115 protein-coding genes and 1 riboswitch (2 of these 116 running past the window's edge) are annotated in these 111,474 nt (G+C 66.9%); of the genes, 68 read left to right on the top strand and 47 right to left on the bottom strand.

The genetic code is table 11. The features are described from left to right. The 8 genes from HZY97_RS20035 to HZY97_RS20000 all read left to right on the top strand — a co-directional run. A protein-coding gene (locus tag HZY97_RS20035) for a M13 family metallopeptidase (protein WP_180147858.1) crosses the window boundary here: on the top strand, window positions 1–1,803 show its 3' portion. It extends 225 nt beyond the left edge of the window; only the last 1,803 of its 2,028 coding nucleotides appear in the window; its start codon lies beyond the left edge, outside the window; the stop codon is at window positions 1,801–1,803. Window positions 1,804–2,118: 315 nt separating this feature from the next. Continuing rightward, a complete protein-coding gene (locus HZY97_RS20030; RefSeq protein WP_180147857.1) occupies window positions 2,119–2,385 on the top strand; it encodes a RebB family R body protein in 267 nt (88 codons plus the stop codon). 31 nt (window positions 2,386–2,416) lie between these two features. Continuing rightward, complete coding sequence (locus HZY97_RS20025; RefSeq protein ID WP_180147856.1) at window positions 2,417–2,710, top strand: RebB family R body protein; 294 nt, start codon at window positions 2,417–2,419, stop codon at window positions 2,708–2,710. Between the two features lie 20 nt (window positions 2,711–2,730). Continuing rightward, window positions 2,731–3,000 carry a RebB family R body protein gene (locus tag HZY97_RS20020; protein WP_180147855.1) on the top strand — a complete coding sequence of 90 codons (270 nt, stop codon included), beginning with the start codon at window positions 2,731–2,733 and terminating at the stop codon, window positions 2,998–3,000. A gap of 25 nt (window positions 3,001–3,025) precedes the next feature. After that, window positions 3,026–3,328, top strand: coding sequence for a RebB family R body protein (locus tag HZY97_RS20015; RefSeq protein ID WP_180147854.1), 303 nt, complete (start codon window positions 3,026–3,028; stop codon window positions 3,326–3,328). Between the two features lie 3 nt (window positions 3,329–3,331). Then, window positions 3,332–3,688, top strand: coding sequence for a hypothetical protein (locus tag HZY97_RS20010; protein WP_180147853.1), 357 nt, complete (start codon window positions 3,332–3,334; stop codon window positions 3,686–3,688). A gap of 12 nt (window positions 3,689–3,700) precedes the next feature. Beyond that, window positions 3,701–4,744, top strand: coding sequence for a hypothetical protein (locus HZY97_RS20005; protein WP_180147852.1), 1,044 nt, complete (start codon window positions 3,701–3,703; stop codon window positions 4,742–4,744). After that, window positions 4,741–4,977 (top strand): hypothetical protein, encoded by a 237-nt coding sequence (locus HZY97_RS20000; RefSeq protein ID WP_180147851.1) that lies wholly within the window; start codon window positions 4,741–4,743, stop codon window positions 4,975–4,977. The genes HZY97_RS20005 and HZY97_RS20000 overlap by 4 nt, the downstream gene beginning before the upstream one ends. A gap of 47 nt (window positions 4,978–5,024) precedes the next feature. Here the strand turns inward: HZY97_RS20000 and HZY97_RS19995 are convergent, their stop codons facing one another. Continuing rightward, window positions 5,025–7,580 (bottom strand): TonB-dependent receptor, encoded by a 2,556-nt coding sequence (locus HZY97_RS19995; RefSeq protein ID WP_180147850.1) that lies wholly within the window; start codon window positions 7,578–7,580, stop codon window positions 5,025–5,027. 174 nt (window positions 7,581–7,754) lie between these two features. Between HZY97_RS19995 and HZY97_RS19990 the strand changes: the two genes are divergently transcribed. The 5 genes from HZY97_RS19990 to HZY97_RS19970 all read left to right on the top strand — a co-directional run bounded on the left by HZY97_RS19990 (window position 7,755) and on the right by HZY97_RS19970 (window position 13,710). Next, window positions 7,755–9,242: a PQQ-dependent sugar dehydrogenase gene (locus tag HZY97_RS19990; RefSeq protein WP_180147849.1), complete on the top strand. Its 1,488-nt coding sequence runs from the start codon at window positions 7,755–7,757 to the stop codon at window positions 9,240–9,242. A gap of 36 nt (window positions 9,243–9,278) precedes the next feature. After that, window positions 9,279–11,099: a VWA domain-containing protein gene (locus HZY97_RS19985; protein WP_180147848.1), complete on the top strand. Its 1,821-nt coding sequence runs from the start codon at window positions 9,279–9,281 to the stop codon at window positions 11,097–11,099. A 91-nt stretch (window positions 11,100–11,190) separates the two neighbouring features. After that, window positions 11,191–12,615, top strand: a complete 1,425-nt coding sequence (locus tag HZY97_RS19980) for an aldehyde dehydrogenase family protein (RefSeq protein WP_180147847.1) — start codon at window positions 11,191–11,193, stop codon at window positions 12,613–12,615. Next, entirely contained in the window at window positions 12,615–13,439 is an 825-nt protein-coding gene (locus HZY97_RS19975) for a hypothetical protein (protein ID WP_180147846.1), read from the top strand. The genes HZY97_RS19980 and HZY97_RS19975 overlap by 1 nt, the downstream gene beginning before the upstream one ends. A 10-nt stretch (window positions 13,440–13,449) precedes the next feature. Next, entirely contained in the window at window positions 13,450–13,710 is a 261-nt protein-coding gene (locus HZY97_RS19970; RefSeq protein WP_180147845.1) for a hypothetical protein, read from the top strand. On the opposite strand, the gene HZY97_RS19965 is transcribed toward HZY97_RS19970, so the two are convergent. The 3 genes from HZY97_RS19965 to HZY97_RS19955 all read right to left on the bottom strand — a co-directional run bounded on the left by HZY97_RS19965 (window position 13,707) and on the right by HZY97_RS19955 (window position 16,774). Next, window positions 13,707–14,681, bottom strand: a complete 975-nt coding sequence (locus HZY97_RS19965) for a quinone oxidoreductase (RefSeq protein WP_180147844.1) — start codon at window positions 14,679–14,681, stop codon at window positions 13,707–13,709. The genes HZY97_RS19970 and HZY97_RS19965 overlap by 4 nt on opposite strands. Before the next feature lie 13 nt (window positions 14,682–14,694). Continuing rightward, entirely contained in the window at window positions 14,695–16,461 is a 1,767-nt protein-coding gene (locus tag HZY97_RS19960; protein WP_180147843.1) for an SLC13 family permease, read from the bottom strand. A gap of 100 nt (window positions 16,462–16,561) precedes the next feature. Next, entirely contained in the window at window positions 16,562–16,774 is a 213-nt protein-coding gene (locus HZY97_RS19955) for a hypothetical protein (RefSeq protein WP_180147842.1), read from the bottom strand. Window positions 16,775–16,932: 158 nt separating this feature from the next. Here HZY97_RS19955 and HZY97_RS19950 point away from each other — a divergent pair, with 158 nt between their 5' ends. Beyond that, on the top strand, window positions 16,933–17,118 hold the full coding sequence (locus tag HZY97_RS19950; protein WP_180147841.1) for a hypothetical protein: 186 nt from the start codon (window positions 16,933–16,935) through the stop codon (window positions 17,116–17,118). Between the two features lie 134 nt (window positions 17,119–17,252). On the opposite strand, the gene HZY97_RS19945 is transcribed toward HZY97_RS19950, so the two are convergent. Continuing rightward, a complete protein-coding gene (locus tag HZY97_RS19945) occupies window positions 17,253–17,873 on the bottom strand; it encodes a LexA family transcriptional regulator (RefSeq protein WP_180147840.1) in 621 nt (206 codons plus the stop codon). 94 nt (window positions 17,874–17,967) lie between these two features. On the opposite strand from HZY97_RS19945, the gene HZY97_RS19940 reads away from it, so the two are divergent. Together HZY97_RS19940 and HZY97_RS19935 are read left to right on the top strand one after the other, a co-directional pair. Continuing rightward, the gene (locus HZY97_RS19940) at window positions 17,968–18,165 is read left to right on the top strand and encodes a hypothetical protein (RefSeq protein ID WP_180147839.1); all 198 of its coding nucleotides are present in this window, start codon (window positions 17,968–17,970) and stop codon (window positions 18,163–18,165) included. Then, on the top strand, window positions 18,162–18,479 hold the full coding sequence (locus HZY97_RS19935) for a hypothetical protein (protein ID WP_180147838.1): 318 nt from the start codon (window positions 18,162–18,164) through the stop codon (window positions 18,477–18,479). Before HZY97_RS19940 ends, HZY97_RS19935 begins: the two co-directional genes overlap by 4 nt. A 74-nt stretch (window positions 18,480–18,553) precedes the next feature. Here the strand turns inward: HZY97_RS19935 and HZY97_RS19930 are convergent, their stop codons facing one another. Further along, entirely contained in the window at window positions 18,554–19,534 is a 981-nt protein-coding gene (locus HZY97_RS19930; protein ID WP_180147837.1) for a hypothetical protein, read from the bottom strand. After that, a complete protein-coding gene (locus HZY97_RS19925) occupies window positions 19,531–20,775 on the bottom strand; it encodes a TIGR04063 family PEP-CTERM/XrtA system glycosyltransferase (protein ID WP_180147836.1) in 1,245 nt (414 codons plus the stop codon). Before HZY97_RS19925 ends, HZY97_RS19930 begins: the two co-directional genes overlap by 4 nt. A gap of 87 nt (window positions 20,776–20,862) precedes the next feature. On the opposite strand from HZY97_RS19925, the gene HZY97_RS19920 reads away from it, so the two are divergent. The 3 genes from HZY97_RS19920 to HZY97_RS19910 are packed head-to-tail and all read left to right on the top strand — an operon-like array spanning window position 20,863 to window position 23,439. After that, window positions 20,863–21,015, top strand: a complete 153-nt coding sequence (locus HZY97_RS19920; RefSeq protein ID WP_180147835.1) for a hypothetical protein — start codon at window positions 20,863–20,865, stop codon at window positions 21,013–21,015. Beyond that, complete coding sequence (locus HZY97_RS19915; protein WP_180147834.1) at window positions 21,008–22,360, top strand: putative O-glycosylation ligase, exosortase A system-associated; 1,353 nt, start codon at window positions 21,008–21,010, stop codon at window positions 22,358–22,360. Before HZY97_RS19920 ends, HZY97_RS19915 begins: the two co-directional genes overlap by 8 nt. Further along, window positions 22,357–23,439: an acyltransferase gene (locus tag HZY97_RS19910; protein WP_180147833.1), complete on the top strand. Its 1,083-nt coding sequence runs from the start codon at window positions 22,357–22,359 to the stop codon at window positions 23,437–23,439. Before HZY97_RS19915 ends, HZY97_RS19910 begins: the two co-directional genes overlap by 4 nt. Here HZY97_RS19910 and HZY97_RS19905 read toward each other — a convergent pair. Next, window positions 23,390–23,941 (bottom strand): type 1 glutamine amidotransferase domain-containing protein, encoded by a 552-nt coding sequence (locus HZY97_RS19905; RefSeq protein WP_180147832.1) that lies wholly within the window; start codon window positions 23,939–23,941, stop codon window positions 23,390–23,392. The genes HZY97_RS19910 and HZY97_RS19905 overlap by 50 nt on opposite strands. A gap of 106 nt (window positions 23,942–24,047) precedes the next feature. On the opposite strand from HZY97_RS19905, the gene HZY97_RS19900 reads away from it, so the two are divergent. Genes HZY97_RS19900 through HZY97_RS19885 form a run of 4 tightly spaced genes read left to right on the top strand, consistent with a single transcriptional unit; the run spans window position 24,048 to window position 27,008 of the window. Then, window positions 24,048–25,064 (top strand): DNA topoisomerase IB, encoded by a 1,017-nt coding sequence (locus HZY97_RS19900; RefSeq protein ID WP_373684451.1) that lies wholly within the window; start codon window positions 24,048–24,050, stop codon window positions 25,062–25,064. After that, complete coding sequence (locus HZY97_RS19895) at window positions 25,061–26,164, top strand: mechanosensitive ion channel family protein (RefSeq protein WP_180147831.1); 1,104 nt, start codon at window positions 25,061–25,063, stop codon at window positions 26,162–26,164. The genes HZY97_RS19900 and HZY97_RS19895 overlap by 4 nt, the downstream gene beginning before the upstream one ends. Before the next feature lie 4 nt (window positions 26,165–26,168). Beyond that, a complete protein-coding gene (locus HZY97_RS19890; protein ID WP_180147830.1) occupies window positions 26,169–26,600 on the top strand; it encodes a nuclear transport factor 2 family protein in 432 nt (143 codons plus the stop codon). Window positions 26,601–26,630: 30 nt separating this feature from the next. Further along, window positions 26,631–27,008 (top strand): VOC family protein, encoded by a 378-nt coding sequence (locus HZY97_RS19885; protein ID WP_180147829.1) that lies wholly within the window; start codon window positions 26,631–26,633, stop codon window positions 27,006–27,008. A gap of 4 nt (window positions 27,009–27,012) precedes the next feature. On the opposite strand, the gene HZY97_RS19880 is transcribed toward HZY97_RS19885, so the two are convergent. Then, a complete protein-coding gene (locus tag HZY97_RS19880; RefSeq protein ID WP_180147828.1) occupies window positions 27,013–27,492 on the bottom strand; it encodes a hypothetical protein in 480 nt (159 codons plus the stop codon). Between the two features lie 104 nt (window positions 27,493–27,596). Between HZY97_RS19880 and HZY97_RS19875 the strand changes: the two genes are divergently transcribed. The 7 genes from HZY97_RS19875 to HZY97_RS19845 all read left to right on the top strand — a co-directional run bounded on the left by HZY97_RS19875 (window position 27,597) and on the right by HZY97_RS19845 (window position 32,456). Further along, a complete protein-coding gene (locus HZY97_RS19875; protein ID WP_180147827.1) occupies window positions 27,597–28,208 on the top strand; it encodes a TetR/AcrR family transcriptional regulator in 612 nt (203 codons plus the stop codon). 159 nt (window positions 28,209–28,367) lie between these two features. Then, entirely contained in the window at window positions 28,368–28,823 is a 456-nt protein-coding gene (locus HZY97_RS19870) for a MaoC family dehydratase (protein ID WP_373684450.1), read from the top strand. A 28-nt stretch (window positions 28,824–28,851) separates the two neighbouring features. Beyond that, entirely contained in the window at window positions 28,852–30,030 is a 1,179-nt protein-coding gene (locus HZY97_RS19865) for an acetyl-CoA C-acyltransferase (protein ID WP_180147826.1), read from the top strand. Window positions 30,031–30,317: 287 nt separating this feature from the next. Then, window positions 30,318–31,268, top strand: a complete 951-nt coding sequence (locus HZY97_RS19860) for a glucokinase (RefSeq protein ID WP_180147825.1) — start codon at window positions 30,318–30,320, stop codon at window positions 31,266–31,268. Between the two features lie 44 nt (window positions 31,269–31,312). Then, entirely contained in the window at window positions 31,313–31,792 is a 480-nt protein-coding gene (locus tag HZY97_RS19855) for a pyridoxamine 5'-phosphate oxidase family protein (protein ID WP_180147824.1), read from the top strand. Window positions 31,793–31,921: 129 nt separating this feature from the next. Next, window positions 31,922–32,296 (top strand): YkvA family protein, encoded by a 375-nt coding sequence (locus HZY97_RS19850; protein ID WP_180147823.1) that lies wholly within the window; start codon window positions 31,922–31,924, stop codon window positions 32,294–32,296. Window position 32,297: 1 nt separating this feature from the next. Next, a complete protein-coding gene (locus HZY97_RS19845) occupies window positions 32,298–32,456 on the top strand; it encodes a hypothetical protein (RefSeq protein WP_180147822.1) in 159 nt (52 codons plus the stop codon). 10 nt (window positions 32,457–32,466) lie between these two features. Here the strand turns inward: HZY97_RS19845 and HZY97_RS19840 are convergent, their stop codons facing one another. Together HZY97_RS19840 and HZY97_RS19835 are read right to left on the bottom strand one after the other, a co-directional pair. After that, a complete protein-coding gene (locus HZY97_RS19840; RefSeq protein WP_180147821.1) occupies window positions 32,467–33,936 on the bottom strand; it encodes a serine hydrolase in 1,470 nt (489 codons plus the stop codon). A gap of 111 nt (window positions 33,937–34,047) precedes the next feature. After that, window positions 34,048–35,280 (bottom strand): polyhydroxyalkanoate depolymerase, encoded by a 1,233-nt coding sequence (locus HZY97_RS19835; protein ID WP_180147820.1) that lies wholly within the window; start codon window positions 35,278–35,280, stop codon window positions 34,048–34,050. Window positions 35,281–35,554: 274 nt separating this feature from the next. On the opposite strand from HZY97_RS19835, the gene HZY97_RS19830 reads away from it, so the two are divergent. After that, window positions 35,555–37,348 carry an ABC transporter transmembrane domain-containing protein gene (locus HZY97_RS19830; protein WP_180147819.1) on the top strand — a complete coding sequence of 598 codons (1,794 nt, stop codon included), beginning with the start codon at window positions 35,555–35,557 and terminating at the stop codon, window positions 37,346–37,348. A gap of 41 nt (window positions 37,349–37,389) precedes the next feature. On the opposite strand, the gene HZY97_RS19825 is transcribed toward HZY97_RS19830, so the two are convergent. The 3 genes from HZY97_RS19825 to HZY97_RS19815 all read right to left on the bottom strand — a co-directional run bounded on the left by HZY97_RS19825 (window position 37,390) and on the right by HZY97_RS19815 (window position 40,450). Then, window positions 37,390–37,785, bottom strand: coding sequence for a hypothetical protein (locus HZY97_RS19825; RefSeq protein WP_180147818.1), 396 nt, complete (start codon window positions 37,783–37,785; stop codon window positions 37,390–37,392). A gap of 101 nt (window positions 37,786–37,886) precedes the next feature. Further along, window positions 37,887–39,737, bottom strand: a complete 1,851-nt coding sequence (locus HZY97_RS19820) for a PAS domain-containing sensor histidine kinase (RefSeq protein ID WP_180147817.1) — start codon at window positions 39,735–39,737, stop codon at window positions 37,887–37,889. A gap of 287 nt (window positions 39,738–40,024) precedes the next feature. After that, complete coding sequence (locus HZY97_RS19815; RefSeq protein ID WP_180147816.1) at window positions 40,025–40,450, bottom strand: organic hydroperoxide resistance protein; 426 nt, start codon at window positions 40,448–40,450, stop codon at window positions 40,025–40,027. A gap of 136 nt (window positions 40,451–40,586) precedes the next feature. On the opposite strand from HZY97_RS19815, the gene HZY97_RS19810 reads away from it, so the two are divergent. Further along, a complete protein-coding gene (locus tag HZY97_RS19810; RefSeq protein ID WP_180148009.1) occupies window positions 40,587–41,024 on the top strand; it encodes a MarR family winged helix-turn-helix transcriptional regulator in 438 nt (145 codons plus the stop codon). 293 nt (window positions 41,025–41,317) lie between these two features. Then, window positions 41,318–42,487, top strand: coding sequence for a trans-acting enoyl reductase family protein (locus HZY97_RS19805; RefSeq protein WP_180147815.1), 1,170 nt, complete (start codon window positions 41,318–41,320; stop codon window positions 42,485–42,487). Here the strand turns inward: HZY97_RS19805 and HZY97_RS19800 are convergent. From HZY97_RS19800 to rnr, 3 genes are all read right to left on the bottom strand, one after another. Next, window positions 42,476–42,790, bottom strand: a complete 315-nt coding sequence (locus HZY97_RS19800; protein ID WP_180147814.1) for a hypothetical protein — start codon at window positions 42,788–42,790, stop codon at window positions 42,476–42,478. The two genes, HZY97_RS19805 and HZY97_RS19800, sit on opposite strands and share 12 nt — an antisense overlap. After that, entirely contained in the window at window positions 42,787–43,191 is a 405-nt protein-coding gene (locus tag HZY97_RS19795) for a hypothetical protein (protein WP_180147813.1), read from the bottom strand. The genes HZY97_RS19800 and HZY97_RS19795 overlap by 4 nt, the downstream gene beginning before the upstream one ends. A 69-nt stretch (window positions 43,192–43,260) precedes the next feature. Next, complete coding sequence (rnr, locus tag HZY97_RS19790; protein WP_180147812.1) at window positions 43,261–45,501, bottom strand: ribonuclease R; 2,241 nt, start codon at window positions 45,499–45,501, stop codon at window positions 43,261–43,263. Window positions 45,502–45,555: 54 nt separating this feature from the next. Here rnr and glpD point away from each other — a divergent pair, with 54 nt between their 5' ends. Continuing rightward, window positions 45,556–47,001 (top strand): glycerol-3-phosphate dehydrogenase, encoded by a 1,446-nt coding sequence (gene glpD, locus HZY97_RS19785; protein WP_180147811.1) that lies wholly within the window; start codon window positions 45,556–45,558, stop codon window positions 46,999–47,001. A 97-nt stretch (window positions 47,002–47,098) separates the two neighbouring features. Further along, window positions 47,099–47,431 (top strand): PilZ domain-containing protein, encoded by a 333-nt coding sequence (locus tag HZY97_RS19780; protein WP_180147810.1) that lies wholly within the window; start codon window positions 47,099–47,101, stop codon window positions 47,429–47,431. Between the two features lie 115 nt (window positions 47,432–47,546). Here the strand turns inward: HZY97_RS19780 and HZY97_RS19775 are convergent, their stop codons facing one another. The 3 genes from HZY97_RS19775 to HZY97_RS19765 are packed head-to-tail and all read right to left on the bottom strand — an operon-like array spanning window position 47,547 to window position 50,679. Continuing rightward, window positions 47,547–48,548, bottom strand: coding sequence for a pectinesterase family protein (locus tag HZY97_RS19775; protein WP_180147809.1), 1,002 nt, complete (start codon window positions 48,546–48,548; stop codon window positions 47,547–47,549). Next, window positions 48,545–49,147, bottom strand: a complete 603-nt coding sequence (locus HZY97_RS19770; RefSeq protein WP_180147808.1) for a TIGR02466 family protein — start codon at window positions 49,145–49,147, stop codon at window positions 48,545–48,547. Before HZY97_RS19770 ends, HZY97_RS19775 begins: the two co-directional genes overlap by 4 nt. Continuing rightward, entirely contained in the window at window positions 49,147–50,679 is a 1,533-nt protein-coding gene (locus tag HZY97_RS19765) for an aminoacyl--tRNA ligase-related protein (protein ID WP_180147807.1), read from the bottom strand. The genes HZY97_RS19770 and HZY97_RS19765 overlap by 1 nt, the downstream gene beginning before the upstream one ends. Before the next feature lie 68 nt (window positions 50,680–50,747). Here HZY97_RS19765 and HZY97_RS19760 point away from each other — a divergent pair, with 68 nt between their 5' ends. Together HZY97_RS19760 and HZY97_RS19755 are read left to right on the top strand one after the other, a co-directional pair. Further along, on the top strand, window positions 50,748–51,395 hold the full coding sequence (locus tag HZY97_RS19760) for a hypothetical protein (RefSeq protein WP_180147806.1): 648 nt from the start codon (window positions 50,748–50,750) through the stop codon (window positions 51,393–51,395). Window positions 51,396–51,434: 39 nt separating this feature from the next. Further along, window positions 51,435–52,343, top strand: coding sequence for a DMT family transporter (locus tag HZY97_RS19755; protein WP_180147805.1), 909 nt, complete (start codon window positions 51,435–51,437; stop codon window positions 52,341–52,343). Window positions 52,344–52,473: 130 nt separating this feature from the next. On the opposite strand, the gene HZY97_RS19750 is transcribed toward HZY97_RS19755, so the two are convergent. Further along, window positions 52,474–53,055: a DUF938 domain-containing protein gene (locus tag HZY97_RS19750; RefSeq protein ID WP_180147804.1), complete on the bottom strand. Its 582-nt coding sequence runs from the start codon at window positions 53,053–53,055 to the stop codon at window positions 52,474–52,476. Next, window positions 53,052–53,570: a CcdC protein domain-containing protein gene (locus tag HZY97_RS19745; protein WP_180147803.1), complete on the bottom strand. Its 519-nt coding sequence runs from the start codon at window positions 53,568–53,570 to the stop codon at window positions 53,052–53,054. Before HZY97_RS19745 ends, HZY97_RS19750 begins: the two co-directional genes overlap by 4 nt. Window positions 53,571–53,702: 132 nt before the next feature. Here HZY97_RS19745 and HZY97_RS19740 point away from each other — a divergent pair, with 132 nt between their 5' ends. Next, on the top strand, window positions 53,703–54,176 hold the full coding sequence (locus tag HZY97_RS19740; RefSeq protein ID WP_218943170.1) for an isoprenylcysteine carboxylmethyltransferase family protein: 474 nt from the start codon (window positions 53,703–53,705) through the stop codon (window positions 54,174–54,176). A gap of 51 nt (window positions 54,177–54,227) precedes the next feature. Then, window positions 54,228–55,142, top strand: a complete 915-nt coding sequence (locus HZY97_RS19735; protein ID WP_180147802.1) for an oxygenase MpaB family protein — start codon at window positions 54,228–54,230, stop codon at window positions 55,140–55,142. Window positions 55,143–55,259: 117 nt separating this feature from the next. Here HZY97_RS19735 and gcvPB read toward each other — a convergent pair whose 3' ends face one another. From gcvPB to HZY97_RS19705, 6 genes are all read right to left on the bottom strand, one after another. Then, a complete protein-coding gene (gene gcvPB / locus HZY97_RS19730) occupies window positions 55,260–56,831 on the bottom strand; it encodes an aminomethyl-transferring glycine dehydrogenase subunit GcvPB (protein ID WP_180147801.1) in 1,572 nt (523 codons plus the stop codon). Then, entirely contained in the window at window positions 56,828–58,186 is a 1,359-nt protein-coding gene (gene gcvPA, locus HZY97_RS19725) for an aminomethyl-transferring glycine dehydrogenase subunit GcvPA (protein ID WP_180147800.1), read from the bottom strand. Before gcvPA ends, gcvPB begins: the two co-directional genes overlap by 4 nt. Before the next feature lie 10 nt (window positions 58,187–58,196). Then, window positions 58,197–58,586 carry a hypothetical protein gene (locus HZY97_RS19720; RefSeq protein WP_180147799.1) on the bottom strand — a complete coding sequence of 130 codons (390 nt, stop codon included), beginning with the start codon at window positions 58,584–58,586 and terminating at the stop codon, window positions 58,197–58,199. Then, window positions 58,583–58,954, bottom strand: coding sequence for a glycine cleavage system protein GcvH (gcvH, locus tag HZY97_RS19715; RefSeq protein ID WP_180147798.1), 372 nt, complete (start codon window positions 58,952–58,954; stop codon window positions 58,583–58,585). The genes HZY97_RS19720 and gcvH overlap by 4 nt, the downstream gene beginning before the upstream one ends. After that, window positions 58,954–60,090, bottom strand: a complete 1,137-nt coding sequence (gene gcvT / locus HZY97_RS19710; protein WP_257215196.1) for a glycine cleavage system aminomethyltransferase GcvT — start codon at window positions 60,088–60,090, stop codon at window positions 58,954–58,956. The genes gcvH and gcvT overlap by 1 nt, the downstream gene beginning before the upstream one ends. Window positions 60,091–60,277: 187 nt before the next feature. Beyond that, a riboswitch (glycine riboswitch) is annotated at window positions 60,278–60,366 on the bottom strand. Between the two features lie 56 nt (window positions 60,367–60,422). Next, a complete protein-coding gene (locus tag HZY97_RS19705) occupies window positions 60,423–61,073 on the bottom strand; it encodes a hypothetical protein (protein WP_373684458.1) in 651 nt (216 codons plus the stop codon). Between the two features lie 104 nt (window positions 61,074–61,177). On the opposite strand from HZY97_RS19705, the gene ispH reads away from it, so the two are divergent. The 4 genes from ispH (at window position 61,178) to HZY97_RS19685 (ending at window position 65,038) form a co-directional block, all read left to right on the top strand. After that, the gene (gene ispH / locus HZY97_RS19700; RefSeq protein WP_180147795.1) at window positions 61,178–62,131 is read left to right on the top strand and encodes a 4-hydroxy-3-methylbut-2-enyl diphosphate reductase; all 954 of its coding nucleotides are present in this window, start codon (window positions 61,178–61,180) and stop codon (window positions 62,129–62,131) included. An 83-nt stretch (window positions 62,132–62,214) separates the two neighbouring features. Further along, entirely contained in the window at window positions 62,215–63,183 is a 969-nt protein-coding gene (gene thrB / locus HZY97_RS19695; protein ID WP_180147794.1) for a homoserine kinase, read from the top strand. Continuing rightward, the gene (gene rnhA, locus HZY97_RS19690; RefSeq protein ID WP_180147793.1) at window positions 63,180–63,620 is read left to right on the top strand and encodes a ribonuclease HI; all 441 of its coding nucleotides are present in this window, start codon (window positions 63,180–63,182) and stop codon (window positions 63,618–63,620) included. Before thrB ends, rnhA begins: the two co-directional genes overlap by 4 nt. Before the next feature lie 59 nt (window positions 63,621–63,679). After that, on the top strand, window positions 63,680–65,038 hold the full coding sequence (locus tag HZY97_RS19685; protein ID WP_373684448.1) for a 50S ribosomal protein L11 methyltransferase: 1,359 nt from the start codon (window positions 63,680–63,682) through the stop codon (window positions 65,036–65,038). Here the strand turns inward: HZY97_RS19685 and HZY97_RS19680 are convergent. After that, window positions 65,035–65,388 carry an STAS/SEC14 domain-containing protein gene (locus HZY97_RS19680; RefSeq protein WP_180147792.1) on the bottom strand — a complete coding sequence of 118 codons (354 nt, stop codon included), beginning with the start codon at window positions 65,386–65,388 and terminating at the stop codon, window positions 65,035–65,037. The two genes, HZY97_RS19685 and HZY97_RS19680, sit on opposite strands and share 4 nt — an antisense overlap. A gap of 40 nt (window positions 65,389–65,428) precedes the next feature. After that, window positions 65,429–65,839 carry a thioesterase family protein gene (locus tag HZY97_RS19675; protein ID WP_180147791.1) on the bottom strand — a complete coding sequence of 137 codons (411 nt, stop codon included), beginning with the start codon at window positions 65,837–65,839 and terminating at the stop codon, window positions 65,429–65,431. 206 nt (window positions 65,840–66,045) lie between these two features. Here HZY97_RS19675 and HZY97_RS19670 point away from each other — a divergent pair, with 206 nt between their 5' ends. The 3 genes from HZY97_RS19670 (at window position 66,046) to HZY97_RS19660 (ending at window position 68,857) form a co-directional block, all read left to right on the top strand. After that, window positions 66,046–67,221 carry a glycoside hydrolase family 105 protein gene (locus HZY97_RS19670; protein ID WP_180147790.1) on the top strand — a complete coding sequence of 392 codons (1,176 nt, stop codon included), beginning with the start codon at window positions 66,046–66,048 and terminating at the stop codon, window positions 67,219–67,221. An 8-nt stretch (window positions 67,222–67,229) separates the two neighbouring features. Continuing rightward, window positions 67,230–68,171: a DUF4861 family protein gene (locus HZY97_RS19665; protein WP_180147789.1), complete on the top strand. Its 942-nt coding sequence runs from the start codon at window positions 67,230–67,232 to the stop codon at window positions 68,169–68,171. Between the two features lie 83 nt (window positions 68,172–68,254). Continuing rightward, a complete protein-coding gene (locus tag HZY97_RS19660) occupies window positions 68,255–68,857 on the top strand; it encodes a hypothetical protein (RefSeq protein WP_180147788.1) in 603 nt (200 codons plus the stop codon). Window positions 68,858–68,894: 37 nt separating this feature from the next. Here the strand turns inward: HZY97_RS19660 and HZY97_RS19655 are convergent, their stop codons facing one another. From HZY97_RS19655 to HZY97_RS19640, 4 genes are all read right to left on the bottom strand, one after another. After that, complete coding sequence (locus tag HZY97_RS19655) at window positions 68,895–70,175, bottom strand: alginate lyase family protein (protein ID WP_180147787.1); 1,281 nt, start codon at window positions 70,173–70,175, stop codon at window positions 68,895–68,897. Between the two features lie 17 nt (window positions 70,176–70,192). Next, a complete protein-coding gene (locus tag HZY97_RS19650) occupies window positions 70,193–73,126 on the bottom strand; it encodes a TonB-dependent receptor (protein WP_180147786.1) in 2,934 nt (977 codons plus the stop codon). Between the two features lie 119 nt (window positions 73,127–73,245). Continuing rightward, window positions 73,246–75,129 carry a hypothetical protein gene (locus HZY97_RS19645; protein WP_180147785.1) on the bottom strand — a complete coding sequence of 628 codons (1,884 nt, stop codon included), beginning with the start codon at window positions 75,127–75,129 and terminating at the stop codon, window positions 73,246–73,248. An 83-nt stretch (window positions 75,130–75,212) separates the two neighbouring features. Then, entirely contained in the window at window positions 75,213–75,983 is a 771-nt protein-coding gene (locus HZY97_RS19640; protein ID WP_180147784.1) for a FadR/GntR family transcriptional regulator, read from the bottom strand. Between the two features lie 87 nt (window positions 75,984–76,070). On the opposite strand from HZY97_RS19640, the gene manD reads away from it, so the two are divergent. Together manD and HZY97_RS19630 are read left to right on the top strand one after the other, a co-directional pair. Beyond that, a complete protein-coding gene (gene manD / locus HZY97_RS19635) occupies window positions 76,071–77,282 on the top strand; it encodes a D-mannonate dehydratase ManD (RefSeq protein ID WP_180147783.1) in 1,212 nt (403 codons plus the stop codon). Window positions 77,283–77,634: 352 nt separating this feature from the next. Beyond that, entirely contained in the window at window positions 77,635–78,096 is a 462-nt protein-coding gene (locus HZY97_RS19630; protein ID WP_180147782.1) for a hypothetical protein, read from the top strand. Window positions 78,097–78,142: 46 nt separating this feature from the next. On the opposite strand, the gene HZY97_RS19625 is transcribed toward HZY97_RS19630, so the two are convergent. The 4 genes from HZY97_RS19625 to HZY97_RS19610 all read right to left on the bottom strand — a co-directional run bounded on the left by HZY97_RS19625 (window position 78,143) and on the right by HZY97_RS19610 (window position 80,764). Then, a complete protein-coding gene (locus HZY97_RS19625) occupies window positions 78,143–78,316 on the bottom strand; it encodes a DUF1508 domain-containing protein (protein ID WP_180147781.1) in 174 nt (57 codons plus the stop codon). A gap of 56 nt (window positions 78,317–78,372) precedes the next feature. Beyond that, a complete protein-coding gene (locus HZY97_RS19620; RefSeq protein WP_180147780.1) occupies window positions 78,373–78,666 on the bottom strand; it encodes a hypothetical protein in 294 nt (97 codons plus the stop codon). Between the two features lie 80 nt (window positions 78,667–78,746). Next, entirely contained in the window at window positions 78,747–79,820 is a 1,074-nt protein-coding gene (locus tag HZY97_RS19615) for an FAD-binding oxidoreductase (RefSeq protein ID WP_180147779.1), read from the bottom strand. Next, window positions 79,820–80,764 (bottom strand): alpha/beta fold hydrolase, encoded by a 945-nt coding sequence (locus HZY97_RS19610; protein WP_180147778.1) that lies wholly within the window; start codon window positions 80,762–80,764, stop codon window positions 79,820–79,822. Before HZY97_RS19610 ends, HZY97_RS19615 begins: the two co-directional genes overlap by 1 nt. A 49-nt stretch (window positions 80,765–80,813) precedes the next feature. On the opposite strand from HZY97_RS19610, the gene HZY97_RS19605 reads away from it, so the two are divergent. The 9 genes from HZY97_RS19605 (at window position 80,814) to HZY97_RS19565 (ending at window position 89,171) form a co-directional block, all read left to right on the top strand. Beyond that, entirely contained in the window at window positions 80,814–81,290 is a 477-nt protein-coding gene (locus HZY97_RS19605; protein ID WP_180147777.1) for a prepilin peptidase, read from the top strand. Window positions 81,291–81,352: 62 nt separating this feature from the next. Next, window positions 81,353–82,384, top strand: coding sequence for a Flp pilus assembly protein CpaB (cpaB, locus tag HZY97_RS19600; protein WP_180147776.1), 1,032 nt, complete (start codon window positions 81,353–81,355; stop codon window positions 82,382–82,384). A 1-nt stretch (window position 82,385) separates the two neighbouring features. After that, window positions 82,386–84,107, top strand: a complete 1,722-nt coding sequence (locus HZY97_RS19595; protein WP_257215184.1) for a type II and III secretion system protein family protein — start codon at window positions 82,386–82,388, stop codon at window positions 84,105–84,107. 22 nt (window positions 84,108–84,129) lie between these two features. Further along, complete coding sequence (locus tag HZY97_RS19590; RefSeq protein WP_180147775.1) at window positions 84,130–84,750, top strand: CpaD family pilus assembly lipoprotein; 621 nt, start codon at window positions 84,130–84,132, stop codon at window positions 84,748–84,750. Then, entirely contained in the window at window positions 84,747–86,030 is a 1,284-nt protein-coding gene (locus HZY97_RS19585) for a pilus assembly protein CpaE (protein ID WP_373684447.1), read from the top strand. The genes HZY97_RS19590 and HZY97_RS19585 overlap by 4 nt, the downstream gene beginning before the upstream one ends. Window positions 86,031–86,081: 51 nt before the next feature. After that, the gene (locus HZY97_RS19580) at window positions 86,082–87,062 is read left to right on the top strand and encodes a type II secretion system F family protein (RefSeq protein WP_180147774.1); all 981 of its coding nucleotides are present in this window, start codon (window positions 86,082–86,084) and stop codon (window positions 87,060–87,062) included. Between the two features lie 4 nt (window positions 87,063–87,066). Then, window positions 87,067–88,065: a type II secretion system F family protein gene (locus tag HZY97_RS19575; RefSeq protein ID WP_180147773.1), complete on the top strand. Its 999-nt coding sequence runs from the start codon at window positions 87,067–87,069 to the stop codon at window positions 88,063–88,065. A gap of 68 nt (window positions 88,066–88,133) precedes the next feature. After that, on the top strand, window positions 88,134–88,652 hold the full coding sequence (locus HZY97_RS19570; RefSeq protein WP_180147772.1) for a hypothetical protein: 519 nt from the start codon (window positions 88,134–88,136) through the stop codon (window positions 88,650–88,652). Window positions 88,653–88,664: 12 nt separating this feature from the next. Further along, complete coding sequence (locus tag HZY97_RS19565) at window positions 88,665–89,171, top strand: hypothetical protein (protein ID WP_180147771.1); 507 nt, start codon at window positions 88,665–88,667, stop codon at window positions 89,169–89,171. Between the two features lie 48 nt (window positions 89,172–89,219). On the opposite strand, the gene HZY97_RS19560 is transcribed toward HZY97_RS19565, so the two are convergent. The 4 genes from HZY97_RS19560 to HZY97_RS19545 all read right to left on the bottom strand — a co-directional run bounded on the left by HZY97_RS19560 (window position 89,220) and on the right by HZY97_RS19545 (window position 95,565). Further along, window positions 89,220–89,732 carry a hypothetical protein gene (locus tag HZY97_RS19560; RefSeq protein WP_373684446.1) on the bottom strand — a complete coding sequence of 171 codons (513 nt, stop codon included), beginning with the start codon at window positions 89,730–89,732 and terminating at the stop codon, window positions 89,220–89,222. Then, on the bottom strand, window positions 89,729–92,389 hold the full coding sequence (ppdK, locus tag HZY97_RS19555; protein WP_180147770.1) for a pyruvate, phosphate dikinase: 2,661 nt from the start codon (window positions 92,387–92,389) through the stop codon (window positions 89,729–89,731). The genes HZY97_RS19560 and ppdK overlap by 4 nt, the downstream gene beginning before the upstream one ends. Before the next feature lie 270 nt (window positions 92,390–92,659). Further along, window positions 92,660–94,702, bottom strand: a complete 2,043-nt coding sequence (glyS, locus tag HZY97_RS19550; protein WP_180147769.1) for a glycine--tRNA ligase subunit beta — start codon at window positions 94,700–94,702, stop codon at window positions 92,660–92,662. Then, a complete protein-coding gene (locus tag HZY97_RS19545; protein ID WP_180148004.1) occupies window positions 94,699–95,565 on the bottom strand; it encodes a glycine--tRNA ligase subunit alpha in 867 nt (288 codons plus the stop codon). Before HZY97_RS19545 ends, glyS begins: the two co-directional genes overlap by 4 nt. A gap of 112 nt (window positions 95,566–95,677) precedes the next feature. On the opposite strand from HZY97_RS19545, the gene HZY97_RS19540 reads away from it, so the two are divergent. The 7 genes from HZY97_RS19540 to HZY97_RS19510 all read left to right on the top strand — a co-directional run bounded on the left by HZY97_RS19540 (window position 95,678) and on the right by HZY97_RS19510 (window position 101,475). Next, entirely contained in the window at window positions 95,678–96,712 is a 1,035-nt protein-coding gene (locus HZY97_RS19540; RefSeq protein ID WP_180147768.1) for a TraB/GumN family protein, read from the top strand. Continuing rightward, window positions 96,709–97,593 (top strand): TraB/GumN family protein, encoded by an 885-nt coding sequence (locus tag HZY97_RS19535; protein ID WP_373684445.1) that lies wholly within the window; start codon window positions 96,709–96,711, stop codon window positions 97,591–97,593. Before HZY97_RS19540 ends, HZY97_RS19535 begins: the two co-directional genes overlap by 4 nt. 114 nt (window positions 97,594–97,707) lie before the next feature. Beyond that, a complete protein-coding gene (locus HZY97_RS19530) occupies window positions 97,708–98,040 on the top strand; it encodes a helix-turn-helix transcriptional regulator (protein ID WP_180147767.1) in 333 nt (110 codons plus the stop codon). Then, the gene (locus tag HZY97_RS19525) at window positions 98,037–98,531 is read left to right on the top strand and encodes an SRPBCC domain-containing protein (RefSeq protein ID WP_180147766.1); all 495 of its coding nucleotides are present in this window, start codon (window positions 98,037–98,039) and stop codon (window positions 98,529–98,531) included. Before HZY97_RS19530 ends, HZY97_RS19525 begins: the two co-directional genes overlap by 4 nt. Before the next feature lie 317 nt (window positions 98,532–98,848). After that, window positions 98,849–99,490, top strand: coding sequence for a 50S ribosomal protein L25/general stress protein Ctc (locus tag HZY97_RS19520; protein WP_180147765.1), 642 nt, complete (start codon window positions 98,849–98,851; stop codon window positions 99,488–99,490). Window positions 99,491–99,573: 83 nt separating this feature from the next. Next, window positions 99,574–100,143 (top strand): aminoacyl-tRNA hydrolase, encoded by a 570-nt coding sequence (gene pth, locus HZY97_RS19515; protein ID WP_180147764.1) that lies wholly within the window; start codon window positions 99,574–99,576, stop codon window positions 100,141–100,143. A 33-nt stretch (window positions 100,144–100,176) separates the two neighbouring features. Next, window positions 100,177–101,475: a glycoside hydrolase family 2 gene (locus tag HZY97_RS19510; RefSeq protein WP_180147763.1), complete on the top strand. Its 1,299-nt coding sequence runs from the start codon at window positions 100,177–100,179 to the stop codon at window positions 101,473–101,475. A gap of 48 nt (window positions 101,476–101,523) precedes the next feature. Here HZY97_RS19510 and HZY97_RS19505 read toward each other — a convergent pair whose 3' ends face one another. The 3 genes from HZY97_RS19505 to HZY97_RS19495 all read right to left on the bottom strand — a co-directional run bounded on the left by HZY97_RS19505 (window position 101,524) and on the right by HZY97_RS19495 (window position 106,496). Then, window positions 101,524–103,089, bottom strand: coding sequence for an alkaline phosphatase D family protein (locus tag HZY97_RS19505; RefSeq protein ID WP_180147762.1), 1,566 nt, complete (start codon window positions 103,087–103,089; stop codon window positions 101,524–101,526). 88 nt (window positions 103,090–103,177) lie between these two features. Continuing rightward, the gene (locus tag HZY97_RS19500) at window positions 103,178–105,298 is read right to left on the bottom strand and encodes a hypothetical protein (RefSeq protein ID WP_180147761.1); all 2,121 of its coding nucleotides are present in this window, start codon (window positions 105,296–105,298) and stop codon (window positions 103,178–103,180) included. Between the two features lie 163 nt (window positions 105,299–105,461). Further along, window positions 105,462–106,496, bottom strand: a complete 1,035-nt coding sequence (locus tag HZY97_RS19495; RefSeq protein WP_180147760.1) for a transferrin-binding protein-like solute binding protein — start codon at window positions 106,494–106,496, stop codon at window positions 105,462–105,464. Window positions 106,497–106,766: 270 nt separating this feature from the next. On the opposite strand from HZY97_RS19495, the gene ychF reads away from it, so the two are divergent. The 3 genes from ychF to HZY97_RS19480 are packed head-to-tail and all read left to right on the top strand — an operon-like array spanning window position 106,767 to window position 108,885. Beyond that, window positions 106,767–107,864, top strand: coding sequence for a redox-regulated ATPase YchF (gene ychF / locus HZY97_RS19490; RefSeq protein ID WP_180147759.1), 1,098 nt, complete (start codon window positions 106,767–106,769; stop codon window positions 107,862–107,864). Beyond that, the gene (locus tag HZY97_RS19485; RefSeq protein WP_180147758.1) at window positions 107,864–108,268 is read left to right on the top strand and encodes an OmpA family protein; all 405 of its coding nucleotides are present in this window, start codon (window positions 107,864–107,866) and stop codon (window positions 108,266–108,268) included. Before ychF ends, HZY97_RS19485 begins: the two co-directional genes overlap by 1 nt. Next, window positions 108,268–108,885, top strand: coding sequence for a hypothetical protein (locus HZY97_RS19480; protein ID WP_180147757.1), 618 nt, complete (start codon window positions 108,268–108,270; stop codon window positions 108,883–108,885). The genes HZY97_RS19485 and HZY97_RS19480 overlap by 1 nt, the downstream gene beginning before the upstream one ends. On the opposite strand, the gene HZY97_RS19475 is transcribed toward HZY97_RS19480, so the two are convergent. Further along, on the bottom strand, window positions 108,882–110,468 hold the full coding sequence (locus HZY97_RS19475) for a TonB family protein (protein ID WP_180147756.1): 1,587 nt from the start codon (window positions 110,466–110,468) through the stop codon (window positions 108,882–108,884). The two genes, HZY97_RS19480 and HZY97_RS19475, sit on opposite strands and share 4 nt — an antisense overlap. A gap of 42 nt (window positions 110,469–110,510) precedes the next feature. Next, window positions 110,511–110,903: a MerR family DNA-binding protein gene (locus HZY97_RS19470; RefSeq protein ID WP_180147755.1), complete on the bottom strand. Its 393-nt coding sequence runs from the start codon at window positions 110,901–110,903 to the stop codon at window positions 110,511–110,513. Between the two features lie 42 nt (window positions 110,904–110,945). Between HZY97_RS19470 and HZY97_RS19465 the strand changes: the two genes are divergently transcribed. Next, window positions 110,946–111,474: the 5' portion of a MauE/DoxX family redox-associated membrane protein gene (locus tag HZY97_RS19465; RefSeq protein WP_180147754.1), read on the top strand. Its footprint extends 227 nt past the window's final position; 529 of the gene's 756 nt are visible here — the first part of the coding sequence; it begins with the start codon at window positions 110,946–110,948; its stop codon lies off the right edge, out of view.

Raw genomic sequence — 111,474 nt, 5'->3', positions numbered from 1 at the left:
GACCTGCCCGATGAGACCGAGATCGAAGTTCGCAAGCTGGTCGAGGATGGCGGCGCCAATCCCGCCGATCCGATCATGCGCCAGGTCGCGGACTTCTACGGCGCCTGGATGGACGAGGCCGGGATCGAGGCGCGTGGCGCCGCGCCGCTCAAGCCCTATCTCGCCCGCATCGCCGCAGTGAACAATCGCCAGGCGCTCAACCTGCTGATGGCCGAGCCCGGCTATGCCGCGCCGATCGGCATAGGTATCTCGGCCGACGAGAAGAACCCCACGCAATACACCGTGATGGCCGGCCAGAGCCGCCTCGGCCTGCCGACCCGCGACTATTATCTGCTCGACGGCGAGAAATATGTCGCGATCCGCAAGGCCTATCGCGCCTATGTCGTGAAGATCCAGCAGCTCGCCGGCATCGCCGATGCCGAAGCCAAGGCCGACGCGATCCTCGCGCTCGAGACCCGACTGGCGCAGGACCAGTGGACGCCCGAGGCGCGCCGCGATCCGCAAAAGACCTACAACCCGATGTCGCGCGCACAACTGGCGAAGCTCGCGCCCGAATTCGATTGGGACGCCACGCTTCAGCATATGGGCTTGGGCAACATGCCCACCGTCGTCGTCCGCGAGACCACCGCGGTCACCGCCGCGGGCAAGCGCATGGCCGACGTCCCGCTCGCCACCTGGAAGGACTGGCTCGCCTATCGCTTCGTCAGCGATCACGCCGCCTATCTGCCCAAGGCGTTCGACGATGCGCGCTTCGATTTCTACAGCCGCACCCTGCAGGACGTGAAGGAACAGGCCCCGCGCTGGAAGCGCGGCGTGCGGCTACTCGACGGCAGCCTGGGCGAGGCGATCGGCAAGATCTACGCCGAGCGCCACTGGACCAAGGAAGCCGCGACCCAGGCCAATGAGTTGGTCGAGGATCTGCGCGCCGCTTATGCCGACAAGATCAACGCCGCCAAATGGATGGACGCGCCGACCCGCAAGGAAGCGCTCGCCAAGCTCGCCGCCTTCGATCCGCGCCTCGGCGGCCCGGTCAAATATATCGACTATTCGTCGATGCAGGTCAGCCGCACCGATCCGCTCACCAACGACCTCGCCTCGGACACGTTCGAGTGGAAGCTCCAGCTCTCCCGCCTCGGCAAGCCGGTCGACCGCAGCCTGTGGGACATGACCCCGCAGACGGTGAACGCCTATTACGACCCGGTCCTCAACCAGGTCACCTTCCCCGCCGCGCAGCTCCAGCCGCCCTTCTTCGATCCGGCGGCAGACCCCGCGGTGAACTATGGCGAGACCGGCGCGACGATCGGCCATGAAATGGGCCACGGCTTCGACGACGAAGGCCGCCAGTACGACGCCAGCGGCAAGCTGCGTGACTGGTGGACCGCGGAGTCCGCCACGCGCTACACCGCCCATGCCCAGGCGCTGGTCAAGCAGTTCGACAGCTACGAGCCGATCCCCGGCGTCCACATCAAGGGCCAGCTCACGCTGGGCGAGAATCTCGGTGACCTTGGCGGGCTCGAGGCGGCGTACGCGGCCTATCGCCGCTATGTCTCGCGCCACGGCGAGCCGGCGGTGATCGACGGCTATACCGGCGACCAGCGCTTCTTCATCGCCTATGCGCAGAGCTGGCAGGGCAAGGCCCGCGAAGGCGCGCTGCGCGCCCAGTTGCTCTCCAACCCGCACAGCCCCGAGGAATACCGCGTCAACGGCATCGTCCGGAACATGGACGAATGGTACCGCGCCTTCGCGGTAAAGCCCGGCGACAAGCTCTACCTTCCGCCGGAAGAGCGTGTCCACGTCTGGTAAGTCTGTACGGCAAAAGGAAAAGGGGCGTCCGGACCATGTCCGGGCGCCCTTTGCTTTGCGCGTTCGCATGATGACGATTTGATGAACTATTTACACCGAAATGGCGATATTCAGCACAACTAGATGAACAGCGCGTCAATTACATAATCCTGCTTGCAAATTTTCCACCCCGGAATAATTTCGCTATCGCAACTTACTTTGCGGTGAGTCGCTACTTACTCTGAACTAAAGTTTATTTTTCACGCTCTTGATTTTGACCGCCATTTGGCGGGCCGCATTGCCGCGTCCGCAACACACGCCCCGGGGAGGATCGACATGGCAGACGTCACGATGGTCAACGGCCAGATCACCGATGCCATCACCCAGACCAGCGTCACCGCGCTCGGCAGCGCGCCGGGGCTCACCCTGGCGCAGCTTTATCAGGCCAGTGCGCAGGCACTCGCCCAGGCGGGCTTTGCCAGCGTCCATGCCCAGCAACAGCAGTTCATGCTCGCCCAGGCAGCAACGGTGACCGGCATCACCGCGCTCTATGCCGCGGCGGCCGCCGGACCGGTCGTCCCCTCAGCGCCTCTCGAGGCCTGATCCTTCAAGCCCCACAGGAAAGGAAGCTCCCATGGCATTCCCCACGGCCGTAAACAGCCAGATCACCGATTCGGTGACGCAGGCGAACACCAAGGTGCTGGGCGACGCTCCGGCGATCGCGATGGGCAATCTGTTCGTCGCCACCTCGCAGGCGCTGTCCAACGCCGCGCACAACGCCACCACCGCGCAGCAGCAGAGCTGGGTCACCGCGCAGGCGGCGACCACCATGGGCGTGACCACGCTCTATTCGCTCATCGGCGCGGTCGATGGCGTCGACGTGTCCGACCTGCTCCACGGCTCGCGCCTCGTCACGCCCGCAGCCTGAGCCAACCAAGGAGAAGAACCATGGCATTCCCCACCGCGGTGAACGATCAGATCACCGACAGCGTCACCCAGGCCAATGTGAAGGTGCTCGGCGACGCGCCGGCGATCGCGCTCGGCAATCTCTACCAGGCGACCGCCCAGGCGCTGGCCAATGCGGCGCACAACGCCACCAATGCCCAGCAGCAGTCCTATGTCACGGCCCAGGCGGCGACGACGATGGGCGTGGCGACGCTCTATTCGCTCGACACCGCGTCGACCGGTGTCGTGACGAAGGACATTTTCTCGGCGTGAACCCGCTTTGCCCAGGAGCACGCGCATGAGCTCAACGATAAACGCGCAGGTCGTCGATTCGGTCGCCGCGACAAGCACGCTGGTCCTCGGCCAGGCACCTGCCAGCGCGCAGGCGATGGTCGATCTCGTCGCCGCCCAGGCGCTGGGGGTGCTGCTGCACGGCGCGGTCCACCGGCACCAGCAATCGGCGATGTCGGGCGCGGCGGCGGCGACCGCGGCCTGCACCCGCATCCTTGCCGCGCGCTCGGCGACGGCCGCAGCGCCGCCAGCCGTTCAGCCCGGCCCCGCCCCCGCGACCGGCGGCAAGCCGGCATCGAAGGAGGGCTGAGGCATGCCCGACACCGATCCGACAACCTCGGTCGACCCCGCCCTTCTCGACGCCATCAACCAGACCCAGACGGCGACACTGGCTGCGGGGGTCCTGACGGCCAGCGGCGCCGGCCGCGCCTATCAGGTCGTCGCCGCCTCGGCCGCGATCGCGATCCAGGACGCGACCGACATGCTGCGCAACGTCTCCACCGTCTCGACCACCGCGATAGGCGTCGCGATGGCGCAGATGCTCGAGGGCGATCCCAATGCGCAGGCCATGCTCGAGGCGGCGCAGGCCGCCCTCGACAATGCAGCGAAGAACTATGCGGCGATCTGCACCGCCGCGGCGCAATCGCTCAAGGAATTTCCCGTCGGCTAAGGAGAAACCGGGATGACTGTTATCCTAGCCGGCCGCCAGGTCACTGGCTCGGCGGACCTGTCGCAACCCGCCCTGCTGGTGCTGAGCTGCATCGACGGTGGCAATGAATGGCTCGCCTATGCGATCGCGACGCCCAGGAACGTCTATGCGTTCGAGGACGAGATGGCGCTGGTCGTCGCGGCGCAGCAGGGGCTGCACGCCACGCCGCTGGTGCTTCTCCCCAAGCTCGGCCTGATCGCGGGCGCCGCGCGGCTGATCGCGCTGTCCGCCGCCGATCTCCAGGTGCTGGTCGCGGTCGAGGCCGGCAGCGACGCTGCCGATCCCGCCGCCGCGCAGAAGCTGCTCACCGCCGAGGGCCTCGCCACTGCCACCGATCTGGCCGGCGCCGATGCGCTGCTCAAGTCGCTCGGCGTCGCCGGTGCGCCATTGTTCCAGGCACTGTCGCTGGGCGATCGGCTCGCACTGCTCGAGCTCAAGGCCGGGCTCGCCGCCGATGGCGCCCCATCCGCCACCGCGCAAAAGGCCGCCGCGCGCTTCGCCGCCGACTGGTCGTACAGCCCGGCCGAGTTCACCGACTATCTGCGCGCCTTCCTCGCACTTACCACCGGCGCAAACCCGCTAAGCGCCGATGCCGCACGGGACGCGCTTGCCGCGCTGGCGCCGCTGCTGTTCGACACGCTCGATTGCCCGGCAGTGGCCGGCTTCGTCGCGCCGCAGGAGCTCGCCGCCGCAGTTGCCGGCTGGATCGCTGCGGGCCGCCGGGTCGGCTTTTCGCGCCTGTCGCGCGGAGTCTGGCAGCTCGTCGTCCATGGCGGCTATCGCGGGCAGATCGGTGCGGACGCTAAGGCGCTGATCGCGGCCCATCTCGACCAGGCGCATGCGCTGCTGGCGGAGGCGGTGCTCGACCGCGCCCGCCTCGCGCAGGACGGTGCATCGGCCAGCTTCACCGCCCGCGCGCCGGACCGGACCGGCGAGGCCGGCCTGCAGCTCAACGCCAGCGGCGCGATCACGCTCCAGCGCTTCGTGCCTGCACCTGTAGAAGGAGAGAGCCAGTGAGCGACGATCCGGACGATTTGCTCGACGCGCATGCCGCGGTCGCCAAGGCCATAACCGACGAGGCGGCAACCGTGTCGCGGATCGCGGTCCAGGCCCGCGCCGAGCGCGCGGCCGCCGCTAGGGCGGAGAAGCCCGTCGCTGCCAAGCCGGCCCGCGCGCGGCCCAAGCCCAAGCCCAAGCCCAAGCCCAAGCCCAAGCCGGCAGCCAAGCCCAAGCCCGCGGCCAAGAATTAAGCGCCCGGCCTCCATTCGGAGTACCGGGCGCTCCCCCTTTAACCTCGTTAGCGCTTGCCGATCTTCAGGCTCGCCGAGATGCCGTAGATGCGCGGCTCGCCCGCGATGAAGGTCGGCATGCCCAGCGCGTCGCCGGTATTGCCCGCGTCCTTGATATACTTCTGGTCGAAGACGTTGGTGACGAAGCCCTCGATCCGCCAGCGGCCGTTCGCCGTCTCCAGCCCCAGCCGCACATCGGCCAGCGCATAGCTGCCCTGCAACTCGTCCTGCACCGTGTCCGGCACCAGATTGTTCACTTGCAGCGCCGGCAAGTCGTTGTCGTCATCGAAGAACACGCTCGACTGCCAGGTCACGCTCGGCGTGAAGTCGATCTTCACCGCACCCACCGGCGCCTTGAACTGCACTGCCAGCGCCGCGCTGTGATCGGGCGAGAGGCGGAAGCGGTTGCCGTCGCGCGCGCCGGCGGCGAAGCGGCTGTGGTTGAAGGCATAGCTGCCGAAGACATTGACCCAGTCGGCCGGCTTCCAGCTCACCTGTCCCTCAAAGCCATAGCTCTCGGCGCGGCCGGCATTGACCGTGACGAAGGTCGTGCCCTGCTGCTCGGTCGTCTGGAAGTTCTTGTAGCGATAATAGAACACCGAGCCGTCGATGAAGAGCGTGCGGTCGGCCAGCGCCGTCTTCACGCCCGCCTCATAGCTGTCCACCGTCTCCGACGGCAGCACGCTGAACCGCGCCGCGCCGCCCGGTGCCGCGGGGGCACCGACGCTCAGGATCTCGGGGCGGCGGCCACGCGCATAGGTCGCGTAGATATTCGCCTGGGGCGAGATTTCGTATTTGGCGGTCGCGCGCCAGGTGAAGCCGCTATCGTCGTGATCGGCGGTGTAGAGCTGGCCGTTGGTCCCCGTCGGCTGCAGGCCCAGCCCGAACAGCGGCACCGGATAGAGCGCCGAGGTCGGGATGTTCGCCGCGCCCGGCACCGCCAGCGCGCCGAGCAGCGCGGTGCGGGTCGCCGCCGGCTGGCTGAGCGCACCGATAAACCCGCCCAGGATCGAGCGGCCATTGCTCACTGCCGAGGAGAAGCCGGTGGTCTTCGCGTCATGGCTCCAGCGGATGCCGCCGCCGATCTCGAAGGCGTCGGTGACGTTGAAGGTCACATCGCCAAACAGGTCCCAGCTCTCGGTGCGCCCGCTATTGGTGCTGGTCTCCTGGTGCGCCGATTTGAGGTTCGCGGCGATCGCCTGGGCCTGCGCGGTGGGCAGCGCCACGCCGTAAGCGCCCGCCACACCCTGAAGCAGCTGGCCGGTGAACGCGGTGCTCGAGAACAGCCCCAGCGGCGCCGGATCGCTCGCCGCGCGGCCCGGGATCGCCCCGCCGCCGTTCAGCGTGTTGGTCAGCCGCGCCAGCGCCACGCGCTCGTCGAACTGCGACGGAGTGCGCTGGAAGCCGTCCTCGCGGAAATAGGTACCGCCGGCGAACGCCGTGAAGCGGTCGTTCTTCCACGTCAGGCGCAGCGTGCCCATCGTCTGATCGCCCTGCGCGTCCTCGGCCGCGGTCAGCGCGGGCAGCGAGGTGCCGTCGGCGTCGAACACTTCGATGCCGGCGAACTTGCGGTACGAACCGAGCGCGTTGAGCGAGAGGTTGGGCGAGAAGTCGTAGTTGGCGATCCCTGTCACGCCCCACACGTCGCGGTCGAGACCCAGCGCCCGGCCGCGCTCGAAGGTCGAGGGGCTGGCCAGCGCCGCGCCCGAATTGCGCCCACGATCGCCGATCACCGCGCCCGTCACCGGGTCGGTCGGGTTGTACATGATCGACTTGAACGAAGTGCCGCTCGCCTTGTCGTGCTGGTAGTTGCCGATCAGGTCGAAGGTCAGCGCCCCCGGCGCCCAGCGCAGCGAGCCGCGCACCGCCTCGGACTTGATGCCGTTATAATCCTCGCCGTCGAGGAGGTTCTCAACATAGCCCTGGCGCTCCTTGAAGCGGCTCGCCACGCGCACCGCGAGCGTGTCGGCGAGCGGCAGGTTGACCGTCTCGTCGATCCGGTAGCTGCCGAAATTGCCGTACTGGCCATAGACATAGCCATAGGGACCCGACGGGTCGGCCTTGGCCTGGACCAGGTTGACCGCACCGATCAGCGCGCCGCGGCCATAGAGCGTCGATTGCGGCCCCTTGGCGATCTCGACGCGGTCCATGTCGAACAGTTCGACATAGGAACCGCGCGACTTGGAGATCGAAACGCCGTCCTGGAAGACCGAGACGCGCGGTTCGTTATACGCGCTTCCCGAGTCCGAGGTGATGCCGCGCATCACGAAGCCGGGATTGTTCGGCGACTGGTTCTGCACGTCGAAGCCCGGCACGAACTGGCCGAGCTTGTCGAATTCGGTGATGCCCAGATCGTCGAGGAACTGGCCCTGCAGCGCAGTCAGCGCGAACGGCACGTCCATCGGGCGCTGCTCGACGAGCTGCGCGGTGACGACGATCTCTTCATTGTCCGCCGGCGCTGCGGCCTCGGGCTTGGCGGGGGCGGCTTCCTGCGCGGCGGCATCGGTGGCGGCGAGCAAGGCGATCGGGCTGGCAAGCGCGAGCAGCGCAGTGCGGACGGACATGGAAGCACTCCCTGTTGCGGGGACTTCGCACGCCCCCTTGCTTCTGCCCGTGGCCCGGGAACATGACAGCCATGTTGCGACGCAGCGTAACCGCGATGACTGCACATCTTCGTGGTTAAGCGGAACGGCGACCCCTGACCCGCGTTGCGGCTGTAGATCCTGGGAGGAGTGCCCATGCGTATCGCGTCCCCGCTTGCCGGCCTGTTTCTGCTCGCCGCCTGTTCCAGCTCGGACGGATCGGGAGGCGGCCCGTCGCCCACCCCGACGCCGACGCCCACTGCGGCGAACACCGCGCCCAGCTTCACCTCGGCCACGACCGCCAGCGTCGCGGAGAACACCGCCCTCGCCTATCAGGCGACCGCGACCGATGCCGAGGGCAACCCGATCACCTTCTCGATTTCGGGCGGCGCCGATTCGGCGCTCTTCTCGATCACCGCCGCCGGCGCGCTGAGCTTCGTCGCCGCACCGAGCTTCGAGACACCCAAGGACGCTGACGGCAACAATGTCTACCAGGTCCAGATCCGCGCGGCGGACGCCAGCCTGAATTCGACGCGCGAGGTTTCGATCACGGTCACCGACAGCAAGGAAGGCATTGCGGTGAAGCGCGTCGGCACCGGCTTCAACCAGCCGCTGTTCGTCGCCCCGGTGCCTGGCGACAATGCCCGCGTCTTCGTCGTCGAAAAGGGCGGCGGCGTCTATTTCCTGACGCCCTCGACCGGCGCCAAGACGCTCGCCTTCACCGCCACCGGCCTCACCACCGATGGCGAGCGCGGCCTGCTCGGCCTCGCCGCGCGGCCCGATTTCGCCACCTCGAACATCGTCTTCGTCCATGCCACCGGCACCGGCGGCGCGGTCGAGATCCGCGAGTACAACGTCTCCTCGGGCGCGATGCGGCTCGCCCTCTCGACCCCGCATGCCTCGGCCAACAACCATAATGGCGGATGGATCGCCTTCGGGCCCGACGGGCTGCTCTATGACGCGATTGGCGACGGCGGCGGTGGCGGCGATCCCAGCAACAACGCCCAGAACGTCAACCTCCGCCTCGGCAAGATCCTGCGCCTGAAGATCGACAGCACACCAGGCGCAGCCACGCCTTTCGCGCCCGCGCCCGGCAATGTCTTCGCGGCCGGTGGCGGCGATCCGTACATCTTCGCCTACGGCCTCAGGAATCCCTTCCGCAACAGTTTCGACGGCAACACGCTGGTCATCGCCGATGTCGGCGAAGGTGCGGTCGAGGAACTCGATCTCGCACCCGTCACTTCAACCGGCCTAAACTTCGGCTGGAAGTTCCTCGAGGGCACCTCGGTGTTCAGCGGCACCGCGCCCGCCGGGCTCACCGCCCCGGTCTCGCAATACAGCCACGGGACCGGCGCGAAGCAGGGCAATTCGATCATCGGCGGCTATGTCTATCGCGGCCCGGTCACCTCGCTCCAGGGCAGCTACATCTTCGGCGACTATGTCAGCGGCAATATCTGGACCCTGCCCTATGCTTCGCTCGCCCAGGGCCAGCTCTTCCCCGCGGCCAGCTATGAGCGGCGCAATGTCGACTTCACTCCCGATGCCGGGACGATCGGCAGCCTGGTCTCGTTCGGTCAGGACGGCGCCGGCAACGTCTATCTGGTCGATATCGGCGGTAGCGTCTTCATGATCCAGCCCGGATAGGTTATTCTGCTCCCGCAATAAAATGGGAGGACTGCCATGAAGTCTCTGTCCCTCGCGTCGGGCCTCGCCCTTGCGGCGTTGGCGTTGCCGCTTTCCCCCGCCTTCGCGCAGACCAGCACGCCGCCGCCGCCCGACGACAAGGACCAGCAGGCGAACGACAGCTACGACCTGGATTCGGTGATCGTCACCGGCACCATGCGCGTGCGCCAGGGCGGCGCGCAGGACATCAAGCATTTCCGCAACGCCGCCGCTGGCACCGGCCTGCCGCTGCCCGAGGGGCTCACGGTCGAGGGGCTGATGGGCGAGCATGACCTCACCCTCCCAAGCAGCACCGCCTGCCGCCAGCTCTTCTGCATCGTCGCCGAATCGATGCCCGCGGCGCTGCCGCTGCGCGCCGACGACCGGCTGTTCGTCGGCGTCGGCTTCGCCTCGAACCTTGATGCCAGGGAATGGAAGCGCGAGCCGCTCAACCTCGTCGCGGTGGTCGATCAGTCCGGATCTATGGACGGCGAGCCGCTCGACCTCGTCCGCCAGAGCCTGCTCAAGATCCTTGGCCAGATGCGGGCCGGCGATCGCATGTCGATCATCCTCTATGGCGACGATGCGCATGTCGTGCTCAAGCCGACCAACTTCGCCGGCAACCGCGATCGCATCGCCGCGGCGATCCGCGCGATCAGCAGCCAGGGCTCGACCGACATGGAGTCGGGCCTGCGCCTCGGCTACGACACCGCGCTCGGCGACGCGCCCGGCTTCAAGGGCAATACCCGGGTGATGCTGTTCACCGACGAGCAGCCCAATGTCGGCGCCACCGATGCCGAAAGCTTCATCGGCATGGCGGAAGCCGCCTCGCACAAGGGCATCGGCCTCACCACGATCGGAGTCGGCGTCCAGTTCGATGCCGGGCTCGCCACCCAAGTCTCGAGCACGCGCGGCGGCAATCTGTTCTTCATCTCGGACGCCGCCGAAGTCGCCAGCGTGTTCGACAAGCAGCTCGACACGATGGGCAGCGAAGTCGCGCACGACCTCGCGCTCACGCTCAGGCCCGCCCCCGGCTACAAGATCTCGGGCGTGTTCGGCGTGCCGGCCGACGTGATGGAGGAAAGCGCCGAGGGCACGATCACCGTCCGCGTGCCGACGGTGTTCCTCAGCACCAATGGCGGCGGCATCTTCGCCACGCTCGCCAAGACGGCAGACCGCAAGGACCTGCCCGCCGCGCCGATCGCGCCCGGCACTCCGGTGCTCGACGCGTCGGTCACCTGGAACGACGCCAAGACCAATGCTCCCGGCGCCGATCACGCCGCCGCGATGGCGCCGTCGGCAAAGCCCAGCGTCGCGCTTCAGTCCGCGCATCTGCTGGTCGACGAGTTCCTCGCGGTGCGCGACGCTTCGGTCGCCTATCACAAGGACGAGAATCCCAAGGCCGCCTTCGCGTTGCTCGACGGGCTTGCCGGCCGCATCCAGGCCGCCTCGCTGCCGGGCATGTCCGACGAGACCAAGCTGGTCGGCAACATGCGCGCCCAGGCCGCCTTTTATTCGGGCTATGGCGGCGAGCTGCCCAAGGCGATGCGCCATCTCGCGGTGGTCGGCCGCTGGCAGGTCACTGGCGCGACCGGCTTCGAGGACATCCACCGCGGCGACCAGATGGAGTTCACCAAGGATATGGAGATGCTCACCTATCGCAAGGCGAGCGGCTTCGACTCGGCCGACGAGACCGAAGATTACGAGATCAACGAGAACCAGGTGCATCTCATCGATTCCAGGCTGGTGATGCGCTATTCGGCCAAGGGCGACAGGATGCAAATGTCGCTCAATGACAATGACGGCCGCGCCCATATCTGGCTTCGCCGCATGGACTGAACGCGCAGGCCGGTTGCGCCTTGCAACCGGCCCCGCCTCCCGCCATCTTGAGCGCCATACCGGATATTCGAGAATCGGAGAGGCGAGAGTGATGCGCAGCTATCTGAAGCAGTTCATCGGCGGCGAATGGGTCGATAGCGCAGGCGGCACCCGCCACGAGGTGATCAACCCCGCCACCGAGGAAGCCGTCACCGAGATCACGCTCGGCTCCGAAGCCGATGTCGACAAGGCCGTCGCCGCCGCGCGCAAGGCGTTCGAGAGCTTCTCGCGCATCAGCGTCGACGAGCGCGTCGCGCTGATCGAGCGCATCCTCGTCGAGTACAAGGCCCGCGCCGGCGACATGGCCGAGGCGATCAGCCTCGAAATGGGCGCCCCGATCAGCCTGGCCAAGACAGCGCAGGTCGGCTCGGGCCTCGGCCATTTCCTGTCCGCCGCCAAGGCGCTCAAGGACTTCGAATTCGAGGAGCAGATCGGCAACAGCCTCGTCGTCCACGAGGCGATCGGCGTCGTCGCAATGATCACCCCGTGGAACTGGCCGCTCAACCAGATCGTCTCCAAGGTCGCGCCCGCGCTCGCCGCCGGCTGCACGATGATCCTCAAGCCCTCCGAAGAAGCCCCCGGCTGCGCGATGATCTTCGCCGAGGTGCTCGCCGCCGCCGGCGTGCCTGCGGGCGTGTTCAACCTGATCAACGGTGACGGCCCCGGCGTCGGCACTGCGCTCAGCCGCCACAAGGGCGTCGACATGGTGAGCTTCACCGGCTCGACCCGCGCCGGCGTGCTCGTCGCCAAGAATGCCGCCGAGACGGTCAAGCGCGTCCACCAGGAGCTGGGCGGCAAGTCGCCCGCGCTGATGCTCGAAGGCGCCGATCTCGGCCGCGCCGTCCAGACCACCCTGTTCAGCGTGCTGATGAATTCGGGCCAGAGCTGCATCGCCCCCACCCGCCTGCTCGTGCCCGCCGGTATGCAGGACCAGGTCGCCGCCGCCGCTGCCGAAGTAATGAAGGCCACCCAGACCGGCGATCCCGCCGAGGAAGGCCGCCATATCGGGCCGCTGGTCAACAAGACCCAGTGGGAGAAGGTCCAGGGCCTGATCGCCAAGGGCATGGAGGAAGGCGCGAAGCTCGAGGCTGGCGGCCCCGGCCGCCCCGACGGCGTCGAGACCGGCTATTTCGTCCGCCCGACGCTCTTCTCGGGCGTGACCAACGAGATGACGATCGCCCGCGAGGAAATTTTCGGCCCCGTCGTCACGATCATCCCCTATACCGACGAGGAAGATGCCGTCCGCATCGCCAACGACACCGATTACGGCCTCTCGGCCGTGGTGTTCGGCAGCGGCGAGGCGATCAAGCGCGTCGCGCCGCGGCTGCGTGCCGGCATGGTCTATGTCAATGGCGGCCAGCCCGACCCGAACCTGCCCTTCGGTGGCTACAAACAGTCGGGCAATGGCCGCGAGCACGGCAAGTTCGGCCTCGCCGAGTTCATGGAAGTGAAGGCGATGGTGGGCGCGCTGGCGTGATGCGGTCCGCGCTCCTCCTCGCCGCGCTGCTCGCGCCGGGTCTTGCCTCGGCGCAGGCGGCTGGTGACCAGTTCCAGCTTGTCCGCACCACCCAGAGCGAGCAGCGCAGCGCCAACGCGATGAGCAGCTCGCAGAACAGCGATGCTCTGCTCGAGCGCGTCGTCGCGGTCATGCCGGCCGGGATCGAGCTGGAATATAGCCTGCCGCCCGGCAGTCAGGGCGACTGGACCTTCCCGCTGCGCGTCTTCCAGCCCCAGTCCGGCCCGCGCCAGCTGCGCGACCGCCCCGAGCTGGAGAAGCGCATCGACGCCTGGCTCAAGAACGCGAACCTCACCCGCGCCGCCTGCGGTCATTGGGTCTCGGGCTGGAATACCTTCCGCATCGAGTGCGACCCCGAAGCCGCGCTGCGCACCATCGACAGTTTCGCGATCGGCCAGCTCGCTCTGGCAGATGGCGCCCCGTATACCGACGCCCAGGCCGAGCGCCCGGTCCCGCTCAAGGCCAAGCCCGACGGCAAGGGCTTCACTGCCGAACTGGCGATGGATCCCAAGCGCATCCGCGAGGATCTCGCCCAGTCCGACCTCGCCGCGGCCGAGCTCAACGGGCAGAAGCTCGACCTCGACGCCGCGCGCAAGGCCCATGCGAGCGATCAGGTCTCGGGCACAATCAAGGTGACGATCGACACCGCCGGCGAAACCCGCCGCCGCGCCCGGATCGCCACGGTGACGATCACCCGCAACGGCCAAACCGAGACCCGCACGACAACCGAGATCGTCGAGCGGCGCCCCGTCCGCCCGGCGGCACCCGACCCGAACAGCATCTAGGGCGCTCGCCATGCCCCGCTGGCTCACCCTCCTCGCCTGCCTGTTCTGGACATTGCCCCTTTTCGCAGGCGTCCGGTTCTGGTGGCGGGAGGGCTTCTACGTCGAACTCTATTATCTGCTCGGCGTTCCGGTCGTGATGATCGCGCTCACGCTGTTCGTTGCGCGCTTCGCGCGGGGATCGCCGCGCCGGGGCACGATCCTCGCCGCGGCGTCGCTCCTCGCGCTATTCGCCGCGTTCCTGCTGCTCGGTGTTCTCGGCGCCGGCGTCTAGGGCACCAGCACCGTCGACCCCGTCGTCTTCCCCGCCTCCAGCGCCCGGTGCGCATCGGCGGCGTCCTCGAGCGCGAAGCGCTGGCCGATATTTGCCCGCACCGCGCCCGATCGCAGCATCTGGAACAGCCGGGTGCTGCCCGCCGCGCGCTCTTCGGGCGTGACATAATAATCGAACATCGTCGGCCGCGTGACATAGACCGAGCCGGCCTTGGCCAGTGCGCCCAGCGCCACGCCGTCCACCGGCCCGCTGGCATTGCCGAAGCTCACCACCAGCCCGCGCCGCCGCACGCTGGCGAGCGACGCCTCCCAGGTTGCCTTGCCGACACCGTCGAACACCACTTCGACGCCCGCGCCGCCGGTCATTTCGCGCACGAAGTCGGCAATGCCCTCGCCGCGCGAGACCAGCACATGGTCCGCCCCGGCTTCCTCCGCCAGCGCCACCTTGTCCGCGCTGCCCACCGTCGCGATCACCGACGCGCCGATCGCCTTGAGCCAACGCACCGCGATCTGCCCGACCCCGCCCGCCGCGGCGTGGACGAGTACGGTCCACCCCTGCTCGACCCGCGCGCAGCGCTCGACCAGGAACTCGACGGTGCAGCCCTTGAGCAACGTCGCCGCCGCGGTCTCATCGCTGATGTCGTCGGGCAGCGCGAAGAGCAGCTTCGCCGGCAGATTGCGCGCGGTCGAGTAGGCGCCAAGCCCGGGCCCGAACGTCGCCACGCGGTCGCCGACGGAGAAGTCGCCCACGCCCTCGCCCACCGCCTCGACCACGCCCGCGGCCTCGCCGCCCAGCCCGCTCGGCAGCGGCACCGGATAGAGCCCCGAGCGGTGATAGGTGTCGATGAAGTTCAGCCCCACCGCGCTGTTGCGCATGCGGACCTCGCCCGGCCCCGGCGGCGGCAGATCGACATCGACCCATTGGATGACCTCGGGCCCGCCAATCGCCTCGATCCGCGCCATCCGTTCCATATCCAACTCCCGCTCAGTGCACCGGCCACACCCATAGGATCAGCGGCGTGCCGACCACCAGCACGATCACCGATAGCGGCGCACCCAATCGCGCATAGTCGCCGAACTTGTAGCCGCCCGGCCCCATCACCAGCGTGTTGCACTGGTGGCCGATCGGGGTGAGGAAGTCGCAGCCCGCACCCACTGCGGTCGCCATCAGGAACGCCTCGGGCCGGTATCCCAATTGCCCCGCGAAAGTGGCGGCGATCGGCGCCATCACCAGCACGGTCGCGGCGTTGTTGAGGAACGGCGTCACTGCCATCGCCGAGACCAGGATCAGCGCCACCGCGCCCCAGGCGGGCAGCGTCGCAGCGAAATGCCCCAGCCAGTCGCCGATCACTTCGCTCGCGCCGGTGGTCCGCAGCGCGTCCGATACCGGGATCAGCGCACCGAGCATCACCAGGATCGGCCATTCGATATGGTCATAGGCCTCGCGCACCGGCAGCGCGCCCAGAAGGATGGTCAATCCTGCGGCCGCGAAAAACGCCACCGCCACCGGCACCAGCCCGAGCGCGGTACACGCCATCGCCGCCGCCAGGATCGCCAGCGGCAACAGCCCCTTGCGCGCGCTGCCCAGCCGCAGCGTCCGCTCGGCGAGCGGCAGGCAGCCCAGCTCCGATAGCCGCTCGAACAACAGGTCGAGCGGCCCCTGCAACACGATCACATCGCCTGCCTGGAGCGAAATCTCGCCGAGCCGGCTCGCCAGCCTTTCGCCCTGGCGCGACACTGCGATCAAATTGACGCCGAAGCGCTCATGCAGCCCCAGCCGCCCGGCGGTTCGCCCGATCAGCGGGCTCTCGGTGCCGATCACCGCTTCGATCACGCCGACCTCGCCCGATTGCGGCGTCTCGCGCTGCGCGCCCTCCAACTCGAGCCGGTCTGCGGCGATCACCCGCTCCAGGCTCTCGGGTGATCCGGTGAGGATCAGCAGGTCCTCGGGCTTGAGCACCGCATCGGGAAACGGCATCGACCGGATGCCCGAACGCAGGATCGCGGTCACCGTCACTTCGCCGTCATGCCGGTCGCGGAACGCGGCGACCGTCTCGTCCACCGCCGGCGACCCGGCCGGGATCTCGGCCTCGGTCACATAATCCTGGATGTCGATCGCCTCGCCCAGGGTCGGCGCGGCGCGGCGGTCGCGCGGCAGCAGCCGGTAGCCGAAGCGCAGGAAGATCAGGCCCACGAGCGTCAGCCCCAGCCCGACCGGCGCATAGTCGAACATCCCGAACGGATGCCCGGTCATCTCCTCGCGCACCCGGCTGACGATGATGTTGGGCGAGGTGCCGATCAGCGTGATCAGCCCGCCGAGCAGCGACGCGAACGACATCGGCATCAGATAGGCCGCGGGCGACACCCCGGCCTTCTTGCCCATCTGCAGCGCCACCGGGATCATCATCGCCAGCGCGCCGATATTCTTCACCAGCGCCGAAGCGAAACCAACCGAGGCGCACAGCAGCAGCAATTGCGAGCGCACCCGCGTCACGCGCTTCTGGAGCAGCAGCATCGCGCTCTCGATCACCCCGGAGCGCTGCACCGCGCCGGAGAGCACCAGCGCGCTGGCGACGATGATCACGATGTCGTCGGAAAAGCCGGTGAACGCCTCTTTCGGCTTGACGATGCCGAGCGCCAGCGCCGCGAGCAGCGCGATCACCGCGACCATGTCGTAGCGGAACTTCCCCCAGACGAAGAGCAGCATCATGCCCGCAAGCACGCCGACGGAAAGCAGCTGGGGAGTGTTCATCGGGCCTCGGCGTTGGAGCTAAAGCCTTAACGCCAAAGGATGGTTTCGGGTCCGTGCCCTTCTTCGCCCCTCTCCTTCAGGGGAGGGGTTCAGGATGAAATCAGTGCACCGTCCCCACCGCGCGCCCGACCGACATCAGCACGATCAGTCGCTCGATCTGGCGCCAGCGGCAGAAATGGATGTGGTTGCCCAGGTCGCGGCTGCGATCGGCGCGCGCGGCGGCCTCGCTGCCGGCCAGTTCGCCGAACCGGCTGATGAGCTCGTTCGCGTCGGTGATTTCGCGGCGGTCGCCGAGATAGGGGATCATTTCCATGTGCGCGTGCGATCCACGGACCGTGCCAATTCCCACGGAATCAACGCTTTGCGCGCTACACGATGCTGAACTTTCGCTAACCATCCCGGAATCGCCGTGCCGCCTGCCCCGGCATGGCACAGGTAGCGTCCCGGCCCGGGACGTGGCAGAGGCAGGGCATGACCAAGACCCCTTCCAAGACCCCGCTCGCAGGCGGCTTTCTGCTCGCGCTCAGCCTGATCATCGGCGTGTTCGTCGGCATCGCGCGGGGCGAAGCGTCGTTCGGGTTCATTATCGGCCTCGGCGTCGGCCTCGCGCTGCTGATCGCGGTGTGGCTGGTCGATCGGATGCGGGCGGGAAGGTAGCGCATCGCCTTCTTTTCCCCGGCGAAGGCCGGGGCCCAGACTAAACAGTGCGCGACGAAGACGCGCCGACGCGCGTGACTTTCAAGACTGGGCCCGGCCTTCGCCGGGGAAAGGCAAGCCCGGCCCAAGTATCGCTAGACCGCCCGCCCCAGCCAGGCGACCCGCCCGATCACATCGACCTCGGCAGCCGCCACGATCCGCGTCTCCCACTCGGGATTGTCCGACACGACTTCGACCCCGCCCACGCCCTTGCGCAGCCGCTTGACCATCAGTTCGCCGTCCAGCCGGATCACGAACACGCCGCCGCGCCCCTCGATCCGCCGGCGGTCGCGGTCGACCAGTATCTCGTCGCCGTCCGCGAGCGTCGGCAGCATCGAATCGCCCTTCACCCGGATCATCGACGCCGCCTCGGCGCGCACGCCCAGTTCGCGCAGCAGCGCCGGCGACAGCGCCCCCGGCCGCCGCCGCGCCTCGCCCTCGACCAGGCCGCCCGGCCCCGCCGATGCGCCGATATCGAGCCGCGGTACTTCGACCAGCCCGTCGGTCTCGGGCCCGCCCAGCCGCGCTTCCGGCACGCCGAAATAGCGCGCGAGCAGCGCCCGGTCGCTCTCGGCCAATAGCCGCGGCGAGCCGCGCACCAGATATTGCTGAAGATAGGCCGCATTGCGCCCGAGCAGCCGCGACAGCTCGGAAAGGCTCGCGCCCGTCTCCGCCATCAGCGCCTCCAGCGCGGCCCGTTGCGCGTCCGGTTCCATATTCAACCCATAGCCGTAGGAATTTTCCTAGACAAGTAGGAAATAAGGAACAAACTAGGAACGATCTTGAGCGAATCGGACGGGAGAAGGGCACATGACGGTGCATCGCGAGATCGAAAAATTCCTTCGGGCGACGGACATGCCGCCCACCAAATTCGGCCGGCTGGCGGTGCATGATCCGCGCTTCGTGCTCGACCTGCGCATGGGCCGCGAGCCCGGCCCGAAGATCACTGCGCGGGTGCGCTCGTTCCTCGCCGAGCAGAAGCGCATCCAGCAGGAGTCGGGTCAATGAGCCGCGGTCCCGATGCGGAGACGCTGTTCCGCCGCGCGCTCGAAGCCAGCGCCGACGCCGCCGGCTGCCCCGTGACGCCCACCGACTCGGACTGGACCCGCTGGGCCAGCGCCACCTTCACCGGCGCGCGCCATTTGCTCACGCTCACTGCCCCGCCCTCTCCGGCACTCGACGCCTGGGTGGCCGGACTGCCCGAGGCGGAGCTCCGCCTGCGCGGCCATCTCGTCGCCGACCTGGTGGTCGAGCATGTCCGCCGCGCGGAAGGCGTGGTGACGGTATCGCTGGAGGTGCTGACGGTGGAGGAAGGGCGGTGACCGGCAACCGTCACCCTAGCTTGTTCCCCGGCGAAAGCCCGGGAGCAGCTATCCGCAACTGCGATTTGAAAGCGTTACGCCGTCCGCCGCGCCAGATTGCGCAGCGTGACCAGCGCTTCCTCGAGCCCGCGCTCGGCGGCCTTGCGCTCGCGCGTCGGCGTCAGCCCCTTGTCGGCTACGCCACGCTCGAGCCGGTCGAGCAGCGCATGGACCGAAGCATTGGTGTCGCCCCGCACGATCCGCTCGCGCGGCTGTTCGGGCGCGGGTACATGCGCGCGCACCGGCGGGGTCAGTTCGAAGATCTCGAAGCGCTCGCCTTCGTCGAAGATCGACGGGCGCGGCTGGCGGCGCAGCGGCGCGAGCGGCACCGGCGCGGGCTTGGGCACTGCCGGGATCGCCTGCGGATCGAAGGCCGAGAGCGGCTGGTCGAAGTCGGTCGGCAGTTCCTGCTCGGCGAGCGGCTGGGCCGCCTCGCGCGCGTGGATGTCGTGACTTTCGGTACTTTCCGGCGCCGGGACGACGGGCTCGGGGGCGGAGATCGGGGCCTGCACAGTGCAGATTTCGACAGTTTCCGGCGCCTCGACCGTCACCGGCGCGCTCATCGGGCGCGGCGGGAAGATCGCGTCGAAATCGACCTTCTCCTCCACTTCGGCCGGCGCGGCAGCGCTGACCTCGAGGAAGGGACGGCCCAGATCCCGCGTGGCGAGCAAAGGCGGGCGCGGCGGCGCATCGGGATGCGCGTCGGCGCGGCGCAGCACCGGCACGGCGACTTCCTCCGAGTCGACCGGCTCGGCGTCGCCGCCGATGGTCAGCCCGCGCGAGCCGAGCAGGATGAAGGCCGAAAGCCACATGAAGGCGCCGACGAATGCGCCCGAGCCGAGCGCGACCGCGATACGCGCAGTCATGCCCAGCGGCGGCTCGGCCATCGAAAGAACGGAAGGGAGTCCCGAATCCATCACCAGCGCCTCGAGCGCGGGCACGGGGATCATCGCCACGCCAAGCGCAGCGAGGCCCCCCGCAACCAGCGCGATCAGCGGCGCCAGCGGCAGGTTCATGCGCGCACCGTCTGGGTCAGGGATGGCGAGTCTTCCATGCCCGCCATTTTGGCGAGTCTTTGGTAAACGGAGTCATAACGACCGACATTGGTCGCCCAGCTGCGCTCGGCCTCGACAAAGGCGCGTCCGCGCTCGCGCCGCGCGTCCCATTGGTCGCGCCGGGCGAACAGCTCCGCCACCGAAGCCGCCAGTGCCGCGGGGTCGTCGGGCTTGAACAAGGTACCGGTGTCGCCGTCGCGGATCAGCTCGCGGTGCCCGCCCACATCGGAGGCCGCGACCAGCCGCTGCTGCGCCATCGCCTCCAGCGGCTTGAGCGGCGTCACCAGGTCGGTCAGCCGCATATGCTTGCGCGGATAGACCAGCACATCGATCACGCTGTAATAGCGCTCGACCTGCTGGTGCGGCACGCGGCCGACAAAATGGATGCGCTCGGCCACCGGCGAAGCCGCCGCCTGCGCCATCAGCGCCGCGTCGCACGGCCCGCCGCCGACCAGCACCAGATGCATCTTGGGCCGGCGCGCGACGAGATCGGGCATCGCCGCGATCAGCACGTCGAGGCCCTCATAATCGTAGAAGCTGCCGATAAAGCCGATCGTCTCGGCGCCCTCGATCCCCAGCTCCTTCGCCAGCGCGTCGTCATGCGCCAGCGGCTCGCCGAACAGGCCAAGGTCGACGCCATTGGGCGAGATCAGGATCTTGCCCCCGTCGATCCCGCCGCGCGCCACCAGGTCGCGCTTCAGCCCCTCGCAGATCACCGCCACCGCGTCGGCCTTGCGCACCGCCCGCGTCTCGAGCCAGCGCGTCGCGCGATATTTCCAGCTGCGCTCGGTGCCGGTGCCGTTGCCCACGGCGGCGTCTTCCCAGAAGGCGCGGATCTCGTACATCAGCGGCAGGCCGAGCTTGTCCGCCACGCGCTGCGCCGCCATCGCGCCCAGCACCGGCGAATGCGCATGGAGCACATCCGGCTGCCACTGCCGCGCCACTGCCTCGATCCGCTTCGCAAAGGCCGAGACCTCGCGCAGCTCGCCGATCACCGGCGGCCCCGAATTGACGCGGGGCGTCCGATAGAAGCGGATGCCGTCGATCGTCTCTTCGTCGGTATCGAACTTGCCGTGGCGCGGGCTGGTCACCGCGGCGACTTCCCAGCCCCGCGCCATCTGCGCCTTGAGGATCGCCCGGGTCCGGAAGGTATAGCCGCTATGCAGCGGCAGGCCGTGATCGAGGATATGGAGAATCCGCATGCCCGCTCCCTTGGCACAGGAGCACTTAACGCGGCGTCAACCGCATCCCGCTACAGCACTCCCACAAGCAGGAGCTGCAACGGGCCCATGATCGACAATCTATCGCTGGCGATCTCGCACGGGCTCATGCTGCTCGCGGCCTTCCTGCTGCTGCGCCGCCCCGATCTCGACAATGAATCCGCGCCCGGCGACGACTCGTCCAAGGCGAAGCCCAGCCGATGGGGCAAGCCCGGTGCGTGATCTCGTCTTCGTCGCCTTCCTGCTGGCCTTTTTCGGGATGGGCTTCCGCAAGCCGTTCATCTTCGTGCTTGTCTACGCCTATATCGACATCGTCTCGCCGCAGCGGCTGACCTATCTCCTGCTCAACTCGGTCCCGATCTCGCTGATCGCCGTCGGCCTGTCGGTGCTCGGCTGGCTGGCGATGGACGACAAGAAGGATACGCGCGTCGCCCCGCGCCAGCTGATGATCGTCGCGCTGCTCGGCTATTGCTTCTACACGACGCTCAACGCCGACTTCAAAGTCGAGGCGCTCGATAAATGGGACTGGGTGTGGAAGGCGCTCGCCTTTGCCGCCTTCCTGCCGCTGACGCTGCGCACCAAGCTGCGCATCGAGAGCCTGTTGCTGTTCATGATCCTCTCCGCTTCCTCGATCATCATCGTCGGCGGGATCAAGACGCTCGGCTCGGGTGGCGGCTACGGCGAACTCAACCTGATGGTCGCCAATAATTCGGGCCTCTACGAAGGTTCGACCATCTCCACCGTCGCGATCGCGATCATCCCGCTGATCGTCTGGTTCATGCGCTTCGGCACGATCTTCCCGCCCGACTGGAAGGTGAAATGCTTCTGCCTCGCGCTGATCTTCGCCTGCCTGCTGATCCCGGTCGGCACGTCGACGCGCACCGGCCTGCTCTGCATCGGCCTGGTCGCGCTGCTGATGATCCGCGATACCAAGCGCAAGGTCGTCTATCTCACCGCGCTCGGCTGCCTCGGCCTCGCCGCCATACCCTTCCTCCCCTCCTCGTTCACCGAGCGGATGGGGACGATCAAGACCTACAAGGCCGATGCCTCGGCCTCGACGCGCCTCGCCGTGTGGCAATGGACGATGGACTACGCCAAGACGCACCCGATGGGCGGCGGGTTCGAGGCCTATCGCCAGAACCAGATCCGCTACGAGAAGGTCTCGGTCGAAGGCGAAGGCGACGGCCAGGCCAAGGTCGATCGCAGCCTCGAAGTCGACAAGGCACGCGCCTATCACAGCGCCTATTTCGAGATGCTCGGCGAGCAGGGCTATCCCGGCCTCGCCTTGTGGCTGCTGATCAACATCCTCGGCATCTTCCGCATGGAGGTGCTGCGCCAGCGCTACAAGAAGCCCGAGCCCGGGCAGGAATGGGTGAGCCCCCTCGCCTCCGCGCTCCAGACCGCGCACATCGTCTACATGCTCGGCGCGACCTTCATCGCGATCGCCTTCCAGCCCTTTGTCTACATGCTGATCGGCGCGCAGATCGGGCTCGACACCTATATGGCCCGCAAGCGCGAGGAATCCGCCTGGCGGCCGCTGCGCAAGACGAAGCCCGCGCTGGCATGAAGGGTGAACTCAAGGCCCTCACCAGCGTCCGCGGCATAGCGGCGTGGTTCGTCGTGTTCTTCCACATCCGCTTCGCGCTCGACCTGCCCGATCCGGTGCTCCATGTCCTCGCCAAGGGCTATCTCGCGGTCGACTTCTTCTTCCTGCTCTCGGGCTTCGTCATCTGGATGGTCTGGGGCGAGCGCATCCGCGCCGGCGGCCTCGCCTCGGTCCCCGGCTTCCTCCAGCGCCGCGTCGCCCGGGTCTGGCCGCTCCACATCTTCATGCTCGGCTTCGCAGTGGCGCTCGCGCTCGCGCTCCAGTTCACCGGGCGGGGCAGCGACCATTTCCCCTGGCACGAGCTGCCGCTCCACGTGCTGCTGCTCCAGAACTGGGGCTTCACCGAGCATCTCAGCTGGAACGACCCGGCCTGGTCGATCTCGTGCGAGCTTGCCGCCTATCTGCTCTTCCCGCTGCTCGCCCTCGCGATCAACTGGCGCCGGGTGCCGAGCTGGGGCGTGGTCGGCGCGATCGCCGTGCTGCTCGGGCTGCTCCATGCGATCTTCGCCGGCACCGGCGCGATCGCGCTCGGCCAGGAGATCACCAGCCTCGGCCTGATCCGCTGCGTGATCGAATTCGCCACCGGCACCGCGGTCGCCGCGCTCTGGCTGCGCTGGAACGAAGCCTGGCGCAACCCCGCGCTGGCGAGTTTCGCGCTCGCCCTCACCTTCGCCACCGGCTGGGCGCTCGGCCTGCCCGAAACCTTCGCCGCCCCCGCCAGCTTCGCGGCCTTGCTGCTCGGCCTGGCGCTGACTTCGGCGCGCAAGGGCAACCCGTTCGAGATCGCCCCGCTCCACTATCTCGGCGAGATCAGCTACGCGACCTATCTCTCGCATTACCTGCTCTGGTTCGCATTCAAGCTCGCGTTCGTCGAGGATGCGCACGCGGTGCCCTGGCCACTGGCCGCCGGCTTCCTGCTGCTCGTCCTGCTCGCCTCGGTGGCGCTCTACCATCTGGTCGAGCGTCCCGCGCAGCGCTGGGTGAACGGCGTCAGGCTTCGGCCGGCACCTTCTGCAGCGCTTCGATCACCGCGCGGTTGAACGCGGGAATATCGTCGGGCTTGCGGCTGGTGATGAGATTCTCGTCGATCACCACTTCGCGGTCGACCACCTCGGCCCCGGCATTCTCCAGGTCGGTGCGGATCGACGGCCAGCTCGTCACTTCGCGCCCGTCGACGACATCGGCCTCGACCAGCAGCCACGGCCCATGGCAGATCGCCGCGACGATCTTGTCGTCGTCCATGAACTCGCCGACGATCTCCACTGCCCGCGCGTTCATCCTGAGCTTGTCCGGATTGGCCACCCCGCCCGGCAGCACCAGCGCATCGTAATTCTGCGTGTCGACTTCGTTCACCGTGGTGTCCGGCGTGATGCTCTCGCCCTTCTCGCCGCCCTTCTCTCCGGTGATCGGCTTGGTATCGAGCGCCGCCAGCGTCACCTGCGCGCCGGCGTCGATCAGCGCCTGCCGCGGCAGCATCAGCTCGTCCTGCTCGAAGCCATTGGTCGCCATCATCAACACGCGGACATGGGAGAGGTCGGTCATGGGCTAAGCTCCTCGATTTGCGCCCCTTCAACCGGTCGCCCCGTCGCCGGTTCCGGAACGAAGCGATGGTCCGCGCATTGACCGGGGCATTGCGAGGAGGCCGTCCGTGTCCAACACCGATATCGTCTATGTCGATGACCAGCAGCCCGGCATCACCCGCCGCAAGATGCGGCACGGCTGGGGCTATTGGGACGCGGACAAGCGCATCACCGATCGCGACGAGATCGACCGGCTGAACGCGATCGGCCTGCCCCCCGCCTACCATGATTGCTGGTTCTGCCCCGATCCGCGCGGCCATATCCAGGCGACCGGCTATGACGACAAGGGCCGCAAGCAATATCGTTACCACACCGCCTTCCGCGAGGCGCAGGAGGCGGCGAAATACGATCGCTGCGCCGATTTCGGCGAACACCTCGCTAAGCTGCGCGCCAGGGTCGCGCACGACCTCAAGCTGCGCGGGCTGTGCAAGGACAAGGCCGTCGCCGCGGTCGTCCGCCTGCTCGATCTCGGCAGCATCCGCGTCGGCAACGAGCAATATGTCCAGGCGAACAAGAGCTTCGGCGCCACCACGCTGCGCAAGCGCCACGCGCAAGTGAAGGGCCAGACGCTGCGCCTCCAGTTCCGCGCCAAATCGGGCAAGCTGCGCGTGATGACGATCACCGACGGCTCGCTCAGCCGCTTCGTCAAGAAATGCCAGGACCTGCCCGGCCAGCATCTGTTCCGCTGGCTCGACGATGCCGGCGAGGCGCATCCGGTCACTTCGTCCGACGTCAATTGCTACATCCGCGAGGCAATGGGCGAGGATTTCACCGCCAAGCATTTCCGCACCTGGGGCGCCAGCGTCATCGCGTTCCAGGCGCTGGCGAAGGGCGATGGCCATCTCGGCCTCAAGGCGATGCTCGAGCCGGTGACCGAAGCGCTGGGCAACACCCCGGCCATCGCCCGCAAATCCTATGTCCACCCGGCGCTCATCGATCTCACCAAGGATCGCGAGGCCCAGGCCGCGTGGCGCTCCGATCTCCACTTGCCGCGCGCCACGCGCTGGCTCAATCGTTACGAACGCGGCCTGATCGCCTATCTCGAAGGCCTTGCCGCCCATAATCAGCCCCGAAAGGCCGCATGAGTACCAACATCGAACTCCCGAAAAGCAGCGCGGATCTCCAGGTTCAGGCGCGCAGCTTCGTCCAGGAAGCGGGCCAGTGGCTCCACAACATCCAGGATAACTGGGTGACGATCGCGATCGCCACCACGGTGGCGGTCATCGTCTTCCTCGGCCTGCACATGGTCCGCCGCTGGGGCTTGCGCCTGTGCAAGCAGGGCGAAGGCGTCGCCAACTGGTATGCGATCGCCGGCCGCGCGCTCGCCAAGACGGGCAATTTCTTCATCCTGATGACCGCGATCCGGCTGGTCATCGGCTATGTCGATGCGCCGCCGATGCTCTACACCACGGCGACCTTCCTGTTCACCATCGCCGCAGTCTTCCAGGCGACGATCTGGCTGCGCGAAGTCATCCTCGGCGCGGTCGAGCATCGTACTTCGTCGGAGGAATATCAGGGCTCCAGCCTGGCGAGCGCGATCGGGATCATCCGCCTGCTGGTGACGATGATCCTGTTCGCGATCGCGCTGGTGGTGGTGCTCAGCAACCTCGGGGTCAACGTCACCGGCCTGGTTGCCGGCCTCGGCGTCGGCGGCATCGCCATCGGCCTCGCCGCGCAGGGCACCGTCGCCGATCTGCTCGCCGCGCTGGCGATCATCTTCGACAAGACCTTCCGCGTCGGCGACACGATCCTTTACGACAAGAGCAAGGGCACGGTGGAGCGTATCGGCCTCAAGTCCACCCGCATCCGCGGGCCGGGCGGCGAGGAGCGGATCATCGCCAACAAGAAGCTGCTCGATTTCGAGATCCAGAACAGCTCGAACCGCAGCTATCGCCGCATGGCGCTGACCTTCGCGATCGCCAATACGGTGCCGGCGGACAAGCTCGCCGGTCTCGCCGATCTCGCCAAGCAGGTCATCATCGAGGAGAAGCTCGTCTTCAGCCACGCCTTCTTCACCGGCGTGGTCCCCGGCGCACTGACCTTCGAAGTCGAATTCGATTCACCGTCTCCCAGCGGCGATCTGGCCGATGCTGCGAAGCACCGTGTGGTGATCGGCATGCTCAGGCGTTTGGAAGCCGAAGGCATCCGGCTCTACGTACCCGCGATGCTCCACGCCGAGGAGTAACCCGATGCCTGACACGCCGGAGGCGATCTTCACCCGCTACGAGGAAGCGGTGCGCAACCGCGATGCCGACGCCATCGTCGCGGACTATCTGCCCGACGCGATCGGCTATGACCTTGCCCCGCCGCTCCTCCATCGCGCGCCGGCGATGCTCGATCCTGCAGGTCTGCGTGCATGGTTCGAGACCTGGGAAGACGATCTGCGCGTCACCCACCGCGACGCGCATACGCTCGAGCAGGGCGACCTCGCCATGGTCCATGCGCTCCAGCACATGACCGGCACCAAGAAGGGCGAAGGCAAGTCGAGCCTGTGGTTCCGCGCCACCATCGCCGCGCGCCGGGTCGAGGGCAGCTGGAAGATCGCGCATATCCACACCTCGGTCCCCTTCGCGATGGACGGCAGCGGCAAGGCGCTGCTCGATCTCGAGCCGGAGGACTGACCAACGCTGGGGGGCATTGAAGGAACGACGATGCTCAAGGACCACGCCTCCCACGCGATCATCCCCTGCAAGGACGTCGCCGCCGCCAAGGCCTTCTACACCGAGACGCTCGGCCTGCCGCTCGCCGCCGATCACGGCGACATCTTCCTGATCCGCACCGGCGCGACGCTGCTCAACGTCTATCGCAGCGACTTCGCCGGCACCAACCACGCCAATGCGGTCTTCTGGGACGTCGGCGACGACCTCGAGGCGATTGCCGCCGCTCTGCGAGGCAAGGGCGTGGTGCTCGAGGAATATCCGCAAGGCTTCGACCGGGTCGAGGACGGTGTCCACATCCTCGGCACCTTCCGCGCGATCTGGTTCCGCGACCCCGACGGCAACATCCTCCACGTCAATAGTGGAGGGTGATGCGTCAGGCCGGCGCCATCCCCGCGGCCTGCAGGAAACCCTGCCAATTCTCCACCGTCAGCCCGGCCCGGTATTCCGCCTGCATCTCCGGCGTCAGCACCTCGATCATCCGCGTGCCCTCGATCCACAGTTCGAGCACCCCGAACACGCCGCCGCGCTTGCGATACTTGACTGGCCAGCCCTCGCGCTTCGCCAGCGCGAGCACTTCTTCAACGCCCAGATTGCTCGCGATCGCCAGATGCGTCGCCGAGCGCGCGCCATTGAAGCCGATCATCCCGAACGCATCGGCATCGCCCTCAGCCTCGACCAGTTCGGTGCCGCGCGGATAGACTTCCACCGTGGTGCGGCGCTCGTCGCCCGCCATCGCCATCCAGCTCCCCGCGATCACCGGCGGGAAGGGCAAGGCCACCCCGCCCCACAGCTCGGCAATCACCTCTGCGACGTGGCGCGGATCGTCCGCGTCGATCGAAACATGGAACAACATCTGCACACTCCCTGAACTCTTGCGTGTTGCCCTGCTAATACGCATGGCACATTATGTGTCAATGCTGATTTGACACTTTTTGTGTCACGTTTATTGGGGGAGTCATGCCCAAACGGAATTTCCTCCTCGCCGACCCCGCCAGGCCCGAAGGCCCCGACAATGCCCATACCCGCGCGAAGATCGCCGATGCGATCCTGGCGCTGATGGCCGAGGGCGATCACCTCAACCATGACCAGGTCGCCACCCGCGCCGGCGTCTCGCGCCGCACCGTCTATCGCTATTATCCGGACCAGGCCGCGCTGCGCGCCGCCGCCTGGGCGCGCGTCGGCCCGGCCGGCGGCATCCCGAAGACACTCGACGATTTCGTCGGCGGCCTACCTGCCCGCTTCGCCAATTTCGACGACAAGGCCGATGCGATGACCGTGGTGATGGCCAGCGCCGAGGGCCGCGCCATCCGCAACGTGATGAAGGACGAGCGCGTCGCCGCCTTCCGCGCGATGCTCGCCCCCCAGGTCACGGCGCTCGCCGAGCCCGACCGCACCCGCGCCATCGCCGCGATCCAGCTGCTCGGCAGCGGCTTCGCCTGGCGCGAGATGCGCGACCAGTGGGACATGGACGGTGCCGAGGCCGCCGCCGCCTGCAGCTGGGCGATCGAGACGCTGCTCGCCGATCTTGCCCGGCGCGGCGGCACGCCGCTGGACGACGGCCCGGCCTGAGTCGCGCGTTTTCGAACATCGGGTTCGGCCATTCCTGCCCCCGACCCTCCACGGCGGACGCTACGTCAGCCCGGCCTTTCAAATTTCCGGTCGGCTGAGGCTTGCAGGAGCCCCTCCCCCTTCACTAGATGGGGCCCGAACAGGCGAGAGGATGGCCCCTTGGCGACGATCACCGTGCAGCAGATGGCCGAGAGCATCGGCACCGAGCGCGTGTCGGACTGGGTGGAAGTCACCCAGACGATGATCGACACCTTCGCCGAAGCCACCGGCGACCACCAGTTCATCCATGTCGACCCCGTCCGCGCCGCGCAGACCCCGTTCGGCGGCACGATTGCCCACGGCTTCCTCACCCTCTCGCTGATGCCGATGCTCGGCGCGCGCACCGATGCGCCGGCGATCGAGGGCGCGAAGATGGGGGTCAATTACGGCGGCAACAAAGTCCGCTTCATGCAGCCGGTCCGCTCGGGCAAGCGCGTCCGCGGCCGGTTCAAACTGCTGAAATTTACCGAGCGTAAGCCCGGGGTCTGGGAACAGGTCCAGGAATATACCCTCGAGATCGAGGGCGAGGAAAAGCCCGCGCTGATCGCCGAGTGGATCGCGCTCGTCTACGTCTGATCCGAAGAATCCAAGAGAAGGAAACACCATGTCCCGCTCCGCAGTCATCGTCTCCACCGCGCGCACCGGCATCGGCCGGGCCTATCGCGGCGCGTTCAACGCCACGCCGGCACCGACGCTCGGCGCCCATTCGATCCGCGCCGCGGTCGAGCGCGCCGGGATCGACCCGGGCGAAGTGCAGGACGTCGTGTTCGGCGCCGCGCTTCAGCAGGGCAGCCAGGCCGGCAACATCGCCCGCACTGCGCTGCTGCGCGCGGGCCTGCCCGTCACCGTCGCCGGCATGTCGGTCGATCGCCAGTGCGCCTCGGGCCTGATGGCGATCGCGACCGCCGCCAAGGAGATCATCGTCGACAATATGGACATCGCCATCGGCGGCGGTGTCGAGTCGATCAGCCTCGTCCAGACCCCTGCGATGCGCCTCGAGCCCGATCGCGAGCTGCTCGCGATCCAGCCCGACATCTACATGCCGATGCTGCAGACCGCCGAAGTCGTCGCCGCGCGCTACGGCATCGGCCGTGACCGCTGCGATGCCTATGCCCTCCAGTCGCAACAGCGCACCGCCGCCGCCCAGGCCGCCGGCAAGTTCGACGCCGAGATCGTGCCCGTCACCGCGACGATGAACGTCGTCAACAAGGAGACCAAGGAAGTCTCCCAGAAGGAAATCACCCTCGCCAAGGACGAGGGCAACCGCGCCGACACCACGATCGAGGGCCTGCAGGGCCTCAACCCGGTGCTGCCGAACGGCACCGTCACCGCCGGCAACGCCTCGCAGCTGTCGGACGGCTCCTCGGCCTCGGTGCTGATGGAAGAGAAGCTCGCCGAGAAGCGCGGCCTCCAGCCGCTCGGCCGCTATGTCGGCATGGCCGTCGCCGGCACCAAGCCCGACGAGATGGGCATCGGCCCGGTCTTCGCGATCCCCAAGCTGCTCGAGCGCTTTAACCTCAAGATGGACGATATCGGCCTGTGGGAGCTCAACGAGGCTTTCGCGGTGCAGGTTCTCTATTGCCAGGACACGCTCGGCATCCCGGGCGAGCTGCTCAACGTCAATGGCGGCGCGATCTCGATCGGCCACCCCTATGGCATGTCGGGCGCCCGCATGACCGGCCATGCGCTGATCGAAGGCAAGCGCCGCGGCGCAAAGTACGTCGTCGTGACGATGTGCATCGGCGGCGGCATGGGCGCGGCGGGGCTGTTCGAGGTCCTGTAACTCCATCCCCTAACCGTCACCCCGGCGAAAGCCGGGGCCCAGGGTTACTCGGCCCTGCCGCGCGTGGCGCTGGGTCCCGGCTTTCGCCGGGATGACGAGGGGAGAAGCTGCGCAAAACCGTCCGCCGCAATGTAACCGAAGCTGTAACAACTCTGCTTGCCTGCCCGCAATTATTCGCTTTACCCTCTGACAACGCTGCCAAACGCAATCTTATTGCTTCAGTAACAAGTGTTAGCGATAACAGCATCCGGACCCCGCAAAGCGGGGCCGACAAGGAGGGGTACGTCATGGGCGAAGGCTTGGCGTTGGTGGCCGATATCGGCCGCCAATCGGTGCGGTTCGGATTGACCGGCGGCGACGCGGGGCTCGCGCCGCGTGACATCCGCCGCTTCTCGACCAGCGAGCATCCCACCTTCACCAGCGCGCTCGTCTCCTATCTCACCGATCTCGGCCTGCGCGATGCGCGTCTGCCCGCGGTGCTCGCCGTCGCCGGCGCGGCGCGCGGCGACCTGATCAACCTCACCGGCAGCCGCTGGTACATCTCGCTCTCGGGCGTCGAAGCGGTGCTGCGCGCGCCGCCGCGCGCGCTCAACGAATGCGCCGCCAATGCGCTGGCGCTCACCCTCTTGCCGACCAGCGCCTTCACTGCGCTGCACGGGCCCCCGCCGCGCGCGGTCGAGCCCGGCGGCAATTATGTCGTGATCGGCACCGGCACCGGGCTCGGCGTCGCCGCGCTGGTCACGTCGGGCGACCGGCTGGTCCCGGTGCAGAGCGAGGCCGGCCACATGGCCTTTGCGGCGCAGACGCCCAATGAGCGCAAGTTCGCCGACTATTGCCGCGCCAAGGCGCATCCGCTCGATGTCGAGACGCTGGTCAGCGCGCCCGGCCTGTGCCTGGCCTATGAGGCGTTGTCGGGCGGCACCAAAATCGCCAGCCCCGAGGATGTGACGCGCACCACCGCACGCGATCCGATCGCCGCCGCGGTCGTGGCGATGTTCGTCGAGCATCTCGGCGCGTTCGCCGGCGATCTCGCGCTTGCCTTCGGCGCCTGGGACGGGATCTACCTCACCGGCGCGATCAGCCGCGCGCTGCATCCCCACCTGATGGACCCGGGCTTCCGCCGCCGCATGGAGGGCAAGGCCGCGTTCCGCCGCCAGATTTCCGAAGTGCCGGTGTCGCTGGTCAACCGCAATGACCTCGAGCTGCTCGGCGCCGCAGCGGCCTATGGGAACGCCTGACGCGCCCTGCTTGTTCTCCCGATAACCAACTCCGGGAGCACGACATGGCCGACACCGCCGAACTCAAGAAGCACCTCTGGAAGAAGCTCGCCGACAGCCCGTTCCTGATGATCGGGCTCGAGAACGGCCAGCACAGCGTACCGCTAACCGCCCAGCTCGATCCGGACCAGACCGACACCTTGTTCTTCTTCACCGGCAAGGACAATCGCCTCGCCCCCGGCGGCAAGGCGATGGCGCAGTTCATCGCCAAGGGGCATGATTATTTCGCCTGCCTCGCCGGCGATGTCCGCATCGACAATGACTTCGCCCAGATCGACAAGCTCTGGAACAAGCATGTCGAGGCCTGGTTTCCCGGCGGCAAGGACGATCCGAACCTCGCCTTGCTTCGCTTCGACATCGAAAGCGCCGAGCTGTGGGAGGCCGACATGTCGGTCGCCGGCATGGTCAAGATGCTGTTCGGCGGCAAGATCAAGGGCGATGAGGAAGGCAGCCACGCAGTGGTGGAGAGCACGGCGACCTCCTAGTCGTCATCCCGGCGAAAGCCGGGATCTCAGGCGAAGGCGCGGGGCAAGAGCCGCACGAGATCCCGGCTTTCGCCGGGATGACGAATGGTGGCGCTTGACCCTCAGCCCTGCACCCTTCACCCCATCCGCATGACCGGCCCCTCGCTCGCCCACCGCATCCGCACCGAAGCGCACGCTGTGTGGTTCGCAGTGCGCGATCCGCGCACGCCGTTGCTCGCCAAGCTGCTCGGCCTGCTCGTCGCCGCCTATGCGCTGTCGCCGATCGACCTGATCCCCGATTTCATCCCGGTGCTCGGCCTGGTCGACGACGCGATCGTCATCCCGCTCGGCATCTGGCTGTTCGAAAAGCTGATCCCGCCCGCGCTCTTCGCCGAGCACCGCGCCCGCGCCGAGATCGAGACGCAGCGCCCGGTCAGCTGGCCGGGCGTGATCCTCATCGTCGCGATCTGGGCCGGCGTCGCCTGGCTGGTCTGGGGCGTGATCGCGACAAGCGAGTACAACTGACGTGACGCTGCGCGAATATTTCCGCAGCTTCTTCACCCGCGAATATTGGGAAGCGCTGGGCTCGGTGCTGGCCAGTATCGCCTTCATCCCTATCCAGCTTCACCGCGACGGCTGGAACCGGCCCGAGGAAGAACCCGACGAAGACCGCGGCGAGGACTAGGTCCGCGCCCTCATTTCGCGCTCGTCCGCTCGAACGCGCCCTTATAGTCGCCCAGCGTGAGAAAGCCGTGATCCGGGTCGCTGAAGGACAGCTGCATGCCGCGTGAGGCGAGGAAGAAGCTGTTGGCCGAATCCGGCAGCAACGGCTCGACGACCTTGCGGATCTCGGCGACGAGCTGGTCGCCGTCGCGGCGGATGATGAATTCGCCCGGCCATTCGACCTTGAAGGTGCCGATGAACTTTTCCTGCTCGGCGACAGGCATCACCACCGTAGCGCGCTCGACCGGCTGATAGTCGGGCCAGCCATATTCGACGGCCACGGCGCGGAGGATCTCCTCCCCCAGCTGCGAACCGCCGTCGCCATTGGTCAGCACCACGACGCCGTCGCCCGATTGCAGGTAGCTCAGGAAAACCGCCTTGTAGCCGGCGTTCGAGCCGTCGTGATAAAAGTACTTTTCCGCCGTGGCACCCTGGACCCACAGGCCCAGGCCGAAATCGTCCTTCACCGGCGTCAGCATCAGCCGGGCGGTTTCGGGGGTCAGGACATGGCCCTTTTCGCCGATCGCGGCCGCACGCAGGTCGGTAACGAAACGGGCCAGCTCGGGCGCGGTGGTCCACAGCCCGGCGGCTGCCGTCTCGGGATGGACATGCGGCCCGCCCGCGACGGCGACACCCTTCAGGTCATGCGGCCAGGCAGTGCCCTTGGCCAGTCGCGCGGCGTCGAGCGGCTGGTCTTCGCTGCTGCGGGTCATGCCGAGCGGCTCGAAAAGCTTGGCGCGAACCAGCGCCGGGAAGCTCTTGCCCGTCGCGTCGATCGCCATCTGCTGCATGACCAGATACCCGCCGCCCGAATAGCGGAACGCGCTGCCCACTGCCTGATCGACCAGAACGGGATCCGAATTGGCAGGTGCCGCGCCGCGCAGCACCTGAGTCAGCGTCGGAACCGGCGATCCCGCGTCATAGCCCCAGAAGCCGTGCACCGTGGTGCCCGCGGTATGCGACAGAAGCGCCCGCAAGGTCACCGGGGTGGTGGCCGTGAAGCCATTCTCCGGCAGCTTCCAGCTCTTGAGCGTGGCGTTGACATTGGTATCGAGCGAAAGGCTGCCGTCCTGCACCAGCGCCAGCGCGGTCACTGCCGCAACCGGCTTGCTGACCGACCCCGCCTGGAACAGCGTGTCGGCGGTTACCGGCTCGCCGCCGTCGCGGGTTGTGCCGAAGCCGCGTGCCCAGTCGACCTTGCCGCCCTTGATGACCGCGATGGCAACGCCCGGCACATGCTTGGCCGTCATTTCGTCGGAAAGCGTGCGCGTGGCCGGCGGCGCGCCCTTGATCGCCACGGCGCCCCGCAGTCCCGAAATGACCGCCTCGATGCGCTGCTGCACCGTGTGCTGCTCGGCATTGGCAGGCGGTGCTGAAGCCGTCTGCGCCAGGGTCGGGAAAGGCGCCCCCAAAAGGAGCGTAAGCAAGACCGGCACGCGCATGGATTTCCCCCGAGTTTCGGCGGCTATGACTGCGCTTGGCAGGACTTACAAGGTTCGCCTCGGCGTGCGATGGCGGTGCTCCCTCCCTTGCCGGGGAGGGAGCACACAGGCTCAGCCCTTGTGCGTCGCCATCCACTGCTCGACGATCGGCGCGATGCGGTTGCGCCACTTCGAGCCGTTGAAGATGCCGTAATGGCCGACGCCCTCGGCGAGATGATAGGCCTTCATCGCATCGGGCAGCGCCGTCGCGATGGTCAGCGCCGCCTTGGTCTGGCCGATGCCCGAGATATCGTCCTTCTCGCCTTCGATCGCGAGGATGCCGACATCGGTGATCGCCGCCGGATCGACCTTGCGGCCGCGGTGCAGCATCTCGCCCTTGGGCAGCGCATGCGCCTGGAACACGGTGTCGATCGTCTGGAGGTAAAATTCGGCGGTCATGTCGCAGACCGAGCGATATTCCTCGTAGAACTTCATCGTCGCCTCGGCGCCCTCGTCATCGCCCTGGACGAGATGCTTGAACATCTCCCAATGGCTGATCATGTGGTTGCCCAAGTTCATCGTCATGAAGCCGGCGAGCTGCAGGAAGCCCGGATAGACCTTCCGCCCTGCGCCCGGATAGCTCATCGGGATCGTCGCGATGACGTTCTGCTCGAACCAGCTGAACGGCCGCTCGGTGGCGAGCGTGTTGACTGCGGTCGGCGCCTCGCGCGTGTCGATCGGGCCGCCCATCATCGTCAGCGTCGCCGGGCGGTTCGGGTGCTTGTCCGCACTCATCAGCGCGACGGCGGCATAGGCCGGGACCGAGGGCTGGCACACCGCCAGCACATGCGGGCGGGGATCGCCGTCCTTGCCGATGAACGCCAGGAATTCGACGAGATAGTCGATATAGTCGTCCAGGTCGAAGCGCCCGTCGGCCATCGGCACCAGCTTCGCGTCGCGCCAGTCGGTGATGTAGACATCCGCCACCGGCAGCATCCGCTCGACCGTGCCGCGCAGCAGCGTGGCATAGTGGCCCGACATCGGCGCGACGATCAGCAGCTTGGGACCGCCCTCGACGCCCGAGCGCACGAAGCGCTTGAGCTGGCCGAAGGGCATGCGCTGCACGATCTCCTCGTGCACGTCGACGATCTTGCCGTCGATCTCGGTGTGATCGAGCAGGAATTCCGGCTTGCCGCGCGGTGCCGAAGCATGCGCGAACACCTCGAGCGCCGAGGCCATCACCGGTCCGCCGCCGAAATAGGCGAACGGATTGGCGGGGTTGTTCAACAGCCCGGCGGAGAAATTGGCCAGCGCGCTCGCACCTGCGAGAAGCGAGCGCTGAATCTCATAAGCGTCGTACAGCATTGCGTCCCTTCCGCCGTCTCCCTCCCCATAACGGCGGCGGCTTATGTTAGCGTTATAGGCGAGCCGTGCTGCGGTGCAACGGCGACCGGTATCAGAATGCGACAGAGCGATGACCAGTTCCCATACCGGGCCTACGAAATCGTAGCACTAAAACCGCTAACCCTCTCTGCATGCTCGATTAACCCGCCATCCTCGTATTCCTGTGAATCTTCGAGGGCCGCGTCCCGGCAAAGGACAGTTCCCCTCCCCGCGCAATCGCGCTAGTCCGCCGCGCATGGCCGAACCCGTCCCGTCTGCGCCCACGCCCGATGCGCCGCAGAAGCGCAAGCTTTCCAACCTGCTCGTGGTGTGGAGCTTCACCCGGCGCTACCGCCTCCAGCTGCTGATCGCGCTGATTGCGCTGGTCGGCTCGTCGGTGACGACCTTGCTGGTCCCGCGCACGCTCCAGCTGATCATCGACAAGGGCTTCGGCGCCGATGTCGATCCCAGCCGGATCAACGGCTATTTCGAGGGGCTGCTGCTCGTCGTCGTCGCGCTCGCGATATTCACCGCGGTCCGCTTCTACTTCGTCTCCTGGCTGGCCGAGCGCACCGTCGCCGATCTGCGCGTCGCGGTGCACCGCAATCTCCTGCGCCTGCCGCCCAAATGGTTCGAGGAAAACCGCCCCTCCGAAATCGCCTCGCGCCTCACCGCCGATACCGCGATCGTCGAGCAGGTCGTCGGTTCCACCGTCTCGATGGCGCTCCGCAACCTGCTCACCGGCACCGGCGGCGTGATCTATCTCTTCGCGCTCGCGCCCAAGATCGCCGCCTATCTGATCGTCGGCATCCCGATCACGATCCTGCCGATCGTCTGGCTCGCCGGCCGCGTCCGCCAGCTTTCGCGCAACAGCCAGGACCGCGTCGCCGATGTCGGCTCGATCGCCTCGGAAACGCTCGGCGCGATGCGCATCGTCCAGGCGTTCGGGCAGGAACAGCGCGAGGGCGAGCGCTTCGAAGGCGCCGTCACCCGCACCTTCGAGGCGGCCAAGCGCCGCTTCGGCCTGCGCGCATTGATGACCGCGATGGTGATCGGCGCGCTGTTCACGGCGATCGTCCTGATCGTCTGGGCCGCCGTCGCCGACGTCGCCGCGGGCCGCGCCTCGGGCGGCTCGATCATGGCGTTCGTGCTCACCGCCGGCCTCGTCACCGGCTCGTTCAGCACGCTGACCGAAGTCTATGGCGACCTGCTGCGCGCCTCGGGCGCCGCCAGCCGCCTCGCCGAGCTGCTCCAGGAAGAGCCCGACATCGCCGCCCCGGCCGATCCCGTCGCGCTGCCCCAGCCGGCCCAGGGCGCGCTGGTCTTCGACCATGTCACCTTCCGCTACCCGACCCGCCCCGAAGTCTCGGCGCTCAGCGATTTCTCGCTCGACATCCGCCCCGGCGAGACGGTCGCGGTGGTCGGCCCCTCGGGCGCCGGCAAGTCGACCTTGTTCCAGCTGCTCCAGCGCTTCTACGATCCCGATGCCGGCGAAATCCGCATCGACGGCGTGCCGCTCCGCCAGGCCGACCCCGCCGAGATCCGCGCCCGCATGGCGATGGTCCCGCAGGAGACGGTGATCTTCGGCGCCAGCGCCCGCGACAATCTGCGCTACGGCGCCTGGGCCTCGAGCGACGATCAGCTCTGGGCCGCCGCCGAGGCTGCCAATGCCGCCGAGTTCCTGCGCGAGCTGCCCCAGGGCCTCGACACCTTTCTCGGCGAAGGCGGCGCGCGCCTGTCGGGCGGCCAGCGCCAGCGCATCGCCATCGCCCGCGCGCTGCTCCGCGACGCCCCCATCCTGCTCCTCGACGAGGCCACCAGCGCGCTCGATGCCGAAAGCGAGCGCCTCGTCCAGGACGCGCTCGACCGGCTGATGCAGGCCCGCACCACCTTGGTCATCGCCCACCGCCTCGCCACCGTGCGCGCCGCCGGCCGGATCATCGTGATGGACGAGGGGCGCATCGTCGAGACCGGCACCCATGCCGAGCTCGTCGCCCAGGGCGGTCTCTACGCCCGGCTGGCGTCGCTGCAGTTCCACGAGGCGGGATGAAGCGGAGCTGAGACGACGGCCGAACGGCCGACTATGGATGGTTAGCTGCCGTCGTCGATTAGCAATCTGTATCTTTCGTCTTTGGCTTCGAATGCCCGTCCTTCGGACTTCGCATTAGCGATGATGAATTGCTCCTTGGCCTTTCGCAGGTCCCCACGCTCGAAGGCCACTCTACCGATGAGAAATTCGACTTCGCCCATATCGTGGCGTTTGGCAGCAAACATCGGGGCTCGATCCGCCCACTCCTGCGCCTCCTCAAGATCACCTTCCTTCAGCGCAAGAGCTACCCCGTATTCAATGATCAAATAGGCGTTGGGCGTTTCTGGCTTTGGATCGGGGACTCTTGACCAGAGGGATTTCAGCTCAACGAGACCCGCGCCGAAGTCACCAGCGCTGTATTTCGCCCCAATTGGACGCAGCTCCGCCATCACATCCATCAGACTCTATCCCCGCATCGAGTACATATGACGGCGACACAGGTTCCGCCTATGTCCGCAATTGGGGCGTTTGCCGACAGCCCGCTTCATGCGTTTCCGCGCTAATCAAACACGCTCTTCGTCACCGCCGGCAGCGTGAACCGGAAGGTCGCCCCCGCCACCGTGCCGTTGACTGCGCTCATCGTGCCGCCATGCGCCTCGATGATGCGGCGCGAGATCGACAGGCCGATGCCCATCCCCGCCCCCGCCTTGGTCGAGGTGAACCGTTCGAACAATTGGTCGAGGATCGGCTCGGGCACGCCGGGGCCGTCGTCGATGAACTGCAGCTCCACCCATTCGGGCTCGACCAGGCTGGCGGCGATCAGGATCTTGCCGCGCCCGCGCTCGCTCGATCGGATCGCCTCCACTGCGTTGCGCAGCAGGTTCACTGCCACTTGCTGGAACTGGATGCGATCGACGAATACGCGGACGTTGGGCGGCTCCACCGCCAGTTCGATGTCCACGTCATGCCCGCCGGTGCCCGCGAGCACGAGCTGCATCGCATCCTCGATCATCGGCATCAGCGGCTCGGCGCGCTTCTCCACTTCGCGATGCTGGGCGAATTCGCGCATCCGCCGGATGATCTCGCCGGCGCGCGCGATCTGGCTGCGCGCATGGCCGACCATCTCGGGCGCATTGGTCTCGTCGCCGCGCTGGTCGAGCATATAGCCCACGGTGGAGAGATAGTTGATCGCCGCGGTCAGCGGCTGGTTCAGTTCGTGCGCCAGGTCGGCGGCCAGCTCGCCCATCGCATTGTGCCGCGCGACATGCGCCAGCTGCGCGCCCAGCTTGGCGACATGCTGCTCGGCGGCGAGCTTCTCCGAAAGGTCGCGCGCAAACAGCGTGAAGCAGGTCGCGCCGTCGACCCCCTTGAACACTGCGCCGCGCAGCTCGAGCGGGAAGCGCGATCCGTCGGTACGCACGCCTTCGCCGGTCAGCAGGAATTCGGGCTCGGCGGCCTCGAGGAAGCGGGCGAGCTTCGCCTGTTCCTTCTCGCCGAGATAGGTCGCCATATAGCAGCCCTCGGCATCCAGCGGCACGCCCCATAGCCGCGCGGCGGCCAGGCTGAAATCGGTCACCAGGCCGGTGTCGTCGGTCACGATCACCGCATCGGGCACCCCGGCCAGGATCGAGCGCAGCTGCTCGCCCTGCAGCCGCACCGTGTCGCTCTGCTGGCGGGCGCCGCGCAGCCCGATCAGCAGCAGCAGCGAGACGATCATGATGTTGCCCGCCACCACCATGAACTGCGCTTCGTTGAGGCTCAGATAGGCGCCGCCCACTGTCACCAGCGCGAGCAGCGAGGGGAATACGGGCAGCATGATGATCGCCGGCGCCAGCCGCCGGAACAGCCGGTATTCGAAGTTGATCTCGGCGTCCTGCCGGCTGTTCAGCACATGCAGCAATATCGCCGCGCCCATCGCGAAATTGGGCAGCGAGGTCGCGGTCGAGCGGCCGATAAATGCCGGCGCGAGTGCGGCCGGCGCGGAGATCAGCGTCATCGTCGCGGTCAGCGCGGTCAGGCCGATGCTGGTGCTCGCCAGGATCACCGCCCAGGTCCGCGGCAGCGGCTCGGCGCTGGTGAACAACAGGATGGCCACGCAATCGAGCAGCATCACGCTGATCGCGCCGGTGCCGGGCACGCCCCGGTTGAGCACGCCCAGCTCGAGCACCTGGCGGTGGTAGAAGATCCGCTCCAGCCCCAGATCGAGGTGCGCGGCATATTGCAGCACCAGCAACAGCAGCGGCACCAGCGTCACGCCGACGAGCAGCCGCGCTGCGCTCTGCTTGCCCAGATGGGCGAACATCGCGCTCGAGGTGATCAGCAGGAACAGCGCAACCGCGAACGGCGCGACGGCGTAATTGGGATTGCCCAGGCCGCGCAGCGGGGCGATCCCGAAGATCCATCCCAGCATCGTCGCGGCGGGAAGCGAGATGGCGAATGCGAATAGCCAGGTTGCCCAGCGAAATGCCGCCGGACTGCCCCCCGTCTCCGCACTATCCGCCCTCGCGATAGCCATCGCTTCCTTCCGCCAGCCAGGCCGCAGGTTCCCCCCATGGCTCGTCGCTTATGCGCGCTTTACCATAACTATACGCGTCTTCACGCTTGCATAGATTAGCTGCCAGCCCGGAAAAATGCGGATGTTCCGTATTTTACGCGCCGGCAGCGTATCTTGCGCCCGCTATTTCAGGCGGATCGACCTCAAGCCAGCGTCAGGCCCACATCGACATTGTTGCGGGTGGCATTCGAATAGGGGCAGATCTGGTGCGCGGCGGCGAGCAGCTGCTCGGCCTCGGCGCGCTCGACGCCCGGCAGGGTCACTTCCAGATCGGCAGTGATGCCGAAGCCGCCTTCGGTACGCGGGCCGATGCCCACTGTCGCGGTCACGCTCGTCTCGGCCGGAACCTTGATCTTGAGCTGCTGTCCCGCAACCTTCAGCGCGCCAATGAAGCAGGCCGAATAGCCTGCAGCGAACAGCTGCTCGGGGTTGGTCCCCTCGCCGCCGGCGCCGCCCAGTTCCTTCGGGGTCGAGAGCTTGGCGGTGAAGCGCCCGTCCTCGCTGCGGGTGTCGCCGTCGCGGCCGCCGGTGGAGGTGGCGCGGGTGGTGTAGAGGACGTTGACGGACATGCTCGGTCTCCAATTTCATTCAGCGATAATCATTATCGCGATAAGTGTTAGCTAATGGGTGAGTCGGGGCTTGTCCAGCAGAATATTTATCGCGATATATGTTTCTGTGATATTGGCCCTGGCCAAGGAGACGAACATGCCCGCCGCGATGCCGCTCGACGATCAGCTCTGCTTCTCGCTCTATGCCACCAGCATGGCGATCACCCGCGCCTATAAGCCAATGCTCGATCGGATGGGGATCACCTATCCGCAATATCTCGTCCTCCACGCGCTGTGGGAGGAGGATGGCCGCACCGTCGGCGCGATCGCCGATCGGCTCGCACTCGAATCGAGCACGATCACGCCTTTGGTGAAGCGGCTCGAGGCCGCCGGGTTCCTCACCCGCCAGCGCAACCCCGAGGATGAGCGCCAGGTCCAGGTCCGCCTCACCGACCGCGGCCGGGCGATGCGCGAGGAATGCGGCTGTTTGGCGGAAGAACTGCTCACCCGCTCGGGCATGAAGGGCGAGGACCTCGGCGCGCTCAACCGCGAAGTGCAGACGCTGTGGAATGCCCTTCGCGCGGGGCAGGGGTGAACCTCCTCCCTCTCCCCTCCGGGGAGAGGGCCGGGGAGAGGGGAAGTGCGGCACACTCTCCCCTCCCGCCCCTCTCCCAATGACGAGAGGGCCAACCGGAGACAAAATCTCGGCCAGCACCATACCGCCTCTTCCAATGTTGGATTTCCTCTGCTTCAGTGAAATCCGCCCGCAGCGCGCCGCTCCGGGTCAAGAACAGGCCGCCGCTCTCCCAGAGTCACATAAGCGAGAGTCAACGGAATCAACGAATCGCTCAACCAGCCGGTTGAACGTCGAGGAGCAGGAACGGGCTAATGGCAAACCGCGAATTCGACATCATCGTCTATGGCGCCACCGGCTTCACCGGCCGCCTCGTCGCGGAATATCTCGCCGGCCACTATCCGAATGTAAAATGGGCGATGGCGGGCCGCTCGCTGACCAAGCTGCAGCAGGTCCGGGACGAGATCGGCGCGCCGGCCGATACGCCGCTGCTCACCGCCAATGCCGATGATCCCGCCAGCCTCAAGACGATGGTTGCCCGTGCCACCGTGGTGATCAGCACCGTCGGCCCCTATCAGCTCTATGGCGAGGCACTGCTCGCCGCCTGTGTCGAGACCGGCACTGCCTATGTCGACCTCTGCGGCGAACCCGCCTGGATGGGCCAGATGATCCGCAAATACGAAGACGCCGCCAAGGCGAGCGGCGCGCGCATCGTCTTCTCCTGCGGTTTCGATTCGATCCCGTTCGATCTCGGCGTGTGGACCGCGCAGCAGGCGGCGGTGGCCCGCTTCGGCAAGCCGGCGCCCCGCGTGAAGGGCCGGGTGCGGGCGATGAAGGGTACCTTCTCCGGCGGCACCTTCGCCAGCGGCAAGGCCTCGATGGCCGCGGCGGCGAAGGACCCCTCGATCCTCAAGCTGATGATCGATCCCTTTGCGCTGACCCCGGGGTTCGAGGGGCCGAAGCAGCCCAACGGCATGCTCCCCTATCATGACGAGGCCGTCGACGCTTGGGTCGCCCCCTTCATGATGGCGGTGATCAACACCAAGAACGTCCACCGCTCGAACTTCCTCGCCGGCCAGCCCTATGGCGCGGACTTCCAATATGACGAGATGCTGGTCGTCCCCGGCCTCGGCGAGATCGGCAAGGCGGCGGCGGAAGCGCTCGCCAAGGTCAATCCGATGGCGGCGGACAAGGGGCCGGCGCCGGGCGAAGGGCCGAGCAAGGAAGAGCGCGAGACCGGCTTCTACACCCTCGATTTTGTCGCCGAGATGCCCGACGGCCAGCGCGTCACCGCGACGGTGAAGGGCGACCGGGATCCGGGCTATGGCTCGACCAGCAAGATGATCACCGAGAGCGCGCTCTGCCTGATCGAGGATGTGCCGGCCGAGGGCAAGGGCGGCATCTGGACCGCCGGCGGGCTGATGGCCGCGCCTTTGGTCAAGCGGCTCGAGGCCAGCGCCGGCCTCAGTTTCTCAGTAGAGTAAGGTGATCAGCCCCGCGACGAGCACGCAGACCGCGATGACGATCGGCACCAGGATCATCCGGGTACGGTCCTGGTGTTTCTGCCAGGCGACGATGTCGAACCAGTAGCGGCCCTTGCCGGCCTCACGGACGATCCCGGCGCGCAGCATGCGGTCGAACTGGGTCTGCTCGATGCGGCGCTGGGGCACAAACGGGACCGCCTCCTCGGCGGTCACCGCGTGCAGGACGAAGAAATGCGCGCGGATCTTGCGGCGCGCACGCACCGCCAGCGCCCCGACGACGGTCGGAGCGCTGGAAGCGATCACTGGGCCGCCGGCGGCGCGGGCGGGCAGGTGGTGACCAGCGGGCCCTTGAGCAGCTTGCCGGAATCGAGCGAGTCGACCCGCATCGAGACGCCGGTGGTGAAGAACTGCGGCGCGGTGCCGCAGAAGCCGCCGACCAGCGCGGTCGAGATGTCCGCCGGGGTCAGCTGGGCGCGCCAGCCGGCCGGGCCATCGACGGTGAGCACCAGCGTGTTCGCCTCGGAGGTGATGTTCTTGAGGACGATGCCGCCCTCGAAGGTCTGGCCGATGGCGCCCTGCATGTTCTTGGCGAAGTCCGCCGCGGTCGGCTTGGCCTGGGCGGCGGGCGCCGGCGCAGTCTGTGCGGCGGCAGGCAGCGCCGGGGCGGCGACGAGCGCCAGGGCAAGGATGACGGGCTTCAGCATACGGTCGATTCCCCCGGAATATGGAGAGCCAAGCATAAAGGCCCCTGCCCTAGGGTCAATCAACCCAGATCAACGGCGCTTCCCATTGTGACGGATATTGGCCGGCCGCCCGCGGCGCTGGATCGGCCGGGGCCGCCCCTTGCCCGCCCGCTCGGGCCGGAAGCCCGACGGCCCCGCCGACCCGACACCGTCGGGCAGTTCGAAGCGCAGCGCGCCGGAGACCGGATTGGCCTCCACCAGCCGCAGCTGGAGCCGCATGCCGATGGTGAACTCGTCCCCACTATGGTCGCCAACCAGCCGCTGCCCGGCCTCGTCGTACCGGAAATACTCCGTGCCGAGGTCCCGCGCCGCGACCAGCCCGTCGCCGCCGACGCCGTCGACCGTGGCGAAGAAGCCGAAGCTCTGCACCCCGGTGATCCGCGCATCGAGCACTTCGCCGACATGGTTGGAAAGATAGGCGGCAACATAGCGGTCGATCGTCTCGCGCTCGGCTTCCATCGCCCGGCGCTCAAGGCTGGAGATGCTCTCGCCGATCCGCTCCATGCTCGCAGCCTCGTCCTGCGTCAGCCCGCCCGGGCCGAGGTCATAGGCTGCAACCAGCGAGCGGTGGACGATCAGGTCGGCATAGCGGCGGATCGGCGAAGTGAAGTGCGCGTAGCTGCCCAGCGACAGGCCGAAATGGCCATGGTTCGCCGGCCCGTACGACGCCTGCATCTGGCTGCGCAGCACCTGCTGCATCACCTGCTCGCGGAAATCGCTCTCCCCCACCCGCTTCAGGATCTGGTTGAAGGTCGCCGGCTTGATCACCTGCCCCAGCGCGAACTCGACGCCGAAGGTCTTGAGATACTCGCGCAGCGCGACGAGCTTCTCGCGCGCCGGCGGCTCGTGGATGCGGTACATCACCGGCGCCTTCTTCGCCTCCAGCGCCTTCGCCGCCGCGACGTTCGCCGCGATCATGTAATCCTCGATCAGCTTGTGCGCGTCCAACCGCTCACGCGGCGCGACCGAGAGGATACGCCCCATCTCGTCGAGCACGATCCGCCGCTCGGGCAGATCGAGGTCGAGCGGCTCGCGCTTGTCGCGCGCCTTGTTGAGCGCCGCCCAGCAGCCCCAGAGCGGCTTGAGTGCCGTCTCGGTCAGCGGGTGCTCAAGTCTGCCGTCGATCGCCGCCTGCGCGTCTTCATAGGCGATGTTCGCCGCGATGCTGACCACCGCGCGCGTGAAGCGCCAGCTCTTGAGCTCGCCATGCTTGCCGATCTGGAGATGACAGGCCAGCGCCGCGCGGTCCTCGCCCTGCTTGAGCGAGCAGACTTCGGCCGAGAGGATTTCGGGCAGCATCGGCACGACGCGGTCGGGGAAATAGACCGAGTTGCCGCGCTTGCGCGCCTCGCGATCCAGCTTCGAGCCGGGACGGACGTAGAAGCTGACATCGGCAATCGCGACCACAGCCTTCCAGCCGCCTTCGTTCTGCGGATCGTCGTCGGGCGCGGCCCAGACCGCGTCGTCATGATCGCGCGCATCCGCCGGATCGATCGCGACGATCGGCAGGTCGCGAAGATCCTCGCGCTTGCCCAGATCGAGCCGCGAGACTCGCTCGGCCTCCTCGATGAGATCTTCGGAGAAGACATTGGGGATCGAGTGGCGATGAATCGCGATCAGCGAGAAGCTGCGCGGGGCGAAGGGATCGCCGAGCCGCTCGACCACCTTGGCGGTGATCCGCGGCGGACGGCCCGCCTTTTCGGCCAGCACCAGGTCGCCCGGCTCGGCGCCGCCGGCGTCGGAGACCGCCCAGTTGCGGCGCTCCTTCTTCTCCACGCCCTGCAGCCAGAGCCGCCCGGCCTCTTCCTTGAGCACGCCGAGCATCAGCTCCTCGCCGCGCGCGAGCTTCTTCATCGGGTGGGCGATCCAGCCCTGCCCGGCCTCTTCGGTGCGCGCCAGAATGCGGTCGCCGACGCCTAGTGCCGAGCGCTTGCCGCGCGGTTCACGAACGCGGAGGCGCGGGACGGGAACGCCTTCGGCCTCCCAGTTTTCGGGCACGGCCCAGGTAGTGTCGCCATCGGCATCGGTGATGCGCAGCACGGTGACCTTGGGAATGCCGCCCATCTTGTGGAAGGCGCGGCCGGGGGCGACGTCGATCAGCCCCTCATCGCTCATGTCCTTGAGCAAGGCCTTGAGCAGGATCTTGTCCTGCCCGTGCAGCCCAAAGGCCTTCGCGATCTCGCGCTTGCCTGCGGCTGTCGTGGAATTGGTGATGAATTCGAGAATCTGCTGCCGTGTGGGCAGCCCTGCTTTGATTTTGGTTTTTGCCATTGAACCCCAAGATAGGGATTTGCGAGGCGCCTGCCAACGCCGTACCTTGCCCCCGTGCAATATGACCTGCTCATCGTCGGCGGCGGGATAAACGGGTGTGCGATCGCCCGGGAAGCCTCGCTGCTCGGCCTCAAGGTGCTGCTGGTCGAGAAGGACGACCTGGCCGGCCATACCAGCTCGGCCTCGACCAAGCTGATCCATGGCGGGCTGCGCTATCTCGAAACCTATGAGTTCCGCCTGGTCCGCGAGGCGCTGCACGAGCGCGAGCGGCTGCTCGACGCCGCGCCGCATCTGATCCGCCCGCTCACCTTCGTTCTGCCGCATGCCCATTCGGTGCGGCCTTGGTGGGTGGTGCGCCTGGGCCTCCACATCTACGATCTGCTCGCCGGCGGCACGTCGCTCCCGCGTTCGCGCGGGCTGCGCAGGGGCGACAAGGCGTATACCGATCCGCTCAAGGGCGAGCATCGCGGCTTCGTCTATTCGGACTGCCGGGTGGACGATGCCCGCCTCACTCTGGCCAATGCGATCGACGCCGCCGGACATGGCGCCGAGATCGCGACGCGGACCGAGTTGCTGAGCGCCAAACGCGATAGTGATCTATGGCACGCCGAACTGTCCGACGGGCGCAAAGTCGAGGCGCGCGGGCTGGTCAACGCGGCCGGACCCTGGGTGCGAACGCTACTCGACAAGCTAGCTATTGCTAATCATTCGCAGGTCCGGCTCGTAAAAGGCAGCCATATCGTCGTCCCCAAACTCTTCGACGGCGACCATGCCTATATCCTCCAGCAGCCCGACCGGCGGATCGTCTTCGCCATCCCCTATGAAGGCGAATTCACCGAGATCGGCACGACTGACATTCAGGTCGAGCGGCCCGAGGATGCGGTGTGCTCGGAGGAGGAGAAGCTCTACCTCCTCGAAGCAGTGAATCGCTATTTCACGCGGCAGGTGACGTCCGAGGATGTGGTCTGGTGCTGGTCCGGCGTGCGGCCGCTGCACGATGACGGCGCGGCCAAGGCGCAGGCAGTGACCCGCGACTATGTGCTCGAGCTCGACCGCGAAGGTCCGCCCTTGCTCTCGATCTTCGGCGGCAAGATCACCACGGCGCGGGCACTGGCCGAGGAGGCACTGGCGAAGCTCGGGCCGGTGCTCGGCGTCGACGTCGAGCCGATGACGCGGGCGCGGGTCTTCCCCGGCGGCGCGATCGCCGCGTTCGACAGCTTCCTCGCCACCGCCAAGAAGCGCTGGCCGTTCCTCGGCGATGCGCGCGCCGAGCGGATGGCGCACGCCTATGGCTGCTGCTTGGGCGACATGCTGAAGGGCGTTACCGACATTGGCGAGGATCTGGGCGCAGGCCTTACCGCCACCGAGATCCGCTGGATGCGCGATCAGGAATGGGCGCGCACCGCCGAGGACGTGCTGTGGCGACGGAGCAAGCTGGGGCTGCACGCGCCCTCGGATCTGGCAACCAAGGTTCAGGCCATACTCGACGAGACGAAGTGATCGCGCGACATAACGCCACTTTGGTCCGTTACCGCTAACGCGCCTTAAGTCCTTCTTAAACCATCCAAAGGCAGGGTCGCCGCGGGGTGGAGAGAGAATGGCTACAAAATTCTCCCAGTATCGGGCCGTAACATCCGCGCATGTCGAGCAGCGCGCGGAGCCGCGTCATCGTATCCTCGTCACGCGCGCCACCGTCACCAAGCGCGGCAACAAGCCCGCCGAGGCGATGCTCCATGACCTCTCGGTCTATGGCTGCCGGCTCGCCTGCGCCGTGTCGCACGGCGAGGGCGACAAGGTATGGCTGGCACTGCGCGGCGACCAGCCGGTGCCCGCCACCGTGGTGTGGAACGACGGTGCGCATATCGGCTGCCGGTTCGACGACCCAATCGAGCGGGCCCTGGTGCGGCAGCTTACTTTGGTGATCTGCTGATCCTGCGCAACGGGAACCTAGCTGCTCCCCGGCGGAAGCCGGGGCCCAGGGTTTCTCTGCCGGATCTCTTGTAACCCTGGGCCCCGGCTTTCGCCGGGGAACACCAGGAGGAAAGTCAGAACCCGATCACGTTCGCCCGCGTGTAGCGCTTAGCATCTTGGGCCGTCAGCAGCTTGCGATCCGGGCCCGCCGGGCCACGACCCGGCCCCACACTCCCGAACTCATACAGCCGCGCCTCAGTCGGCGTCAGCCGGCGCTGGTCGCCCTCCGACCCCTTATATCCCATCCAGGTCCAGCCCTCGTGGTGGATATGCGCGTCCATCCAGCAGCGGAGGAACGCCGCCTGGCCGAGCAGCGCCATGTTGCCGCCAGCCCGCCACGGCCGGCCCAGCCATGTCGAATTGTCCGGCACGCCCGCCTCGCGCTTGAGCTTGCAGCCGGCAAAGACCAGCCCGAATTCCTGCGCGGCGGGCGTACTCGGCGCCGCCACATAGCCCGAGCCCTGCGCGCCCGGGACATAGCGGGTGACGATCTCGCAGCCTTCGAACCAGGCCGCCGCGCCGCCGAAGATGAAGTCCACCCCGCCGACAATGCGCGTGTCGGTCACCAGGGTGCGGGTGTGGAGGTAGAAGCTGTCCTGATAGCCGAGCAGTACGCAGCGATCGATGACGGTGCGGTCCGCCTCGCGGCCCACCGCCAGGGCCACGGCCTGCGCGCCATTGCCGGCGCCGTCACGCCGCGCGCCGATATAGTCGAAGCTGTTGCGGATCGTGAGGCCGCGCAGCGTGACGTCGGGCGCAGCGATGGTCAGCGTGCCCGAACCGCCGGTGCCCCAGGTCCCGCCGCCGGGCTTGGGCGTGCCTGCCGCGGTGCCATATTCGATCACCGTGCCGGGCGAGCCCTGGATCGTCACGCCAGGCGCGCGCACGATGAGCTTCTCGGTGAACACGCCGGGCTTTAGCAGGATACGGAAGGGCCGCCCTGCCCGCTCCGCCTCAGTCAGCGCCGCGCCGAGCGTGCCGGTGCGCGGGTCGACCACCGCATCCCATTGCGCCTTCGCCCGCGCCGCGAGCGGCAGCGCCAGCGTGCCGGCGAGCAAGGTACGGCGGGCAATCATCCCCAGCGATAGTTGAAACTGATGCTGATCCGTTCTTCCTTGCCCGAACCGGGCGGGACTTCATGGCGCAGCCAGCTTTCCCAGAGCAGCACGGTGCCGGGCTCGGGGATGATCTCGACAAAGCTCTGCAGTTCCTCGGGCGCATCCTCGCGGCGCGGCGGCGCGGCCATCATCATCGCGAGGCGCGGATCCTCGAGCTTAAGCCCGCGCGCGCCCTTGGGCAGCGTGACATAGAGCGTGCCCGAGACGACGCTGTGCGGGTGGATGTGCCCGGCGTGCCCGCCCTTGCCGTCGAGGACATTGACCCAGAGGCTGTCGAGCTTGAGCTTCTTGCCGCCGAGATCGAAGGCGCAGGCCCTGGCGAACGTCGCGACATGCTTGTCGAGCAGGCGCTTGAGGTCGGCGAAGTTCGGGTCGCGGATCGGCAGGTCGTTGAGCGAGGCGTAGCTGGTGTAGCCGCGATAATTATGCTCGCGGCACCAGCGGCGGCCGGCGCTGTCGTCCTCGGCGAGCTGGAGGCAGGATTCCTCCAGCGCCTCCAGCAGATCGTCATCGCCGAGCGGCTCCTGGTGGAGCAACGTGGCGAAAAGGGTGCGCATCAGTAGGCGCGCGCGACGAGGATGCGCTCGACCGCGGGCGCGCCGGAAAAGATGCAGGTGCCGGTGGCCGGCGCTGCGTCGTTCGGCACGTTGCGGAAGGTCAGCTTGAGCGCCTTCAGCCGCTCGACCACCTTGTCGAGATCGGCGCCGCTCGGCTTCGACCATTCGACTTCGACCCAGCCGGGGAACTTGCCGGCCTTCTCGAAATAATCGGCCATGCCGGCGAAGTCGGTCACGTCGCGGACGATGTTCGCGTCCGTGCGCGCCTTGGCCTCGTCGAACAGCACCTTCTGCACGCCTTCGAGTGTTGCCACGATATCGCCGAGAAATGCATCACGCGGGATGATCGCCGAATTGAGCTTGCCGTCCTCGCGATAGAGCTCGGTGCGGACGGTGACCGAGACGTTGCCGCCGGCCATGTCGCGGCCGCCGACTTCGACGACGACCGGTGCGCCCTTCTTGATCCAGCCCCAGCGCTTGGTGACCGCCTTGACCGCCTTGAGGTCGAGCAGCGCGCGGACGGGCTCGCCGAACGCGGTGAGCTTGGCGAGTTCCTGCTGGAGCGACTTGCAATAGTCGATCAGCGCGGCGTCCTCGTCATTGTCGCGCAGCATCGGCACGATCGCGATCTGCCAGGGCGCGAGGCGGGGCGGCACGCGCAGGCCGTCATCATCGCCATGCGTCATGATCAGCCCGCCGATCATGCGGGTCGACATGCCCCAGCTCGTCGTCTGGGCGAGCTCCTGCTGGCCTTCCGAGTTCTGGAACTTGATGTCCTGCGCCTTGCTGAAGGTGGTGCCGAGGAAATGGCTGGTCGCCGCCTGCAGCGCCTTGCCGTCCTGCATCATCGCTTCGATCGAATAGGTCGAGACCGCGCCCGGGAAGCGCTCATTCTCGGGCTTCTCGCCGGCGATCACGGGCATTGCCGCGCAATTCTCGGCGAACTCGCGATAGACTTCGAGCATCTTCATCGTCTCTTCGCGCGCTTCCCCGACGCTGGCATGGGCAGTGTGCCCTTCCTGCCAGAGGAACTCGGCAGTGCGCAGGAACATGCGGGTGCGCATCTCCCAGCGGACGACATTCGCCCATTGGTTGATCAGCACCGGCAGGTCGCGCCACGACTGGACCCAGCGGCTGAACGCGGCACCGATCACCGTCTCCGAAGTCGGGCGGACGACGAGCGGCTCCTCGAGCTTCGCCTCGGGATCGGGGACGAGCTTGCCGTCCTTCTGGATCAACCGGTGATGCGTGACGACCGCCATCTCCTTCGCGAAGCCGTCGACATGCTCGGCTTCTTTCTCAAAGTAGGAGAGCGGGATGAACAGCGGGAAATAGCAATTCTCATGGCCGGTCGCCTTGATGCGATCGTCGAGCAGGCGCTGGATGCGCTCCCAGATGCCATAGCCCCACGGCCGGATGACCATGCACCCGCGCACACCGCTCTCCTCGGCCATGTCGGCTTCGGTGATGACGGTCTGGTACCATTGGGCGAAGTCGCCCTCGCGGGTGACATTGAGTGCATGCTTGATCATGACTGGGCGGATAGCGACAAAGCTTGCGCGGGCAAAGAGGAGTCGCACGGGATTATGGGGAGCAGGCGGTGAGCGGGCGGTGGCGCACTTTGGCGCTGATCCTGGTGGCGCTGGGCGTTGTCGCCTGGGCGATCGCGCAATGGCCGCGCACGGCGCCACAGAACGCGCTCACCGATCCGGCATCGGTGGAACGCGAGCTGCTCGCCGACGAGCCCGGCGGGGCCCTGAGCCGGACGATCAAGCGGACCTTCCCCGAGGATTTCGAGGCACTGAAGGCGGCGGTAGTCGAGCGCGCGCGGGCGGGCGGCGGGCCGGCCGAAGTGCAGGAGACCGCCGGGGCCTTTGTCAGCGCGGCGACGCAGCGCCGCCGCGCGAGCATCGTGCAGGCGCCGGTGCCGGCATTGCGCGCCTATCTCGCCGCCGAGATCGCGCTGGCCGAGCAGCTCTCAACCACCTCGCCCGAGCGCTGCGCCGCCTATTTCGCCGATCCCGCCAACGATGCCGGCTGGTACGCGCCGGACCTGCGCGCGCTCTACCTCAGGCAGAATATCGCGCTGTGGGAGGCTGCCGCCGCCGCGCGTGATCATCCGGCCGGGCGGACGATCGGGCCACCAGCGCCCAAGCCGGTTTCCTGCAGCGAGGGGCTCGACGCGCGCAAGGCAGTCGCGGCCTTGCCCGACGCGCAGTTCGGCCAGGCCTATCCGCCGATGCTCTGAGGGTTGCCGCCGGCGCCCCCGTGCCGCAAAGGCTCAGGCGTGCAGGGCGATCACATATTGAAGGGCATCTTGCTGCGGCTGTTCGCGGTGGCCTGCCTTGCGACCATGTCCGCGCTGATCAAGCTCGCCGAGACGCGCGGCGCCGGACTGGTCGAGACGATGTTCCATCGCCAGCTCTGGGCGGTGCCGCTGGTGACTGCCTTTGTGGCGGCCGGCCCCGGCGGGCTGGGCTCGATCCGCACCCGGCGCTTCGGCGCGCATGTCGTGCGCAGCACCGTGGGGCTGACCGGCATGATCTTCACCTTCGGCGCGGTGCTGCTGCTGCCGCTGGCCGAGGCGACCACTTTCCAGTTCACCGTGCCGATCTTCGCGACGATCCTGGGCGCGCTGCTCCTGAAGGAGCCGACCGGCTGGCATCGCTGGGGCGCGGTGATCATCGGCTTTGTCGGCGTGCTGATCGTCGCGCAGCCGGGGAGCACGCATATCCCCGCGTTCGGCGCGATGGTCGGGCTGCTCGCGGCGCTGTTCGTCGCGATCGTCGCGATCCTGCTCCGGCAGATCGGCAAGACCGAAGCAACGGGGACGACCGTCTTCTGGTTCTCGGTGCTGTCGGTGCCGGTGCTGGCGATCCCCTACGCCTTCTCGTTCAAGATGCACGACCCCGTCACCTGGGCGATGCTGGTCGGGATCGGCCTGATCGGCGGCGTCGGCCAGCTCGCGCTTACCGGATCGGTGCGCCATGCGCCGGTCAGCGCCGTGGTGCCGATGGACTATTCGAGCCTGATCTGGGGCACGCTCTATGGCTGGGCGATCTTCGGCATGTGGCCGAGCGCCTGGACCTGGCTGGGCGCGCCGGTGATCATCGCGAGCGGGCTGTACATCGTCTGGCGCGAGCGCAAGCGCGGCGTGGGGCCGGCGGTGACCAGCGCGGAGATGGAGCCGGTCTAGGCCCTCCCATCTTCGTCACCCCGGACTTGTTCCGGGATCCACCGGGAGGCTAGCAAAGGGCAAGAGGCTCGAAGGTCGATCGGTGCGGAACAGTGGACCCCGGCACGAGGCCGGGGTGACGGCTTAGGTTTCAGGCGCGCCGGTAGACCAGCATCAGGTTATTCGCCGGCATCTCGACCAGCCGTTCCAGCGCGAGGCCATGCGGCGCCGCAACCTCGCTCACCGCCTCGACGAAGCGCAGCCCGAAGCGCGCGTCCTTCTCCTTCAGCCACAGCTCGAACGCCTCGTTCGACGGCGCGGTCTCCACGCCTTCGCGGCGATAGGGTCCGTAGAGGATCAGCGGGGCGCCGGAAGCCAGCGCCGTCCCTGCCCCGGCCATCAGTCCAAGCGTCGCTTCCCACGGGCTGATATGGACCATGTTGACGCAGAGGATCGCGTCCGCCGCCGGGAAGTCGCCCACCGCCGCGTCGATCTCGAGCGGCGGAAGGACGTTCGGCAGTTCGCCCGTCCATTCCGCGATCGAGGCCAGCGCGTCGGGATCGGGATCGCTTGGCTGCCAGGTGACGCCAGGAAAGCATTCCGCGAAAAAGGCGCAATGCTCACCGGTGCCGCTGGCGATCTCGAGCACGCGGCCCGACACCGGCAGCACCTCGGCAAGCACCGCGGCGATCGGCTCGCGGTTGCGCTCGGTGGCGGGGGCGTGGCGCTTCACGCGGCGCGTGCTTCCTCGAGCAGCCGGCGGGCGCGCAGGAACATCTCGACGCGCTGCATCGTCAGCATGCCCAATGCAAACGCGATCAGCACGTCGGTCATCGCCATCACGTCGAAATGGATGCCGGGCAGGCCGAGCGCCTCGGCATTGCGCGCGCCGGTGCGGATCAGCACCAGCACGATGATGAACGCCATCGCCGCCACTGAGCCCTTTTGCGAGATCTCGTGCGTCTCCGGATCGACCTTGATGTGCATCATCCGGCCGCGCTGCCAGCCGAGCGCGGCGCCGGCGAGAAGCGCCGCGAACGCCACCGCCAGCGTCGTCGGCGACGGGGGCAGGTTCCAGAAAGTGACGCCCGCGATCACGATATAGAGCGCGGGCACCACCCACAGCCACTCGATCTTCAGCGGCCGCTCGCGGGTGAGCCGGCGGAACCGCAGCGCGAGCACGACCAGTATGATCGCGATCGGGATCAGGTTGAACAGCGGATTGGGATGGACGGGCTGACCCTGCATCGAAAACTTTCCCCCGAAACTTGCCAGTGCTATATATAAGCAATACACTCCATATGCCAGCCGAGATGGCGGGAAAAGGCAAGAGGATTGCGCATGCCGCGACGCCGGTCCATCAGAGCGCCCGGAGGGTAAATGGACATCGATCAGGATAGTGCAGGCGTGAAGTTCATGCCGCCGGCGGCCTTTGTCGGCACGCTGGTGGTCGGGCTGGCGCTGGGCCGGTTCATGGGCAGCCCCGACCTGCCGCTCAGCAACTCGACCGAACGCGGCATCGGCTGGCTCGCAGTGATCCTCGGCATCGGCATCGTCTTCTCGGCAATCGGTCTGTTCCGTAGCGCCGGCACCGACACCCGGCCCTGGAAGCGATCGACGGCATTCGTCACCGACGGCGTCTATCGCTGGTCCCGCAATCCGATGTATTTCGGCATGGCGCTGACCTATGCGGGCGTAGCGGTATGGCTCGACAGCCTGGTGGCGCTGCTGCTGCTGATCCCGCTGGTATTCGTGATCCAGCGCGAAGTGATCGAGCGCGAGGAAGCCTATCTCGCCGCCAAGTTCGGCGCCCCCTATCTGGCCTATAAGTCGAGCGTGCGCCGCTGGATCTGACCGCGCGGGACCGCGTCTGAACGAAAGCCGTTCCCGACACGTTGGGGTGGCATGATCGACGCCCTCACTCTGCCCGAGCCCCTGCTCCGCCGCATCGGCGCGGCGGCAAGCGAGATGATGGGCAGCGCGCCCGGCATGGACTTCGACTTCGCTGCGCCGGTGGGCGAAGCTGCGCTGATCGGGTCGGGCTCGGTTTCGTGGCGGGTGTTCAAGAACCCCGTCACCTTGTTCATCGGCGGTGTGGCAGCGGTGATCCTCGAACTGGCCGAGCCCGGCGTGCGCGACGGCGTTTGGGAGCATTCAAGCTTCCGTACCGACGCGCTCACCCGCCTTCGCCGCACCGGTCTGGCCGCGATGATGAGCGTCTATGGCCCGAGGAGCCGCGCCGAGGCGATGATCGCCGGCGTCGTGCGCGCGCATGGCCGGGTGACCGGCATCACCAGCGAAGGCACGCCCTATCACGCGAACGATCCGGTGCTGCTCGACTGGGTCCAGGCCACCGCGTCCTTCGGCTTTGTCCGCGCCTATCACAGCTATGTGGAGCGGCTGAGCTACCGCGAGCGCGACAGCGCGCTGGCCGAGGGTGCGACGGTGGCGCGGCTCTATGGCGCGGTCGGCGCCCCGGGCAGCGAGGCGAAGATGGCAGCCCTGTTCGCCTGGATGGATCCGCGGCTGGTCCCCTCGCCGATCATCCTCGAATTTCTCGAGATCATGGCAAAGGTCCCGGCGCTGCCGCGCGCCGCGCGCCCGTTCCAGCGCATGCTGCTGCGTGCCGCGGTGTCGCTGCTGCCCGATGTACTGATCGACCGGCTTGGACTTGAGGACTGGCGGCTGCGCGGGTTCGAAAGGCGGCTTGTACGCCTGATCGCGCGCACCGCCGACCGCGTGCCGCTGCTCGGTTCGCCACCCGCGAAAGCGAGCGAGCGGCTCGGGCTGCCGGCCGACTGGTTGTGGCGGAAAGGCTAAAACTCCCCTCCCTGGAAGGGAGGGGTCGGGGGTGGGTCGGGTTCAACAAGCTTTGCAGCCCGCGGATGGCAACCCACCCCTGGCCCCTCCCTTGTCAGGGAGGGTAACGGAATAGCTTTACTCCGCCGCTTCCGCCTGCACCGGTGGCTTCCACGCCAGCACCGGCTTGCGCGCCGCGAGCGTCTCGTCGAGGCGGCGGCGCGGGGCGAAGTGCGGGGCAGTCTTGATCGTCGGATCCCCGTTCTTGGCGCGGGCCGCAACCGAGCGGAACGCGCCGATGAACTGGTCAAGCGTCGCCTTGCTCTCGGTCTCGGTCGGCTCCACCAGCATCGCGCCGTGGACGACGAGCGGGAAATAGACCGTCATCGGGTGATAGCCCTCGTCGATCAGTCCCTTGGCGATGTCGATCGTCGACAGGCCCTCGGGCAGGCCGCGGTCGCTGAAGATCGCCTCGTGCATGCACGGACCGTATTTGGCGAAGGGCGCTTCCAGCACGTCTTCCATGCTGCGCAGGATATAATTGGCGTTGAGCACCGAATCCTCGGCGACCTGGCGCAGGCCATCGGCGCCATGGCTGAGGATATAGGTCAGCGCGCGCGTGAACATTCCCATCTGGCCGTTAAAGGCAGTCATGCGGCCGAAGGTACCGGCATGGTGCTCGCCCGCAGTCTCTTCCTCGACGAGGTGGAAGCGGTCGCCATCCTTCTCGACGAAGGGCAGCGGCGCATAGGGTGCCAGCGCCGCCGACAGCACGACCGGGCCCGAGCCCGGGCCGCCGCCGCCATGCGGAGTCGAGAAGGTCTTGTGCAAGTTGATGTGCATCGCATCGACGCCGAGATCGCCCGGACGGACCCGGCCGACGATCGCGTTGAAGTTGGCGCCGTCGCAATAGACATAGCCGCCCGCCGCGTGGACCGCGTCCGAGATCGCCTTCATCTCGCGCTCGAACAGGCCGCAGGTATTGGGGTTGGTGATCATCACGCCGGCGATGTCCGGCCCGAGCCGCGCCTTGAGCGCTTCGAGATCGACACGGCCGTCTTCGGTGGCGGGGATGTCCTCGACCGAGAAGCCGGCGAAGGCGGCGGTGGCGGGGTTGGTGCCGTGCGCGCTGGTCGGGACAAGCAGGATCTTGCGGTCCTGCTGGCCCTGCGCATCGAGCGCCGAGCGGATCGCGAGGATGCCGCAAAGCTCGCCATGCGCGCCGGCCTTGGGGCTCATCGCCACTGCCTGCATGCCGGTGAGCGTGATCAGCCAGTGGGCGAGTTGGTCGATCACTTCGAGCGCGCCCTGCACCGTGTCGACGGGCGCGAGCGGGTGGATGTCGGCGAAGCCCGGCAGGCGGGCCATGCGCTCGTTGAGGCGCGGATTGTGCTTCATCGTGCACGAGCCGAGCGGGAACAGCCCCAGGTCGATCGCGTAGTTCTGGCGGCTGAGACGGGTATAGTGGCGCACCGTCTCGGGCTCGGACAGGCCGGGCAGGCCGATCTCGGCGTCACGGGTGAGGCCGCCGAGGCGCGACTTGCCTGCGGGCACTGGGCCGAAATCGACGCCGGTGGTCTGGCTCGAACCGATCTCGAAGATCAGCGCTTCCTCGAGCATCAAGGCACGGTTGCCGGTAAAGGTGGCGGTGTTCGCTTCGCCGGCTTGCGGGGTGGTGGGGCGCCAGCCGGACTGGTTGATCGTGCTCATGCCAGCACCTCCTGGAGCGCGGAGGCAAGCGTCTCGACGTCCTCCGACGTGGTAGTTTCGGTGACCGCAACGACAAGGCCGGTGCCAAGTTCGGCGGCCGAAGGATAAAGACGTCCAAGCGAGACGCCGGCCAGGATGCCCTGCTCGGCCAAGGTGCGAACCACCGGGCGCGCCTCCTTTGCCAACTTCAGCGTAAACTCATTGAAGAAGGTCGGGGTGACCAACTCGACGCCCGGCACCTGGGCCAGGCGGTCGGCAGCGGCCGAGGCACCGGCATGGTTGATCGCGGCGAGCTGGCGCAGGCCCTTCTCGCCGAGCAAAGTCATGTGCACCGACATCGCCAGGGCGCACAGCACCGAGCTGGTGCAGATGTTCGAGGTCGCCTTCTCGCGGCGGATATGCTGCTCGCGGGTGGAGAGCGTCAGCACATAGCCGCGCTTGCCCTCGGCATCCTGGGTCTCGCCGCACAGGCGCCCCGGCATCTGGCGGACCAGCTTCTCCGAGCAGGCGAACAGGCCGACATAGGGCCCGCCGAACTGCAGGCCGACGCCGAGCGACTGGCCCTCGCCCACCACGATGTCCGCGCCCATCTCGCCAGGCGACTTGATCGCACCGAGAGCGACGGGCTCGGTGACCACCGCGACGAGCAGCGCCTTCTTCGCATGCGCCGCTTCGGCGAGCTTGGAGAGGTCGGCGATGCGGCCGAGGATGTCGGGATACTGGACCACGACACACGAGGTATCGTCGTCGATCTGGGCGATCAGGTCATCGGTGTCCGGGTTCGGCGACAGCGTCGGGACCGCAGTGACGAGCTGGTCGCCGGTGAACTTGGCCATGGTCTGCGCGACCGAGACATAATGCGGGTGGACGCCGCCCGAGAGGATCGCCTTGCCACGCTTGGTCACGCGGCGCGCCATGGTGATCGCTTCCCAGCACGCGGTCGAGCCGTCGTACATCGAGGCGTTCGCCACGTCGCAGCCGAGCAGGCGCGCGACCTGCGACTGGAACTCGAACATCATCTGCAGCGTGCCCTGCGCGATTTCCGGCTGGTAGGGCGTGTAGGCGGTGAGGAACTCGCCGCGCTGGATGAGGTGGTCGACCGAGGCCGGCACATGGTGGCGATAGGCGCCCGCGCCGAGGAAGAAGGGCGCGGCCCCCGCGGCGAGGTTCTTCGCCGCCAGCTTCGTCATGTGGCGTTCGACCGCGAGCTCGCTGGCGTGCATCGGCAGGCCGGCGATCGGACCGTCGAGCACGGCCGAGGCGGGAACGTCGGCGAAGAGATCGTCGATCGACTTGGCGCCGATGACGCCGAGCATCGCCTCGCGATCAGGCTGGGTAAGGGGCAGGTAGCGCATCAGGGCCTTCTCATTTGGATTTGGTTGGCGACCAGGGCTGGATATCGGTAGGTTCGATGCCGGCGGAGCGATCGGTGCCGCCCGCGCCGGTGCAGGTGTCTTTGGCGACGGTGCCGGAGATCACGACGTAACCATTCTGGAAGGGCGCGGCCTTCCGGTCGAATGCCTGGCCGCCCCCGATGCCGATCGAACCCTTGGGGTCGAACGTGCCGACGTGCGACGGAGCGGGATAGAGGCTGCAGTCATAGCCGCGGCATATCCCGAGATAGCCCGCCACACGCACCGGCTTGCCCTTCAGCGCCTCACACTGCGCCATATATTTGTCGAACGGCAGTAGCTGCGGCGCACCGCAGCTACTGAGCAGGACCGTTGCGGCGGCAAGAGCGGCCGCCCGGATCACAGCTTCGAGACGTAGTCCTGGTACGCGCTGTCGTTCATCAGGCTCTCGAGCTCGCTGGCATCGCTGAGCGTGAGCTTGAAGAACCAGCCTTCGCCCTCGGGGTCTTCGTTGACCAAAGCGGGGTTGTCGGCGAGCGCTTCATTGCCCTCGATCACCGTGCCCGAGACCGGCGCATAGACGTCCGAAGCGGCCTTGACCGACTCCACGACGGCGGCGTCGTCGCCCTTGGCGACTTCCTTGCCCTCATCCGGGGTCTCGACGAACACGATGTCGCCGAGCTGGCTCTGGGCGTATTCGGTGATGCCGACCGTCGCGGTATCGCCGTCGACGTCGATCCACTCATGGTCTTCGGTGAAATAGCGGCTCATCAGGCTCCCTTTCTGACGTAGTTGTGGGCGACGAAGGGCATCTTCACGACCTCCGCCGAATGGATCTTGCCGCGCTGGGCAAGGGTGATCTTGGTGCCGGGTTCGGCCGAAGCCACGGGCACATAGGCCATGGCGATCGGCTGCTGCAGCGTCGGCGCGAAGCCGCCCGAGGTGACCTTGCCGACTTCATTGCCGTCGGCATCGAGGACAAGGCCGCCCTCGCGGACCGGCTGGCGGCCCTCGACGATCAGGCCGACGCGCTTGAGGATCGGGCCCTGCTCGCGCTCGAGCATGATGCGCGCGTGACCCGGGAAACCGCCTTCCTCGCGGCGACGCTTCTTGAGCGCAAAACCCAAGGCGGCGGAAACCGGGGTGGTCTCGGTATCGAGGTCGTGGCCGTAGAGCGGCAGGTCCGCCTCAAGACGAAGCGAATCGCGGGCGCCCAGGCCGATCGGCTTGACCTCGTCCTGCGCGACGAGCGCGTCGGCAAGCGCCTCTGCGGCTTCGGCCGGGACCGAGATCTCGAAGCCGTCCTCGCCGGTATAGCCCGAGCGGCTGATCCACAGGGCATGGCCCTGCCAGACGAAGGCAGCGCCCTGCATGAAGACCAGATCGCTCACGCCGGGGATCACGCGCTCGATCGCGGTCACCGCCTTGGGGCCCTGCAGCGCGAGCAGGGCATGGTCCTCCATGTGGTTCATGCCGATCTCGTCGGGCAGGAACTCGCGGAAATGGGCGATGTCGTCCCATTTGCAGGCGCCGTTGACGACCATATAGACTTCGCCGTCCTTGATGCGGGTGAGCATCAGGTCGTCGAGGATGCCGCCATTCTCGGCCATCAGCAGCGAATAGACCGGGTGCGAGAATTTCGCGGCCTGGATGTCGGCTGGCATCAGCGCCTCGAGCGCGGCTTCGACGCCTTCGCCGGAGAAAGTCAGCTGGCCCATGTGCGACACGTCGAACAGCCCGGCATGCTCGCGCACCCAGAGGTGCTCGGCCATAATGCCTTCATATTGGACGGGCATTTCATAGCCGGCAAAGGGCACCATGCGGCCACCCTTTGCGCGATGCCACTGGTCGAGCGGAAGCAGATGCAGCTCGGGCTCGCCCTCTCCGCCTTCGGGATCGCCGCTCATCGGCTGGTCCTGGACTTGCTGGCTCATAGCGGCACTCCGGATTCGAGAGGGATTCGACGAATCGGCGCGGAATCCTCGCGCACCGCTCCATCGCCCCCTCTGTCACGGAACCTGAGAGCTTTCGCCAGACGTGCTGGCTTACCCCTTCGGTGGGACGTGGCTGCGCCGCGTCCGCTTTCCAGAGTGTCGTGTACGCGCGGTCCCTGGTGCCTGAGAGATTCCGGGGCGGTTGCTCCTTCGGCGGCAGGTTACCCTGCACTCTCCCGCGCGTGCCTATCGACGAGCGCAGCCTTGGCCGCGCCCCCGATTCGAGTCAATCGCATAGAGCGCAATCAGCGCGTGACGTTGTACTTCAGCTGGTCCTCGGTCAGCTGGAAGCCAACCAGCGCCTCGAACGTGGCCGAGAGCACCGCGCCGCGCACCGAAGGATCGGCGAGCGGGTCCATCGCCGCGGCCTGCTCGCCGGCCTTGCGCTTCTCGGTCAGGCGCTTGCGGACATCGTCGGGAAGCGTCGCCGCGCTGCGATCGACATAGGAAGTGGCAGTGCCGGTGGTCTGCGCACGCAGCTGGCCCGGCTCGAAATGAACGGTGACGCGGTTGATGCGCTTGGCGACGACCGAGCTGCCGCCGCGGACGACCGTGACGAAATAGGGGAAGCTCACGTCACGCGCGCCATCGGCGCTCTGGCGGCGGGCCAGCACGTCGAAATTGATCGTGGTGACGACCTGGGGGCCGGCATCGTCGCAGGTCGAAGTGACATTGGTCATCACTGCGTTCACGTCGATCGCGCTCGCCTCGCGGCTGTTCGCCGGGTTGAAGATCGTCATGTCGCCGGTGCCGGCCGGGATTCCGACATGCGGACACGCCGAGCGGATCGCAGTGATGCCGGCTCCGCCACCCGAGGAATCGATCTCACCGGTTTTGCTGCAGGCGCTGAGCGCGAGCGGGATCGAAGCGATAACGGCGAGCTTGCGGACCAAGATGGAAACCCTTTCAAACACACGGGACCTATGGGGTCCAAAGCGGCGCGCAGCATAGGAACCGCGTTGAGCCCGCGCAAGCAATCGCGTAGAGCCGCGGCAGAACTATGGCCGACCTCGCAAAACCCTATCTCGAACTGCTCATCGCAGCGCCCCGCGGCTTTTGTGCGGGAGTCGATCGCGCCATCCGCATCGTCGAGCTGGCGATCGAGAAATATGGCGCGCCGGTCTATGTGCGCCATGAGATCGTCCATAACAAATTCGTGGTCGACACGCTCAAGGCAAAGGGCGCGATCTTCGTCGAGGAGCTCGACCAGGTCCCCGACGACGTGCCGGTGGTGTTCTCCGCCCACGGCGTGCCCAAGGCGGTACCGGCCAAGGCCGAAGAGCGCGGGCTCGACTATCTCGACGCCACCTGCCCGCTGGTCTCCAAGGTGCACCGCCAGGCCGAACGGCTGGTCGGCGCCGGGCGGCACATCCTGTTCATCGGCCATGCCGGCCATCCCGAGGTGATCGGCACGTTCGGCCAGGTGCCCGAGGGCGCGATGTCGCTCGTCGAGACGCCGGCCGATGCCGAGGCCGTGCAGGTTGCCGATCCGGAGAACCTTGCCTTCCTCACCCAGACGACACTTTCGGTGGACGATACCGCGGCGACGCTGGCTGTGCTCAAGCGCCGCTTTCCGAGCATCCTCGCGCCCGGCCCCAACGACATTTGCTACGCGACCACCAACCGCCAGGGCGCAGTGAAGGCGATTGCATCCTCGGTCGACCTGATGCTGGTGATCGGCAGCAGGAACTCGTCCAACTCGCTCCGCCTCGTCGAGGTCGCCGAGCGCCAGGGCACCACCGCCTATCTGATCCCGCGTGCTGAGGATATCGACTGGGCGTGGTTCGACGGCGTCGGCACCGTCGGCGTGAGCGCAGGCGCCTCGGCCCCCGAGTTGCTGGTGCGCGAACTGGTCGCCAAGCTTTCGGAGCGCTTCGAAGTGAGCGAACGCGAAGTCGAGTCGGTGCCCGAGAACGTCGTCTTCAAGCTGCCGCGCGGGCTGGAAGCGGCGTGATGGCGCGCCCAAGCACAACTGCGGTTGTGCTGGGCGCCCGGGCGGGGGATGGATCGCCGCGTTCGCTGGGTTAAGGGGGATTTGTGGCGGTCTACACGCAGGTATCGGCGGAAGCGCTGTCGGACTTTCTCGCGAAGTTCGACGTCGGCGAGCTCGTCTCGGCCAAGGGCATCGCCGAGGGCGTGGAGAATTCCAACTACCTCGTCGACACGACCAAGAGCCGCTTCATCCTGACGCTGTATGAAAAGCGGGTCGCCAGCGGGGACTTGCCCTATTTCATGGCGCTGCTGGAGCATCTGGCGGATCGCGGCCTGCCGGTGCCGCCCGCGGTGCCTGACCGCAACGGCACGCTTATCCACGAGCTCGAAGGTCGGCCTGCCTGCCTGATCCAGTTCCTCTCCGGCGTATCGGTGTCGCACCCAACGCCGGCTCAGGCGGGTGCTGCCGGCGCGGCCATGGGTAAGATGCACGCGGCCGTAAGCGACTTTCCGCTCGACCGGCCCAACACGATGGGCGTCGATACCTGGTACCCACTGTTCGAGCGCTGCGGGAAGAGCCTGAACGATATCGCCCCGGGCCTCTATGACGATATCGGGTTCACGATCGAAGACACGCTTTCGGCCTGGACCGACGACCAGCTCGACCGCTGTGCGATCCATGCAGACATGTTTCCCGACAATGTCCTGATGCTCGGGGACCGCGTCACCGGGCTTATCGACTTCTATTTCGCCTGCACCGATCTGCGCGTCTATGATCTGGCGGTGGCGCATACTGCCTGGGCGTTCGACGCGACGGGCCGCAGGTTCGACCAAGCGGTCGGCGATGCGCTGATCGCGGGCTATGAGAAGCATTTCCCGCTGAGCGGCCACGAGCGCACGCAGTTCGAAGTCTGCACCGTCGGATCGTGCATCCGCTTCACGCTCTCGCGCGCCTGGGACTGGCTCAATACCCCCGCCGACGCGCTGGTCACGCGCAAGGATCCACTCGCATTCTGGCGACGCGTGAAAATCTATGACAACGACCTCGGACGGCGCCTAAAGACGCTCGCATGAGCGAACTGCAACATGTCGAAATCGCCACCGACGGCGCGTGCAAGGGCAATCCCGGCAAGGGCGGCTGGGGCGTAGTGCTGCGGATGGGCAGCACCGAAAAGGAACTCTCCGGCGGCGAGGCGCACACCACCAACAACCGCATGGAAATGATGGCCGCGATCCAGGGCCTGAAGGCGCTCACGCGGCCCTGTCGCGTCACGCTCCACACTGACAGCCGCTACGTGATGGACGGGCTGACCAAGTGGATCCACGGCTGGATGAAGAATGGCTGGAAGACCGCCGACAAGAAGCCGGTGAAGAATGCCGATCTCTGGCAGGAGCTGCTCGCCGCCGCCAAGCCGCACCGGGTCGAATGGGTGTGGGTGAAGGGTCACGCCGGCCATCCCGACAATGAGCGCGCCGACAAGTTGGCCAGCGACGCCGCAATCGGCATGTGACCGGCGCCGCCGATTGGCCTATCGAACCCGCCGCGCTACCGATTTTCTAGGAAGACGACGTGACCGATCCGGTTTCCGATGACCGCCTGACCGAGGCCCGTGCCGCGCTCGCCCAAGCGATGGCCCTGCACGAACAAGGGAATCTCGAAGGCGCCGAAGCCGGATATCGTGCCGTGCTGGCCCAGGGCTATCGCCCGGCCGACGTGCTGCCGTTGCTCGCTGGCCTGCTCGGGCGGCTCACGCGCCCCGAAGATGCCCTTACCGCCTGGGACCAGCTTCTCGCGATCGAGCCCGATCATGCCGTGGCGCTGCACGAAAAAGGGCTGACGCTGCACTGGCTCGGCCGCACCGCCGAAGCGATCACCGCCCTCGAACACGCCAGCGCCGTCGATCCCGGCAATGCGATCGCCATCGGCAACCTGGCCGTGGTGCTGGCCGACGCGGGGCGAAATCTGGAGGCGCTCCAGCATTTCCGCCGCGCGCTCGCGCTGCAACCCGACAATCTGCACCTGCGCCATCAGGTCCGCCGGCTCGGCTCGGGATCGGTGCCCTTCTGGCACATCCCGATGATGAACGACGCGCCGCGCAACGATGCGTTCGAGTCTGCCATCAAGGCCGCGATCGCCGCCACCGGTCCCGATGCGCGCGTGCTCGACATCGGTGCGGGCAGCGGCCTGTTGTCGCTAATGGCCGCGCGCGCCGGGGCACGAAACGTCGTCGCCTGCGAGATGGACCCGATGATCGCCGAGATGGCGCAGCAGATCGTCGCGCAGAATGGCTATGCCGATCGCATCACGGTGTACGCCAAGCCTTCGACCGAGCTCGCCATAGGCGCGGAACTCGACGCGCCCGCCGACGTCCTGGTCTCCGAAATCCTCTCAAGCGACCTGCTGACCGAGAAGGTGCTCGATACGTTCGAGGACGCGCATCGCCGGCTGCTCGCGCCCGATGCCATCGTGATCCCGCGCGCGGCAAGCGCGATGGGGTGCCTGGTGGCGAGCGAAAACCTGGCCGACTATGCCTTTGTCGGCGCGGTTTCGGGGTTCGATCTCTCCGCCTTCACGGCTTTCGCGCCGCAACGCCTGCCGATCCACGGCACGATGACCGCCTGGGAGCGGCTGTCAGGCGATCTGGAACTGGTCCGCCTCGACCTTACGCAGAAGAAGCATGATGCCGTGCTCGCCCGGCTCAGCATCCCCGTCACTGCGAGCGGGCGCGCCATCGGCATTGTCCAGTGGATGCACATCGATCTCTCGGAAGGCGTGTCGTTCGACAATCACCCCGATCGCTACACCGACGGCGGCTGGCTCCAGGTGCTGCACAGCTTTCCCGAGCCGATCGACGTGGTGGCGGGCGAGACGCTCGACATCGCAGTCGGCCATGACCGGATCACGCTGATCCTGTTGCCGCTCGCCTAGTCGCGTCGGAGCCAGCCAAGGGCACTCTCGGCCCGGTCGAAGATGCGCAGGTAGGGCTGGGTCATCTCGCGGCGGATCTGCATCCGGGCAATCGCGCTTTCGGTGACGATGGCGATTCGGCTTGCCTGCGGGAAGCCGGCGAAGTGGCGGCGGAAGGCGCGGACCGCTTCCTGCGCCTGTACGCCGCTGCGGCGCATGTCCATGCGCAGGAGATAGCCGGGCACGAAACCCTCGGCATCGAACTGGTCACGCAAGCGGCGGGCATAGTCGCCTACCCGATCAGGCTCGAACATCGCGAGCCACTCGATATCGAGCAGATTCAGCTCTTTACGGAAGGATACACGATACATCCGGCCGCTTTCGCAGCCAGAGGTTAACGGACTCTCGCCGTCAGTCCTCGGCCTTGACGAAGAACTTGTCGATCACGTCACGCGCCAGCCGCGCCGGGCGGAGCGTCTCGGCGTCGAGGCAGCACCAGCTCGACTTGACCTCGGCCAGCACTTCGCCGCCGCGGCGGATCACGGTCTCGTAGAAAGCGCGCGCCCCCTGGACCTTTTCGAGCAGCACGGTGGCAACCACATCGTCCTCAAGGAACGCCGGCTTGCGGTAGATGATCTCGTGCTTGAGCGCGACCCAGAGATGCTCGGCCACTGCCTCGACCGGCGCGAGCGCCTGCCAATGGGCGATCACCGCCTCCTGTACCCACTTCAGATACGAGGCGTTGTTCACATGCCCCATGAAGTCGATATCGTCCTTAGCGACGTCGATCGGAAACTCATAGGGGAGCGCGGTGCTGGACATAAGCCAGCATCATAGGGCGAATCGGGTTTCGAAGCGACTAAAATCCCCGGAAAACCGTGGGTTTCGAAGGAATCGCGGTTGCCGTAGCGTCAACTATGTCCCGGCGCTCCCGCGCAAATTGGCCTTACCACTTGACTTGGACACATCGGGCCAACATCGTTCGGGCATAGCCGCGATGACAGCGGTAGCATGACGGGGATGACCGAATGAAACTGAAGCTTGCCGCCGCGCTGGCTGGAATCGCGCTTGCCATCTCGGGAAGCGGCCTCGCCCACCCGGTGGCGCCGGCCGACGCTGCCGCCCCTGCCCTGCCCAGCCGCGCCCAGGTGATGGCATCGATGGAGCGCGTTGCCGACTGGCAGCTCAGCCATCTCGACGACCTCAGCTACATGCCCGCCGCGCGCCCGAGCACCAAGCGCGCCCGCGACTGGCAGCAGGCGACCTTCTGGGTGGCGCTGACCAATGTCGCCGACCGCTCGAAGAGCCCGCGCTTCACCGACGCGATCTTCGCCAAGGGCCGCGAGGAAGGCTGGAAGCTGGGCGACAGGCTTTATCATGCCGATGATCACATCATCGGCGCCGCCTGGATCTGGGCAGCGCGCAAGGGCGCCGGGGCCGAGGCACTCGCCCCGATGCGCGCGAATTTCGATAAGATCCTCGCCGCTCCCAAGACCAACGACCTGCTGTTCACCGCGCCCGACCCCGGCGCGGGCGACCCGACCTGCACCACCCGCTGGTGCTGGTGCGACGCGCTGTTCATGGCGCCGCCGACGCTCTGGGCATTGAGCAAGGACACGAAGGATGGCCGCTACGCCAACTTCGCCGACCGGGAATATCGCGCGACCACCGACTATCTGTTCGACAAGTCCGAGCATCTCTATTTCCGCGACAGCCGCTTCTTTGATCAGCGCGGGCAGCACGGCGAAAAGCTGTTCTGGAGCCGCGGCAACGGCTGGGTTTTCTCCGGCCTCGCCAGGATGATCCCAGAGATACCCGCCAGCGATCCGCGGCGCGCCTATTATGTCGGGCTGTTCAAGGAGATGGCGGCGAAGCTGGTGACGCTCCAGCGCGGCAATGGCTACTGGCCGCCCTCGCTGCTCGCCGATCCCAACCGCTCGACCGATGAATCGAGCGGCACCGGTTTTTACGTCCATGGCATGGCCTGGGGCATCAAGGCTGGTCTTCTCGATCGCAAGACCTATCTTCCCGCAGTTACAAGGGGTTGGGCCGCGCTCGAGCGTGCCGTTCAGCCAAATGGCATGTTGGGCTGGGTACAGCAGGTGAGCGACCGGCCCGATGTGGTGAAGGCCGAGGACGCGCAATTCTATGGTACCGGGGCCTATCTGCTCGCCGGCGCCGCAATGTACGATCTGACGAGGTAAGGAAGACTATGAAGCACGCCCTCTGGCTCCTCGCCGCGCCGCTCCTGATCGCCGCTGGGCAGGACAGCGCCCCGCCCGCCCCGCTCGCGACGCTCAACGTCCGTCAGGCCGATGGCAGCTACAAGCTGGTCGACCGCTTCGACGTGCCCGCCGATCACAAGATCCATGACGGAGAAGTCGCGATGGAGGGCCCGGGCTGGGAGAGCGACAAGGTCGCCTATCGCCTGTACCTCGACGAGCGCAACGTGCCCGATATCTACGGCAAGAAGCTGCCCGGAAACGTGTTGCCGACGATCGGCATGGGCAAGGACGATTACCACTCAATGGCCGACTGGGGGCAGGACATCTTCCAGGTCGACCAGTCGCTCGGCATGGGCGGGATCGGCGTGCTGCGCGGCGGCGTGGCGACGCAGCTCGGCAAGGCGAAGATCAGCGCGCGCGTGTTCAACACCGATCGTGCCGCGACCGTGCTGGTGACCAATAACGGCTTCCCCGGCGAGGGCGGACCGGCCGATCTCTCGACCACCTATCGGATCTTCGCGGGCTCGCGGCTGACCCAGGTCGAGGCGCGCGTCAGCGGCAATGTCCCGGCGATGGTCGCCGGGCTGGTGCTGCATGAAGGCGTGACGAAGATCGAGAGCCCGAAGCGCGGTAAGTGGCGCTATTTCGCAACCTGGGGCCAGCAGAGCCTCGCGCATGACGATCTGGGTATCGCGCTATTCTATCCGGCGGACGAGGCTGTCGCGACGGGGAATGACGGCAAGTCGCTCTATGTCCAGTTCTGCGATCCGCGGAATGTCCGCTACGCCTTTGGTGCAGCCTGGGTGCAGGAGCCAGGCGCGCCGAAGACCGAGCGTGAGTTCCGTAAATGGCTGGACGACACCGCGGCGGAGCTGGCGAGCAAGCCTTTCGTGGTGAGCTCGGCGCAGAAGACCTGCCCGGCGAAATGATCGGGTGAGCTTCCTCCCCGGGGTTCGGCCCCGGGGAGCCAGAAATAAGATTCCAGCCGCCCGATGGCTGCTATGCACCGGCAATGCTTAGCCTGTTCGCGCTTTCCGCTCTCGCCCTTACGCTCCCGCAGGAGGCCAGCGACCCGTCGCAGGTCCGCGAAATCGATGCGATCGACTGTCGCCTCTCGGTGCCCGAATATACCGGGTTCGCGCTGGCGGTGGATGGGCCGGAAGGCATTGCCCGGGCGCGGCATTGGAAAGAAGTCGCGTCGGCGAACCCCTTCATGCGCGAATATATGCTGCCGGCCGATATCGTGGTCGCGGGCGCCTATCGCACCCGGCGGATCGCCTTCACCGCCGATGCGATCCTGGCGATCCTCGATGTAGCGGATCCCGAGACGATCGCGCGCGGCGAGAACATCAAGAATGCGATGGATCCGGCGCCTTTGCTCGAGAGCCTTGGCCCTGAAGGCGCGAGGCGCGCCGAGGCGGAGATCAAATTCCGCAAGTTCCTGGGCGAGCGCGTCGTCAAGGACGAGACCGAGAAGGCCGGTGACGGCGAGGCCTTCGGCACGCACATGACCGTGACGCGCAGCATCTCCAATGTCACCACGCATCCGGGCAAGACCTTGTACGGCTGCTCCTATCGGATGGAGATGCTCGACAAGGATGGAAAGCCACTCTGAGGCACCCTCCCCCGGGACGCGCCGGGAGAGGAATATATCAGTTCGCCGTCTTGTTCGGCTCGCTCGGACCCGGTGCGGTGCCGAAATAGCGCTTCAGCTCGGTCTCGGGCGCCATCGGATAGCCGTCCCCCCACGCTCCCCGCGCGCGGCGCAGCAGTTCGTCGAGCTCTTCGGGCTGCTGGCGCAGCTCGGGCAGCGGCCAGGTTTCGACCTTGCGATAATAGGGCTTCAGGAAATCGGTGGCGGTCTTCAGGCTCTTGCCGCCATCGGCATAGTTCCACACATCAACGCCGACGCACTTGGCCATGTCCGCCACGTCAAAAGCGGCGAACAGCGCGTAGATCGAATAGTGCAGGCTGCGCGTGCGGGCGAGCTCGAGCGGCAGCTTGCCCTCGGGGGTGACCTGCGGCGAGATGCGCTTCTTGCCGAACGCTTCCGCGACGGCCTTCGTCATCTCCGGCCGCCGGGCAAACAGAGCGAATTGCGCGGTCTGTGCGTCGAACCACATGCCGTGGTTGTTCTTTGCGGCATTCTCCGCCTTGCCGTTCTTGCTGACCTGCATCCAGTCGAGATAGTCGGAGAACCACTTCTCCAGGCCCTTCTGTTCGTCCGCGGTGAGCTTGCCCGCGGGGCCGATCAGCCCGATGCCCTCGACCACGCGCTCGAGCCGCGAGGTATCGAGCACGCCCTCGGCGCGGCCCTCCTCGCGCCCGGGCACGGCCTGGGCATAGTTCATGTTCGGGTTCATCCGCGTCGCAGGCGTGAGGAACCAGGTGCGCACCAGGCTCGCCGCGCGGCCGGCGTAGCGCGGGTTGTCCGAGAAGAAATAGGCGAGGCTCAGCCTCTCGACGTCCGAGCTCATCCCCTCCAGATCGGTCACGTCGAACTTGTCGGTGTTGCGGTCCGGATTGATCTCGCCGTCCTTGCGCATGTAGGGCACGCCGCCCGGCTTGCTCGGGTCCGGCCACCAATAGGGCGCGAGGCTGAGATAGTCGTGCGGATCGCGCGAGGGCGGCGCCGCCTTCTTGTCGACCACCGTGTAGAGCGAGCGCGCCATCGCCCTTTCGGCGCGGGCGATCAGCGCGTCATAGGCCGCTTTCGCCGCCGGATCAGTCTGGATCGCGGCCTTGAGCCGCAGCATCGCGTCCGGCGCCAAGAAAAAGGTCCTGCGTCCGCCGAAGGACGCGGAATAGCCTTCCGCGCCCGAGCAGACCGGCTGCTGGGTAATGTGGCCAGGGGAGGCGATCCCGGCATGGGAGGCAGCCTGCGGCGCAAGCGCCGCAGCCAGGACGAAGAGGGTAAGGGTACGACGGCGCATCGGGTGCTTCCTCTCGATCAGTAGCGGATCCGGACGCCGAAATAATATTGCGGCCCGCTTTCGCTCACTTCGGCGATCGAGTCATAGCCGCCCTTGTAGAACACATCCTTGGTGTTGGTGATGTTGAGCGCCTGCAGCTTGAGCTGGACGTTCCTGGTCACGTCATACTGGGCAGACAGGTTGAGGTAGCCGGCATCCTGCACGCCGCGGTTCGTGCCGCCGTTCGGCTTGTAGTAGTGCGAGCGGTAGCGATACATCGCGCGGAACGAGAGCCCCTTCTTCTCCCAATAGACCGTGCCGTTGGCGACATATTTGGACAGGCCGATCAGGTTCTCCGGATCAAGATAGGCAGCCAGCGTCGAGGTATCGGGATACTGGAAATTCGCCCAGGCGATATTGAGCGAGCCGTTGACACCGAACCCGCTGAGGATGCCGGGCAGCCAGGAGAAATTGTGGCTGCCGGTGAACTCGACGCCGTAGAGATGGCGCATGTCGGGATCGTTGGCCGGCGCGATGACATTGACGTTGTAGTTCGCCTGGGTGGGCGCGCCGCCATCGACCACGGTGGTGACGGCGATCGTCGTCGGAATGCCTGCCGAGCGCGAGATCACCGCACCGCGCAGCCACTTGTAATAGCCCGCCACCGAAAAGAGCGTGTCGCGGCTCGGATAGAATTCCAGGCTGAGATCCGCATTCCAGGCGCGCATCGGCTTCAGGTTCGGATTGCCACTGGTCGGGTTGAAGATGATGTTCGACGAGCCCGTGCCGCTGGCCTGCGGATTGAGCGCGATGCCGGCACCGAAGCTCTCGATCGGCGAGCGCGACAGCGCGCGATAGCCCGCGGCGCGCAGCTTGACCTTGTCCGACAGGTTGAACGACACGTTGAGGCTGGGCAGCCAATATTGATACTCGCCCTTCAGCGTGTCCGTCTGGATCGTACCGGCGGGATCGGCGGCGACGGTGTAATTGTCCGACGCGGTATCGATCGTCACCTTGTAGGGCAGGCGATAACCAAGCGAGGTGATGTTGGTCTTCACATAGCGAAGACCAATGTTGCCGCTGAACCCCGTGTCGCCCAGGTCGCCGCGGAAATTGGCCATCGCGTAGGCGGCCGTGATCTTCTCGGTCACGTCGAGGTCGCTGGGATCGCGGCTCTCGGCCGGCAGCGGCAGCGCATCCGAGCCGGTGAATGCCTTGTAGAGGCACTGGTTGTCGAAGGTCGCCCAGCTGGTCAGGTTGGTGCTGGTCGTCGGGAAATATTCGGTAGTCGGGAAGCCGCGGCGGCAATTTGCGTTCGCGTTGCCGATGATCTGCGCCACGGTCATGCCGCCATAGGGCAGGATCGTGTTCACATCGTTGTTGCGGTTGTTGTCGAGCTGGCGCTGGTGCTCGGAATAGCGGCCGCCCGCCTTGATCGAAGTGAGGAAGCCGTCGCCCTCGAACTTATATTCGCCGTCGAAGCGGCCCGCCCAGATATTGTCCTTGCGATCGGTGACAAAGCGGTTGCGCGCGTAGACCGCGGTGTTGGCGTTGGCGCCGAAGGCCGCCGGATCGTTCACGTCGAAATTGAAGAAGGTGACGCGCGGGACGATCGGGCTCTCCGAATAGTCCAGCTCATAGCCGACGCGCGTGGTGGAGCGCATGCGGGTAGCCTTCTGCGTCTCGGTGCGGTGCGAGTCCGAGAAGCTGCCATCGGCGGTGAGGGTGAAATTGCCCGGCCGCCAGGTGATGGTGGCGCCGCCGCCCTTGTAGCGCTCGTCGCGTTCGCGCAGCTCGAGCTGGTTCTCGATGTTCGAGTTGCCGCTGTACTTGACCAGCGCGCCTTCGCTGAAGCCGTTGGTCCCGTCGCCGATGATGATCGGCTTCACGCCGCGCAGGCCTTCGGCAATCGCCAGGATGTTGCGGTTCTCGGTCGATTCACGCTTCGACCATTGGCCGTCGATCGCGATGTCGAGATTGGGCGCCGGGCGCCACTGGAGCGCGCCGATCACGGCGTTGCGCAGCTCACGGGTGTTCTGCTGACGGAAGCTGCGCGACTGGGTGGTGTAATAAGTGGTGCCGATGGTCTCGCCGATGCCGGTGCGCGGCGCGGTGCCGACGACGCAGTTGGAGTTGGCGCCGGCAGCGTTGAGGACGGCGGTGGTGCCGGTGGCCAGCGTGCCGTTGGTCGCAGAGGTGTTGCAGGGCACGAAGGCCGAGTTGCCGTTGTAATAGTCTTCCGGCGCGGCAACGTCCTGGCGCTGATAGCCGATGGCGATGCCGAACTCGCCGATGCCGGTGTGGAACTGCTCCACCAAGCTGACATTGGCGCGGTAGCCCAGACCGTCACGGCCGATGATCGCGTCGTCCTTGGGCAGATAGGTGCCGCGGATCTCCGCCTGGAGGCGCGACTTGCCATAGTCGAGCGGGCGCATCGACTTGAGCTCGATCACGCCGCCGATGCCGCCTTCGAGGAAGTCGGCGCGCTGGGTCTTGTAGACGATGACGCCGTTGACCAGCTCCGAGGGGAATTGCTGGAAGGCCACCGAGCGGTCGGCACCCGCGGTCGAGACTTCACGGCCGTTGAAGGTGGAGAAGCTCAGCGTCGGTCCGAGGCCGCGCACCGAAAGCTCGTTGGCATTTCCCTTGAAGCGATCGGCCGAGACGCCGGTGATGCGCTCCAGCGTATCGCCCACGCTATTGTCGGGCAGCGCGCCGATCTCGTCATTGACGATGCCATCGAGGATCACGTCGGCGTTGCGCTTCACGTCGATCGAGCTGCGCTGCTCGGCACGCGCGCCAGTGACGATGATGGCGCCTTCCTCGGGCGTCGTCTGGGCGGGATCGGCCTGTGCCGAATCGGGCGCGGGCTCCGCGGTCTGCGCATAGGCCGGCGCGACCGCACAGACGGATGCCAGCAGCGCAAGACGCAGCGAATTACGTCCGAAAGCGGAAAAAACGATCCCAGGCATGTACTCTCCCCATCGGTATCTTTTATGCCCGGTTTCCGGGTCAGGCTGCTTGGTAAGGCCAATTTGGCACCGGTGTCAACCCAATTGGCCAGCGCAGTTGCTCTGGGTCGTAACTGTCGTCACTTGTAGCTGAGCGTCCAGGTCAAAATGAGCGGCGCAGCAAGCCGCCTCGCGCCGATTCGGCAGCGGACCAGCGACGCGAAGGCGCCGGTGGGCGCGCGATAGGCCTTGCCCTCAGCCGGGCCAACGGTGCAGCCGTCATAGCCAGTGGCCGTGAAGCCGGTGACCTCCCCTGCCCCGAACGCAACGGCGCCAGATCCGGTACTGCGCGCCTCGCCCGAGAAGCTGGCGAACTCCATGGTCACTTCACCGAGATCCACCGGCTTGACCGCGCGATAGGTATCGGTGCGGGTAATCCTGCCGGGCGCGAAGTCATAGCGGGTGGCCACGCTGATGCGCTTGTCGAGGACCGGCGCGTTCTGGCCCATCCGGTCCATCGCATCCTGGCGCCAGCCGATCGTCATGTTGCGGCCTTCACCCTTCCATTTCACGCCCTTGAACCAGGCGAGCGGCATCAGCACGCTGCCGTCGGCCAGCGCGAAGCGCGGCGTGAGCTGGGGGAATTCCGCATCGGCCGATCCCTGGAGCATCCCCGGCGAGAAGGGGATCGGGAAATAGGGATTATGCATGTGCTGGTCTTCGGCGCCGCTGATGATCGGCAGGCCGATGACATGGCTGCCGTCGCGCATCGTGAGCAGCGCGCGGTCATAGTCGCCATGGGCAAACCAGGTGAGGCTGGTCATGCGAGTCTTCAGCCAGGCCGCATAGTCCGGCGAGGGCGCGGCACGCTTGTAGCCCAAGCCGTTCCACAGCGCGTTGGTGTAGATATATTGGCGGGCAAGGCTGAGATTCTCGCCGAGAATCCGGTGCTTGCCCCGATACCCATCGGTGCGGCGGCCATTGTCCCACAGGTTCACCGAGCCTGTCGCCGGGCTGAGCCAGAAATCGGCATAGCGCGCCGCAATGCGCGACGAGAGCGCGTAGGCCATGTCGCGCTCCCTTGGCGTCAGCACATCGAGCCTGGCCGCGGCGGTGAGCACTTCGAGGAAAGCGGTCTCGCCATAGGTGCCGATGCTGCGGCCATATTCCCAGCCCTCGCCGGTCAGGCTGGCACGGTCGAGCATCAGGTCGGCCGACATGCGCAGCCAGCGCTTCACCTGCGGATCGGGCATCATGCCGGTCTCGATGAAGCGCTGGGCGATCTCGCCGATCAGCAGGACCGAATAGCGATCGAAGCGGCCATGGCCCTCGGTCTCGTCGGCGAAGCCGAACTTGCCCGAATAGGTGCGGTAATGCGCGATCATCCGGTCGAGCAGCGCCTTGGACGCGCTCTCATCTTCCCAGCCGAGCAGGTAGCGCAGGCGGGCGACGCTGAAGGCGACGCCGTAATAATTGTTGGGCAGATCGTGGAGCAGCTTGAGCGAACCGGGCTCGACAAAGCTGCGCCAGTCGAGCTTCGCGCGCAGCTTCGCCAGCGTTTCGGGGCGCACTGCTTCGTCGAGCAGACCGGCCTTTTTCAGCGCGTAGAGCGCAGAGATGTAATAATAAATGCCCCAGGTATCGTTGGGATCGTCGATCGTCAGGTCGGCAATATCGCGGTAGCCGGCGAGATAGGTGGCGAGCTTCGGGTCGCTGCGCGGGGTGTCGAGCAGGAGATAATGGAGGCCCGAGGCGATCTTGCCCGGCAGGAACTTGTCGCCGCTCTCGAATACCGGCACGCCGTCGAGCCGCATCGCCCGTTTCTCGCGCAGCAGCTGGTGGAGGAGCGCGGCGAGTTGCGGCATCAGCCGGTCCTCGATCGTAGCGTCCATCGGCGGCGCGGTGAGATAGACCGGGCCGTGCGGGGCGGGCGTGGCCGGCTGGGCCAGCGCCGTTTCGGGCCCGATGAGCAATGCGAGGCTGGCGGCGGCGCCGAGCAGGCGCGCACGCGGGACAATGTTCAACTTGGCCTCTCCTTTTGGTCAGGCCAATTTCAACATTCAGGTAATCGGTGTCAAGCCACCCTCTCGGGTGACTGGGCGGACAATCAGGCCGATCCGATCTTCAGCCGCCGCGCGACGCTGTCACGGCGCGTCTCGATCTCGTTGCGCGCGCGCTCCATTGCCTCCAGTTCGGTGGCTTCGAGCAGATCGTCGACCACGCCGCGCAGGTGCCGGCGCATCGCGTTACGCGCGGCGTGCGGGTCGTGCGACTTCAGCGCATCGAGAATCGGGCGATGCTCCTCCACCCGCGGGGTGATGCCGCCGCGCTTGGCGCGGGCGAACATGTTGGCGGCAAGCGGCGAATTGACGCGCAGGTCCCAGAGATAGTCGACCACGCTACGGATCGCCGCGTTCCCGGTCGCATTGGCGATGGCGAGGTGGAAGCGGTGATCGGCATCCATCACCGACGGCTCGTTCGAGTCGTCGGCGGCCATCTCGACCAGAAGTCCTTCGAGCTCCGCGATCTGCTCGTCGGTGATCGACACCGCGGCCAGAGCAACCGCCTCGCCTTCGAACAGGATGCGCGCCTCGGTGAGGTCGAAGGCGCCGACGTCGAAGTTGAGCGCATCGGCGCGCTCGCCGCTGCCGTGATCGCGCTTGGTGACATAGAGCCCGGAGCCGTGACGCGCCTCGATCCAGCCCTTCATCTCGAGCGCGATCATCGCCTCGCGGATGGTCGGGCGGCTGACCTTATATTCCTCCGCCAGGTCGCGCTCGCCGGGGAGCCGCGAACCGGGCGACCAGCGCCCACCCTCGATGGCCTCGGTGATCGAGGCCGCGACGCGCTGATACAGCTTGTTGCCGGTGATCTTCATTGCGTCCTCGTCATACACAGTCTCGTAGGTTGACACGATAGGTCATACAAGTGGATATTGGCCTGACCACTTTCAGGGGGTTCTGTTTTGCCACGTATCACTGCCGCCCGTGTCATCGTGACGCGCCCCGGCCGCAACTTCGTAACGCTGAAGATCGAAACCGACGAGGGCGTATACGGCCTTGGCGACGCGACGCTCAATGGTCGCGAGCTGGCGGTGGCGAGCTACCTGACCGATCACGTCATCCCCTGCCTGATCGGCCGCGACGCGCACAGCATCGAGGACATCTGGCAATATCTCTACAAGGGCGCGTACTGGCGCCGCGGCCCGGTGACGATGACTGCGATCGCCGCAGTCGACATGGCGCTGTGGGACATCAAGGGCAAGCTGGCCAACATGCCGGTCTACCAGCTGCTCGGCGGCGCGGCGCGCGAAGGCTGCATGGTCTATGGCCATGCCAATGGATCGGACATCAGCGAGACGATCGAGCGCGCCCACGAATATCTGGAGCAGGGCTATAAGGCGGTTCGCCTCCAGTCCGGCGTGCCGGGCATGGCAACCACCTATGGCGTGTCGGGCGAGCGCTTCTATTACGAACCGGCCAAGGGCGCGCTGCCCGAGGAATCGCAGTGGTGCACGTCCAAATATATGCGCTTCGTGCCCGAGCTCTTCCAGAAGGCGCGCGACGCGCTCGGCTGGGACATCAACCTGCTCCATGACGTCCATCACCGCCTGACCCCGGTGGAGGCAGGCCGGCTGGGCAAGGACCTCGAGCCCTACCGCCTGTTCTGGCTCGAGGACGCGACTCCGGCCGAGAACCAGGCCGGCTTCCGCCTGATCCGCCAGAACACCACCACCCCGCTGGCGGTGGGCGAGATCTTCAATTCGATCTGGGATGCCAAGCAGCTGATCGAGGAGCAGCTGATCGACTATATCCGCGCGACTGTGGTGCATGCCGGCGGCATCACCCATCTGCGCCGGATCGCGATGCTGGCCGATCTCTACCAGGTCCGCACCGGTTGCCACGGCGCGACCGACCTGTCGCCGGTGTCGATGGCGGCGGCGCTCAACTTCGGACTGTCGATCCCCAATTTCGGCATCCAGGAATATATGCGCCATTCCGAGGAGACCGACGCGGTGTTCCCGCACGCCTACAGCCTCAAGGACGGCCTGATGCACCCGGGCAACAAGCCGGGCCTGGGCGTGGACATCGACGAGGTCCTGGCCGCGAAGTACGAATATAAGCGCGCCTATCTGCCGGTGAACCGGCTCGAGGACGGGACGATGTTCAACTGGTGAGCTCGTACGGGGCGCGGGGCCTTCCTACACCCCCGCGCTCCGGCGACTCGCCAAAGTCTATAAAGTGCCCGCCAAAGGCCGGTTTTCGCTGCGCTTAGGTTGACACTGTTCGGGGAAACGGCGCGCAACTCGCAACATTCTTGCGTGCACGGGATCCTATTTTTCCTACAGATTCAAAGAGCGGTCGGCGGTGAAGCCGGCCGGGAAGCCAAACAGACGAAATCCTACATTGCAAGCCACGAGGGACGTGGCGTCGCAGCTATTCCTGCGGCCGGTCCCAATGTGCGTGGCCGGCTTGACCCGCCGGCCCCTGCTCCTAGCATGCCGAGGCGCAATGTCGGGGGAGCGGGGCATGAAGACATCTACGATCCTGGGGCTCGGCCTCTGCCTGGCGCTCGTCCAGCCCGTGGCGGCGAGCGAGAGCGGATGGCGCCTGATCGCGGCGACGCCCGACCACGGGCTGCAACTCGCCTATACGGAGCTCTACCTCTTCGAATGCGGCGCGCGTGACGTGAAGGCCACTCAGTTCGGAATAACCGGCCTGACGGACATACGGACCGGGAAGGATATCCCCGACACCCCCGGTGCAAAGGTTACGCCGGGCGCGGCGTGGATGTCGCTCTTCGTCGACAATGACGCCGAGCCGGAGATGCACGCCGCCAAGGCTGTGCCCAACGCGTTCAAGGGCTGGGACATGACCATCCGCCTCGCCAAGGACGACAAGAATTTCCGGCAGATGGGCCGTGGAGGCGGCGTATCGCTGCTCAACCCCGGCAAGACGGTCCCCGTGGTGCTCCACGACGAGGACCACTAGGTGATCGCCCAGTTCGTCGATCAGTGCCGGAATTCGAAATAGCCGCTCAGCCCTCTTCGACCGGTGCGCCGGGGCCGTTCTTGAGGATCGATTCGATCGCGTTCTTTGCCGCGGCCTTGCTCGAATAGCCCTCGGTCCAGAAAATCACTTCGGCGTTGTATTTGAACTTGGCGACATAATCGCCGGACTTGTTCTGCTCGATCACGAACTTGTGCGCCATGAGCCCAACTCCCTGCCTTCCGGAACGTGCAGGCTAGGCCGGTTTCGTGCCGGGCGTTAGTCCTCCGCCGGGCGTTCGTCGTGCGCGGCAATCACTTCGGCTTCGGCGATCAGCGCGGCGAGAGCATCGGGATCGTGCACATCCTCCAGCCCAACCGCACGCTTGCGGATCGATTCGAGGCGCGGATCGGCGATCCGCTCGCCGAGAAAATCGTCAAAGTCCCATTCCTCGCCGGTGCCGTCGCGGAAATCGCGCAGGTAGCGGGCGACTTCCCCGGCGGAACGCCCAGCCGGTTTGGTGAAGGGCCGCATCAGGAACGCGAGGACCGCACCCGCCACGATCAGCGGCACCAGGAGCAGCAGCGTGAAGGCGCCGAGCAGGTTCTGCGGGAGGCTGTTGTCCCGCGCGATCAGGTCCCTGCCGAGCCGGCTCAGAACCGCCCCGGCGCGTAAAGCGCGGGATCGATGCCCGCCACCGACGGATCGGGCGCAGTGCCGAGCAGCAGCGCGGCGGCGAGCAGCGCCGCAGCCGGCGCGGTCTGGATGCCGAAGCCCCCCTGCCCCGCGCACCAGAAGAAGCCGGGCGCCTCGGTATCGAAGCCATAGACCGGCAGGCGATCGGGGGCGAAGGTCCTGAGGCCCGCCCATTTATGCTCGAGCTTCTCGACCCGCCAGTCGACGACATGCTCGAACCGGTCGATCGCCGTGGCCACGTCGATATCCTCGGGCTGGGCGTCGCAGGGCGGGGTCTCGATCTCGTCATGCGGGCTGAGCCAGATCCGCCCGCCCGCCTCGGGCTTCCAGTAGAAGCCGCCGCCGATATGCGCGACCATCGGGGTGCCGAGCGCGGGCGCCGGATCGGTCTTGAGCTGCATGATCGTGCGGCGATAAGGGGTGATGCCGAGCGGCGCGACGCCGGCCATCTGCGCCACCGGATCGGCCCAGGCGCCGGCGGCATTGACCAGCACCGCCGCCTCGAACGCGCCAGCGCGCGTCTCGATCTTCCAGATACCGTTCTCTCGGCGGGCGGAGAGCAGGCCGGCATCGGTGCGGAGTTCCGCCCCTGCCCGCTTCGCCGCAGCCAGCATGTCGCCGTGCAGCGCGCCGACATCGATATATTCGCAGCTCGGCTCGAGCACGCCGAGCGTCCATTCGGGGCGCAGGCCCGGGATCATCGCCTGGGGATCGACGGCACGCAGCTCGACGCCAGTGCCCTGAAACTCGGCGAGGAAGGCATCGATCGCCCCAGCCTCGTCGGCGCGGCCGATATGGATCGAGCCCATCGGCTCCATATAGCGGCGCAGCGCCGGCCCTGATGCAGTGGTGAGCGGCTGGATCGCCGGGCCGCCATAGCTTTCGGACCAGAAGGCGGCCGAGCGGCCGGTGGCGTGATAGCCGGCGCGTTCCTCCGCCTCGAGCATCAGCACGCGCGCATGCGGCGCGATCTCGGCCGCGAGGCTGGCGCCGGCGATGCCGGCACCCACGATCGCTACGTCATAGACCATCAGCGCCGCTGGGCGCGCGCCGCGAGGAACAGGTCGATCTCGCCGATCGCGCGGTTACGGACCTTGTCTTCCTCACGCAGGATCTCGTGCGCGCTTTCCTTGCCAAAGGCGACGATGCGGGCATCGGGCAGCTTGGGGATGATCCGCAGCGCGGCCTTGGCATCGACCAGCCCGTCCGCCTTGGCGACCAAAGCGAGCACCGGCACGGGCATCTTCCGGAGCTTCGGATTCTTCGCCAGCTCGCGCATCGATTTGAACCCCTCGATCAGCCAGCGCCAGCTCGGCGGGCCGGTGACGATCTCGGGATTGTGCTGCTGCCAGTAGATCTCGTCCGAATAGCGCGCCTGGTCATGGGTGAGCAGGTTGGCGCGGGTTTCGGTGGTGTAGGGCTTCTCGTTGCTCTTCCACGCCGGACGCGTGCTGTCGCCCGCGCCGCCCAGGATGCGCGCGGCGCGCTCGGCGAAGGGCCCCAATGCGCTCTTCACGCCGAGCATCGGCGCGACGATCACTGCCGCATCGGGGCGAATCGCCCCTTCGACCAGTCCGCGCAGGATCAGATGGCCGCCCATCGAATGGCCGATCACGACATGCGGGCCCGGAGTCGCGCTTTCCCAATCGGCATAAAAGGCGCGCAGATCGGCGATGAAGGTATCGAAGCTGTCGATGTCGCCGCAATGCGGCCGCGAGGTGAGCCGGCCCGAGCCGCCCTGGCCGCGCCAGTCGAACGAGGTGATCGTCCAGCCCTGTTCGTGCCAGTGGTGGAACACCTCCAGATACTTCTCGAAAATGTCGCCTCGCCCGCCCTGGAAGAGGATCGAGCCGCGCGGCGTCGCAGTCTCGGCGGGCCAGGCGAAGGCACGCAGATGCCAGCCGTCGGGCGTCCCCCAATAATGGACTTTGGCCCCGGCGGGAATGGTGCGGCGGATATCCGTGTTTTCACCCATGGCGCTTGGTTACGTTTTGATAAGCCGTCCCGTCTAGAACTTTGGTTCTATGGGGGGCCTGTTCATCACTTTGCTGCTCGTTGCGCTCGCGCTGCTGCTCGTTTCGGCGGGCATCCAGGACGCGCGCACCCGTGAGATCGCCAACTGGAAGAACGCCGCCATCGCATTGATGGCGCCGCTCTGGTGGTGGGCGAACGGGCTGGCCATCTGGCCGGACGTTGCGGTGCAGGCCGGCGTCGCGGCGCTCGTCTTCGCCTTTTTCCTCGGCGCGTTCGCGCTGGGGCAGATGGGCGGCGGCGACGTCAAGATGATCGGGGCGCTCGCCCTGTGGCTGCCGGTGCAGCCGCTCGTCTGGATGCTCGTGCTCATGTCGCTGATCGGCGGCGCGCTCACGCTCATCATGGTGATCGACAAGAAGCTGCGACGCACCGCCAAGGGGGACCCTGTGGAAATCCCTTATGGCGTGGCCATCGCAATCGCAGCGCTACTGGTTCTTCGCGAACCGATTTTTAACCAGTTCGGGTGAATAATTAACGCTGGCGCAACCACATCGCCGACGTTTTTTTGAGAAGGCTTGGGAATAGCGAAATGGATGCACGCAAGCTGATCCTGCTCGTCGGTGCGCTCGTCGTGGCCGCCATCACCGCGTTCATGGCGCGCAGCATGATGTCTGGGGCCTCGGCGCCTCAGGCGGGTGCCGTGCCGATGTCGGTGCAGCCACAGAACACCACCGAGGTGCTCGTCGCGAAGCGCGAGCTGCCGGTGGGCACCATCCTCGATGCCCAGGCGCTGGAATTCCGCCCCTGGCCCAAGGAACTGGTCGAGGGCGCCTATTATGTGAAGAGCGAATCGGATCCGGCCAAGCTGGTCGGCACCGTGGTGCGCTTCCCGATCCCGGCCGGCCAGCCGGTGACCCAGGGCGCGCTGGTGAAGCCCGGCGACCGCGGCTTCCTAGCCGCAGCGCTCGGACCCGGCATGCGCGCCGTCACCGTGCCCGTCTCGGCGCAGAGCGCCGTGGCCGGCTTCGTCTTCCCGGGCGACCGGGTCGACCTGATCCTTACCCAGTCGGTTGCCGGCGGCGGCGATGGTCCCGCGCTCAAGGCGTCGGAGACGGTGCTGCGCAACCTGCGCGTGCTCGCCACCGACCAGAAGACCGACAAGACCACCGACGACAAGGGCAACACGATCGTCACGACCTATTCGAACGTGACCGTCGAGGCGACGCCCAAGATCGCCGAGAAGATCGCAGTCGCGCAGACCATCGGCTCGCTGTCGCTGTCGCTGCGCTCGATCGCCGACAACCAGGGCGAGCTCGAGGACGCCATTGCCAGCGGGGACGTGAACGTTCCGGCCGACGGCGATCCGAAGAAGGAAAAGGAAATGATCGCCAAGGTGGCGGCGCGCCCGCAGGACGCCGGCGCGACTTCCTTCGCCACCGGCGCCGACGTGTCGCGCTTCCAGCGCAGCACGGTGCCGGCCAAGGCAGCCGAGCCCGCCGCGGCGGCGCCTGCTGCCGCACCTGCAGGCAATTACCCGGGCGCGAACATCTCGCGCGGCCCGGTCGTCACCATCGTTCGCGGCAATGCCGAGACCGCTGTTCCTCTGGGGGGGAAGAATTAAGATGAACCGCATGCTTCTTCTGAAGCGCACGCTGGCCTGTGCCGTGTCGACCGCGATGGTCGGTGCGCCGGTGGCCGGCTACGCCCAGACCACCCGGCACAAGGCCAAGCCCCAGTCCCAGCGCGTCACCGAACGCCCCACCACTGTGGGCGTGGCCCCGCTGCCGCCCGGCACCCAGCGCCCGACCAGCGAGATCCTGCTGTCGATCGGCCAGGGCGAGCTGATCACGCTGCCGGCCAATGTCGCCAGCGTGTGGACGTCGAACCCGACGGTGGCGGACGTCTATGTCAACAATCCGCGCCAGATCCATCTGTTCGGCAAGGAATTCGGCGAAGCGACTGTGTTCGCGGCAACCGCGTCGGGCCAGGTGGTGTTCGCCACCAATATCCGCGTGGCGCAGAACATCACGTCGATCGATCGCATGATCAAGGTCGCGATGCCCGATGCGGACATCCAGGTGACCACGGTCGGCCAGATCGCCGTGCTCAACGGCATCGTGAAGTCGCCGCAGGACAGCGAGCAGGCGCAGCGCCTGGTCACCGGCCTGCTCAACCCGGGCGTGAACGTCAACGATCCCGCCGCGCAGCTCAAGATCGGCGTGATCAACCGCCTGAAGATGGCGACGCCGCTCCAGGTGCAGCTCCAGGTGAAGTTCGCCGAAGTGAGCCGCAGCTTCGTCAAGAATGTCGGCGTGAATTTCGCCACCAAGGACGGCACCGGCGGCTTCCAGTTCGGCCTGGCACAGGGCCGCAACCCCGGCGCCTATACCGACTCGGCCCTGGCGCAATATCCGACCGCGACCAAGGTGATCGACGGCGCGACCGTCTCGGGCGCCTATGATCCGGTCACCGGCCAGTTCATCAATCCGCGTGCGCAGGGCATCGCCGACATCACCCGCGGCTCGGACAACGCCACCGCGGCGCTGGCCGGCAAGCTGTTCGGCCTCGACGTCCTGTCGGCGATCGACCTCGGCGAGACGATCGGCCAGGTGACCACGCTGGCCAATCCGAACCTGACCGCCCAGTCGGGCGAGACGGCGAACTTCCTGGCCGGCGGCGAGATCCCGATCCCGATCGCACAGGGCCTGGGCACCACCACCGTCGAGTACAAGCAGTACGGCATCAGCCTGGCATTCACGCCGACGGTGCTGTCGGACGGCCGGATTTCGCTCCGTGTCCGCCCGGAAGTGTCGCAGCTGACTTCGGCCGGCGCGGTGCAGCTCAACGGCGTCACCATCCCCGCGCTCAGCACGCGCCGCAGCGAGACCACGGTCGAGCTCGGTTCGGGCGAGAGCATGGTGATCGGCGGCCTGCTGCAGAATTCGCAGAACAACTCGATCAGCAAGACGCCGGGCCTTGGCGACGTGCCGATCCTGGGTGCGCTGTTCCGTTCGAACGGCTTCCAGCGCAACGAGACCGAACTGGTGATCGTGATCACCCCGTATCTGGTGAAGCCGGTCAACGCGAACCAGATCGTGCTGCCGACCGACGGCTACAAGGCGCCGAACGACTTTGACCGCATCCTGATGGGCAAGCTCGACGGCGGCAACGGCGGCGAGCGTCCCAAGCCGAGCATGGCGCCGGCGAACGGTCAGCCCTCGGTGGGTGCCTTCGCGCCGGCTCCGGCCACGCCCCAGCCGGCAGCGCCCGTCCAGGCGATGCCGAACCAGAACAACCGCAAGACGAAGAAGGGTGGCTCCGTTGCCCCCGGCTTCGGCAACTGATCGTCTGACGAGGAGATCGCCCGTGCTTCCGCGCTTCACTCCCCTGCTCGTCCCAGCTTTGCTGCTCGCTGGCTGCGGTACCTATAATGGCGGCCTCGAATCGGTGCACCAGCCGGTCGTCCAGCGCAGCGACTATGTCCTCGACCTGCAGACCACGGGCTATGGCCTGGCGGCGGGCGAGAGCCAGCGCCTTGCCGGCTGGATGTCCGCGATGGGCCTGCGCTACGGGGATCGCGTTGCGATCGACGACGGCGCCGCCGGCACCACCGGCCGCGACGAAGTCGCCGCCGAGGCCGGCCGCTACGGCCTGCTCCTCGCCGATCGCGCGCCGGTGACCGCCGGGCAGATCGCCCCAGGCACGATCCGCGTCGTGGTCACCCGGATGGCCGCGAGCGTGGCGGGCTGCCCCGACAATTCGCGCCCCGCCGAATACACGTTCGAGGCGAGCACCAGCTCGAACTATGGCTGCGCGTCCAACAGCAACCTCGCCGCGATGATCGCCGATCCGGCCGATCTCGTCCGCGGTGCGCCGGGCTCGCCCACCGCCGATCCGATAACGAGCGCCAAGGCAGTCGGTGCCTATCGTGCGGCCGCACCCACGGGCGCCGGCGGCAGCAAGGTCAATGCGGAGGCACCCAAGTGAACGCGCCCTTCAATCCCGCCCGTACCGGGCATCGCGATCCTTTCGTGGCCTTTGTCTGCGACGAGACGACGGCGGAGACGCTGCGCCCGATCGCCGTCGAGCTCGGCTGGAGCCCCGAAAAGGTCAACAAGGGCGGCCTGCGCAACGCAGTCCAGACCCTGTCGGTCTCGGCCAGCCCGAACATCCTGTTCGTCGATCTCTCGGAGAGCGGCGACCCGCTGAACGACATCAACGCGCTCGCCGAAGTCTGCGAGCCGGGCACCGTCGTGATCGCGTCGGGCCAGGTGAACGATGTGCGCCTGTACCGCGACCTCGTCGCGAGCGGCATCCATGACTATCTGCTCAAGCCGCTGAACCCGGATGCGCTGCGCGATGCCTTCGCCCAGGCGCAGACTTTGCTCAACGCGCCCAAGCTCGCCGAGGCCTCGGCCGACCATCCGCATTGCGCGGTGGCGGTGATCGGCACGCGCGGCGGGGCCGGCGCCTCGACGATCGCGACGTCGCTCGCCTGGCTGATGGGCGAGAAGCAGGGACGCACCACGGCACTGCTCGACCTCGACGTGCATTTCGGCACCGGCGCGCTCGCGCTCGACCTCGAGCCGGGCCGCGGCCTGACCGACGCGATCGAGAATCCGAGCCGCATCGACGGGCTATTCATCGAACGCGCGATGGTGCGCGCTTCGGACCGCCTTTCCGTGCTCAGCGCCGAAGCGCCGATCCATTCGCCGATCATGACGGATGGCGCGGCCTTCTATCAGCTGCAGGAAGAGATCCGCACTGCCTTCGAGTGCACCGTGGTCGATCTGCCGCGCTCGATGCTGGTCAACCATCCGCATCTGATCACCGACGTGCAGGTGGCGGTGCTGGTGACCGAGCTGACGCTCGCCGCCGCCCGCGACGCAATCCGCATCCTCAGCTGGTTCAAGTCGAACGCGCCGCAGACCCAGGTCATCGTCGTCGCCAACAAGATCCAGCAGGCGGCGGTGCTCGAGATCAGCCGCAAGGACTTTGAGGGCTCGATCGAGCGCAAGATCGATTTCCTGCTCTCCTATGACGCCAAGGTCGCGTCGCAGTCGGCCAAGCTCGGCAAGCCGCTCGCCGAAGTCGGCAAGGGCAACAAGGGGCTGTCCGCACTCGCCGACCTCGCCGCGCGCATCGCCGGTATCGCCGATTCGGGCGCCGACGAAGCCGCGCCCAAGAGCAAGGCAAAGGTTGGGAAGGGCAGCGGTTCGCTGTTCGACAAGTTCAAGGGCAAGATGCCCGCCAAGGCAAAGAAGTAACCATTGCGCGGCTAGGCTGCGCACAGGCCTTTAGTTCGGAGACGGTGCGGCGTGGACATGCTGCCGACAATGATGCTCGCAGGAGGCGCCTTTCTGGTGCTCATGATGCTGGGACTGGCCTTTGTCGGCCCGTCGGCGGCAAGCGCAGGCGCGCGCCGCGTGAAGACGCTTCGCGAACGCCATGTCGTGAGCGCCGCCGGCACCAATGCGATGGAAGCGCAGCTGCGCCGGGTCGCCACGGCCCGCGCGACCAAGATGGACCTTACCGCCGCGCGGTTCCTGCCCAATCCGGCGCTGCTCCAGAAGCGCCTGAACATGACCGGCAAGAACTGGACGCTCGGCAGGTACATGATGGTCTCGGCCGGGCTGTTCCTGGTGCCCATCCTCCTGATGCTGTCCCAGGGCCTGCCGATCCTGCTCGGGATCGCCCTCGGCGCGTTCCTCGGCCTCGGCCTGCCGCATTTCATCGTCGGCTTCTTCATCAAGCGCCGCATCGCCAAATTCACCGCCAAATTCCCCGACGCGATCGAGCTGCTGGTGCGCGGCCTGCGCTCGGGCCTGCCGATCACCGAGACCATCGGTGTCGTCGGCCAGGAGATCAACGGGCCGGTGGGCGAGGAATTCCGCTCGGTGAGCGACAAGATGAAGATCGGCAAGTCGCTCGACGCCGCGCTGCAGGAGACTGCGGACCGGCTCGGCACGCCCGAATTCCAGTTCTTCACGATCACCATCCAGATCCAGCGCGAGACCGGCGGCAACCTGGCCGAAACGCTGGCGAACCTGGCCGACGTGCTGCGCAAGCGCAGCCAGATGAAGCTCAAGATCAAGGCGATGTCGTCGGAATCCAAGGCGTCGGCGCTGATCGTCGGCTCGTTGCCCTTCATCGTGTTCAGCCTCGTCTGGTTCATCAACAACGGCTACATGATGAACTTCTTCCAGGATCAGCGCCTGATGATCGCCGGCGGCGGCGGGCTGATCTGGATGGGCCTGGGCGCCTTCATCATGGCCAAGATGGTCAATTTCGAGATCTGATGCGATGAACGGAGCTCCTCCTTCCGGTCCCACGGTGATGGGTGTCGACGTCCTCTGGGTCGCGACGATCCTCTCGGCCGTTGCCGCGCTCGCCGTGATGCTGGCAATCTATGCCGCCACCACGGTGCGCGATCCGATGGCCAAGCGCGTCAAGTCGCTCAACGAGCGCCGCGAGCAGCTGAAGGCGGGCATCACCGCCTCCACCTCGAAGCGCCGCGCCAAGCTGGTCCAGAAGAACGAGACCACCGACCGGATCCGTTCGCTGCTCTCCTCGATGAAGGTGCTGCAGGACAGCCAGGTCAAGGTCGCGCAGACCAAGCTGCTCCAGGCCGGTATCCGCCGCAAGGAATTCGCGGTCGCGGTGATCTTCGGCCGTCTCGTCCTGCCGATCGTGCTCGGCGGGCCGATGCTGTACATGGTCTATGGCACCAGCATGTTCTCCGACTGGAGCCCGATGAAGGCCTATGGCCTGGTCGCGGGCACCTTCATCCTCGCCTACAAGGCGCCGGATCTCTATTTGAAGAACAAGATCACCAAGCGCAGCCACGCGATCCGCAAGGGCCTGCCCGACGCGCTCGACCTGCTGGTGATCTGTGCCGAAGCGGGACTCACCGTGGACGCCGCCTTCGCGCGCGTCTCGAAGGAGCTGACCAAGGCTTATCCGGAGCTGGGCGAGGAGTTCCAGCTCACCGCGATCGAGCTGGGCTTCCTGAGCGACCGCCGCCAGGCTTTCGAGAATCTCGCCGCGCGCATCAACCTCGATGCGATCCGCGGCGTGGTCACCACCATGATCCAGACCGAGAAATACGGCACCCCGCTCGCTTCGGCGCTGCGCGTGCTCTCGGCCGAGTTCCGCAACGAGCGCATGATGCGCGCCGAGGAAAAGGCAGCCCGCCTGCCCGCGATCATGACCGTGCCGCTGATCCTGTTCATCCTGCCGGTGCTGTTCATCGTCATTCTCGGCCCGGCGGCCTGCTCGATCAACGACGCGCTGATCAAGTAACCATTTCGCGGTGGCGCGTGCCTCCCTGGCGGGTTAGCCTCCCGCCAGACTTAGGGGAGGTCGACTCGATGCATGATTTGCCGTTCCAGACGATCACGCAGTTTGCAGGCCTGGGCCTGACGCTGATCGCCGGCTGGTTCCTTGGGCTTGCCAGCCATAGCGGCGGCCGCAAATGGCGCGAGCGCTACTTTGAAGAGGATATGGAGAATGCCGGCTATCGCGATCGGGCGGAATCCGATCTGCGCGAAGCCGGTCGCCGCATCCGCGATCTCGAGGCCGAGAATGCGAAGCTGAAGGCCGGCGCACCGGTCGCCGCGCCCGCCGAGTCCGAAGGCCATTCGACCGCCACGGTGGCTGCGGCCGCGGTTGCCGGCGCCGTGGCCGGCGCGGTCGTGACCCATGCCGTGGAAGAGCATCACGCCGAGCCGGCGCATGCCGAACCCGCGCATGTCGAGCCTGCTCCCGCCGCAGTGGCGCATACCGAGCCGGCACCTGCTGAAGTCGCGCACGCCGAGCCCGCCCATGCCGAGGTTGCGCATGTGGAGCCGGTGCATGCCGAGCCGGCGCACCCCGAGCATAGTCACTAGGGCCGCGCAGCCATGGCGCTTCCGTTCGAGACCGGCACCCAGTTTGCGGCGCTGGCGCTGACGCTTGTCGGCGGCTGGTTCCTGGGGCTGGCGAGCCGGTCGGGCGGCGCCAAGTGGCGCGAACGCTATCAGGACGAGGAACTCGAGCATGCGCGCTACCGCGACGAGGCGGAGAGCCGCATCCGCGAACTGGAGCGCGAGCTGAAGGGCGCGCGCAGCCAGGCTCCTGCCCCGGTGCCGGTCGACGAGCCTGCCGGTGGCGCCTGGCGCGGCTGGTTTGGCTGGGGACGCGACAATCTCGCGCGGATCAAGGGCATCGACGAGGCGCGCGAGAAGCGGCTCAACGAACTGGGCATCAAGACCTATCGCGAGATCGAGAAGCTCGCCCCCGACGACGAGGCCGCGCTCGAGCAGCGGCTGGGCGCGCCGGCCGGCACGATCGGCGAACAGGGCTGGCGCGAGCAGGCCGCGTTGCTGCGCGCCGGCAACGAGCGCGAGCATGGCGAGAAGTTCGGCTAGGCCGACATCGCGACGCTGCTGTTCGGCGAAGCTGCTCGAGCGAAGCTTCTAGGGGCTCGGCTGCACCGGGAGGCAGAGCAGCACGGGCGTGTAATTCTCGATCACTTCGGAAAGCGGGTGGCCCTGCCCGTCTAGGACGAGCGCGCGCTGTCGCACGACATAGGGGGCGACCGATCTGTCCTCGCGCTGGGTGGCGATGCCGAGCGTGCGGCGACTGGGCGCGAGCGGGCGGATCACCGCGCCGAAGGGCGCGTCACCGGCCAGCGCGGCGTTCATCGCGGGCGTGAGCCGCGCGGGAACATACCAATTCTCCGCGATCGAGACCGATACCGCGCCGCATTTGAGCGCGACGCTGCGATAGACGACCGGCTCGGCCGGGCCGACCTCCAGATGCGCGCGCTGCTCGGGCGTTGCGGGCTTCTGCACCCGATCCACCTCGGCGCGGATAGGATGCGCGCAGCGGCGCTGGAGCACGGCGGTGGCACTGCGGGCCGCCACAAGCACCCGGCGGAGATCCTCCGCCGGGTCCGCCTGGGCAAGCAGCAGCGCCGCCAGGATCACGCCTTGAGCGCCGCCTGTGCCGCTGCCAGCCGCGCAATCGGCACGCGGTAGGGCGAGGCCGAGACGTAATCGAGCCCGGTTTCCTCGCAAAACGCGATGCTCGCCGGATCGCCGCCATGCTCGCCGCAGATGCCGAGCTTGATGTCGGGCCGCGTCTTGCGGCCGCGCTCGGCGGCGATCGCGATCAGTTCGCCCACCCCTTCGACATCGAGACTGACGAACGGGTCCTTGGCGTAGATGCCCTTCTCCACATAGGTGGTGAGGAAGCGGGCGGCGTCGTCGCGCGAGACACCGAGCGTCGTCTGGGTCAGGTCGTTCGTGCCGAACGAGAAGAAGGCGCCGACCTCGGCGATATCGCCGGCACGCAGTGCGGCGCGGGGCAGTTCGATCATCGTGCCGACCAGATACTCGATCCGCCGGCCCTTCTCGGCGAACACCGCCTCGGCGGCCTTGTCGACCACGGCCTTCATCAGGCTGAGCTCCTTGGCAGTGGCCACCAGCGGGATCATCACTTCGGGTACCGGCGCCGCCCCCGACTTCTCGGCAACGGCAACCGCTGCCTCGAAGATCGCGCGGGCCTGCATCTCGTAGATCTCGGGATAGGTGACGCCGAGGCGGCAGCCGCGATGGCCGAGCATCGGGTTGAACTCGTGCAGCTCGGCCGCGCGGCGCTTGAGCGTCTCGACATCGAGGCCCGCAGCGGCCGCCACTTCGGCGAACTCGGCTTCCTCGTGCGGCAGGAACTCGTGGAGCGGCGGATCGAGCAGGCGGATCGTGCAGGGCAGCCCGGCCATCACTTCGAAAATCTCGATGAAATCGCTGCGCTGCTCGGGAAGCAGCTTGTCGAGCGCGGCGCGGCGGCCCTTCTCGTCCGCCGCGAGGATCATCTCGCGCACCGCGGTGATGCGCGACTGCTCGAAGAACATGTGCTCGGTGCGGCACAGCCCGATGCCCTCGGCGCCGAAATCGCGCGCGGTGCGGCAATCGAGCGGCGTCTCGGCATTGGTGCGCACCTTGAGGCGACGCTTGGCATCGGCCCAGACCATCAGCGTGCCGAAATCGCCCGACAGCTCGGGCTGCACGGTCGGCACTTCGCCGAACATCACTTCGCCGGTGGTGCCGTCGATCGTGATCAGGTCACCCTCGCGCACTTCGCGGCTGCCGACGCGGAACAGCTTTTCCTTGGCGACGATCGCCAGCGTGCCGGCACCGGAGACGCAGGGGCGCCCCATGCCGCGCGCAACGACCGCGGCGTGGCTGGTCATGCCGCCGCGCGCCGTCAGGATGCCCTTGGCAGCGTGCATGCCGTGGATATCCTCCGGCGAGGTCTCGACGCGGACCAGGATCACTGCCTCGCCATTGCCCGCGCGCTTCTCGGCGGTGTCGCTGTCGAACACCGCAATGCCGGAGGCCGCGCCCGGCGATGCCGGCAGCCCCTTGGTCAGCACATCGCGCGCCGCCTTGGGATCGAGCGTCGGGTGGAGCAGCTGGTCGAGCGCCTGCGGATCGACGCGCAGGATCGCCTCCTCCTGCGTGATCAGCCCCTCGCTCGCCATGTCGACCGCGATCTTGAGCGCGGCCTTGGCGGTGCGCTTGCCCGAGCGGGTCTGGAGCATCCACAGCTTGCCGCGCTCGACGGTGAACTCGATGTCCTGCATGTCGCGGTAATGCTTCTCGAGCGTCTCGAAGACGGCGGCGAGCTGCGCATACACCTCGGGCATCGCCTCTTCCATCGAGGCAGGCTTGGCGCCGGCCTTTTCGCGGGCGGCCCTGGTCAGGTACTGCGGCGTGCGGATGCCGGCGACAACGTCCTCGCCCTGCGCGTTGATCAGGAACTCGCCATAATAGGCGTTCTCGCCGGTCGAGGGATCGCGGGTGAACGCCACGCCGGTCGCCGAGGTGTCGCCCATATTGCCGAACACCATCGCCTGGACGTTGACTGCGGTGCCCCAGTCGCCGGGGATGTCGTTCAACCGGCGATAGACCTTGGCGCGCTCGGACTGCCACGAGCCGAACACCGCGCCGATCGCGCCCCAGAGCTGGTCGTGCACGTCCTGCGGGAAGGGCTTGCCCCACAGTTCCTCAACGATCGACTTATACTCGGCGACGAGCGCCTGCCAGTCCTTGGCCGAAAGCTCGGTGTCGAGGCTGTAGCCGCGGTCTTCCTTGGCAATCTCCAGCGCTTCCTCGAAGCGGCCGTGATCGAGCTCGAGGACGACGTCCGAATACATCTGGATGAAGCGGCGATAGCTGTCCCAGGCGAAACGCTCGTCACCGCTGATCGTGGCGAGGCCGACGACGGTGGTGTCGTTGAGGCCGAGGTTGAGCACCGTGTCCATCATGCCGGGCATCGACGCGCGCGCGCCGGAGCGGACCGAGACGAGCAGCGGATCGGTAGCGTCGCCGAACTTCTTGCCGGTGATCCCCTCGATATGCGCGATGCCGTTCGCGACTTCGGCCTTCACGCTGTCCGGGAAGGTCCCGCCCTGGTCATAATAGACCGCGCACATCGGCGTGCTGATCGTGAAACCCGGAGGCACCGGCAGGCCGATACCGGCCATGCCGTCGAGATTGGCACCCTTGCCACCGAGCAGGTTCTTGTCGCCCTGGCCGCCATCGGACACACCCCCGCCGAAGCGGTAGACATATTGCGTCATCGAAAACCCTTCTTGCGCTTGGGGCCGCCTACCGCAGGTGCGAACAAGGGGAAAGCCGCTGACTACGTTGTCAGAGGGCAAGATTTGCTTGGGCTGGGGACAAGTCGGCGCGACACCGGTTACTACAGATAAATCTGATATTTCGTTCCGCGCCAAGTATTTGGATGCCGCTCCCCGGCGAAAGCCGGGGCCCAGGGTTATCTGGCGATGCGCTGCTTGGCTCTGGGCCCCGGCTTTCGCCGGGGAGCAGCTAAGCGATGACCGCCGAGATCAGCCCTCGATCTTGGAGAAATCGGCGACGTTGTTCACCGCATCGCGGATGCGGCCGAGCAGCTGGAGCCGCATCTCGCGCTTGAACTCGTCCGGATCGACGACCGTGACGGACTCGAAGAACGCATCGATCGGCCCGCGCAGCGTGGCGAGCGCGGCCATCGCGGCTTCGAAATCCTCGGCCTCGACCGCCGCTTCTGCCTTGGGCTCCGCGGCATCGAGCGCTTCGCGCAGCGCCGCCTCGGCGGGCTCGGCTTCGTAGATCTCGTTGTCGGCGACTTCGCCCGGCGCCCATTCCTCCTTCTTGAGGATATTGGCGGCGCGCTTGTAACCGGCGAGCAGGTTCTTGCCGTCCTCCGAGGTAACGAAGGACTGGAGCGCCTTCACCCGCGCGAGCAGCCGGACGAGATCGTCTTCGCCGCCAAGCGCGAACACCGCGTCGATCAGGTCATGGCGGACGCCGGCTTCCTTCTGCTGGACCTTGAGGCGGTCAGCGAAGAAATCCAGCACATCCTTGTTGATCGACTTGCCGAGCGGGAAGCGCAATTCATTGTCGAGGATCAGCGCAAGCACGCCGATCGCCGAGCGACGCAGCGCGAAGGGGTCCTTCGAGCCGCTCGGCTTCAGATCGACGGCGAAGAACTGGGTGATGCTGTCGAGCTTGTCCGCCAGCGACACCGCTACCGTAACTGGCGCGGTGGGGACATCGTCGCCCTGCCCGACCGGCTTGTAGTGATCGCGCACTGCTTCGGCGACCGCTGCTGGCTCGCCTTGGGCGGCGGCATAATAGCCACCCATCAGGCCCTGGAGTTCGGGGAATTCGCCGACCATGCCGGTGACGAGATCAGCCTTGGCCAGCTCCGCAGCACGACGCGCGAGCTTGGGATCGCAATTCGGCACGATGCCTTCGCTTGCAAGCCATTCTGCCAACTTGGCAACGCGCTCGACCTTGTCGGCGACAGTGCCGAGTTGCTCGTGGAAGACGATCTTCTCGAGCTTGGGGGTCAGCTCCTCGAGCCGGGTTTTGAGATCGGTCTCGTAGAAGAAGCGCGCGTCGCTCAACCGCGCGGCGAGGACCTTCTGGTTGCCCTCGACGATCTTCTCGCCGCCGTCCGCCGCATCGATGTTCGACACGCAGACGAACGCGTTGGCGAGCTTGCCGGCGCTATCACGGCACACGAAATACTTCTGGTTCACGCGCGCGGTGAGCTGGATCACTTCGGGCGGGACGTCGAGAAAGGCTTCGTCGAAGCGGCCGAGCAACGGCATCGGCCATTCGGTGAGGCCGGCATTCTCGTAGAGCAGGCCGTCATCCTCGATCAGCGTCAGGCCGGCCTTTTGCGCGGCCAGCTTGGCGCCGACCGCGATGATCGCGCGGCGCTCGGCACCGTCGACGATAACGTGGCAGAGGCGCAGCTTCTCGATGTAATCCGCGGCCGAGCCGATCGTGATCCCGCCGGGATGGTGGAAGCGGTGGCCGACGGTGACCGAGGCGCTCTTCACGCCGGCGATCTCGACCGGCACCAGCTTGTCGCCGAGCAGCGCGATGATGCCCTGGAGCGGACGCACCCAGCGCAGGCTCTCGGTCGAAGACGAAGCCTCGCCCCAGCGCATCGACTTGGGCCACGGGAAAGCGGTGATGACATGGGTGATCGCGCTGGCGAGCACCGAGCCCGCGGCGATGCCGGGGCGGTCGACCACGGCGAACAGGACCTTGCCGCCCTTGCCATCGTCACGCTCGACGAGCTGCTCTCGGGTGAGGCCGGTCGAGCGCAGGAAGCCCTCGATTGCCTGGGCGGGTGCATCGGCGCGGGGCCCCTTGCGCTCCTCGCTGGAGGCCGCGGTCATCGCGGCGACGCCGCGGACGATCAGCGCGAGGCGGCGGGGCGTGGCGTAGCTCTCGATGCGCTCGAAGGGCAGGTTGAGTGCCTTGAGGCGGCTCTCGAACAGGCCGGCCAGATCGGCGCGCGCCTTTTCCTGCATGCGGGCGGGAATTTCCTCGGAGCGGAGTTCGAGCAGGAAGTCTTCGGTCACGCCGCTCATACCGTCCACTCCGGGTATTTGGCTTGCCAGCTGGGCGTCATATGCTGGATCCACGCCTCGCAGCTGCCCTTGGCCAGGTCGCGGACGCGGCCGATATAGGCCTGGCGCTCGGCGACGGAGATCACACCGCGGGCCTGGAGCAGGTTGAACAGGTGGCTGGCCTCGATCGCCTGCTCATAGGCGGCGATGGGGACATTGTTGGTCAGGCAGTTCTCGCATTCGGCCACCGCCTTGCGGAAGCCTTCGAACAGCGTGTCGGTGTCGGCGACTTCGAAGTTGTACTTCGACATCTGCTTCTCGTTCTCGAGAAACACGTCGCCGTACGAGACCCCGCTCTCGTTGAAGGCGAGGTCGTACACGCTGTCGACATTCTGGATGTACATCGCCAGCCGCTCGAGCCCGTAGGTGAGCTCGCCGGCGACGGGCTTGCAGTCAAAGCCGCCCATCTGCTGGAAATAAGTGAACTGGGTGACTTCCATGCCGTCGCACCAGACTTCCCAGCCCAGGCCCCAGGCGCCGAGCGTCGGGCTCTCCCAATCGTCCTCGACGAAGCGGATGTCGTGCTTGGTGAAGTCGATGCCGATCGCGGCGAGCGAGCCGAGATAGAGGTTCTGCAGGTCCGACGGGCTCGGCTTCAGGATCACCTGATATTGGTAATAATGCTGGAGCCGGTTCGGGTTCTCGCCATAGCGGCCGTCGGTCGGGCGGCGGCAGGGCTGGACGAAGGCGGCGTTCCACGGCTCGGGGCCGAGGGCGCGCAGCGTCGTCGCCGGGTGGAAGGTGCCCGCACCCATGCGCATGTCATAGGGCTGGAGGATCACGCAGCCCCGTGCCGCCCAATAATCATGGAGCGTGAGGATCATGCGCTGGAAGCTAAGAGGCTCGGCCATAGCCCCGCGCTTTGGCGTCTCGCCTCCTGCCGGTCAATGCTGCACCGCCGTTGACTTGGGTAAGGGCTTGGGGTTCGTTTCGATTATGGGAAGAATCGGCCTTGGCCTCGCGGCGATCGGCCTGGCAGTTGCCGGCGCCGCGGTGGCGCAAGGCGTGCCCGGACTTAGCCCGCGCCTGCCCTATGCCGCTACCGCCCCCGACGACGCGCTCAGCCTGGGCGGCGCGCGGGTGCTGCCGGGGGACGATGCCGGTTTCGCCGAGCGGCTGCGGGCGGAAAAGGCGCGGGTCGCCGCCTCGCAGCCCTATGAGGTGCACCCGGCGATCTGGAAGATCTCGGACGCGGACACGACCATCTATCTGTTCGGCACGGTCCACAGCCTGCCGCCCGGCTTTCGCTGGCGCAATCCGGGGTTGGAAGGGGTGATCGTCCGGGCCGACACGCTGCTGCTCGAATCGACCGAGGAGGAGGATCAGTCGAAAGACTTCATGGGCGGGCTGCCCACCGACGCCAGCCTGCCGCCGCTGATCGAACGCGTCTCGCACCGCAGCCGCTCCCAGCTGGCCGAAATGCAGGGGGCGCTGCCGCCCGAGCTGGTGGCGCAGATGGACAAGATGCCGAGCTGGGTCGCGGCGATGGGGATCGGCTATATCAAGGACCTCGTCGCCGGCGACATGCCCAGCCAGGGCGCCGACGACTGGCTGGAGAAGCAGTTCCGCGCTACCGGCCGGCCGGTGGAAGCGATCGAGGACAGCAACCAGGTGATGCGCAATATCGGCGAAGTGCCCGAGGCTGCGCAGCGGCTGATGCTCGAGGCGGCGATCCTCTCGCCGGCGCGGACGCATGACGATCTGGATGCCGCGGCGCATGCCTTTGCCCGGGGCGAGGTGGGTGACGATTCGCCGCTTTTCATCCAGGCCAATGCCTTCGATCCCGACGGCGCGATGGCCGATCCGCTGCTCGCCGAGCGCAATGCCGCCTGGGTGGTGAGCCTGATCGACCGGCTGAAGACCCGGCGCGGCACCACGTTGTTCGCGGCCGGCGCCGGGCATTTCGTCGGGCCGGGATCGGTGATCGACCTGCTCGGCAAGCGCGGCCTCAAGGTCGAGCGCGTCCAGTGATCCGCCGCCTGCTGCCGGCCCTGCTCGCGCTCGCTTTATGGGGATGCGGCGGCGCCAAGCCCGTATCGGAGACGGCCGCCGATCCCGCCTTGTGGGTGGTCAAGGATGCCGACACGACCATCTACCTGTTCGGCACCGTCCATGTGCTCAAGCCGGGGCTGAGCTGGTTCGACGACGGGGTGAAAAAGGCCTTCGATGCCTCCGACACTTTGGTGCTCGAGCTGGTGATGCCGCCCGATGCCGAGATGCAGAAGATCGTCTCGGACCTCGGCACCCACGCCCCCGGCAAGCCGCTGCCCGACGAGCTGCCGCCGGTGGAGGCGGCCAAGATGCGCGCGGCCTTGCCCGAATATGGCCTCTCCCCCGATGCGCTCGACAATAGCGATCCCTGGCTGGCGGCGACGATGCTGTCGGTGCTGCCGCTGCGGCAGCTCGGCTATGACGACAAGCAGGGCGCCGAGCTGATCCTGACCGATGCCGCCAAGGCCGCGGGCAAGAAGATCGAGGGGCTCGAGACCGCCCGCCAGCAGCTCGGCTATTTCGATGCCCTGCCCCTCCCCGCCCAGCGCAAGCTGCTGATCGAGACGATCGATGACTTGCCTCAGGCGGGGAGCAAGATCGACCAGGCGGTGAGCGCCTGGCGCAAGGGCGATGCCGATGGGCTGGCGGCGCTGGTCAATGCCGACATGGCGTCTTCTCCAGAGGTCAGCGAGGCGCTGCTGATCCGCCGCAACCGCAATTGGGCGGACTGGATTTCCAAGCGAATGCAACAGCCTGGCACGGTGTTCCTCGCGGTGGGAGCCGGGCATCTGGCGGGGAGCGCCAGCGTGCAGGCCGAGCTGGCCAAGCGCGGGCTGAAGGCCGAGCGGGTTCGCTACTAGCACGCCTGGGCCCTGCACGTTCCGTACACCCAAGTTGGCGAAGTTCACGCGGTGGCTTGACTCTGCGCCGACTCATATATAGCTAATCGGTTAAATAACTGATGAGTTAGATACATGGACCCGCTCAGCAACACCTTCGCCGCTCTGGCCGACCCTACCCGACGCGCGATCCTGGCGCGGCTGGCTTTGGGGGAGACGAGCGTGGGCGAGCTCGCCCAGCCCTTCGCGATCAGCGGACCGGCGGTGACCAAGCATCTCAAGGTGCTCGAACATGCCGGGCTGATCTCGCGCAGCCGGATCGCGCAGCAGCGCCCTGCAAAGCTGGAGCCCGCCGCGCTCAAGGCCGCGAGCGACTGGATCGCCGAATATCGCCGTTTCTGGGACGCCAAGTTCGACGACCTGGATGCCTATCTCGCTGAAATTCAAAAGAACGGAGAGGACCAATGACAGCAAGTGACCTTGGGACTGAACTCGGTGTCGGCTATGAAGTGACGATCGACCGCACCTTCAAGGCGCCGCGCGAGCTGGTGTTCGACTGCATGACCAAGGCCGAGCATCTCGCCCGCTGGTGGGGCCCGCATCATTTCGACGTGCCGCTGGCCGAGAGCGACGCGCGGCCGGGCGGCAAGATCCGCCTCGATATGCGCGGGCCCGAGCCGTACGGCATCAACGAAGTCCACGGCGAGTATGAAGTGGTCGATCGTCCAGACACTCTGGTCATGATTCTTCGCGCCTTCGGTGCGCCCGACGGCAGCTGGGGGATCGAGCACCGCACCACGATGCAATTCACCGACGCCCCCGAAGGTGGCACGCACATGCACATGACCACGGTGGTGCTGCAGGCCAGCGACGCGCTGCTGCCGGCGCTTTCGGGGATGCGCGAGGGCTGGAACCAGAGCTTCGAGAAGCTGGAAGCGGTGCTGCCCGAGCTGGTGTAACGCGGTGTAACAAGCGCCATTCCCGCGAATGGCGGACCCTGCTCGCTTTGCCGTCCATAGGGTATGGAGGCAGGCATGGGTTTTGGTGGCCAGTCCGTCATCCCCGCGCAGGGGGGGATCCAGGGTAACAAGGCTTTGTCCTTCGCGACTCTGGATCCCCGCCTTCGCGGGGATGACGATTTAGGGTGCGGGGTGACACTCCCCCTCCTCTTCCCTTGCTTTTCCCACCCACTCCCGTTATGCGCCCGCGTTCCGTGCCAGGGTCATCCCTGGAGGCCTGGCCGGTGAACTGAACTCTTTAGCGATTGGAACGACACATGAGCGATACGCTTACGCTGTCGGCCGAGACGCGCGAGCAGGTTGGCAAGGGAGCCTCCCGCGAGCTTCGTCGTAATGGCCGCGTCCCCGCCGTAATCTACGGCAACAAGCAGGACCCGCAGGGCATCCATGTCGAGGAGCGCGAGCTTCATCGTCTGCTGATGACCGGGCACTTCTTCAATTCGGTCGTCATGATCAATGGCGAGCGCACCCTGCCCAAGGACGTGGCTTTCGACCCCGTCACGGATCGCCCGATCCATGCCGACTTCCTGCGCATCAGCGAGCACGCCACCGTGCACGTGAACGTGCCGATCGTCTTCGCTGACGAAGAGCTGGCGCCCGGCATCAAGCGCGGCGGCGTGCTCAACATCGTCCGTCACGAGCTCGACCTCGTGGTCGACGCGGCCGAGATCCCCAGCGAGATCACCATCTCGCTCAAGGGCCTCGAAGTCGGCGATTCGCTCCATATCTCGGCAGTGACCCTGCCGAAGGGCGCGACTTCGGCGATCACCGACCGCGACTTCACGATCGCCACGGTCGTTGCGCCGTCGGCGCTCAAGTCGAGCGATGGCGACACCGCGACGACCGAAGCGGCCGAAGAGCCCGAAGCAGCCGCCGAGGGCGAGGAAGCGGGCGAGTAATCGTCCCCTCGAACTTCACGGTTCAAAAAATCGCCTCCGCGCCCCATGGTGCGGAGGCGATTTTCGTTTGAGCAGGAATTGAGATGCAGCTGTGGGTCGGCCTGGGCAATCCGGGCCCGCAATATGCGATGCACCGCCACAATGTGGGCTTCATGGCAGTGGACGCCATTGCCGAGACCTATGGATTCACGCCCGAGAAGAAGCAGTTCCAGGGCTGGGTGCGCGAAGGCCGGGTGGGCAATGCAAAGATCCTGCTGCTCAAGCCGGGCACGTATATGAACGAGAGCGGCCGTTCGGTCCGCGCGGCGATGGATTTCTACAAGCTCGCGCCGGAAGACGTGACGCTGTTCCACGACGAGCTCGACCTGGTGCCGATGAAGGTCAAGGTGAAGCGCGGCGGCGGCACCGCCGGGCATAATGGCCTGCGCTCGACCGACGCGCATATCGGCCCCGACTTCCGCCGCGTGCGGATCGGCATCGGCCATCCCGGGCACAAGGACCGGGTGCACGGCTATGTGCTGGGCAATTACGCGAAGTCGGAGCTCGACCCGCTGGCCGACATGCTGGGCGCGATCGCGGCGGAGGCGCCTTGGCTGGCGGCGGGCGACGATGCGCGGTTCATGAGCGACGTGGCGGTAAGGCTGCAGGACTAGGGGCACACCGGCAGGGAACGGAAGAGAAGCGGGATGAGGATGGCCATCGACACCACGCAGCGCCGATTGCTCCTCGGGATCCTGCTGGCGACCGTGCTGACCCTGGCACTGCTGATCGCCGACCTCGCACGCGGCGGCCGGGCCGATCCCCCCGCGCTGCGCGCCGCAGCGACGCTGCTTGATGGCAGCTGGCGCTTCCGCACCGGCGACGATCCGCGCTGGGCCGATCCCCGCACCGGCGATGGCGGCTGGGGGACGATCGACCTGACGGCGCGGCCCGGCAGCCATGACGGCGATGTCGGCCTGCCCGACTATGTCGGCGGCTGGATGACGCAGGGCCATGCCGGCTATTCCGGCCATGCCTGGTATCGGCGGGCGGTGGACGTACCCGCCGGGGGCGCGTCCTGGGACATATTGGGGCCCACCCTCGTCGAGGACGGCTACGAGCTCTATTGGAACGGGCAGCTGCTCGGCGGCTCGGGGCGGATCGGCGAGCACCCGCGCGTCGTCGGCACCCGGCCGCTGCGCTTTGCCCTCCCCGCCGGCGCGGCAGGGACGCGCGGCGTGCTTGCGATCCGCACCTTCATGTTGCCCCGCCCCGGCCCCGGCGGCGACGCAGGCGGCCTCCACGCCGCGCCGATCCTGGCGCCGCGTCCGGTCGCCGACGGGCTGCACCGCGCGCAATGGGAGCGGACGATCGCCGGCTATGTCGTCGATGCAGTCGAGCCGCTGGCGATGCTCGCGCTCGTCGGGCTGATCCTGTGGTGCCGGCCGCGGAGCAGCCAGCGCGGCTTCCTGGCCTTTGCGGGCATCGCGCTGGCGCTGATGGCGGCCCGCCGGTTCAACAATGCGCTGGTCGCATGGACCGATATGATGGACCTGCCGACCTATTCGCTGCTGGCGAAATATATGTGGATGCCGATGGTGACCGCCTGGGCGCTGGCCTGGAATCGCTGGCACAAGCCGGCGTGGCGGATCCTGGACGGTGCGGCGCTTGCGATCCTGGCCGCGCAGGTGGCCGGCGCCACCGCGCATCTGGCGAGCCTGGCCAGCATCAGCCGGTGGGGCTCGATCGCGCTCTTCGTCCTGATCGGCACGCGAATCGTGCGCGGCGGGCCGATGCGGGTGCTGGCACCGATCGCGCTGGCGCTGATCACCGTCTGCTTCTTCGGCGACGAGCTGCTCGATCCGATCGGCGTGCCGGGGATCTGGTTCCCGTTCGGCATCGGCGTTTCGCGGACGCAATATCTCTATGCCGCGCTGATTCCGCTGCTGGCCGTGCTGGTCGTACGGACGCTGGACGGCCCGGACCGGGCGGCTGTGCGGGCCTAGCGGAACCAGCTACAGGCTCCGTTGAAGAGGGCGCGGCGGTAGCAGGCGCTAACCGCTCGCGCCCCGCTCGACGACATATTCGAAGGCGGGCGCCATCGTGTCGATCTCCGCAAGGTCCTGCGGCGGGCGCCAGGTGAACAGGCGGAAGACGATCCGGTCCGCGTCGATGTCGATGATCGAAAAGCCGTTCTTCTCGGTGATCGGCACGGCCTGGTGCATGCCGACCAGCTGCGACGGCTTGGATTCGATCGCGCGGAACGACGACGGAAAGGCGTGATCGCCGGTCGCGAGCGTGCCGGTGAGCACGACATGGATATGCGCGGCGAGGCGATTGAACTCGCCGCTGCGATACATGCTGCCGGCGGCGGTCGCGTGGAAATCGCCCTGAATGATCACCGGCACGCGCTTCGTCTGCGCGGCCATCGCCGCGATCAGCCGCTGGTGCTGGCCGAACCAGCCGCGCTGCCAGCCGGCCTTCGCCTTGTGCAGCACCATCTGCCCCGATTCCTTGTCGAGGAAATCAGGATACCAGTCGCCGAGCTTGCCCGAGGAATAAGCGAAGGGGAGCGAGGGGACATGGAAGAAATGGGTGGTGTCCTCGGCCGCGGTGCGCGCGATCAGCCAGTCCTCGACCCATTGCGGCACGATCATCGCGTGATCGCCCTTATAGTTCACATAGCGCCGGCAATCATAGAACACCGCTTCGACCAGCGCGCCGTAGCGCAGCGTGCCGAAGCACATGTTGGTGCCGGGCGGCAGCCCCGCCTTGTCACCGCCGGGCAGCCAGGCCGGGCGGTTCGCGTCGGGCAGGAACTCGGGATAATACATGTGCTGGGTCTGCTCGGCGCCGGGGATGCCATAGGAATCCGGCGGCAGCGTCACCTGCTTCGCGGTATATTCGTCATTGTCGAAAAAGTCGTGGTCGTCGGTGACGAAGAATACCGGGGTCGAGCGCAGCGCATTGCCATAGAGTCCCGCGATCTGGGCATCGCAGACGCGCATGAAGATCGGCGCGTTCGCCCCGTGCATCATCGGCATGCTGGTATCGAGCTTGCCGATTTTCTCCCAGATTTCCCGGCGGAGATAATCCGGGTCCATTTCCTGATAAGTGGTGGTCAGGTCCCAGTAGATCTGGTCGCCATTGGCGATCACTACATCGGGCCGGTACGACATGCCCCGCGCGAGCAGGCGCCGCCGCGCCGGCATGTTCAGGAACACCGTCTTGCCCTTGAGCAGCGCCCCGTCATGCCCGCCGGCACAGGTATAGGAGAGGATGCGCAGCGATTTGGGCCGGGCGGCGGGATCGGGGAAGGTCCTGAGCGGCCAGCCCGCGGTGATCGGCGTGCCGTCGGCCTCGGTCAATTGCAGCGTATAGGCGGTGTCCGGCTGCAGGCCATCGGCATCGAAGCGCCAGAAGCGCCCGTCGACATCGGTCCTGATCCCCGCAACGGCGCGGCCGTCGATCGCGAGCAGCGGTGCCTGCGCACGGGTGCGCTCGAACGAGGCCTTGAGCAGGAAGCGGTTGTGGTTCGCCGTGGGGAGGATGTGCCGGAGGTCCCCTGCCCGCCACTCCTCCGCCGGGCTTGCCGGGGCGGGGCTTTCTCGATCGGGCATAGCGCATCTCGCAGCAGCGACGGGTCCGCGCAGCATTTCCCACGCCTGCCCCAGGCGCGATATTGGTAGAAACCCTGCCGGAGCCCGATCAATTGGCGTAGATCGGCGGCGCCTCCACCGTGGTCGGCAGCGCACGCGATTCGAGCACCGCGCCGCCGGCGGACTTGATCTCGATCGTCCCGCCGCGGCTGTTCTGGTTGAAGCGCAGCGTCACCGTACGGCCGTCGGCGAGGGTGATCGTGGTGCCGGTCTGGCCCGCCGCGTCCGAGGACACCGCCTGGCTCACCGAACCATCGAGCCCGATCACGTTGAGGAATTCCGAGCGGCCGCCGGCGCCGGTCTCGACCAGGTCGACGCGGGCCGAGGTGGTGCTCGCGACGAAGTCGGTGCTGTTGACGGTCTTCCACAAGGTCGTGGCCGGGGTGCCGCCTGCGGGGACGATGCGGCGCATGTCGAGGCGGTTGGCGCCGAGGACGAGGCTGAGCAGATTGCCGCTGATCGTCGGCGCCTTGGGGAAGTTCATCGTGAAGATGCGCCGGGCATTGGCGTCGCTGGTCTGGGCGCGGTCATAGACCACGAACGTGGCCGGCTTGATGAAGACGAACTCGCGCTCGGATTTGGTCACGCCGCTTTTGTACATCGGCGAGATGTCGGCGAGCGCATAGGTCCAGTTCGGCGTGTTGGCGAGCGCGGCCATGTTGCAGGAGGCGTCGAAGGCCTGGCCGATCGTGCCGCCGGTGCTCGTCTCGAAGCGGACGGTGTTGTGATAGGCCTGGGCCTGCGACAGGCCCGAATGGCTGTCGAGATTGGCGTCGTACGCCAGCCAGTTGCCCTTGAAGAGCACGAAGCTGCCGCGGTCCTGATGCGCGTGGCTTTCAGTGTACGGCCCGCAGATGAAGTTGGCGTAGGCGGCGGTGGTGGTCCAGTCGCTGCGCATCGAGAAGCTGCCGGTGCCGGCGCCCCAATAAGCGGTGGAAAGCTCGGTCAGTGGCCGCGCGGTGATCGCGGTGAGGCCGTAGAGATAGTCCGAATAGCGCATGAAATGCTGCGTCATCGCCGGGACCGAGGACTGGCCGAGCAGCGTCTTGACCACGCCCGAGATGCGCTCGCCCGGATAGAGCGTCGCGAGCTTTTGCAGATAGTCGCGGTGATAGTCGAACAGCAGCGCCTGCGAATCGCGGGCATGGTCGCCGGTCGGCGTGATCCGGTCGAGCGTCGGCACGATCGCGTGGACCATCCACGGCAGCGAGGCGAGCGTGTGCGGGGTGCGGCTGGCGAGGCGCTCGCCGGTCGAGCGCTCCCACCAGTCATAGAGCTCGAACAGATCCTTCATCGCGACGCCGTAGCCGGTGCCCTCACGCGAGCCGCCGCCGGTCAGGTCGGCATTGAAGGTCGGGATCAGCTGGTTCTCGATCTTGGTCGTGCGGAACTGGGTGAGCCAGCCACCGGCCATGTCGTTCTCGCCGTACGTGGCGAGGCCGAGCAGCATCGTCGCGCGGAGGAACGAGTAATAATAATTGTTGCTCGGATTATCGACCGACCAGCCCGACCAGGCGACGGTGCGCGTGCCCCATTTGGCCTTGGCGGGGTTCCAGACGTTCCACACCGCCTGGTTGCCGAAATCCTTCCAGCGGGTGCGCTGGGCAGTGGTCATGCTGGAGCGGCACCAGTCATAGACCATCGCCATGTTGCCGATATAGCCGCCGACCTCGAGATAGGAATCGCCCGCCACGACCGGGGTCTTGCTGGCTGCGATCAGCGCTTCTTCGCTCGCGACGTAGGCGTCGGTCTTCGCGACCGCATAGGTGCAGTAGCTCGCCATGCCGGTGACCTGGCCCATCAGCGCGACGTGCCAGGGCTCCATCCCGTAGACATTGCTGTTGGCGACCTGGAGATCGACCGACTGCTTGAAGCGCACCGCCGCCGGCGCGTTCGCCGCGAGCTGGTTCTTCAGGCTGGTCAGCAGCGTATCGTCCAGCATGATGATCCGCGGCAGGCCGAGCGGGGCGATGACCGCGCCGGTGGGCGGCGGGGTCGGCGTCGAGGACGGGGTTGGCGTGGGCGAAGGCGTGGGGGTTGGCGCCTCGGGCGCGCTCACCACGCCGCCGCCATCGGACCCGCCGCCGCTGCCGCCGCTGCAGCCGGCCAGGCTGGCGAGCAGCATGGCGCAGCTCAACCGCGCCGTCGTCCCGGTCCCCAACATACGCATACTCGCCCCTCCACCCGAACCTGATCGAGCGCCCAAATACTGGAGGGGTGGTTGAGAAAAAAAGGGGGCGATCAGGACAAAAGACGCCGAGCGCGATGTTAACTACAAAGAAAAAGGGCCCCGGCGAACCGGAGCCCCTGTCCCTGTTCTTGCGAAGAAGCGCTTACTTCTTGCCGACGACCACGCCGATCAGGCGCTGCTGGGCGCCGCCGAAGGTCCCCGAGGCCGAGAAGACCGTGCCGACCTGCTCGCCCTGCGACCCGAAGAAGCCGCCCGCCAGCGTGCCCGAGAGCGGGCTGCCGGTGGTGAAGCTGCCGGTCCACTGGTTCTGGCCGACCGGGATCGCGCCCTGCGCAGTGAAGGTGCCATAGGCGACCGCGGCGCCGCCGCCGGCCGGGATGGTCGAGAGCGTCAGCACCGAATCGACCGTGCCGGTGGCGAAGTTCACGCTCATCGTCACGGTGCCGGTGACCTTGTTGATCACCGTGGTCGCGCCGACGGTGCTGACCAGGCGGCCGGTGACGGTCAGCGTGCTGTAGGCGACGGTGCCGGTGGCCGGCATGTCGCTATAGGCGGTCGAGAAGCCCCAGGTGCTGTAGGTCAGGCGCTTCTGGCCCGCGGTCGAATCGCCGCGCCACCAATTGGCGTAGCTGACGCGGCTGAGCGCCAGCGCGGTGTTGCTGGTCGGGCCGACGTTCGGCGTCACGGTCGTGCTAGCGGTGACGACGTTGTTGAGGAATTCACCCTGCGCGAACTTGCCCGCAGTGGTGGTGTCGTCGGTGCGGAAGATGAACTCGGGGTTGGCCGGGATCGCATTGGCGACGAGCGTCGCGGTGCAGGTCTGGCCGGTCGGCACGCAGAAGCGCGACTCCTCGGTGTTCTCGTGCAGCACATAGGTGCCGGTGGCGATCGCCGTGTCGGTGGCGAGGCGCACGCGGGTCGACAGCGTCTCGGTGCTGGCGGCGCCGAGGGTGACTGCGCTGGTCGCCGGATCGCCGGTGTAGCTGGTCGCGGCGCTGAAGGTGTTGAACTCGGCCGGCGCAGTCAGCGGGAAGCTCGCATAGGTAGGCGACGCAGTGGGCGTCGGCGTCGGCGTAGCGGTCGGCGTCGGAGTCGCGGTCGAATCGTTGCCGCCACCGCAGCCCGACAGCGCAACCGTCGCGGCAAGCGCGCTCATGAACATGTGACGGCGAATCATTCCCTGCTCCTCAAAAACACGCGGGCACCGAAAGGGCTGGCCCCTGTACCCCAGATGAACGGCCCTCAGTCAAGCCACGCGTACCGGGTCATCCCGGTCCAATACGGCACTTTGAGGGCCTTAGAAGGCGAAACGCCGCACCGCAACGCTCCTCCTCTGCTGCAACGGGGACGGAGCCGATCGGCCCTTCCCGCAACCCATACTGGCAATGCCGGCACTTTGCCTCTATCGGGCGCCTTTTCCAGACCATTTGGCACAGGCAGTTTTCACATGGGTTTCCGCTGCGGCATCGTCGGCCTTCCGAACGTCGGCAAGTCCACGCTCTTCAACGCGCTGACCGAGACGGCGGCTGCACAGGCGGCCAATTATCCGTTCTGCACAATCGAGCCGAACGTCGGGAACGTCGCCGTTCCCGATGCGCGGCTCGACAAGCTGGCGGCGATCGCGGGCTCGCAGAAGATCATCGAGACGCAGCTCGGCTTCGTCGACATCGCCGGGCTGGTGCGCGGCGCGAGCAAGGGTGAAGGGCTGGGCAACCAGTTCCTCGGCAACATCCGCGAAGTCGACGCGGTCGTCCACGTGCTGCGCTGCTTCGAGAATGACGACATCCAGCATGTCGACAACAAGGTCGATCCGATCGCCGATGCCGAGACCGTCGAGACCGAGCTGATGCTCTCCGACCTCGAGAGCCTCGAGAAGCGCGTTCCCGCCTTCCAGAAGAAGGCGGCGCAGGGCGACAAGGAAGCCAAGGTCGCGGCCAGCGTGCTCGGCCAGGCGCTCGACCTGCTGCGCGAAGGCAAGCCCGCGCGGCTGACCGAGCCGAAGGACGCCGATGAGGAGCGCGTGTTCCGCCAGGCACAGCTGCTCACCTCGAAGCCGGTCCTGTACGTGTGCAACGTCAATGAGGAAGACGCCGCCAACGGCAACGCCTTCTCGGCGCGCGTGTTCGAAAAGGCCAGGGCCGAGGGCGCTGAGGCCGTGGTGGTCTCCGCCGCGATCGAGGCCGAGATCGCGACGATGCCGGTCGAGGACCGCGGTGAGTTCCTGGGCGAGCTGGGTCTGGAAGAGACCGGCCTCGCCCGCGTGATCACCGCCGGCTACAAGCTGCTCCATCTGCTGACCTTCTTCACCGTCGGCCCCAAGGAAGCGCGCGCCTGGACCGTGGACGACGGCGCCACCGCGCCCAACGCCGCCGGCGTGATCCACAGCGACTTCGAGAAGGGCTTCATCCGCGCCGAGACGATCGCCTATGACGATTTCGTCTCGCTGGGCGGCGAAGCCAAGGCGCGCGAGGCCGGCAAGCTCCGCGCCGAGGGCAAGACCTATGTCGTCAAGGACGGCGACGTGATGCACTTCCTGCACAGCTGATGCCCGGCCTGCTCCTTCCCGCGCTGATCGCTTCTGCCCTGGTCACGGCGGCGCCGGCGCAGGAGGTGCAGCGCCATTCGACGGTCTATTTCACCCCGGATTCGGTGGAAGTAGTGCCCGAGGCCGAGCCCGCGCTCGACTATGTCGTGCAGGCGATGCTCGCCCATCCCGAGATGCGGGCGCGGCTTTCGGGCCATACCGACCGGGTGGGCACGACCGACTATAATCTCGGCAAGAGCCAGCGGATGGCGGCGTCGGTGGCGCGCTATCTGAGCGACCACGGCATCCTGCCCGCGCGGATCAGCACGATCGCCTATGGCGAGACGCGGCCCGCCGTCGCTACGGCGGACGGCGCGCGCAACCCGCTCAACCGGCGCGTCGAGATCGAACTGATCGGCGGCTGATGCCGCGCTCCCCTGCCCGCGCCGTTCGCCTGCTGGGGATCGTCTCCGGAACCGGCGTGGCGGCGGTCGGCGCAGTCTATCTGCTGGTACTGATCGCGGGACTGGCGACGCTGCCCGCACCTGATGCAGCAATCGGCGACCCGTGGTTCACCGCGATGGAAGCGCTGATACTGCTGCTCGTCCCCTTCCTGCTCGGCCTGAGCGCCGCGGTGCGCGGTACGGAGCTGGCGCCGCGCAGCAGCCGCGCCGCGCTGGTCTTCATGGCCGCGGCACTGGCGCTGACCAGCGTGGTGCATCTCTCGACGCTGGCGGTGGGGCGCGGTCCGGCCGGCGCGTTCGGCTGGCCGGCGCTGCCCTATGCGCTCGACATATTCGCCTGGGACGGGCTGTTCGGCGTGGCGGTGCTGCTGACGGCGCCGGCGTTCCGGGAGGAGCCGACGATCCGGCACTTGCTGATCGCCAGCGGTGCGCTGGCGCTAGCGGGGTGGATCGGGCCGATCACCGGTGTGATGGCGCTGCGGATAATCGGCGTGGCGGGCTATGCGGTGCTGTTCCCCGTCGCGGCGGCGCTGATCGCGCGCTGGTTCCGGCGGCGGCCGATCGCCGCAAAGGCCTAATCGATGCCGTGCGCCGCCAGCCAGGCGCTGGTGGCGGGCATGTGCTGCTCCCTGGCGATTGTCGCGAGCGTCTTGCCATTATACCTTCCGCGAGGTTCGGCGCCGGCATCGAGCAACATGCGCACGATTATGTCGGGCCAGCATGCAAAGACCGGGCTCACCCCCCGCTTGTCCTGCACCCTGACGCGCGCACCCCGGGCCAATAGGAGATCCAGCACGGCAGGCTCCTGGATATCGAAGATCGGCGTCTGCCCCTCCGCATTTCCCAGATTCGGGTCCACGCCGAGATCGAGCAACGCCCCGACCAGCGGAACGCGATCGTGGAGACCCCCACATGCTGGATATAGGGCCCGTGCCGCATGGAGTGCGGTGCCGCCGTCCGTCGCCCGCGCATTGGGATCGACGCCAGCCGCAACAAAGGCCCTGGCGACTACCGGATCGCAGCCGCCGGCACTTTCCGCGAACAGCCGCGCACGATCGGCGGGCGGCATCTTGCCCAGCCATCCCCGATTGATCAGCGCCCGGGCGACCCGGGGCCGACCGCCGCGCAGCGCGGCTTCGAGCAGCACCAGCCCGAGCGGCCGCGCCTGATCATCGACCCGGCGTGGCGCCGGGCGATCGAGCGGCAGCCCCGCCGCCAGCAGGTCGAGGACGAAGGCGTCCCCTCGCCGCTCGATCGCGACGCGGGCGAAATCGGCGGCGGCAGGCGAGCGCGGGTCGAAACCCTCGGCACGCAATGCGGGCAAACTGGTCTCGTCGCCCTGTACCCAGCGCACCGTGCCGGCGACGCGATCGACCTCGTCTTCGAGCGCGGTCACCACTTCGGGCATGCCGACCATCTGGCCGACATAGTCGGTCACCTGCCAGAAGCGGCCGCCGCTCGAAAAGGCGAGCGTATAGGCCGCGCTGTCGCTGAGCTGGCCGTCATATTCCTTCTTCAGACCGAAGAAGCGCGCCGCGCGGAATTTCCCGATCAGCCCGTCCAGCGCGGCGCGGTCGATCCTGGAGCGATGGGTGCCCGGCACCGTCACGCCGCCCAGTTCGACGAAATCGCGCAGTCCGGCGATCCTGGGGCTTGCGACGGTGGAATAGGTCACCATTCCGTCGCCGGCGATCGACACCTTATAGGCCGGGCAAAAGCCGCCACAGCCGCTGCGGATCAGCTCGATGCGCAGCGCGGCATAGTCGATCACAGGAAAGGCCGCCTTCGGATCGGCCCAGACCGGTTTCGCCAGATAGTTCACATCGATGCTGGTCGTGACGCCCACCGGGCGCCCGCGATAGGTGAAGGGGCGGAATTTCCATTGCCGTGCCACGGCCAGCGCGGGCGCGGGATCGCCGAAATTGAGGCCCGACTTGTCGATCTGGACATCGGTCACCTTGCCGCTGGTATCGATTGTGATGCGCAGCCGGACGTCGCCGCCATAGCTCACCAACGAAGCGGTGGTGGGAACGGTGGTGCTGCCCGTCAGTCGGTGCGCCTCGACCATCTCTTCCGGCAAGCCGATGATCCGCGGGTCAGGTGCTCGGGTACAGGAAAGCAGGGCAAGCGGGACGAGCAGACCGAGGCGCATCAGGTTCATGTGCACAGGATACAAAGTATCATTCTCTTGGCAACCGGCGGATCAGGCCGTTTCGAACGCAGCCAGGATCGGGCACGGCCCCTTGCCGCCCTTGCCGCATTCCTGGGCGAGCTTGCCCAGCGCGTCGCGCGCGGCGGTGAGTTCGGCGATCTTGCGGTCGAGCACGCCGATCTGCTCGCGGGCCAAGGCGCGGGCGCGGGGCCGATCGTCGCGGGCGTCGAGTTCGAGCAGCTCGGCGATCTGTTCGAGCGTGAAGCCCGCCGCCTGGGCGGAGCGGATGAACTTGAGGCGGCGCAGGTCGCCCTCGTCATAGCGGCGCACCCCGGCGCCGTAGCCGCGCTCGGGTTCGGCGAGCAGGCCGCGGCGCTGGTAATAGCGCACCGTCTCGACACCGACGCCGCCTGCGTCCGCCAGTTTTCCGATCGTCAGCGACATGGCTTGACTCCGTACCATGGTACGGAACCTATATGGCCTGGCATGACCCAGAATGCAAAGCGCGCGACGCTCTACCGGATGGTGATGCCCGATCATGTCTGCCCGTTCGGGATCAAGTCGAAGTGGCAGCTGGAGCGGCACGGTTACACCGTCGACGATCATTGGCTGACGACGCGCGAGGAGACCGACGCGTTCAAGGCCGAGCATGGCGTGAAGACGACCCCGCAGACCTTTATCGACGGCAAGAGGATCGGCGGGAATGACGACCTGACCCGCTTCTTCGGCGGCACCGTGAGCGAACCGGGCGCGACCAGCTACCAGCCGGTGATCGCGCTGTTCGGCATGACCGCGGCGCTGGCGCTGGCGGCGAGCTATGCAGTGACCGGATCGGCGTTCAGCGTGCGCGCGGCCGAATGGTTCGTCAGCTTCAGCATGTGCGTGCTGGCGATGCTCAAGCTGCAGGATGTCGAGAAATTCTCGTCGATGTTCCTGGGCTACGATCTGCTGGCGAAGCGGTGGGTGCCATATGCCTATGCATATCCGTTCCTCGAGGGGCTGGCGGGCGTGCTGA

It is taken from the genome of Sphingomonas sp. R-74633 (assembly GCF_013416555.1).
Classification (GTDB): Bacteria; Pseudomonadota; Alphaproteobacteria; order Sphingomonadales; family Sphingomonadaceae; genus Sphingomonas.
The sequence above is the reverse complement of the archived record's forward strand: the minus strand, read 5'-3'. Positions and strand labels throughout refer to the sequence as shown.

Coding starts and splice junctions, on each gene's coding strand:
- HZY97_RS19850 (WP_180147823.1), top strand. CDS start 31,922: ATGACCGGCCCCTCGCTCGCCCACCGCATCCGCACCGAAGCGCACGCT.
- HZY97_RS19630 (WP_180147782.1), top strand. CDS start 77,635: ATGAAGACATCTACGATCCTGGGGCTCGGCCTCTGCCTGGCGCTCGTC.
- HZY97_RS19995 (WP_180147850.1), bottom strand. CDS start 7,580: ATGTCCGTCCGCACTGCGCTGCTCGCGCTTGCCAGCCCGATCGCCTTG.
- HZY97_RS19480 (WP_180147757.1), top strand. CDS start 108,268: ATGCCGCGCTCCCCTGCCCGCGCCGTTCGCCTGCTGGGGATCGTCTCC.
- HZY97_RS19925 (WP_180147836.1), bottom strand. CDS start 20,775: ATGCGGATTCTCCATATCCTCGATCACGGCCTGCCGCTGCATAGCGGC.
- HZY97_RS19650 (WP_180147786.1), bottom strand. CDS start 73,126: ATGCCTGGGATCGTTTTTTCCGCTTTCGGACGTAATTCGCTGCGTCTT.
- HZY97_RS19875 (WP_180147827.1), top strand. CDS start 27,597: ATGCCCAAACGGAATTTCCTCCTCGCCGACCCCGCCAGGCCCGAAGGC.
- HZY97_RS20010 (WP_180147853.1), top strand. CDS start 3,332: ATGCCCGACACCGATCCGACAACCTCGGTCGACCCCGCCCTTCTCGAC.
- rnhA (WP_180147793.1), top strand. CDS start 63,180: ATGAGCGAACTGCAACATGTCGAAATCGCCACCGACGGCGCGTGCAAG.
- HZY97_RS19565 (WP_180147771.1), top strand. CDS start 88,665: ATGGCGCTTCCGTTCGAGACCGGCACCCAGTTTGCGGCGCTGGCGCTG.
- HZY97_RS19745 (WP_180147803.1), bottom strand. CDS start 53,570: ATGCAGGGTCAGCCCGTCCATCCCAATCCGCTGTTCAACCTGATCCCG.
- HZY97_RS19985 (WP_180147848.1), top strand. CDS start 9,279: ATGAAGTCTCTGTCCCTCGCGTCGGGCCTCGCCCTTGCGGCGTTGGCG.
- HZY97_RS19780 (WP_180147810.1), top strand. CDS start 47,099: ATGGCTACAAAATTCTCCCAGTATCGGGCCGTAACATCCGCGCATGTC.
- HZY97_RS20020 (WP_180147855.1), top strand. CDS start 2,731: ATGGCATTCCCCACCGCGGTGAACGATCAGATCACCGACAGCGTCACC.
- HZY97_RS19830 (WP_180147819.1), top strand. CDS start 35,555: ATGGCCGAACCCGTCCCGTCTGCGCCCACGCCCGATGCGCCGCAGAAG.
- cpaB (WP_180147776.1), top strand. CDS start 81,353: ATGGATGCACGCAAGCTGATCCTGCTCGTCGGTGCGCTCGTCGTGGCC.
- HZY97_RS19615 (WP_180147779.1), bottom strand. CDS start 79,820: ATGGTCTATGACGTAGCGATCGTGGGTGCCGGCATCGCCGGCGCCAGC.
- HZY97_RS19665 (WP_180147789.1), top strand. CDS start 67,230: ATGAAGCACGCCCTCTGGCTCCTCGCCGCGCCGCTCCTGATCGCCGCT.
- HZY97_RS19575 (WP_180147773.1), top strand. CDS start 87,067: ATGAACGGAGCTCCTCCTTCCGGTCCCACGGTGATGGGTGTCGACGTC.
- HZY97_RS19625 (WP_180147781.1), bottom strand. CDS start 78,316: ATGGCGCACAAGTTCGTGATCGAGCAGAACAAGTCCGGCGATTATGTC.
- HZY97_RS19860 (WP_180147825.1), top strand. CDS start 30,318: ATGGGCGAAGGCTTGGCGTTGGTGGCCGATATCGGCCGCCAATCGGTG.
- HZY97_RS19990 (WP_180147849.1), top strand. CDS start 7,755: ATGCGTATCGCGTCCCCGCTTGCCGGCCTGTTTCTGCTCGCCGCCTGT.
- HZY97_RS19525 (WP_180147766.1), top strand. CDS start 98,037: ATGACAGCAAGTGACCTTGGGACTGAACTCGGTGTCGGCTATGAAGTG.
- HZY97_RS19470 (WP_180147755.1), bottom strand. CDS start 110,903: ATGTCGCTGACGATCGGAAAACTGGCGGACGCAGGCGGCGTCGGTGTC.
- HZY97_RS20015 (WP_180147854.1), top strand. CDS start 3,026: ATGAGCTCAACGATAAACGCGCAGGTCGTCGATTCGGTCGCCGCGACA.
- HZY97_RS19980 (WP_180147847.1), top strand. CDS start 11,191: ATGCGCAGCTATCTGAAGCAGTTCATCGGCGGCGAATGGGTCGATAGC.
- ychF (WP_180147759.1), top strand. CDS start 106,767: ATGGGTTTCCGCTGCGGCATCGTCGGCCTTCCGAACGTCGGCAAGTCC.
- HZY97_RS19815 (WP_180147816.1), bottom strand. CDS start 40,450: ATGTCCGTCAACGTCCTCTACACCACCCGCGCCACCTCCACCGGCGGC.
- HZY97_RS19905 (WP_180147832.1), bottom strand. CDS start 23,941: ATGACCGACCTCTCCCATGTCCGCGTGTTGATGATGGCGACCAATGGC.
- HZY97_RS20005 (WP_180147852.1), top strand. CDS start 3,701: ATGACTGTTATCCTAGCCGGCCGCCAGGTCACTGGCTCGGCGGACCTG.
- ppdK (WP_180147770.1), bottom strand. CDS start 92,389: ATGACGCAATATGTCTACCGCTTCGGCGGGGGTGTGTCCGATGGCGGC.
- HZY97_RS20025 (WP_180147856.1), top strand. CDS start 2,417: ATGGCATTCCCCACGGCCGTAAACAGCCAGATCACCGATTCGGTGACG.
- HZY97_RS19835 (WP_180147820.1), bottom strand. CDS start 35,280: ATGCTGTACGACGCTTATGAGATTCAGCGCTCGCTTCTCGCAGGTGCG.
- HZY97_RS19840 (WP_180147821.1), bottom strand. CDS start 33,936: ATGCGCGTGCCGGTCTTGCTTACGCTCCTTTTGGGGGCGCCTTTCCCG.
- HZY97_RS19935 (WP_180147838.1), top strand. CDS start 18,162: ATGAGCCGCGGTCCCGATGCGGAGACGCTGTTCCGCCGCGCGCTCGAA.
- HZY97_RS19810 (WP_180148009.1), top strand. CDS start 40,587: ATGCCCGCCGCGATGCCGCTCGACGATCAGCTCTGCTTCTCGCTCTAT.
- rnr (WP_180147812.1), bottom strand. CDS start 45,501: ATGGCAAAAACCAAAATCAAAGCAGGGCTGCCCACACGGCAGCAGATT.
- HZY97_RS19930 (WP_180147837.1), bottom strand. CDS start 19,534: ATGAACCTGCCGCTGGCGCCGCTGATCGCGCTGGTTGCGGGGGGCCTC.
- HZY97_RS19605 (WP_180147777.1), top strand. CDS start 80,814: ATGGGGGGCCTGTTCATCACTTTGCTGCTCGTTGCGCTCGCGCTGCTG.
- HZY97_RS19855 (WP_180147824.1), top strand. CDS start 31,313: ATGGCCGACACCGCCGAACTCAAGAAGCACCTCTGGAAGAAGCTCGCC.
- HZY97_RS19530 (WP_180147767.1), top strand. CDS start 97,708: ATGGACCCGCTCAGCAACACCTTCGCCGCTCTGGCCGACCCTACCCGA.
- HZY97_RS19775 (WP_180147809.1), bottom strand. CDS start 48,548: ATGATTGCCCGCCGTACCTTGCTCGCCGGCACGCTGGCGCTGCCGCTC.
- gcvH (WP_180147798.1), bottom strand. CDS start 58,954: ATGAGCCGCTATTTCACCGAAGACCATGAGTGGATCGACGTCGACGGC.
- HZY97_RS19825 (WP_180147818.1), bottom strand. CDS start 37,785: ATGGATGTGATGGCGGAGCTGCGTCCAATTGGGGCGAAATACAGCGCT.
- HZY97_RS19805 (WP_180147815.1), top strand. CDS start 41,318: ATGGCAAACCGCGAATTCGACATCATCGTCTATGGCGCCACCGGCTTC.
- HZY97_RS19675 (WP_180147791.1), bottom strand. CDS start 65,839: ATGTCCAGCACCGCGCTCCCCTATGAGTTTCCGATCGACGTCGCTAAG.
- HZY97_RS19735 (WP_180147802.1), top strand. CDS start 54,228: ATGATCGACGCCCTCACTCTGCCCGAGCCCCTGCTCCGCCGCATCGGC.
- HZY97_RS19660 (WP_180147788.1), top strand. CDS start 68,255: ATGCTTAGCCTGTTCGCGCTTTCCGCTCTCGCCCTTACGCTCCCGCAG.
- HZY97_RS19740 (WP_218943170.1), top strand. CDS start 53,703: ATGGACATCGATCAGGATAGTGCAGGCGTGAAGTTCATGCCGCCGGCG.
- glyS (WP_180147769.1), bottom strand. CDS start 94,702: ATGAGCGGCGTGACCGAAGACTTCCTGCTCGAACTCCGCTCCGAGGAA.
- HZY97_RS19505 (WP_180147762.1), bottom strand. CDS start 103,089: ATGCCCGATCGAGAAAGCCCCGCCCCGGCAAGCCCGGCGGAGGAGTGG.
- gcvPB (WP_180147801.1), bottom strand. CDS start 56,831: ATGAGCACGATCAACCAGTCCGGCTGGCGCCCCACCACCCCGCAAGCC.
- HZY97_RS19610 (WP_180147778.1), bottom strand. CDS start 80,764: ATGGGTGAAAACACGGATATCCGCCGCACCATTCCCGCCGGGGCCAAA.
- HZY97_RS19765 (WP_180147807.1), bottom strand. CDS start 50,679: ATGATCAAGCATGCACTCAATGTCACCCGCGAGGGCGACTTCGCCCAA.
- HZY97_RS19965 (WP_180147844.1), bottom strand. CDS start 14,681: ATGGAACGGATGGCGCGGATCGAGGCGATTGGCGGGCCCGAGGTCATC.
- HZY97_RS19655 (WP_180147787.1), bottom strand. CDS start 70,175: ATGCGCCGTCGTACCCTTACCCTCTTCGTCCTGGCTGCGGCGCTTGCG.
- pth (WP_180147764.1), top strand. CDS start 99,574: ATGCAGCTGTGGGTCGGCCTGGGCAATCCGGGCCCGCAATATGCGATG.
- HZY97_RS19920 (WP_180147835.1), top strand. CDS start 20,863: ATGATCGACAATCTATCGCTGGCGATCTCGCACGGGCTCATGCTGCTC.
- HZY97_RS19520 (WP_180147765.1), top strand. CDS start 98,849: ATGAGCGATACGCTTACGCTGTCGGCCGAGACGCGCGAGCAGGTTGGC.
- HZY97_RS19770 (WP_180147808.1), bottom strand. CDS start 49,147: ATGCGCACCCTTTTCGCCACGTTGCTCCACCAGGAGCCGCTCGGCGAT.
- ispH (WP_180147795.1), top strand. CDS start 61,178: ATGGCCGACCTCGCAAAACCCTATCTCGAACTGCTCATCGCAGCGCCC.
- HZY97_RS19475 (WP_180147756.1), bottom strand. CDS start 110,468: ATGAACCTGATGCGCCTCGGTCTGCTCGTCCCGCTTGCCCTGCTTTCC.
- HZY97_RS19640 (WP_180147784.1), bottom strand. CDS start 75,983: ATGAAGATCACCGGCAACAAGCTGTATCAGCGCGTCGCGGCCTCGATC.
- HZY97_RS19820 (WP_180147817.1), bottom strand. CDS start 39,737: ATGCTGGGATGGATCTTCGGGATCGCCCCGCTGCGCGGCCTGGGCAAT.
- HZY97_RS19895 (WP_180147831.1), top strand. CDS start 25,061: ATGAGTACCAACATCGAACTCCCGAAAAGCAGCGCGGATCTCCAGGTT.
- HZY97_RS19890 (WP_180147830.1), top strand. CDS start 26,169: ATGCCTGACACGCCGGAGGCGATCTTCACCCGCTACGAGGAAGCGGTG.
- HZY97_RS19955 (WP_180147842.1), bottom strand. CDS start 16,774: ATGGAAATGATCCCCTATCTCGGCGACCGCCGCGAAATCACCGACGCG.
- HZY97_RS19795 (WP_180147813.1), bottom strand. CDS start 43,191: ATGCTGAAGCCCGTCATCCTTGCCCTGGCGCTCGTCGCCGCCCCGGCG.
- HZY97_RS19960 (WP_180147843.1), bottom strand. CDS start 16,461: ATGAACACTCCCCAGCTGCTTTCCGTCGGCGTGCTTGCGGGCATGATG.
- HZY97_RS19945 (WP_180147840.1), bottom strand. CDS start 17,873: ATGGAACCGGACGCGCAACGGGCCGCGCTGGAGGCGCTGATGGCGGAG.
- HZY97_RS19570 (WP_180147772.1), top strand. CDS start 88,134: ATGCATGATTTGCCGTTCCAGACGATCACGCAGTTTGCAGGCCTGGGC.
- HZY97_RS19545 (WP_180148004.1), bottom strand. CDS start 95,565: ATGATCCTCACGCTCCATGATTATTGGGCGGCACGGGGCTGCGTGATC.
- HZY97_RS19940 (WP_180147839.1), top strand. CDS start 17,968: ATGACGGTGCATCGCGAGATCGAAAAATTCCTTCGGGCGACGGACATG.
- HZY97_RS19495 (WP_180147760.1), bottom strand. CDS start 106,496: ATGATTCGCCGTCACATGTTCATGAGCGCGCTTGCCGCGACGGTTGCG.
- HZY97_RS19970 (WP_180147845.1), top strand. CDS start 13,450: ATGCCCCGCTGGCTCACCCTCCTCGCCTGCCTGTTCTGGACATTGCCC.
- gcvT (WP_257215196.1), bottom strand. CDS start 60,090: ATGAGCGGCGATCCCGAAGGCGGAGAGGGCGAGCCCGAGCTGCATCTG.
- HZY97_RS19510 (WP_180147763.1), top strand. CDS start 100,177: ATGAGGATGGCCATCGACACCACGCAGCGCCGATTGCTCCTCGGGATC.
- HZY97_RS19500 (WP_180147761.1), bottom strand. CDS start 105,298: ATGCGTATGTTGGGGACCGGGACGACGGCGCGGTTGAGCTGCGCCATG.
- HZY97_RS19950 (WP_180147841.1), top strand. CDS start 16,933: ATGACCAAGACCCCTTCCAAGACCCCGCTCGCAGGCGGCTTTCTGCTC.
- HZY97_RS19485 (WP_180147758.1), top strand. CDS start 107,864: ATGCCCGGCCTGCTCCTTCCCGCGCTGATCGCTTCTGCCCTGGTCACG.
- HZY97_RS19865 (WP_180147826.1), top strand. CDS start 28,852: ATGTCCCGCTCCGCAGTCATCGTCTCCACCGCGCGCACCGGCATCGGC.
- HZY97_RS19670 (WP_180147790.1), top strand. CDS start 66,046: ATGAAACTGAAGCTTGCCGCCGCGCTGGCTGGAATCGCGCTTGCCATC.
- HZY97_RS19540 (WP_180147768.1), top strand. CDS start 95,678: ATGGGAAGAATCGGCCTTGGCCTCGCGGCGATCGGCCTGGCAGTTGCC.
- HZY97_RS19680 (WP_180147792.1), bottom strand. CDS start 65,388: ATGTATCGTGTATCCTTCCGTAAAGAGCTGAATCTGCTCGATATCGAG.
- HZY97_RS19910 (WP_180147833.1), top strand. CDS start 22,357: ATGAAGGGTGAACTCAAGGCCCTCACCAGCGTCCGCGGCATAGCGGCG.
- HZY97_RS20030 (WP_180147857.1), top strand. CDS start 2,119: ATGGCAGACGTCACGATGGTCAACGGCCAGATCACCGATGCCATCACC.
- HZY97_RS19975 (WP_180147846.1), top strand. CDS start 12,615: ATGCGGTCCGCGCTCCTCCTCGCCGCGCTGCTCGCGCCGGGTCTTGCC.
- HZY97_RS19880 (WP_180147828.1), bottom strand. CDS start 27,492: ATGTTGTTCCATGTTTCGATCGACGCGGACGATCCGCGCCACGTCGCA.
- gcvPA (WP_180147800.1), bottom strand. CDS start 58,186: ATGCGCTACCTGCCCCTTACCCAGCCTGATCGCGAGGCGATGCTCGGC.
- HZY97_RS19885 (WP_180147829.1), top strand. CDS start 26,631: ATGCTCAAGGACCACGCCTCCCACGCGATCATCCCCTGCAAGGACGTC.
- HZY97_RS19595 (WP_257215184.1), top strand. CDS start 82,386: ATGAACCGCATGCTTCTTCTGAAGCGCACGCTGGCCTGTGCCGTGTCG.